At 74.3% G+C, this 94,751-nt stretch carries 87 protein-coding genes and 1 riboswitch; of the genes, 45 read left to right on the top strand and 42 right to left on the bottom strand.

Annotated features, from left to right (window positions below):
• Nucleotides 1-192: 192 nt before the first annotated feature.
• A complete protein-coding gene (locus tag AB0J71_RS37190) occupies nucleotides 193-657 on the bottom strand; it encodes a DUF1801 domain-containing protein (RefSeq protein WP_352330113.1) in 465 nt (154 codons plus the stop codon).
• 60 nt (nucleotides 658-717) lie between these two features.
• The gene (locus tag AB0J71_RS37185) at nucleotides 718-1,173 is read right to left on the bottom strand and encodes a carboxymuconolactone decarboxylase family protein (protein WP_364418657.1); all 456 of its coding nucleotides are present in this window, start codon (nucleotides 1,171-1,173) and stop codon (nucleotides 718-720) included.
• A gap of 178 nt (nucleotides 1,174-1,351) precedes the next feature.
• On the opposite strand from AB0J71_RS37185, the gene AB0J71_RS37180 reads away from it, so the two are divergent.
• Nucleotides 1,352-3,826, top strand: a complete 2,475-nt coding sequence (locus AB0J71_RS37180; protein ID WP_364418655.1) for a tetratricopeptide repeat protein — start codon at nucleotides 1,352-1,354, stop codon at nucleotides 3,824-3,826.
• On the opposite strand, the gene AB0J71_RS37175 is transcribed toward AB0J71_RS37180, so the two are convergent.
• Nucleotides 3,810-6,536: a LuxR C-terminal-related transcriptional regulator gene (locus tag AB0J71_RS37175; protein WP_364418653.1), complete on the bottom strand. Its 2,727-nt coding sequence runs from the start codon at nucleotides 6,534-6,536 to the stop codon at nucleotides 3,810-3,812. The two genes, AB0J71_RS37180 and AB0J71_RS37175, sit on opposite strands and share 17 nt — an antisense overlap.
• Nucleotides 6,537-6,664: 128 nt before the next feature.
• On the opposite strand from AB0J71_RS37175, the gene AB0J71_RS37170 reads away from it, so the two are divergent.
• Nucleotides 6,665-7,276 (top strand): dihydrofolate reductase family protein, encoded by a 612-nt coding sequence (locus AB0J71_RS37170; protein WP_352330021.1) that lies wholly within the window; start codon nucleotides 6,665-6,667, stop codon nucleotides 7,274-7,276.
• Between the two features lie 17 nt (nucleotides 7,277-7,293).
• On the opposite strand, the gene AB0J71_RS37165 is transcribed toward AB0J71_RS37170, so the two are convergent.
• Complete coding sequence (locus tag AB0J71_RS37165) at nucleotides 7,294-8,679, bottom strand: MFS transporter (RefSeq protein WP_364418651.1); 1,386 nt, start codon at nucleotides 8,677-8,679, stop codon at nucleotides 7,294-7,296.
• A 289-nt stretch (nucleotides 8,680-8,968) separates the two neighbouring features.
• On the opposite strand from AB0J71_RS37165, the gene AB0J71_RS37160 reads away from it, so the two are divergent.
• Nucleotides 8,969-9,382 carry a VOC family protein gene (locus AB0J71_RS37160; RefSeq protein WP_364393633.1) on the top strand — a complete coding sequence of 138 codons (414 nt, stop codon included), beginning with the start codon at nucleotides 8,969-8,971 and terminating at the stop codon, nucleotides 9,380-9,382.
• Between the two features lie 285 nt (nucleotides 9,383-9,667).
• Nucleotides 9,668-10,492, top strand: coding sequence for a nitroreductase/quinone reductase family protein (locus AB0J71_RS37155; RefSeq protein ID WP_352330489.1), 825 nt, complete (start codon nucleotides 9,668-9,670; stop codon nucleotides 10,490-10,492).
• Nucleotides 10,493-10,496: 4 nt separating this feature from the next.
• Here the strand turns inward: AB0J71_RS37155 and AB0J71_RS37150 are convergent, their stop codons facing one another.
• Nucleotides 10,497-11,693, bottom strand: coding sequence for an MFS transporter (locus AB0J71_RS37150; protein ID WP_364418649.1), 1,197 nt, complete (start codon nucleotides 11,691-11,693; stop codon nucleotides 10,497-10,499).
• 83 nt (nucleotides 11,694-11,776) lie between these two features.
• On the opposite strand from AB0J71_RS37150, the gene AB0J71_RS37145 reads away from it, so the two are divergent.
• Entirely contained in the window at nucleotides 11,777-12,238 is a 462-nt protein-coding gene (locus tag AB0J71_RS37145; protein WP_364418647.1) for a helix-turn-helix domain-containing protein, read from the top strand.
• Here the strand turns inward: AB0J71_RS37145 and AB0J71_RS37140 are convergent.
• A complete protein-coding gene (locus AB0J71_RS37140; RefSeq protein ID WP_364418645.1) occupies nucleotides 12,235-13,032 on the bottom strand; it encodes an endonuclease/exonuclease/phosphatase family protein in 798 nt (265 codons plus the stop codon). The genes AB0J71_RS37145 and AB0J71_RS37140 overlap by 4 nt on opposite strands.
• A 96-nt stretch (nucleotides 13,033-13,128) precedes the next feature.
• Between AB0J71_RS37140 and AB0J71_RS37135 the strand changes: the two genes are divergently transcribed.
• The 3 genes from AB0J71_RS37135 (at nucleotide 13,129) to AB0J71_RS37125 (ending at nucleotide 15,695) form a co-directional block, all read left to right on the top strand.
• Nucleotides 13,129-13,683: a helix-turn-helix domain-containing protein gene (locus tag AB0J71_RS37135; protein WP_364393627.1), complete on the top strand. Its 555-nt coding sequence runs from the start codon at nucleotides 13,129-13,131 to the stop codon at nucleotides 13,681-13,683.
• Nucleotide 13,684: 1 nt separating this feature from the next.
• On the top strand, nucleotides 13,685-14,041 hold the full coding sequence (locus AB0J71_RS37130; RefSeq protein ID WP_352366240.1) for a hypothetical protein: 357 nt from the start codon (nucleotides 13,685-13,687) through the stop codon (nucleotides 14,039-14,041).
• A gap of 139 nt (nucleotides 14,042-14,180) precedes the next feature.
• Nucleotides 14,181-15,695, top strand: a complete 1,515-nt coding sequence (locus tag AB0J71_RS37125) for a serine/threonine-protein kinase (protein ID WP_364418643.1) — start codon at nucleotides 14,181-14,183, stop codon at nucleotides 15,693-15,695.
• A 10-nt stretch (nucleotides 15,696-15,705) separates the two neighbouring features.
• Here the strand turns inward: AB0J71_RS37125 and AB0J71_RS37120 are convergent, their stop codons facing one another.
• Nucleotides 15,706-17,100 (bottom strand): PLP-dependent aminotransferase family protein, encoded by a 1,395-nt coding sequence (locus tag AB0J71_RS37120; protein WP_364418641.1) that lies wholly within the window; start codon nucleotides 17,098-17,100, stop codon nucleotides 15,706-15,708.
• Here AB0J71_RS37120 and AB0J71_RS37115 point away from each other — a divergent pair.
• From AB0J71_RS37115 to AB0J71_RS37105, 3 genes are all read left to right on the top strand, one after another.
• Nucleotides 17,099-18,331, top strand: coding sequence for an aminotransferase class V-fold PLP-dependent enzyme (locus AB0J71_RS37115; protein ID WP_364418639.1), 1,233 nt, complete (start codon nucleotides 17,099-17,101; stop codon nucleotides 18,329-18,331). The genes AB0J71_RS37120 and AB0J71_RS37115 overlap by 2 nt on opposite strands.
• A gap of 197 nt (nucleotides 18,332-18,528) precedes the next feature.
• Nucleotides 18,529-21,774, top strand: a complete 3,246-nt coding sequence (locus tag AB0J71_RS37110; RefSeq protein ID WP_364418636.1) for a LamG-like jellyroll fold domain-containing protein — start codon at nucleotides 18,529-18,531, stop codon at nucleotides 21,772-21,774.
• Between the two features lie 20 nt (nucleotides 21,775-21,794).
• A complete protein-coding gene (locus AB0J71_RS37105) occupies nucleotides 21,795-28,043 on the top strand; it encodes an RHS repeat-associated core domain-containing protein (RefSeq protein WP_364418634.1) in 6,249 nt (2,082 codons plus the stop codon).
• A gap of 228 nt (nucleotides 28,044-28,271) precedes the next feature.
• Here the strand turns inward: AB0J71_RS37105 and AB0J71_RS37100 are convergent, their stop codons facing one another.
• The 4 genes from AB0J71_RS37100 to AB0J71_RS37085 form a co-directional block, all read right to left on the bottom strand.
• Nucleotides 28,272-29,069 (bottom strand): ABC transporter permease, encoded by a 798-nt coding sequence (locus tag AB0J71_RS37100; RefSeq protein WP_352324739.1) that lies wholly within the window; start codon nucleotides 29,067-29,069, stop codon nucleotides 28,272-28,274.
• The gene (locus AB0J71_RS37095; protein WP_364418632.1) at nucleotides 29,066-30,055 is read right to left on the bottom strand and encodes an ATP-binding cassette domain-containing protein; all 990 of its coding nucleotides are present in this window, start codon (nucleotides 30,053-30,055) and stop codon (nucleotides 29,066-29,068) included. The genes AB0J71_RS37100 and AB0J71_RS37095 overlap by 4 nt, the downstream gene beginning before the upstream one ends.
• Nucleotides 30,056-30,131: 76 nt before the next feature.
• Nucleotides 30,132-30,506, bottom strand: a complete 375-nt coding sequence (locus AB0J71_RS37090; protein ID WP_364418630.1) for a hypothetical protein — start codon at nucleotides 30,504-30,506, stop codon at nucleotides 30,132-30,134.
• A 3-nt stretch (nucleotides 30,507-30,509) separates the two neighbouring features.
• Nucleotides 30,510-31,058, bottom strand: coding sequence for a helix-turn-helix domain-containing protein (locus tag AB0J71_RS37085; RefSeq protein ID WP_364418628.1), 549 nt, complete (start codon nucleotides 31,056-31,058; stop codon nucleotides 30,510-30,512).
• Nucleotides 31,059-31,154: 96 nt separating this feature from the next.
• Here AB0J71_RS37085 and AB0J71_RS37080 point away from each other — a divergent pair, with 96 nt between their 5' ends.
• The 3 genes from AB0J71_RS37080 to AB0J71_RS37070 all read left to right on the top strand — a co-directional run bounded on the left by AB0J71_RS37080 (nucleotide 31,155) and on the right by AB0J71_RS37070 (nucleotide 38,268).
• Entirely contained in the window at nucleotides 31,155-32,300 is a 1,146-nt protein-coding gene (locus AB0J71_RS37080) for an ATP-binding protein (RefSeq protein WP_364418626.1), read from the top strand.
• Nucleotides 32,301-32,413: 113 nt separating this feature from the next.
• Nucleotides 32,414-33,601 (top strand): ROK family transcriptional regulator, encoded by a 1,188-nt coding sequence (locus tag AB0J71_RS37075; protein ID WP_364393610.1) that lies wholly within the window; start codon nucleotides 32,414-32,416, stop codon nucleotides 33,599-33,601.
• 212 nt (nucleotides 33,602-33,813) lie between these two features.
• On the top strand, nucleotides 33,814-38,268 hold the full coding sequence (locus tag AB0J71_RS37070; RefSeq protein WP_364418624.1) for a ThuA domain-containing protein: 4,455 nt from the start codon (nucleotides 33,814-33,816) through the stop codon (nucleotides 38,266-38,268).
• A gap of 40 nt (nucleotides 38,269-38,308) precedes the next feature.
• On the opposite strand, the gene AB0J71_RS37065 is transcribed toward AB0J71_RS37070, so the two are convergent.
• Together AB0J71_RS37065 and AB0J71_RS37060 are read right to left on the bottom strand one after the other, a co-directional pair.
• Complete coding sequence (locus tag AB0J71_RS37065; protein ID WP_352329000.1) at nucleotides 38,309-38,905, bottom strand: histidine phosphatase family protein; 597 nt, start codon at nucleotides 38,903-38,905, stop codon at nucleotides 38,309-38,311.
• 57 nt (nucleotides 38,906-38,962) lie between these two features.
• On the bottom strand, nucleotides 38,963-40,207 hold the full coding sequence (locus tag AB0J71_RS37060; RefSeq protein ID WP_364418622.1) for a PEP/pyruvate-binding domain-containing protein: 1,245 nt from the start codon (nucleotides 40,205-40,207) through the stop codon (nucleotides 38,963-38,965).
• A 58-nt stretch (nucleotides 40,208-40,265) separates the two neighbouring features.
• On the opposite strand from AB0J71_RS37060, the gene AB0J71_RS37055 reads away from it, so the two are divergent.
• A complete protein-coding gene (locus tag AB0J71_RS37055) occupies nucleotides 40,266-40,661 on the top strand; it encodes a DNA-binding protein (RefSeq protein WP_352328996.1) in 396 nt (131 codons plus the stop codon).
• Nucleotides 40,658-41,293, top strand: a complete 636-nt coding sequence (locus AB0J71_RS37050; RefSeq protein WP_352328994.1) for a transcriptional regulator — start codon at nucleotides 40,658-40,660, stop codon at nucleotides 41,291-41,293. The genes AB0J71_RS37055 and AB0J71_RS37050 overlap by 4 nt, the downstream gene beginning before the upstream one ends.
• A 101-nt stretch (nucleotides 41,294-41,394) precedes the next feature.
• Here AB0J71_RS37050 and AB0J71_RS37045 read toward each other — a convergent pair whose 3' ends face one another.
• The 4 genes from AB0J71_RS37045 to AB0J71_RS37030 all read right to left on the bottom strand — a co-directional run bounded on the left by AB0J71_RS37045 (nucleotide 41,395) and on the right by AB0J71_RS37030 (nucleotide 44,525).
• Entirely contained in the window at nucleotides 41,395-42,786 is a 1,392-nt protein-coding gene (locus AB0J71_RS37045; RefSeq protein ID WP_364418620.1) for an MBL fold metallo-hydrolase, read from the bottom strand.
• Nucleotides 42,787-42,945: 159 nt separating this feature from the next.
• Nucleotides 42,946-43,215: a metal-sensitive transcriptional regulator gene (locus AB0J71_RS37040; RefSeq protein WP_352328991.1), complete on the bottom strand. Its 270-nt coding sequence runs from the start codon at nucleotides 43,213-43,215 to the stop codon at nucleotides 42,946-42,948.
• 82 nt (nucleotides 43,216-43,297) lie between these two features.
• Nucleotides 43,298-44,026, bottom strand: coding sequence for a hypothetical protein (locus AB0J71_RS37035; RefSeq protein ID WP_352328989.1), 729 nt, complete (start codon nucleotides 44,024-44,026; stop codon nucleotides 43,298-43,300).
• The gene (locus tag AB0J71_RS37030; RefSeq protein ID WP_364418617.1) at nucleotides 44,013-44,525 is read right to left on the bottom strand and encodes a SigE family RNA polymerase sigma factor; all 513 of its coding nucleotides are present in this window, start codon (nucleotides 44,523-44,525) and stop codon (nucleotides 44,013-44,015) included. Before AB0J71_RS37030 ends, AB0J71_RS37035 begins: the two co-directional genes overlap by 14 nt.
• Before the next feature lie 115 nt (nucleotides 44,526-44,640).
• Here AB0J71_RS37030 and AB0J71_RS37025 point away from each other — a divergent pair, with 115 nt between their 5' ends.
• Nucleotides 44,641-45,540, top strand: coding sequence for a hypothetical protein (locus AB0J71_RS37025; protein WP_364418615.1), 900 nt, complete (start codon nucleotides 44,641-44,643; stop codon nucleotides 45,538-45,540).
• 74 nt (nucleotides 45,541-45,614) lie between these two features.
• Here AB0J71_RS37025 and AB0J71_RS37020 read toward each other — a convergent pair whose 3' ends face one another.
• Entirely contained in the window at nucleotides 45,615-47,852 is a 2,238-nt protein-coding gene (locus AB0J71_RS37020; RefSeq protein WP_364418613.1) for an Orn/Lys/Arg decarboxylase N-terminal domain-containing protein, read from the bottom strand.
• A 263-nt stretch (nucleotides 47,853-48,115) separates the two neighbouring features.
• Nucleotides 48,116-48,580, bottom strand: a complete 465-nt coding sequence (locus tag AB0J71_RS37015; RefSeq protein ID WP_364418611.1) for a helix-turn-helix domain-containing protein — start codon at nucleotides 48,578-48,580, stop codon at nucleotides 48,116-48,118.
• 93 nt (nucleotides 48,581-48,673) lie between these two features.
• On the opposite strand from AB0J71_RS37015, the gene AB0J71_RS37010 reads away from it, so the two are divergent.
• The gene (locus tag AB0J71_RS37010; protein ID WP_364418609.1) at nucleotides 48,674-49,054 is read left to right on the top strand and encodes a PPOX class F420-dependent oxidoreductase; all 381 of its coding nucleotides are present in this window, start codon (nucleotides 48,674-48,676) and stop codon (nucleotides 49,052-49,054) included.
• On the opposite strand, the gene AB0J71_RS37005 is transcribed toward AB0J71_RS37010, so the two are convergent.
• Nucleotides 49,023-50,054: a hypothetical protein gene (locus tag AB0J71_RS37005; RefSeq protein WP_364418607.1), complete on the bottom strand. Its 1,032-nt coding sequence runs from the start codon at nucleotides 50,052-50,054 to the stop codon at nucleotides 49,023-49,025. The genes AB0J71_RS37010 and AB0J71_RS37005 overlap by 32 nt on opposite strands.
• A 120-nt stretch (nucleotides 50,055-50,174) precedes the next feature.
• Between AB0J71_RS37005 and AB0J71_RS37000 the strand changes: the two genes are divergently transcribed.
• Together AB0J71_RS37000 and AB0J71_RS36995 are read left to right on the top strand one after the other, a co-directional pair.
• Nucleotides 50,175-51,290 (top strand): hypothetical protein, encoded by a 1,116-nt coding sequence (locus AB0J71_RS37000; RefSeq protein WP_364418605.1) that lies wholly within the window; start codon nucleotides 50,175-50,177, stop codon nucleotides 51,288-51,290.
• Nucleotides 51,287-51,916, top strand: coding sequence for a response regulator transcription factor (locus AB0J71_RS36995; protein WP_352330396.1), 630 nt, complete (start codon nucleotides 51,287-51,289; stop codon nucleotides 51,914-51,916). The genes AB0J71_RS37000 and AB0J71_RS36995 overlap by 4 nt, the downstream gene beginning before the upstream one ends.
• A gap of 31 nt (nucleotides 51,917-51,947) precedes the next feature.
• Here AB0J71_RS36995 and AB0J71_RS36990 read toward each other — a convergent pair whose 3' ends face one another.
• Nucleotides 51,948-52,724, bottom strand: coding sequence for a methyltransferase domain-containing protein (locus AB0J71_RS36990; RefSeq protein ID WP_364418603.1), 777 nt, complete (start codon nucleotides 52,722-52,724; stop codon nucleotides 51,948-51,950).
• Between the two features lie 106 nt (nucleotides 52,725-52,830).
• On the opposite strand from AB0J71_RS36990, the gene AB0J71_RS36985 reads away from it, so the two are divergent.
• The gene (locus AB0J71_RS36985; RefSeq protein WP_364418601.1) at nucleotides 52,831-53,373 is read left to right on the top strand and encodes an RICIN domain-containing protein; all 543 of its coding nucleotides are present in this window, start codon (nucleotides 52,831-52,833) and stop codon (nucleotides 53,371-53,373) included.
• Nucleotides 53,374-53,416: 43 nt separating this feature from the next.
• Here AB0J71_RS36985 and AB0J71_RS36980 read toward each other — a convergent pair whose 3' ends face one another.
• Nucleotides 53,417-54,022 (bottom strand): TetR/AcrR family transcriptional regulator, encoded by a 606-nt coding sequence (locus tag AB0J71_RS36980; RefSeq protein WP_352330390.1) that lies wholly within the window; start codon nucleotides 54,020-54,022, stop codon nucleotides 53,417-53,419.
• A 69-nt stretch (nucleotides 54,023-54,091) separates the two neighbouring features.
• Here AB0J71_RS36980 and AB0J71_RS36975 point away from each other — a divergent pair, with 69 nt between their 5' ends.
• Nucleotides 54,092-55,627 carry an FAD-dependent monooxygenase gene (locus tag AB0J71_RS36975; RefSeq protein WP_364418599.1) on the top strand — a complete coding sequence of 512 codons (1,536 nt, stop codon included), beginning with the start codon at nucleotides 54,092-54,094 and terminating at the stop codon, nucleotides 55,625-55,627.
• 29 nt (nucleotides 55,628-55,656) lie between these two features.
• Here the strand turns inward: AB0J71_RS36975 and AB0J71_RS36970 are convergent, their stop codons facing one another.
• Both AB0J71_RS36970 and AB0J71_RS36965 read right to left on the bottom strand, forming a co-directional pair.
• Complete coding sequence (locus tag AB0J71_RS36970; RefSeq protein ID WP_352331556.1) at nucleotides 55,657-55,977, bottom strand: multidrug efflux SMR transporter; 321 nt, start codon at nucleotides 55,975-55,977, stop codon at nucleotides 55,657-55,659.
• A 2-nt stretch (nucleotides 55,978-55,979) separates the two neighbouring features.
• A complete protein-coding gene (locus AB0J71_RS36965) occupies nucleotides 55,980-56,627 on the bottom strand; it encodes an NAD(P)H-dependent oxidoreductase (protein ID WP_364418597.1) in 648 nt (215 codons plus the stop codon).
• A gap of 111 nt (nucleotides 56,628-56,738) precedes the next feature.
• On the opposite strand from AB0J71_RS36965, the gene AB0J71_RS36960 reads away from it, so the two are divergent.
• Nucleotides 56,739-57,359, top strand: a complete 621-nt coding sequence (locus AB0J71_RS36960; protein WP_364418594.1) for a helix-turn-helix domain-containing protein — start codon at nucleotides 56,739-56,741, stop codon at nucleotides 57,357-57,359.
• Between the two features lie 16 nt (nucleotides 57,360-57,375).
• On the opposite strand, the gene AB0J71_RS36955 is transcribed toward AB0J71_RS36960, so the two are convergent.
• The gene (locus tag AB0J71_RS36955; protein WP_364418592.1) at nucleotides 57,376-58,350 is read right to left on the bottom strand and encodes a hypothetical protein; all 975 of its coding nucleotides are present in this window, start codon (nucleotides 58,348-58,350) and stop codon (nucleotides 57,376-57,378) included.
• A 100-nt stretch (nucleotides 58,351-58,450) separates the two neighbouring features.
• The gene (locus tag AB0J71_RS36950; RefSeq protein WP_364418590.1) at nucleotides 58,451-59,398 is read right to left on the bottom strand and encodes an alpha/beta hydrolase; all 948 of its coding nucleotides are present in this window, start codon (nucleotides 59,396-59,398) and stop codon (nucleotides 58,451-58,453) included.
• 208 nt (nucleotides 59,399-59,606) lie between these two features.
• A riboswitch (cobalamin riboswitch) is annotated at nucleotides 59,607-59,812 on the top strand.
• A 128-nt stretch (nucleotides 59,813-59,940) separates the two neighbouring features.
• On the opposite strand from AB0J71_RS36950, the gene AB0J71_RS36945 reads away from it, so the two are divergent.
• Together AB0J71_RS36945 and AB0J71_RS36940 are read left to right on the top strand one after the other, a co-directional pair.
• Nucleotides 59,941-62,361, top strand: coding sequence for a ribonucleoside-diphosphate reductase subunit alpha (locus AB0J71_RS36945; protein ID WP_364418588.1), 2,421 nt, complete (start codon nucleotides 59,941-59,943; stop codon nucleotides 62,359-62,361).
• Nucleotides 62,343-63,374: a ribonucleotide-diphosphate reductase subunit beta gene (locus AB0J71_RS36940; protein ID WP_364418586.1), complete on the top strand. Its 1,032-nt coding sequence runs from the start codon at nucleotides 62,343-62,345 to the stop codon at nucleotides 63,372-63,374. Before AB0J71_RS36945 ends, AB0J71_RS36940 begins: the two co-directional genes overlap by 19 nt.
• Before the next feature lie 57 nt (nucleotides 63,375-63,431).
• Here AB0J71_RS36940 and AB0J71_RS36935 read toward each other — a convergent pair whose 3' ends face one another.
• Nucleotides 63,432-63,728 carry a DUF4287 domain-containing protein gene (locus AB0J71_RS36935; RefSeq protein ID WP_364418584.1) on the bottom strand — a complete coding sequence of 99 codons (297 nt, stop codon included), beginning with the start codon at nucleotides 63,726-63,728 and terminating at the stop codon, nucleotides 63,432-63,434.
• A gap of 105 nt (nucleotides 63,729-63,833) precedes the next feature.
• On the opposite strand from AB0J71_RS36935, the gene AB0J71_RS36930 reads away from it, so the two are divergent.
• The 5 genes from AB0J71_RS36930 to AB0J71_RS36910 all read left to right on the top strand — a co-directional run bounded on the left by AB0J71_RS36930 (nucleotide 63,834) and on the right by AB0J71_RS36910 (nucleotide 67,297).
• A complete protein-coding gene (locus AB0J71_RS36930; protein WP_364418582.1) occupies nucleotides 63,834-64,679 on the top strand; it encodes an acyl-CoA thioester hydrolase/BAAT C-terminal domain-containing protein in 846 nt (281 codons plus the stop codon).
• Between the two features lie 82 nt (nucleotides 64,680-64,761).
• Nucleotides 64,762-65,268, top strand: coding sequence for a GNAT family N-acetyltransferase (locus tag AB0J71_RS36925; RefSeq protein WP_364418580.1), 507 nt, complete (start codon nucleotides 64,762-64,764; stop codon nucleotides 65,266-65,268).
• Nucleotides 65,269-65,399: 131 nt separating this feature from the next.
• A complete protein-coding gene (locus tag AB0J71_RS36920) occupies nucleotides 65,400-66,116 on the top strand; it encodes an alpha/beta hydrolase (protein WP_364418578.1) in 717 nt (238 codons plus the stop codon).
• A gap of 146 nt (nucleotides 66,117-66,262) precedes the next feature.
• A complete protein-coding gene (locus tag AB0J71_RS36915; protein WP_364418576.1) occupies nucleotides 66,263-66,583 on the top strand; it encodes a hypothetical protein in 321 nt (106 codons plus the stop codon).
• A gap of 27 nt (nucleotides 66,584-66,610) precedes the next feature.
• Nucleotides 66,611-67,297: a hypothetical protein gene (locus AB0J71_RS36910; RefSeq protein ID WP_364418574.1), complete on the top strand. Its 687-nt coding sequence runs from the start codon at nucleotides 66,611-66,613 to the stop codon at nucleotides 67,295-67,297.
• Nucleotides 67,298-67,340: 43 nt separating this feature from the next.
• Here AB0J71_RS36910 and AB0J71_RS36905 read toward each other — a convergent pair whose 3' ends face one another.
• The 4 genes from AB0J71_RS36905 to AB0J71_RS36890 all read right to left on the bottom strand — a co-directional run bounded on the left by AB0J71_RS36905 (nucleotide 67,341) and on the right by AB0J71_RS36890 (nucleotide 72,345).
• On the bottom strand, nucleotides 67,341-69,947 hold the full coding sequence (locus tag AB0J71_RS36905; RefSeq protein WP_364418572.1) for a LuxR C-terminal-related transcriptional regulator: 2,607 nt from the start codon (nucleotides 69,945-69,947) through the stop codon (nucleotides 67,341-67,343).
• A gap of 94 nt (nucleotides 69,948-70,041) precedes the next feature.
• A complete protein-coding gene (locus tag AB0J71_RS36900) occupies nucleotides 70,042-70,683 on the bottom strand; it encodes an SDR family oxidoreductase (protein WP_364418570.1) in 642 nt (213 codons plus the stop codon).
• A complete protein-coding gene (locus AB0J71_RS36895; protein ID WP_364418568.1) occupies nucleotides 70,680-71,513 on the bottom strand; it encodes an SGNH/GDSL hydrolase family protein in 834 nt (277 codons plus the stop codon). The genes AB0J71_RS36900 and AB0J71_RS36895 overlap by 4 nt, the downstream gene beginning before the upstream one ends.
• 55 nt (nucleotides 71,514-71,568) lie before the next feature.
• Nucleotides 71,569-72,345, bottom strand: a complete 777-nt coding sequence (locus AB0J71_RS36890; protein ID WP_364418566.1) for an SDR family NAD(P)-dependent oxidoreductase — start codon at nucleotides 72,343-72,345, stop codon at nucleotides 71,569-71,571.
• Nucleotides 72,346-72,412: 67 nt separating this feature from the next.
• Here AB0J71_RS36890 and AB0J71_RS36885 point away from each other — a divergent pair, with 67 nt between their 5' ends.
• Both AB0J71_RS36885 and AB0J71_RS36880 read left to right on the top strand, forming a co-directional pair.
• Nucleotides 72,413-72,880: a MarR family transcriptional regulator gene (locus AB0J71_RS36885; RefSeq protein ID WP_364393568.1), complete on the top strand. Its 468-nt coding sequence runs from the start codon at nucleotides 72,413-72,415 to the stop codon at nucleotides 72,878-72,880.
• A 122-nt stretch (nucleotides 72,881-73,002) separates the two neighbouring features.
• Nucleotides 73,003-73,758, top strand: coding sequence for a sigma 54 modulation/S30EA ribosomal C-terminal domain-containing protein (locus AB0J71_RS36880; RefSeq protein ID WP_364418564.1), 756 nt, complete (start codon nucleotides 73,003-73,005; stop codon nucleotides 73,756-73,758).
• A gap of 53 nt (nucleotides 73,759-73,811) precedes the next feature.
• On the opposite strand, the gene AB0J71_RS36875 is transcribed toward AB0J71_RS36880, so the two are convergent.
• Nucleotides 73,812-74,237 (bottom strand): pyridoxamine 5'-phosphate oxidase family protein, encoded by a 426-nt coding sequence (locus tag AB0J71_RS36875; RefSeq protein WP_364418562.1) that lies wholly within the window; start codon nucleotides 74,235-74,237, stop codon nucleotides 73,812-73,814.
• Between the two features lie 211 nt (nucleotides 74,238-74,448).
• Here AB0J71_RS36875 and AB0J71_RS36870 point away from each other — a divergent pair, with 211 nt between their 5' ends.
• The 7 genes from AB0J71_RS36870 to AB0J71_RS36840 all read left to right on the top strand — a co-directional run bounded on the left by AB0J71_RS36870 (nucleotide 74,449) and on the right by AB0J71_RS36840 (nucleotide 80,768).
• Nucleotides 74,449-75,615: a globin domain-containing protein gene (locus AB0J71_RS36870; RefSeq protein ID WP_364418560.1), complete on the top strand. Its 1,167-nt coding sequence runs from the start codon at nucleotides 74,449-74,451 to the stop codon at nucleotides 75,613-75,615.
• A gap of 72 nt (nucleotides 75,616-75,687) precedes the next feature.
• Nucleotides 75,688-76,179 (top strand): hypothetical protein, encoded by a 492-nt coding sequence (locus tag AB0J71_RS36865; protein WP_364418558.1) that lies wholly within the window; start codon nucleotides 75,688-75,690, stop codon nucleotides 76,177-76,179.
• A 13-nt stretch (nucleotides 76,180-76,192) separates the two neighbouring features.
• A complete protein-coding gene (locus AB0J71_RS36860; protein ID WP_364393556.1) occupies nucleotides 76,193-77,683 on the top strand; it encodes a nitronate monooxygenase in 1,491 nt (496 codons plus the stop codon).
• On the top strand, nucleotides 77,680-78,870 hold the full coding sequence (locus AB0J71_RS36855; RefSeq protein ID WP_364418556.1) for a TIGR04053 family radical SAM/SPASM domain-containing protein: 1,191 nt from the start codon (nucleotides 77,680-77,682) through the stop codon (nucleotides 78,868-78,870). The genes AB0J71_RS36860 and AB0J71_RS36855 overlap by 4 nt, the downstream gene beginning before the upstream one ends.
• The gene (locus AB0J71_RS36850; protein WP_364418554.1) at nucleotides 78,863-79,234 is read left to right on the top strand and encodes a hypothetical protein; all 372 of its coding nucleotides are present in this window, start codon (nucleotides 78,863-78,865) and stop codon (nucleotides 79,232-79,234) included. The genes AB0J71_RS36855 and AB0J71_RS36850 overlap by 8 nt, the downstream gene beginning before the upstream one ends.
• On the top strand, nucleotides 79,231-79,668 hold the full coding sequence (locus tag AB0J71_RS36845) for a hypothetical protein (protein ID WP_352328625.1): 438 nt from the start codon (nucleotides 79,231-79,233) through the stop codon (nucleotides 79,666-79,668). Before AB0J71_RS36850 ends, AB0J71_RS36845 begins: the two co-directional genes overlap by 4 nt.
• Before the next feature lie 110 nt (nucleotides 79,669-79,778).
• On the top strand, nucleotides 79,779-80,768 hold the full coding sequence (locus AB0J71_RS36840) for a hypothetical protein (protein ID WP_364418551.1): 990 nt from the start codon (nucleotides 79,779-79,781) through the stop codon (nucleotides 80,766-80,768).
• A gap of 390 nt (nucleotides 80,769-81,158) precedes the next feature.
• Here the strand turns inward: AB0J71_RS36840 and AB0J71_RS36835 are convergent, their stop codons facing one another.
• Complete coding sequence (locus AB0J71_RS36835; RefSeq protein WP_358300507.1) at nucleotides 81,159-81,608, bottom strand: hemerythrin domain-containing protein; 450 nt, start codon at nucleotides 81,606-81,608, stop codon at nucleotides 81,159-81,161.
• Between the two features lie 202 nt (nucleotides 81,609-81,810).
• On the opposite strand from AB0J71_RS36835, the gene AB0J71_RS36830 reads away from it, so the two are divergent.
• Nucleotides 81,811-82,206 (top strand): hypothetical protein, encoded by a 396-nt coding sequence (locus AB0J71_RS36830; protein ID WP_364418549.1) that lies wholly within the window; start codon nucleotides 81,811-81,813, stop codon nucleotides 82,204-82,206.
• Nucleotides 82,207-82,242: 36 nt separating this feature from the next.
• Here AB0J71_RS36830 and AB0J71_RS36825 read toward each other — a convergent pair whose 3' ends face one another.
• Nucleotides 82,243-82,824 carry a hypothetical protein gene (locus AB0J71_RS36825; RefSeq protein ID WP_352328619.1) on the bottom strand — a complete coding sequence of 194 codons (582 nt, stop codon included), beginning with the start codon at nucleotides 82,822-82,824 and terminating at the stop codon, nucleotides 82,243-82,245.
• 138 nt (nucleotides 82,825-82,962) lie between these two features.
• On the opposite strand from AB0J71_RS36825, the gene AB0J71_RS36820 reads away from it, so the two are divergent.
• Complete coding sequence (locus tag AB0J71_RS36820; RefSeq protein WP_364341697.1) at nucleotides 82,963-83,565, top strand: RICIN domain-containing protein; 603 nt, start codon at nucleotides 82,963-82,965, stop codon at nucleotides 83,563-83,565.
• Between the two features lie 45 nt (nucleotides 83,566-83,610).
• On the opposite strand, the gene AB0J71_RS36815 is transcribed toward AB0J71_RS36820, so the two are convergent.
• Nucleotides 83,611-85,023 (bottom strand): FAD-binding oxidoreductase, encoded by a 1,413-nt coding sequence (locus AB0J71_RS36815; RefSeq protein ID WP_364418547.1) that lies wholly within the window; start codon nucleotides 85,021-85,023, stop codon nucleotides 83,611-83,613.
• A gap of 95 nt (nucleotides 85,024-85,118) precedes the next feature.
• Between AB0J71_RS36815 and AB0J71_RS36810 the strand changes: the two genes are divergently transcribed.
• The gene (locus AB0J71_RS36810) at nucleotides 85,119-85,598 is read left to right on the top strand and encodes a MarR family winged helix-turn-helix transcriptional regulator (RefSeq protein WP_364393548.1); all 480 of its coding nucleotides are present in this window, start codon (nucleotides 85,119-85,121) and stop codon (nucleotides 85,596-85,598) included.
• Here AB0J71_RS36810 and AB0J71_RS36805 read toward each other — a convergent pair.
• Nucleotides 85,537-86,958, bottom strand: a complete 1,422-nt coding sequence (locus AB0J71_RS36805) for an MDR family MFS transporter (RefSeq protein WP_364418545.1) — start codon at nucleotides 86,956-86,958, stop codon at nucleotides 85,537-85,539. The two genes, AB0J71_RS36810 and AB0J71_RS36805, sit on opposite strands and share 62 nt — an antisense overlap.
• 97 nt (nucleotides 86,959-87,055) lie before the next feature.
• Here AB0J71_RS36805 and AB0J71_RS36800 point away from each other — a divergent pair, with 97 nt between their 5' ends.
• On the top strand, nucleotides 87,056-87,700 hold the full coding sequence (locus tag AB0J71_RS36800) for a TetR/AcrR family transcriptional regulator (protein WP_352326547.1): 645 nt from the start codon (nucleotides 87,056-87,058) through the stop codon (nucleotides 87,698-87,700).
• On the opposite strand, the gene AB0J71_RS36795 is transcribed toward AB0J71_RS36800, so the two are convergent.
• The 4 genes from AB0J71_RS36795 to AB0J71_RS36780 all read right to left on the bottom strand — a co-directional run bounded on the left by AB0J71_RS36795 (nucleotide 87,690) and on the right by AB0J71_RS36780 (nucleotide 91,860).
• A complete protein-coding gene (locus AB0J71_RS36795; RefSeq protein ID WP_364418659.1) occupies nucleotides 87,690-88,280 on the bottom strand; it encodes a response regulator transcription factor in 591 nt (196 codons plus the stop codon). The two genes, AB0J71_RS36800 and AB0J71_RS36795, sit on opposite strands and share 11 nt — an antisense overlap.
• Before the next feature lie 44 nt (nucleotides 88,281-88,324).
• Nucleotides 88,325-89,542, bottom strand: a complete 1,218-nt coding sequence (locus tag AB0J71_RS36790) for a histidine kinase (protein ID WP_364418542.1) — start codon at nucleotides 89,540-89,542, stop codon at nucleotides 88,325-88,327.
• 77 nt (nucleotides 89,543-89,619) lie between these two features.
• Nucleotides 89,620-91,131 (bottom strand): nitrilase-related carbon-nitrogen hydrolase, encoded by a 1,512-nt coding sequence (locus AB0J71_RS36785; protein WP_364418540.1) that lies wholly within the window; start codon nucleotides 91,129-91,131, stop codon nucleotides 89,620-89,622.
• Between the two features lie 114 nt (nucleotides 91,132-91,245).
• Nucleotides 91,246-91,860, bottom strand: a complete 615-nt coding sequence (locus AB0J71_RS36780; RefSeq protein WP_364418538.1) for a TetR/AcrR family transcriptional regulator — start codon at nucleotides 91,858-91,860, stop codon at nucleotides 91,246-91,248.
• Nucleotides 91,861-91,961: 101 nt separating this feature from the next.
• Here AB0J71_RS36780 and AB0J71_RS36775 point away from each other — a divergent pair, with 101 nt between their 5' ends.
• Complete coding sequence (locus tag AB0J71_RS36775; protein ID WP_364418536.1) at nucleotides 91,962-92,939, top strand: phosphotransferase; 978 nt, start codon at nucleotides 91,962-91,964, stop codon at nucleotides 92,937-92,939.
• 15 nt (nucleotides 92,940-92,954) lie between these two features.
• On the opposite strand, the gene AB0J71_RS36770 is transcribed toward AB0J71_RS36775, so the two are convergent.
• A complete protein-coding gene (locus AB0J71_RS36770; RefSeq protein WP_364418534.1) occupies nucleotides 92,955-93,566 on the bottom strand; it encodes a pyridoxamine 5'-phosphate oxidase family protein in 612 nt (203 codons plus the stop codon).
• Between the two features lie 74 nt (nucleotides 93,567-93,640).
• Between AB0J71_RS36770 and AB0J71_RS36765 the strand changes: the two genes are divergently transcribed.
• Nucleotides 93,641-94,108, top strand: coding sequence for a cupin domain-containing protein (locus tag AB0J71_RS36765; RefSeq protein WP_352326554.1), 468 nt, complete (start codon nucleotides 93,641-93,643; stop codon nucleotides 94,106-94,108).
• A gap of 54 nt (nucleotides 94,109-94,162) precedes the next feature.
• On the opposite strand, the gene AB0J71_RS36760 is transcribed toward AB0J71_RS36765, so the two are convergent.
• On the bottom strand, nucleotides 94,163-94,751 hold a 589-nt coding region (locus tag AB0J71_RS36760), incomplete at its 5' end, for a helix-turn-helix domain-containing protein (RefSeq protein WP_364418532.1).

Genomic DNA, 94,751 nt, shown 5'->3' with positions numbered 1-94,751 from the left:
ATGTCCATCGAGATGCGCGACACCGACGAGGACGTCTTCCGCGCGGCGGAGGAACTCGGTATCGATCTGTCCCGGCGTGAGCCGAGCAGCGTGGACGAGGTCTGACGGTCCCCTGCTCCACTGCGGCGCGCCGGGCCGGTGCAGGGTCCGGCGCGCCGCGGTGGAGCAGGACCGCAGGGGTCCGGCGGGGGCTCAGCCCGCGGCGCGCTGCACGAGGGCGGCGATGCGCGCCTCGGTGTCGGGGGTCAGCTCCTTCAGCGCGAAGGCGCTCGGCCACATGGCGCCGTCCTCCAGGGTCGCCCCGTCGTTGAAGTCGAGGGTGGCGAAGCGGGACTTGAACTTGGCCGCGGGCTTGAAGAAGCACACGACGCTGCCGTTCTTGGCGTAGGCCGGCATGCCGTACCAGGTCTTCGGCGTCAGGTCGGGCGCGGCGGCCCTGATGATGGCGTGCACCGCCTCGGCCAGCACCCGGTCGTCCTCGGCCATCTCGGCGATCTTCTCCAGCACGTCGCGCTCGCCGTCGGCGGCCGACGCCTTCCCGCCGCGCCGCGCGGCCTTCTTCAGCTCGCTGGCGTGCGCCTTCATCGCCGCGCGCTCGTCCTCGGTGAAGCCCTCGAAACCCTTGTCGGACCCGGCGGTGTTCTTGGTGGTGCTCATGGTGAATCTCCTTCTGTGTGGGGTGAATGCTAGTACTGACCGTTTTATGGGTGGTGCCGCTCAGCCCCACGCGCCGGCGATCTGCCGGGTGGTGGCGTTGAGCCGGTTGAACAGGTTCGTCACGCCGATCATCAGCACGATCGCGGCGAGCTGCTTCTCGTCGTAGTAGGTGGCGGCCCGGTCCCAGATCTCGTCGCTGACCGCGTCGGGCCGGTCGGCCAGGCGGGTGGCGGCCTCGGCCAGCTCCAGCGCCGCCCGTTCCTCCTCGGTGAAGTACGGGGCCTCCCGCCAGGCGGCGACCGTGGCCAGCCGGTCCTCGCTCACCCCGGCCTTGCGGCCGCCCTTGACGCCGGCGTCCACGCAGGCGCTGCACCCGTTGATCTGACTGATCCGCAGGTGCACCAGCTCCAGCGTGCCGGCGTCCACGCCGCCGGAGTGCACCGCCTTGAACAGCTCCTGGATCGACTGCATCGCGCCGGGCAGAACGTAGGCCGGGTTCTTCATCCGGGACTGCATGGTGGTTTCTCCCTTTTCCCTGGTCGGCGCCCCGTCCCCCGGGGCGTGACCTAATCTCAGCGCAGCCGGCCCGCCGCGACGATGCCCGTGGGACACCGTGGGACAGTCGGAACGCCGTTGGCCTGCGGTGATTCGTCCCGGTAAGTTTCTTCCGCGACGGGACAGAGAGGCAGGACGCGTGACTCGACAGCAGACGGCGGACCCCCAGGACGAGCTGGCCACCCGGCTACGCCTGCTCCAGGAGCTCTCCGGGCACGGCGTACGGGCGCTCGCCCGCGAGACGGGCCTCAGCTCGTCGTCGTTGTCCCGCTACCTCAGCGGCCAGTCGGTGCCGCCGTGGGCCGCGGTGATCGAGCTGTGCCGCCTGGTCAAGCGCGACCCGCGCCCGCTGCGCCCGCTGTGGGACCGGGCGGCCAACCCCCTTCCGGCGCCGCCCAAGGCGAGCCGCCAGGTCCAGCCGCCCTCGGCGCCCGCCGGCGCTCCCCGTCCGCCGCGCAACGACCTGCCGCGCGACGTGCCGGACTTCACCGGGCGCGCGGCCCATCTCGACGCCGTGCTCGCCGCGGTCGCGCAGAGCCGGGTGGTCGCCGTGGACGGCATGGCGGGCGTCGGCAAGACGTGCCTGGCCGTGCACGCCGCGCACCGGCTCGCCGCCGACTACCCCGACGCCCAGCTCTACCTGGACCTGCACGGCTTCACCGACGGGCGGGAACCGCTCGACCCCGACCCCGCGCTGCGGTCGCTGCTGGCCGCGCTCGACGTGCCCTCGGAGAAGATCCCGCAGGAGGGCGGCATCGAGCCGCTGGCCGCCTGCTGGCGGGCCGAGCTGGCCGGACGGCGGGCCGTCGTGGTCCTCGACAACGCCGCCGGCGCCGACCAGGTCCGCATGCTGCTGCCCGGCGCGGGCGAGTCCGTCGCCCTGATCACCAGCCGCAACCGGCTGCTGGGCCTGGAGGAGGTGCCGCCCGTCTCGCTGGACGTGCTCACCCCGCAGGAGAGCGCCGAGCTGCTGGCCCGCGCCAGCGGCGACCCCAGCGGCCCCGACGGGCGGCTGGCCCAGGACCCGGCGGCGGCGGCCGAGGTGCTGCGGCTGTGCGGCCACCTGCCGCTGGCCCTGCGGCTGGCCGGGGCCCGGCTGCGCCACCGGCCCGGCTGGACCGTCGGCATCCTGGTCGAGCGCATGGCCGAGGGGCCGAGCGAGTTCGACACCGCCTTCGCCATGTCCGTACGGCAGCTCGACCGGGCCCAGCGCCGCCTGTTCCGGCTGCTGGGCCTGCTGTCCGGGTCCTCCTTCGACGACTACGTGGCCGCCGCCCTGGCCGGCGTGCCGCTGCGCGACGCGCGCACGATGCTGGAGGACCTGCTCGACGCCCACCTCGTCCAGCAGCCCGCGCCCGGCCGGTACACGCTGCACGACCTCGTCCACCAGCACGCGCGCCGGGCCGCCGAGGAGCAGGACTCGGCGGCCGAGCGGGAGCAGGCGCTGGGCCGGGTGCTCGACTACTACGTGCACGCGGCGGCTGCCGCCGACGCCGCGATGCCGTACGAGTCGGGCAGCCGGGCCGCGTCGGCGGGCAGCCCGCCGGCCGCGCTGCCGGCGTTCGGCGGCAAGCACGCGGCGCTGGGCTGGTTCGTCACGGAGTACACCAACCTCATGGGCGCCTTCGAGGTGGCGGTCGCCACCGGCGCCGACGCGCACGCGTGCGAGCTGCCCCGCTTCATGCGCGCGTTCTTCGCCCGGCGCTGCGGCACCACCCACCTCAACGTGCTCTTCGAACGCTCGCTGGCGGCGGCCGAACGCCTGGGCGACCCGTGGCAGCTCGCCGAGGCGCACAGCGACCTGGGCTTCGCCCGCTACAACGCGGGCCGCATGGCCGAGGCCGGGGCCGCGTACGAGGCGGCGGCCCCGCTGGTGTCCCAGACCGGCGACGCCCGCTCCGCGGCGGACCTGATGATGCGCCGCGGCTACCTGAGCTGGGACGAGGGCCACGTCGAGGAGCCGCTCGACCTCTTCCGGCAGGCGGCCCGGCTGTACGCCGACGCCGGCTGCCCGACGGGCGTGGCCCACGCCGGCGCCGACGAGGCGTGGGCGATGCTGCAACTGGGACGCCGGGAGGAGGCGGCCCGGCTGGCCCGCGACGTGCTGGCGCAGACGCACGGCGAGCCCGGCTGGCCGGCCACGCTGACCGCCCGGATCACCCTCGGCATGGCGATCGTCCACGAGGAGCCCGGCGAGGCCGCGCAGCACCTCAGCCAGGCCCTGGAGCTGGCCCGCGAGGACGGCCACAAGCACAACGAGGCGTGGTGCCTCAACTGCCTGGGCGTCGCGCTGCGCCAGATGGGCCGCCACGAGGAGGCGCTGGAGAGCCACCGGCAGGCGTTCGCCCTCCTGGACGAGCTGTTCGAGGAGCACTGGAAGGTGCACTTCCTCTACGGCTACGCCGAGACCTGCCGCCTGGCCGGCCTGCCGGAGGAGGCGCTGCGCCTGCACCGCCAGGCCCTCGACCTGGCGCCCAGGGTGGGCGCGCGGCACAAGGAGGCCCTGGCCCACGAGGGCATCGCGGCCGTGCTCGACGAGAGAGACCCGGCCGCCGCGGCCGAGCACCGCGCGGCGAGCCAGGCCATCCGCCGCGAACTCAACCCGGACGCCTGACCTCGTCCCCCTCGCCGGCGGGCCGGGCGGCGCTCGCGCGGGCCAGCTCGGTGCGGTTGGCGACCTGGAGCTTGGCGTAGACGTGCGCGAGGTGGGTCTTGACCGTGCCCCGGCTGACGAACAGCCGGGCGGCGATCTCGGGGTTGGACAGCCCTTCGGCGGCCAGCCCGGCCACCGACCGCTCGGCCGGGGTCAGGCTCTCCCAGCCGGACTCGGGCCGGCGGCGCGGCCCCCGCGCGCGGGTGGCGTGCGCGACCGCCGCGTCCAGGTCCATCGCGCGTCCCCGCTCGACGGCCGCGCGCAGTTCGCGGCCCTCCTCGCCGTCGGCGGCCGGGAGGGGGCGGGGCGCGGCCCCGAGTTCGGCGCGGGCCCGCGCGGCGGCCCCGGCCAGCACCCCGGCCGTCTTGACGGCGCCGCGCCGCAGGTCGAGCAGCGCCAGCGACTCCAGGCCGGCCACCAGGCCGAGCACGAGGCCGTGGTCGGCGTGGATGCGCAGCGCCTCGTGATGCAGTCGCAGCGCGCGTTCGGGGTCGCTGTCGTGGGACAGCAGCGCCAGCTCGTCCAGCACCCCGGCGCGCACGCGCGGCATCCGGCAGGTGACCGGTGACCGCGACAGGGCGTCCAGCAGCCGCGCCGCCGCCGCCTCCGCGTCCGACCGGCGCAGCGCCGCCGCCAGCACGAGCTGGGTGTCGGGCGCCAGCCAGGCGGCGTCCGGCTCCTCCTGCCAGCGGCCCTCCCGCCAGCACCACTCCACCGCCTCGCGCGGGCGGTCGTGCCCGAGCGCGAGCATCGCCTTGCAACGCTCCCACCCGGTGATGAACGGCAGCCGCCCGAGCCCGTCGATCAGCCGGTCCACGGGCTCCAGGGCGGCGGCGGCCTCGTCCAGGCGGCCCTGCAGGATGCGGATCTCCGCCAGGACGACCCGGGCCGAGCCGGTCCAGTGCAGGTCACGCAGCGGTTCCGCGGTCGCGACGGCCCGTCCGGCCAGCTCCGCGGCCCGCTTCAGCGCGCCCGATCGGGCGGCGGCCAGCGCCCACCAGCCCAGCGCGAAGGAGGCCACGCCGCGGTCGCCGCGCGCGACCAGCCGCTCCACGGCCCGTTCGAAGCACTCGATCGCCGGCCGGTAGTCGTCGCCGAGCACGTGCACCAGGCCGATGATCGCCTCGGCGCTGTCGGCGACGAACCCGTCCCCGGCCCGGACGGCCTCCTCCCGCACCGCGCGGGCCTCGGCCAGCGCCTCGGGCAGGCCCGTCGCCAGCAGGCCGAGCGCGATCAGCGGCCCGGCCGGCCGGGCGGCCTCCGGGGCGCCGGTCGCCTCGGCCAGCTCCCGCGCCGCCCGCGCCACCTCGAACGCCTCGATCCCCGGCTCGGCGGTGTTGAGCACGAGCGCCAGCGCCGCCAGGACCCGGGCCTGGAGCGGGCTGCGCTCGTCCGCGCCGAGCGCCGCGGCCCGGCGCAGCAGCGCGGCCCCCTCGGCGCCGCGCCCTTCCAGGTGCCACAACCACGCGCAGTCCGCGGCCAGGCGCCGCCCCAGCGCCGGGTCCGGACGGGACAACCCCCACTCGATCGCGGCCCGCACGTTGGGGTAGGCGGCGCCCAGCCGCGCCCGCCAGGCGTCCTTGTCGGTCTCCAGCAGCGGCGCCAGCTCCGCCGGCAACGACGCGTGGACGTCCAGGTGCAGGTCGCGCGCGGCGGTCTCCTCCCGCGCCGCGGCCAGGCGGTCCAGCGCGTACGCCCGCACCACCCCGAGCATCCGGTAGCGGGCCACCGGGCCGGTGGTGTCGGCCACGACCAGCGACTTGTCGATCAGCCCCCGCAGCGCCCTGAGCAGGCGTCCGTCGCTCGGCCCGCCGAGCTCGGCCAGGCGGGTGACGGCGTCGGCGGTGAAGCCCGGCTCGAACACCCCGGCGCGCCGGAACAGCACCCGCTCGTCGTCGTCCAGCAGGTCGTGGCTCCAGCTCATCGACGCCTGCAGGGTGCGCTGGCGGAAGGGGGTGGTGCGGGCGCCGCCGTCCAGGAGGGTGTAGGGGGCGCTCAGGGAGTCGGCGATCTGGGCCAGCGACAACGCGCCCGCCCAGCCGGCCGCCAGCTCCAGCGCGAGCGGCAGCCGGTCGAGCCGGTCGCAGATCCGTCTGGCCTGCGACTCGGCAGCCTTGGCCGCGGCGGGGGCGGCCGCGTCAGGGGCGCCGGCGCGGACGCGTTCGAGGAACAGCTCCAGCGCGTCGGCCAGCCTCATCGGCGGCACCGGCCACACCCGCTCGCCGGGCACGCCGAGCCTGGACCGGCTGGTGGCGACCACCGCCACCCGCGGGCACTCGGCCAGGACGGCCGCGACGACGCCGGCCGCGTCGTCCAGCACGTGCTCGCAGTTGTCGACCACGACGAGTAGCTCGCGCTCGCGCAGCGCGGCGGCCAGCACCGGCACCGGGTCGCGGTCGGCGGGCAGCGGGACGTCCAGCGCGGCGGCCATCCGGCGGCCGACCTGGCCGCCGTCGGTCTCCTGCTCCAGGCCGACCCAGAACACGCCGTCCGGCCACGCCCCGGCGGCCGCCCGGCACAGGCGCATCGCCAGCCTGGTCTTGCCGCACCCGCCGGGCCCGGTCAGGGTCAGGACCCGCCCGGCCGCCACCGCCTCGCCGGCCGCCGCCAGTTCCTCGGCCCGGCCCACGAACGACGACAACTCTGCCGGAACATGACGGACATCAGACATCGCCCGAAGTATGCCAGCAAATAGGCCAGGGGTTCGGCGGCATCTCTGCCAGGTGGCCGATGTTCCCGGCCCGCCAGGACGGAAGACTTGAGCCCATCGGAACAAGCACCTCACCAGGAGACACGGACATGACGCAGAACGGCTTCCAGGGTCGCAGGATCGTCGGCAACATCTCGCTCTCCCTCGACGGCCGGGTCAACGGCCCGGGCGGCGAGTACGACATGAGCTGGATCGTCCCGCACGCGCTCAGCGACGGCGCCCGCGACCACATGATCCGGGTGACCGGCGCCGCCACCACCGTCCTGCTCGGCCGCAGGAACTACGAGGGCTTCGGCTCCTTCTGGCCGGCGGTCGCGAAGGACGAGGGCGCCGACCCCCGCGACCGGGCCTTCGCCCAGTGGCTCGACGACACCGAGAAGATCGTCTTCTCCTCGACCCTGACGGACGCGCCGTGGCAGAACTCCCGCCTGGCCGCGGCCGGCCCCGCCGAGGAGGTCGAGCGGCTCAGGAAGCAGGCCGGCGGGGACGTCGTCGTCCTGGCCAGCGGCAGCGTCATCAAGGCCCTGCTGGAGGCGGACGCGCTGGACCGGCTCAGCATCACGCTCTGCCCGGAGGTGGCCGGCGGCGGCGCCCGGCTGTTCGAGGACGGCCTGCCCGCCACGCACTGGTCGCTGACCGACCTGACGACCACCGGCTCGGGCGCGATCTGCCTGCTCTACGACCGCCTGCGCCAGGACTGAAGGGCCACCTTCCCAGGTCAGGCGGGGAGCGGGGCGGCGGTGGCGCGGTGGCGGGCGAAGGTGAGGGCGACGACCGTCCCGAGCAGCATGCCCGCGGCCGCGACGAGCACCGCCGTGCGCATCCCCGAGGCGAGCGCGGGCCCGGTGGCCTCGCCCACGCCGCCGGCCGCGACCAGCACCGCGAGCCCGAGCGCCGCGCCGACCTGGAGCGCGGTGGAGGCCATGCCGGAGGCGATCCCCTGCTCGCCCGCCGCCACGCCGGTGGCCGAGGCGATCCACATCCCGGTCCAGGTGAGGCCCTGGCTGACGCCCGCCACGACGATGCCGGGCAGCACACCCCAGTACGAGCCGTCGGCGCTGATCCCCATCGCCAGCAGCGCGGTGCCCGCCGCCCCGCCGACGGTTCCGAGAAGCAGCGTCACCCGCATCCCGATCCGCCCGGCCAGCCGCCCGCCGAGCTGGGTGCCCAGCGCGATCAGCAGGGACGGCACCAGGAACGCCAGCCCGGTCGCCACGGCGCCGTACCCGAGCACGGTCTGGAAGTAGACGGTCAGGAAGTACGGCAGCGCGTTGAACGTGGCGCCGAAGACCAGGATGACCGCGACGGCCGAGCTGAGGCTCCGGTTGCCGAACAGCCGCAGCGGCATGAGCGGGTCGGCGCCCGCCTTCTCGACCGCGACGAAGGCGGCCAGCAGCACCGCGGCCAGCACGAACCCGCCGGTGATCAGCGGTGAGCTCCACCCGGACTCGGGGCCCTGGATGAGCGCGTAGGCGAGCAGGCTGACGCCGCCGGTGGCCAGCACCGCGCCCGGGACGTCGAACCGGCGGCCCCGCGCGCCGGCCCCGTCGGCGGGCAGCAGCAGCCAGGCTCCGGCGATCGCGACGACGGCGAGCGGCACGTTGACGTAGAAGACCGCCTCCCAGCCCCAGGCGCCGGTGAGCAGGCCGCCGAGCAGGGACCCGAGCGCCAGCCCGCTGGCTCCGGCGCCGCTCCACACCGCCAGCGCCCTGTTGCGCGCCGTCCCCTCGGCGAAACCGGTGTTGACCAGCGCCAAGGTGGCCGGGAACAGCAGCGCGCCGCCCAGCCCCTGCGCGGCCCGCGCGGCGACCAGTGTCCCGGGGCTCTGCGCCAGGCCGCCGGCCAGGGAGGCGAGCGCGAACAGGGCCAGCGCGCCCACGAACATCCGGCGGTGTCCGAGCAGGTCGGCCGCCCGACCGCCGAGCAGCAGGAAGCCGCCGTACGCGACGGCGTAGGCGCTGGCCACCCACTGCAGGGTCTGCGGGGAGAAGTCCAGGTCGGCGCCGATCCTGGGCAGCGCGACGAAGACGATGTTGAAGTCGAGGGAGGTGATGAGCTGGGAAAGGGCCAGCAGGGCGAGGATCAGGCCGGGTCGGCGTCTCATGTCCACCTTCATACGATTGTCCGGAAATAACGTACAGTTCGGGATCCTCGTACAGTTGTGGGACGCTCGTCAAATCACCGGCACGCGGCAATGAGAAGGGGCCTCTCGGAGCCGGCGGAGCCGGCGCAGACGCCGCAGTGACCGGTGGGCGATGACAGAAGTCCGGCTCCCGCCGTGCCTTTCCCAAGGCCGGTCCAACCGGTCAGGATTCGAGAAGCGCCCGGCCGGGCGGGCTCCGTAGCGTGGCTCTCATCGTCGGAGAACGTTTGAAGCACCAAGGAGACACGGCATGAAAGCGCACGTCAGCTCTATCCTCCTCGCCGTCCGCGACATGGAGGCGGCCAAGCGGTTCTACACGGAGGGCCTGGGCTGGAAGATCCAGAACGACTACGGCATCTCGGTGTTCTTCGAGTCCGACGGCGCCTCGCCCGTCGGCTTCTACGGTCGCGAGGGCCTGGCCGACCAGGTCGGGCTGAGCCCGGAGGGCAGCGGGTTCAGCGGGGTCGTGCTCACGTACGTCGTCCGCAGCGAGGCTCGGGTGGACGAGATCATGGAGGAGGCCGAGAAGGCCGGCGCCACGATACTCAAGCCCGCCGGCGCCCTGCCGTGGGGCGGGTACGGCGGCACCTTCGCCGACCCCGACGGCTACGTCTGGAGCCTGGGCTACAGCGAGCAGGGCGAGGACCAGCCCTACGCCGAGTAGCCGCGGCGGGCGCCTCCACGGGAGGTGGTGAGGTCCGGCGCCGGCACATGATCGTGCCGACGCCGGACCACCGCGCACCGGCCGCGGAGGAACGTGGACGTCCTGTCGGCTTTGCGAAAAGTATCTTGATGAAGTAGCGTCACGCCCGTGACTGCCGGGTCGGCCTTGGGCCACGCACCAGAGAGCAGCCCGGCCCTGGCGTGACCGCCCGGCGGGCGCGCGGCCCGCCGCTTCCTCTTCTCCTCCTCAGCACGTCAGAGCAGAGACCATCACCCATGGAGAAGAGTGGATTTCAACAAGCAGGTCATCGACGAGTTCCGCGCCAACAACGGCCAGGTCGGCGGCTATTTCGAGGGAGCGAGACTGCTCCTGCTCACCACGACCGGCGCCCGTTCGGGCAAGCCGCACACGACCCCGCTCGGCTACCTGCCGGACGGCGGCGAGCGCATGCTGGTCATCGCCTCCGCCGGCGGGGCGCCGAGAAACCCCGCCTGGTACCACAACCTGCGCGCCGAGCCGCGTGCCACCGTCGAGAGCGGCGTCTTCGTCTTCGACGTCGAGGCGGAGGTCCTGGAGGGGGCCGAACGGGACGCCGCCTTCGCCCGCGCCGTGGAGAGCGACCCCGGCTGGGCCGACTACCAGGCCAAGACGACCCGGATCATCCCCGTCGTCGCGCTGAAGGTGGTGCCGGGGCCGCCCCGGTCGACCGCGCCCTCCGGCGGGGCGTACCTCAAGCTGGTGCACGACGGCTTCCGCCGCGAGCTCGCGCTGATCCGCAAGGAGCTGGCCGGCACCGGACGCCCCGGCCTGGGCGTGCAGCTGCGCGTCAACTGCCTGACCATGTGCCAGGGGCTGCACCACCATCACACCGGCGAGGACACGATGATGTTCCCGGCGCTGGCCGAGCGGCATCCCGCGCTCGCCCCCGTGATCGAGCGGCTGGCCGTGGAGCACGAGCGCGTGAGCGTGCTGGTGGCGGAGTTGAAGGAAGCCCTGTCGGGTGACGACCCGGCGCGGGTGCGCGCGGAGATCGAGCGGCTGACCGACGAGCTCGAAGCGCATCTGGCGTACGAGGAGGAGCAGCTCGTGCCGATCCTCGACCTTCCCTGACCGTTCAGGCCGAGGCGGACGCGCGTGCCGCCGGCGCGGCGCCGAGCCGCCGGGTCGAGACGGCGACGACGAGCCCGAGCGCGGCGTAGGCCGCGCCGAGCAGGCAGGCGGCCGGCCATCCCGCGAGGCTGTAGGCCCAGGTGGTGGTGATCGCGCCGAGCGCGGAGCCGAGGGAGTAGCAGGCCATGTACGCGCCGATGACCCCGCTGCTCCGGTCGGGACGCGCGGTGGTGAGCAGGTGCTGGCTGCTGACGTGCACGGCCTGCACGGCGAAGTCGAGCACGACGACGCCGGCGATCAGCAGCCACAACGACCACCCCGCCTGTGCGGTCAGCAGCCACGAGCCGACCAGCAGCGCCAGCGACCAGCCGGTGACCGAGGACGCCAGGCCCCGGTCGGCCCATCGGCCGGCCCGGGCCGCGCCCAGCGCGCCGGTGAGCCCGGCGAGCCCGAACAGCCCGATCCCGGTGGTGCCGAGGTGCCACGGCGCGGCGCCGAGCGGCAGCGCCAGCCCGCTCCACAACGTGCCGAAGGAGGCGAACAGGAAGAACGCGATCAGCCCCCGGCTGAGCAGGAGCCGGTCGCCGGCCACCAGCCGGCCCAGCGACGACAGCGACCGGCCGTACGAGCCCCGGGGGCGCCGGACGTCGGCGTCGAGGACGAGGCGGGCGGCGAGCGCGAGCAGCACGCACGACGCGGCGATGACCAGGTAGACCGCCCGCCAGTCGGCCAGCTCGCCCAGCAGGCCCGCGACCATCCGGACCCCGAGGATCCCGGCCACCACGCCCGAGGTGACCGTGCCGATGTTGCGGCCGCGCTCGCCGGGCGGCGAGACGGCGGCGACGTAGGCCACCGTGACCTGGACGACCACGGCGAACAGCCCGGCCAGGGCCAGGCCCGCGAGCGCCAGGCCGCCGCCCGGCGCGACGGCGGCCACCCCGGCGCCCACCGCCGTCAGCAGCAGGTGGGCCGTGATGAGCCGGCGCCGGTCGAACAGGTCGCCGAGCGGGACGAGCAGCACCAGCCCGGCCAGGTAGCCGATCTGGCCGGCGGCGACCAGGGAGCCCAGTGATCCGTCCGCCAGCCCGAGGTCCCGGCCCGCGGCCTGGAGGACCGGCTGGATGCCGTAGACGGGCGACACGGCCACCGCGCACACCAGTGCGAGCACGATCCGCTGCCTTCCGGTCAGTCCTGGCGACATGTCACTCCTCAATCAGTTTCAATATGCAACCGATCGGAGGCTAGGGCATAATGGTTTCGAATTGCAACTGATCGGAGGGGCCGGTGGACGTCACACTCGCTGCGGGAAGCGCCTGGACCGACCCGGCCTGCCCGGTCGCGCGCGCCGTCGACCTGGTCGGCGACCGGTGGAGCCTGCTGATCGTCCGGGACGCGATGGACGGCGCCACCACCTTCACCGACTTCCACCAGCGGCTGGGGATCGCCCGCAACATCCTCACCGACCGGCTCCGCAAGCTGGTCGAGCACGGCATCCTCGACAGGAGGGCCGCCGGGGACGGCAGGCGGCACGCCTACCGGCTCACCGAGGCCGGGCAGGACCTCTTCACGGCCGTCGTCGCCCTGCGCCAATGGGGCGAACGTCACGCCTTCGCCCCGGACGAGCCGCACTCGGTACTGGTCGACGGGCAGGGGCGGGAGCTGCCCCGGCTGCACCCGCTCGGCCAGGACGGCACGCCCCTGTCCGCCGAGACCTCCCGCGTCCGGAAGACCGCCGCGTCCGGCTAGAGGTCGAGGATCAGGGCGCGGTGGTCGGAGACCTCGGGGGCGGCCGCCACCTCGAACTCCTTGACGGCGGCGGGGTCGGAGACGAGCAGGTAGCTCGCGTGCCGCACCGGTTTGCGGTAGCGGGAGGTCCTGGTGTCGGCGTCGCCGACCAGGTCGCGCAGCCCCAGCCCGGCCAGGATCCGGAACGTCTCGCTGCCGGGCAGGAGGTTGAGGTCGCCGCACACCACGGTCAGGTCGCCGTCCTCGCGCGCGCCGGCGACCAGGGCGGCGAGCCGTTCGGCCTGGGCGCGGCGGGCCGGGGTGTCGGCCTTGCCGTCCGCGTCCCGCAGGCCGTGGAGGTTCACGACGGTGACGAACCGCCGTGCCGGGCGGTCGAAGACGCGTACGGCCAGGGCGGCGCGCGGCCGGTCGCCGGCCGGCCACCCGTCGTGGTGCTCGGCGTAGCCGCCGTGCACGAACGCGGACCGTACGCCGACGACGGGCAGCGTCTCGGCGACGAACGTGGCGACCCCGAAATCCTGCCGGTGCGCGCCGCCCTCCTCGTCCTGGACCGGGCCGGAGTCGCTGACGGCGAACAGCGGCTGGTGGCGGGGGAGGCGCGAGCCGACGTCGGCCAGCAGGTCGGCCCGCTGCGGCAGGGACCGCTCGGCGTCGTCGAACCTGGTCCAGCCGCGCAGGCCGGGCGTGCGCGGCACCTCCTGCAGGCACAGCACGTCCGCGCCGCAACTCTCCACCCAGGGCGCCAGCTCGTCGAACATGGCCCCGCCCCACGCGTTCACCGAAACAATCCGCACCCGCCCAAACCTAGACCAACCCACCCACCTGAACCGTCCAAAGTTTAGGAATGAACGTTCTTGACTGATCGTTCCTTTATTGTCTACGATCGAGGCATGGGACGACCAAGAGGATTCGACGAGGCCACCGTGGTACGGGCGGCGGCGGAGCTGTTCTCGACCCGGTCCTACGACGGCATCTCCATGGACGAGCTGGTGACCCACCTCGGCGTCCACCGCAACAGCCTGTACAAGACCTTCGGCAGCAAGCGCGGTCTCTACCAGGCCGCGCTGAGCTGGTCCCTGGAGCACGACGTCAACCCGCTGATCGACCGGATCGCCGCCGCCGGCGACCTGGCCGAGGCGTTGCGCGTGGCCGCCGCCGAGCCCGCCGCCGAGGTGGGCCTCAACCTGCTGCTGCTGGCCGCGGTCGAGCGCGCCCCGGTCGACCGCGAGGTCGCCGACCGGCTCGCCGCCGTGCTGGCCGCGTTCGACCGGGCCGCCGGGGCGGCGTCCGGGAGCGAGGGGGCCGAGGACGACCTGGCCTTCGCGCTCACCGCGGCCCTCCTGGGCCTGCGGATGCGGGCCAGGGCGGGCACCGCGAACACCGACATCGACCGGGCCGGCGCCGCTCTGGCCCGCCGGCTCGACCACCACCACCAAGGAGCATGACATGGCGAGGATCAGCATTGACGGACAGGCGCTGGTCGTGGAGATCGAGGGCCTGGACAAACTGTGGGCGCTGAAGAGCCGGCTGGTCATCCCGCTGGCCAACGTGCGCGGCGCCACCGCCGACCCGGGGATCGTCGGCGACCCCAAGGGGGTGCGCGCGCCCGGCGCCCACCTGCCCGGCGTCATCACGGCCGGAACGTTCCACCTCAACGGCGAGAAGGTCTTCTGGGACGTGCACGACGCCGCCAAGGCCGTGGTCATCGAGCTGGCCGACGAGCGGTACGCCCGGCTCGTGATCGAGGTCGCCGACCCGCGCGCCGCCGTGGCGCTCGTCGAGGAGGCCATCGCCGTCCGCTGACGCGCGCCCGCACCACAGGCCGGTGTGGGACGAATACAGGACAGGCGCCGTACGCCTCGACGGGCCGACAATGAGCCCGTGCGACGCCGGCCGTCCCGCGTCCACGCGGACGACCCCCGTACCGGCCCTGGAGTCCCCGATGGCGACGAAGTTCCCTCCCCTCACCCCGGACGACCCCACGTCGGTGGCCGGTTACCCGCTGCGCGCCCGGCTGGGGGAGGGCGGGATGGGCCGGGTCTACCTGTCCGTCTCGCCGGGCGGCCGCCTCCTGGCCCTGAAGGTCGTCAAGCCCGAGTACGCCGCCGACCCGGAGTTCCGCCGCCGGTTCCGCCAGGAGGTGCAGGCGGCCCAGCGGGTGCAGGGCGCCTTCACCGCCCCCGTGGTGGACGCCGACCCCGACGCGGCCGTTCCCTGGCTGGCCACGGCCTACATCTGCGGGCCCTCCCTGCACCAGGCCGTGGCCGAGCACGGTCCGCTGCCGCCGGACACCGTCCGGAGGCTGATCGCGGGGGTCGCCGAGGCGCTGATCGGCATCCACGCGGCCGGGCTGGTCCACCGGGACCTCAAGCCGTCGAACGTGCTGCTGGCCGAGGACCGGCCCAAGGTGATCGACTTCGGCATCGCCCGCGCCGTGGACGCCACCTGCCTCACCCACACGGGCATGCGCGTCGGCACCCCCGCGTTCATGACCCCCGAGCAGGTCAGGGGCCTGCCGGTGACCCCGGCCACGGACGTGTTCGCGCTGGGCCAGCTCGCCGTCTTCGCCCTGACCGGACGGCCCGCGTTCGGCGAGGGCCCGGCGGACGTGCTCTTCCACCGCATCGCCAACGAGGAGCCCGACCTGCGCGGCTGCCCGCCCGACCTGGCCGGGCCGCTGGCCCGCTGCCTCAGCCGGGACCCGGCCGACCGGCCCGCCCCGGCGGAGGTCGCCGCGCTCGCCGGGGGATCCGGGGGTGCGGCGGCCGGTCCCTGGCTGCCCGCGGCGCTGGCGTCCACGCTGCACACCTACGCGCCGCCGCGCGGCTCGCCGACGCGTCCCGCCCGCCCGCGCCGGGCCAGGACGGCCCTCGCCCTCTGGACGGGCGCCGCCGCCGTCGCCCTGGCCGCGTCGGCCCTGGCACTCGTCCGTCCCGGCGACCCGGCCCCCGTCACGACGACCCCGCCACCCGCCGTAACCGTCACGATCCCGGCCACAGCCCCCATCCGGACCGCCGCCGCCGTGCCCTCCCCGACCCTGCCGGAGTACGAGAAGGAGTACGAGAACGTGCGCTTCACCCTCCCCGGCGGCCCGCCCTGCACCGACTTCTCCCACTTCCAGGACGGCATCGACCTGACCCCCACCGGCCCGAAGGTCACCGTCGGCAGCAACGGCGACCTCGTCTACGACTGCTACGACGACCAGGTCGCCAAGCTCACCGTCTGGGACGTCACCGGCCAGGAGGCCCTGCTCGACGGCCCCGCGGACCCGGCCGCCTGCGTGGACGCGGTGAACCTGAACCCGCTCGGCTCCTCGCTCGCCTTCGCCCGCATGCGGACGGGGATGGGCCTGTGCGTCGTCACGGAGGACCACCAGGTCGTCCACCTCAGGCTGCTCCGCAAGTCCGCCGCCACGCACGCGCTCACCTGGTCGGCGACCGCCTGGGCACAGGGCTGACCCAGAAGCGCTACCGGTTCGCCCCCGCCAGCCGCCGCACGGCTCCGGCCAGCTCGGCGTGCCCGGCGGTCGCGGCGAAGCCGAGGCGCAGGCAGGCCGCCGGGAGCTCGGTGGCGAAGTAGCGGTTCCCGGCGCTGACGGCGACGCCCCGGCGACGGGCCGCGTCGGCGACCACGGCGTCGTCGGCGCCGCCGGGCAGGCGCACCCACAGGTGGAGGCCCCCGGCGGGCACGCGGTCGAGGGTCCAGCCGGGCAGCTCGGCCAGGACGGCGGCGGCCAGCGTCGCACACCGCTCCCGCAGCGCCGCGCCCAGCGACCGGACGTGCCGCTCCCAGGCGGGGGAGGTGAGCAGGTCGAGCGCCGCCTCCTGCAGCGGGCAGCTGACGAAGAAGTCGTCGACCAGCCGCACGGCGCGCAGACGTTCCATGACCGGCCCCCGGGCGGTCAGGGCGCCGATGCGCAGGCTGGGCGCGGCCGGTTTGGTGAGGGAGGTCAGGTGCACGACCGTGCCGTCGCGGTCGTCGGCCAGCAGCGGCGGCGGCACCGGCGCGCCGTGGCCGAGGTGGCGCGCGAAGTCGTCCTCGATCACGAAGGCGCCGGCCGCGCGGGCCGTGTCGAGGACCTGGCGCCGGCGGCCAGGGGCCAGCACCGCCCCGGTCGGGTTGTGGTAGGTCGGCTGGCAGTAGAGCAGGCGGGCGCGGGTCAGGGCGAAGGCGTCGGCCAGCAGGTCGGGCTTGAGGCCGTCGGCGTCCGTCGGCACCGGCACCGGGCGCAGGCCGGCCGCGCGGGCGGCGGCGATCGCCCCGGGATAGGTGGGCGACTCCACCAGGACGGGGTCGCCCGGCCCGGCGATCGCCCGGAAGGCCATGGACAGGGCGCTCTGCCCGCCGGCCGTGACCAGGACGTCATCGGCGCTCACGCCGCCGCCCGCCATCGTGGCGAACACGCCGCGCAGGGAGGCCAGGCCGGCGGCCGGGGCGCGGTCCCAGGCGTCGGGACGGCGGGCCGCGCGGGCCAGCGCGGCGGTCAGGGCGCGGGTGGGCTGGAGCGAGCGGTGCAGGTAGCCGCCGTCCAGCAGGATCGTGCCCTCGGGGAGCGCGCCGACCGCGCCGGTGAGGCTGCGGGTGTCCACGGCCCGGTCGGCGAGGGTGACGCTCTGCCACGCGGTGTCGGGGACGGCCTCGCGCCGCCGCGCCGGGGCGGCGACGTAGGTGCCGCTGCCGGGACGGGTGACCACCACGCCCTCGGCGGCCAGCGCGGCGATCGCCTGCGACACGGTGGCGGGGCCGACCTTGTAGCGCCGGATCAGCTCCCTGCTGCTCGGCAGCCGGTCGCCCGGGGCGAGCCGGTCGATCATCGTGCGCATCCGGGTCGCCAGCTCGGCCGAACTGCTACTGTCGGACATGAGAATCGATGATAGCGCTTCCAGCGCTTCGGCAGAATCGCTTCTGGACGTCGCGGCCCTGCGCGCCGACACCCCGGGCGCGGCGGAGGTCGTGCACTTCAACAACGCCGGGTGCGGCCTGCTGCCCGCTCCGGTGCTGGCCGCGATGGTCGACCACCTGCGGCTGGAGGCGCAGCTCGGCGGCTACGAGGCCGCCGCCGCCCGCGCGGCGCAGGTCGCCGAGTTCTACGCCGAGACCGCCGCCCTGATCAACTGCGCTCCCCGCAACATTGCCTTCGCCGGCAGCGCCACCCACGCCTTCTCCACCGCGCTGTCGGCGATCCCGTTCGCGGCCGGGGACGTCGTCCTGACCACCCGCAACGACTTCATCTCCAACCAGATCGCCTTTCTCTCCCTGGCCAAGAGGTTCGGCGTACGGGTCGTGCACGCGCCCGACCTGCCCGAGGGCGGCGTGGACGTGCCCGCCATGGCCGCGCTGATGCGCCGGCACCGCCCGCGCCTGGTGGCCGCCACCCACATCCCCACCAACTCCGGCCTGGTCCAGCCGGTCGCCGAAATCGGCCGGCACTGCCGCGAGCTGGACCTGCTCTACCTGGTGGACGCCTGCCAGTCGGTCGGCCAGTACCCGATCGACGTCGAGGAGATCGGCTGCGACCTGCTCACCGCCACGTGCCGCAAGTTCCTGCGCGGCCCGCGCGGCTCCGGCTTCCTGTACGTCGCCGACCGCGTCCTGGACGCCGGCTACGAGCCGCTGTTCATCGACATGCACGGCGCGCGCTGGACCGAGCCGGGCCGCTACGAGCCGGTCACGACGGCGGCCCGGTTCGAGGACTGGGAGTTCCCCTACTCCGTGGTGCTCGGCTGCGCGGCCGCCGCCCGCTACGCCCGCCGGGTGGGCGTGGACGCCGTCGCCCGGCGCACCCCGGCCCTGGCCGCCGGCCTGCGCGACGGGCTCGCCGCGCTGCCCGGGGTGCGCGTGCTCGACCGGGGACGGCGGCTGGGCGCCCTGGTCACCGTCGCCGTCGAGGGCTGGCAGGCGGAGCCGTTCAAGGCGGCGCTGGACGCGCGCGGCGTCAGCTCGGCGCTCAGCTTCCGGCACTTCGCCCAGTTCGACTTCGGGGACAAGGACGTCGACTGGTGCCTGCGCCTGTCGCCGCACTACTACAACACCGAGCAGGAGGTGGACCTGGTCGTCGCGGCGGTCGCCGAACTGGCCGCCGCGCCCCGGTGACGGGTTCCGCGAGCGGCTGACGGCGTTTCCTTCCAGCCATGTCCCAACTTATGGCGAATTTCGCCAGAAGATCTAGACGTACGGCATTACGCGGGTGACAATCCGTTCGTCAATCGAAGATCGCCTGGTCCCGCGCGGACCTCTGGTCGACATGCGGAGGACCGATGCGGGTTGGGCGTGGTCTGGTCGCGGCTGTCTTGGCGTTCACGATCCCGGCGGTGCCGCCCGCCGGCGCGGAGCCGCCGGAGGCAGGCGCGCCTCCGGCGGCGAGCGCGCCCCCCGCGCGCTCGGCGCCCCTCGCGCCGGAGACGGCCGCGACCGCCACGGCCAGGCGCACCGGCCGGCCGGTCGAGATCGAGTCGATGCGCAGCGAGACCCGGCAGGTCTTCGCCCGCCCGGACGGCACCTTCACCCTCGAACAACACGCCCGCCCCGTCCGCGTCCGCCAGGCCGCCGGCTGGGTGCCCGTGGACACCACGCTCCGCCGGCGTCCCGACGGCGCGGTCGAGCCGGTGGCGACGGCGGCCGGGCTGACCTTCTCCGGCGGGGGCGGCGGCCCGCTCGCCCGCCTGTACCGCGGCGGCAAGGCCCTGGAGCTGACCTGGCCGGGCACGCTGCCCACGCCCTCGCTCGACGGCGACACCGCCACCTACCCCGAGGTGCTGCCCGGCGTGGACCTGCGGGTCACCGCCGACGTGGACGGCTTCTCCCACGTCCTGGTGGTCAAGACGCGGGCCGCCGCGCGAGCCCTGCCCGACCTGGACTTCCCGCTGTCGGTCAGCGGCCTGTCGCTCACCGCCGACAAGGCGGGCAACCTGGAGGCGGTCGACCGCACCGGCGGCACGATCTTCATCGCGCCCACCCCCACGATGTGGGACTCGACCGGCGCCGGCGAGGCCGCGGTCAAGGAGGGCCGCGCGCCCGAGGCCCGCCAGGCCACCATGGGCGTCTCGCTCGAAGGCAGGAAGCTGCGGCTGCGGCCGGACCGCGCGATGATGAGCGACCCGAAGACGCGCTACCCGGTGTTCCTGGACCCGTACTTCTCGGCCGCCCGCGGCGCCTGGACCGCCGTGTGGAGCAACTGGCCCAGCTCCAACTACCTCAACTCCAGCGACGTCGCCCGCGTCGGGCACGTCAACTCGCAGACCAACCGCTCGTTCTTCCAGATGAACACCGGCTCCACGATCCACGGCAAGCAGATCATCAAGGGCACGCTGCGCACGTACGAGACGTGGTCGTACTCGTGCAGCGCCCGCGCGGTCGAGGCGTGGTCCACCAACACGATCAGCAAGAGCACCACCTGGAGCAACCAGCCCAAGTGGGTCAAGAAGCTGTCCACGGTGAACGTGGCCAAGGGCTGGGGCTCGGCGTGCCTGCCCGGCGGCGTCGAGTTCGACGTCACCTCCCAGGTCGCCGACGCCGCCGCCAACAAGTGGGCCAACATCACCGTCGGCCTCCGCGCCACCAGCGAGACCGACCAGTACGCCTGGAAGAAGTTCCGCAACAACCCGAGCCTGGTCATCGAGTACAACTCGCTGCCCGCCGACCCGGTGGCGGCCGACGCCTGGTCCGACCCGGGCGGCCCGTGCGTCTCGGGCGACGACCGGCCGGTCATCAGCACGCCGACGCCCAAGCTGTGGGCCCGGCTCAAGGACGCCGACAACTCCGTCAGTGGCCGCTTCGAGTGGTACCGGGCCGACGGGACCAAGGCCGGGGAGTACCTGACCCCCGTGGGCTCGACCGGCACGGCCTTCTCGGCCCTCGTCCCGCAGAGCCTGTACGCCGACGGCGCGCTGGTCCGCTGGCGGGTCCGCGCCGAGGACGGCAAGGCCAACAGCGCCTGGAGCCCCTGGTGCGAGGCCACCGTGGACGCCACCGCCCCCGGCCGGGAGCCCGAGGTGTCCTCCGACCGGTTCACCGAGAACGGCTGGAGCGACGGCGTCGGCCTGGCCGGCCGGTTCACCTTCGCCCCCAACGGCGTCACCGACGTCGCCGCCTACGTCTACGGCCTGGACACCACCCCCAAGACCGAGGTCCCGCCCGCCCAGGACGGCACGGCCGCGATCACCCTCACCCCGCGCCACGACGGCCCGAACGTCCTGTCGGTGCGCAGCAAGGACCGCGCCGGGCAACTCGGCCCGATCCGCACGTACGTCTTCAACGTCAACGCCGGACGGGCGCCGGCCGGCCACTGGCCCATGGACGAGGGCCAGGGCGGCGCCGCCGCCGACGCCGCCGGCGCCCACCCGGCCACCCTGTACGGCGCCACCTGGACCTCGGGCCGGACCGGCGGCGCGCTGAGGCTGGCCAACGCCTACGCGCAGACCGGCGGCCCGGTCGCCGACACCGGCCGCAACTTCGCCGTCGCCGCCTGGGTCCGGCTGACCGGCACCGCCGCCTCCGCCACCGCCGTCACCCAGGAGGGCGGCCGGACCGGCGCGTTCTCCCTGCAGTACAGCAAGGCCGACAACCGCTGGGCGCTGGCCGTCACCGGCGCCGACGCCGACGCCGCCACGGCCGTGCGCGCGCTGTCGGCCGCGGCGCCCCGGCTGAACGAGTGGACCCACCTGACCGGCGTCTACGACTCGGCGGCCGGCCAGATCTCCCTTTATGTCAACGGCCGGCTGGAGTCCGCGGTCGCCGCCCCGGCGCCGTGGAACGCCACCGGCCCGCTGACCATCGGCCGCGGCAGAGCAGCCGGCGCGGCGGCCGACTTCTGGCCCGGCGACGTGGACGACGTGCGGGTCTACGGCCGCGCCATGTTCGCCGACGAGGTCGCCGACCTGGTCAACAGCGCCGCCACGCTGGTCGGCCACTGGAAGCTGGACGAGGACGGCGGCCTGTCGGCCGCCGACTCCTCCGGCCGGGCCACGCCCGCCGCGCTGTCCGGCGCCGCCGGCTGGACCGACGGCTGGCTGGACGGCGCCCTCGCGCTCGACGGCGCGACCGGCTACGCCCAGACCGCCGCGCCCGCCGTCGCCACCGCCTCCGGGTTCACCGTCGCCGTCTGGACCCAGCTCGACTACCTGCCCGCCAAGGACACCGCCGCCGTCGCCCAGCCGGGCGCCAGGGCGGCCGGGTTCCAGCTCGGCTTCGACAAGGAACAGGGGCGGTGGGCCCTCGGCATGGCCGCCGCCGACACCGACACCGCCGCCCTCGTCCGCACCCGTTCGGACGCCGTCCCCGCCCCCCTGGAATGGACGCACGTCGCCGGCGTGTACGACGCCCTGGCCGGCGAGCTGCGCGTCTACGTCAACGGCCGCCTGTCGGCCACCACCGTCACCCCCCACGTGAGCACCTGGACCGCCACCGGCCCCCTGCAACTGGGCCGGAGCAAGACCGCGGGCGTCTTCACCGGCTACTGGCCGGGGACCGTCGACGACGTCCGCACGTACGACGGCGTGCTCAGCGCCGAGCAGATAGCCCAGCTAGCAGCCCAGTAGGCCCCTCCCTGGGAGAATCCGTGGACAGTGAGTTAGACCTGCCAGAGCCCAACTGGAATCGTTTTCAGCAACCCGCCGCCGAACCCGACGCCCCCGACCCCCGCTGGAACCGCTTCGCGGGCGTCAAGCCCGAGACCGCCTGGCCGCGCAGGCTGGCGACCGTGCTCACGGTCGTGCTCCTGGCGCCCATGGCGTACGCGATGCCCGCCTCCGCCGCGCCCCGCAAGGCGCCCACGGTGCAGAAGGAGACGCCGGTCAAGGGCGGGAAGGTGCCCGTGCTGCCGCCGCTCGCCGATCCCGCCTCGAAGCAGGCGTGGAAGGCCCCGCCCAAGGTCACGTGGCCCGCCGCCGGCGCCGCCGAGCTGGGCGGCCCCGCGGAGAGCGCCGCCACGCTCTCCGCCGGGTTCCCGGTGCGGCTCGCCCCCGCCGCCAAGGGCGTGGCCGCGGCCGAGGCCGTCCCGGTCAAGGTCGAGCTGCTCGAGACCGACCTGCTCGGCGTCGCGATGCGCGTCTCGCCCGGCCAGGGCGTCACGGCCGCCAAGGCGTCCGGCAAGACCCGGCTGGAGATCGACTACTCCGGCTTCCGGTACGCCTTCGGCGGCGACTACGGCGCCCGGCTGCGCATGGTCAAGCTCGACGAGTGCGCGCTCGACGCCAAGCCCGCCGCCACCTGCGCCGCGCCGCGGCCGGTCAGGAGCGACAACGACGCCAAGGCGGGCAAGCTGACCGCCGAGGTCGAGACCACCGGCCTGTACGCCGTGACCGCCGCCGCCTCCGGCCCGTCCGGCGACCACGCCGCCACCTCGCTGGCCGCCTCGGCGAGCTGGAGCGTCGGCAACCAGTCCGGCGACTTCTCCTGGAGCTACGACCTGCGCACCCCGCCCGCCCTGGGCGGCGACGAGCCCGACCTGTCGCTCGACTACTCCTCCCAGAGCGTGGACGGCCGCACCGTCTCCACCAACAACCAGCCGTCCTGGGTGGGGGAGGGCTTCGAGCTCAACCCCAGCGGCTACGTCGAACGCCGCTACAAGTCGTGCATGATCGACGGCAAGAAGACCGGCGACCTGTGCTGGGACCAGGACAACGCCACCCTGTCGCTCGGCAACTCCGCCGTCGAGCTGGTCAAGGACGCCACCACCAAGCAGTGGCGGCCCAAGCGCGACGACGGCACCCGCATCGAGTACCTCACCGGGGCCGCCAACGGCGACAACAACGGCGAGTACTGGCGGGTCACCACCGCCGACGGCACCCAGTACAGCTTCGGCCTGAACCGCCTGCCCGGCTGGGTCACCGGCAAGCCGGAGACCAAGTCGGTGCAGACCGTGCCGGTGTTCGGCAACAACAGCGGCGAGCCGTGCTACTCCAGCACCCCCGCAAACGCCTGGTGCCAGCAGGCCTACCGGTGGAACCTCGACTACGCGGTTGACACCCACGGCAACGCCACCACGTACTGGTACGAGAACGAGAAGAACTACTACGGCCGCAACATGAAGCCCGAGCTGGGCACCGTGTACGTGCGCGGCGCGTACCTCACCCGCGTCGACTACGGCTACCTGAGCAACGAGCTGTTCACCAAGGCCCCGGCCGCCCGGGTGGTCTTCGACGTGGCCGAGCGCTGCCTGCCCTCCGGCGCCGTCACCTGCGCCGCCGACCAGCTCAAGAAGGAGACCGCGGCGTCCTGGCCGGACGTGCCGTTCGACCAGATCTGCGACGCCGGCGTCAAGTGCACCGACCGGCTGTCGCCGACGTTCTTCTCGCGCAAGCGCCTGGCCAAGGTCACCACGCAGGTGCTCGGCGCCTCCGGCCAGTACAGCCCGGTGGACTCCTGGACGCTGACCCACCAGTTCCCCGCCACGGGCGACGGCCTCAGCCCGTCGTTGTGGCTGGCCTCGGTCCAGCAGAGCGGCCACGTGGGCGGCACCCTCACCATGCCGAAGATCACCTTCAGCGGCGTGCAGCTGCCCAACCGGGTGGACGCCAACGAAGGACGCGCGCCGCTGGTCAAGTGGCGGGTCCAGGCCGTGAACAACGAGACCGGCGGCGAGCTGCGGGTCAACTACGCCCCGGCCGACTGCAAGCCCGGCGACGTGCCCGCCGCGGCCGACAAGAACAACCGGCTGTGCTTCCCCCAGCGCTGGGCGCCGCCCGACGAGGGCGAGGTCACCGACTGGTTCCACAAGTACGTCGTCACCCAGACCGTCGAGGTGGACCGCGTCGCCGGCTCGCCGAACGTGGTCACCGACTACGAGTACCTCGACGGCGCGGCCTGGCACTACGCCGACAACATCCTCGTCAAGCCCGAACAGCGCACCTGGTCGGACTGGCGCGGGTTCGGCCGCGTCCGGGTGCGTGAGGGCGACGGGCAGGACACCCGGCGCACCCTCACCGAGTTCAGGTACTTCCGCGGCATGCACGGCGACAGGCAGGCCGACGGCTCCAAGCGCGTCGCGCAGGTCGTCGACACCGAGGGCGGCAAGCTGGACGACCTCGACCAGCTGTCCGGCTTCGAACGCGAGGAGATCCTCTACGACGGCGACAGCGCGACGGTGCTCACCGCGACCGCCGAGGAGCCGTGGTCGCTGAAGACCGCCGAGTCCACGCAGGGCGGCGTCACCAAGGCCGCCTACGTGGTCGAGCCCAAGTCGATGGTGACCCGCACGGCGCTGGCGGGCGGGGCGTGGCGGCGTACCGGCGAGGAGCGCTCGTACGACGCCAAGGGCCTGCTCACCCAGGTGGAGGAGAAGGGCGACCTGGCCACCGCCGACGACGACCAGTGCACCCGCTACACCTACGCGCGCAACGACACCGCCTGGATGCTCGACTACGCCAGCAGGATCCAGAAGGTCGCCGCGGGCTGCGGCACCGCCGTCTCCACGCTGGCCGCCGGCGAGGTGATCTCCGACGAACGGGTCCAGTACGACAACAAGGCCTACGGCCAGGCGCCCACCAAGGGCGACGTGACCACCGTCCAGCAGCTCGCCGCGGCCGACGGATCGACCGTCACCGACAGCACCCACACCTACGACGTCTACGGCCGCGAGACCAGCGAGACCGGCCCGGTCGGGACGAAGTCCACCATCACCTACAGCCCGGCCACCGGCGCCCCGGCCACCGAGATCGTCGAGACCAACCAGCTCGGCCACGTCGAGCGCACCCTCGTCGAGCCGGCCTGGGGCGAGCCGGTCGCCGAGGTCGACGCCAACGGCCGGCGCACCGACATGGAGCACGACGCGCTCGGCCGCCTGGTCAAGGTCTGGCAGCCGGACCGCAGCAAGGCCGCCGGCCAGTCGCCCAGCACCGAGTACGCCTACACCATGCGCACCGACGGCCCCAGCGTCGTCACCACCAAGACGCTGCGCGCCGACGGCGGCTACACCGTCAGCCACGAGCTGTACGACGGCCTGATGCGCGAGCGCCAGACGCAGGAACCCGCCCCCCGCGACGACCAGACGCTGGACCCGGCGCTGCGCGACGGGCGCACGATCACCGACACCTTCTACAACTCGCTCGGCGAGGTCAGCAAGTCCAACACCGGCTACTTCGCCACCGGCACGCCCGCCACCGAGCTGCTCGCGGTCGCCGACACCGACGTGCCCACGCAGGTCGTGTCGGTCTTCGACGGCGCCGGCGAGGTCAACGCCCAGATCCTCAAGGCCAAGGGCGTGGAGAAGTACCGCGTCTCGGCCACCCAGCAGGGCGACCGCGTCAACATCACGCCGCCGCCGGGCGGCACCGCGACCACCCGCATCGGCGACGCCGACGACCGGCTCATCGAGCTGCGCCAGTACAAGGGCGCCACCCCGACGGGCCCGTACGAGTCCACCAAGTACACCTACGACCCCGCCGGCCGGCTGTCCACGGTGACCGACGCCGCGGGCAACGTGTGGCGCCACCACTACGACGTGCGCGGCCGGGAGATCAAGACGGAGGACCCGGACAAGGGCGTCACCACGATGACGTACAACGACGCCGACGAGCTGGTGAGCACCACCGACGCCCGCGGCAAGACCCTCTGGTACGTCTACGACGAGCTCGGACGCAAGAAGGAGCTGCGCGACGGCTCGGCCACCGGCGCGCTGCTGGCCGAGTGGAAGTACGACGCGCTGGCCAAGGGCCACATGAACGCCAGCATCCGGTACGCGGGCGGGCAGGCGTACAAGGCGGAGATCAACGCCATCGACTCCGACTACCGGACCCTGCGCGAGACGGTGACCGTCCCCGAGCGGGAGGGCAAGCTCGCCGGTTCGTACGTGCTCAACACCCGCTACACCCTCGACGACCAGGTGCAGTCGGTCAGCTTCCCGGCCGGGGGCGGGCTGGAGGCCGAGTCGGTGGTCTACTCCTACGACGAGCTCAGCCAGCCGACCAAGGTCAGCGGGCTGTCGTCGTACGTGACCGCGACCCGCTACTCCAAGCTCGGCGAGACCCTGCAGTACGAGCTGGGCTCCGGCGGCAAGAAGACCTGGCTCACCTACACCCATGACGAGTCCACCCGCAGGCTGACCAGGATGCGGCTGGACCGGGAGGGCGCCGCCGCCACCGACCTCGACCTCAACTACGCCTACGACGCCGCCGGCAACATCACCAAGATCGCCGAACGGGCCGGCGGCCAGGACACGCAGTGCTTCACCTACGACCACCTGCGCCGGATGACCTCGGCGTGGACGGCCAACGACGACTGCGCGAGCGGCACGCCGACCTCGGACAAGATCGGCGGCGTGGCGCCGTACGCGGTCAGCTACGCCTACGACTCCACCGGCAACCGGGTCAAGGAGACCAAGCACGCCTGGGGCGGCGCGCCCGAGACCGTGCGCACCTCGGTCTACCCGGCGGCCGGCGGCAAGCAGCCGCACGCGGTGCAGAGCATCGGGGCCGACCTGTTCGCCTACGACGAGGCCGGCAACACCACCAGGCGCAAGGTCGGCACGTCCGACCAGACCCTCGTCTGGGACGCCGAGGGCAACCTGGAGTCGGTCACCGAGGCCGGCAAGACGACGTCGTTCGTCTACGACGCCGACGGCGACCGGCTGCTGCGCAAGACCGCCACGGACGCCACCCTGTACGTGGACGACATGGAGCTGCGCTTCGACTTCGCCAAGGACGCCGTCGAGCAGACCCGCTACTACACCATCAACGGCGAGCCGATCGCGGTCCGCACCCCCGACAACCAGGTCTACTTCCTGGCCGCCGACCACCAGGGCACCGCGCAGGCCGCGGTGAACGGCGGCACCGGGGACCTGGCCGTCCGGCGGATGACGCCGTTCGGCGAGGACCGCGGGTCGCCGCCGCCATGGTGGCCCGGGCAGCGGTCCTTCGTCGGCGGCACCAAGGATCCGACGACCGGGCTCGTCCACCTGGGCGCCCGCGAGTACGACCCGAAGAACGGCCGCTTCCTGTCGGTCGACCCCATCATCGACGAGGAGGACCCGCAGCAGCTCAACGCCTACGCCTACGCCAACAACAGCCCAGTCAGCATGAGCGACCCCGACGGCCAGCTGTTCTGGATCGCCGTCGGCATCGCGGCGCGCATCGCGGCGCGGATCATCGCCAGGAAGCTGGCGCAGGCGGCGGCCCGGCGGGCGGCGCTCGCGGCGGCCCGTGCGGCGGCGCGGCGCGCGGCCATCGCGGCGGCCAAGCGGCGGGCGGCGGCGCTGGCCAGGAAGAAGGCGCTGGAGGCGGCCAAGAAGAAGGCCGCGGCGGCGGCCAAGCGCAGGGCGCTGGCCGCGGCCAGGAAGAAGGCGGCGGAGAAGGCCAGGAAGGCGGCCGCGGCGGCGGCCAAGAGACGGGCCGCCGCGGCGGCCAAGAGGGAGGCACGCAGGAAGGCCGCCGAGGCGGCGGCCAAGCGGCGGGCCACGCAGGCGGCGCGGGCGCGCAACCGCTACCGGGCCGCCCAGGCCCGGCGCGCCCAGGCGGCGCGGCGCCCGGCACAGCGTCCGACCAGTCATCGGGCGGTGCAACGGCAGTCGCCGCCGAAGGCCACCAGGCAGCCGGCGCAGCCGAGACCGAGCCAGGTCTACCGGAACGACGGCACCACGCAGCCGACCCAGTCCTACACCGTCTACCGTGACGGCAAGATGTACCCGGACGGGCCGCCGCCGCCCAGCCTGACCAGGCCCCAGGGCTCCGGGCAGGCGGAGAAGCAGATCTTCAAGCCGGAGAAGATCGAGCCGGAGAACACCCGGACGGGCACGATCGCCGAGACCGGCGCCCGGGTCACCCGATGGATCGACCAGAGCGGCCTGGACGACTTCCTCGGCGGCTTCTTCTGATCCCCGGCCCCGGGCGCGAGGACCGACCCCGGTCCCCGCGCCCGGGGCTCCACCGGTTCCCGCGCCCGGGGCTGCACGTCCTCCAGCATGGGGGAGTGCCCGGTCCCGGGCAGCAGCTCGACGGTCGCGCCGGGGACCGTCCGGTAGCCGGTAGCCGGTAGCCGGTAGCCGACGGCCGAGGACGAACGCCATCTCCGGTCGTCCTGGCCGAAGATCACCAGCAGCGGGTCAGGCCACGTCCCGGCGCAGCGGACGCAGGACGGCGGCCGCGCTCGCCAGCGCCGCGTACGCCAGCAGGACCAGCGCCCCGGCGGCCGGTGACAGCAGCCGGACCGGCTCGCTCGCCAGCTGGGCGGCCAGGGCGTCGGCCACGGCGGTGAAGTCGGTCAGCGCCGAGGTCGCGCCGCCGGGCAGCCACGGGTACAGCTCCCGCACGCCGGGGATCATGATCAGCGCCAGCTCGCCGCCGTACAGGTAGCCGATCACCACGCACAGCGCCGCGACCTGGTTGCGGATCAGCGCCCCCATGCCCACGCCGAGCACCACGTAGACCGCCATCGCCACCCCCAGGCGGGCCAGCAGCGTCACGATCGTCCCGGCGGGCAGGCCCAGTTCGGTGCCGCGGGCCGCGGCCACGCCGAACAGCGCCGCCCCTGCCGCGCCGGCCAGCACCAGCCCGTACGCCAGTCCCGCCACGGCGTAGGCGACGAGCTTGGCCACCAGCACCCGCCACCGGTCCGGCGCGAACAGGAAGGTGAAGTTCACCGTGCGGTGCCGGTACTCCGACGTGACGGCGAGCGTCCCGACGGCGGCCGGCACGAACGCGGTGAACCCGAGGAACCCCAGGACGGCCCGCACCCCCGCCTCGGTGTCCAGCCCCGGCATCGGCGGCTCGAAGTTCTCCGGCCCGACCAGCGCCAGCAGCCCGATCAGACCGCCCCCGAGCAGCACGGCCGCCAGCGGCATGCCCCACCACATCCTGGTGGCCAGCAGCCGCCGGAACTCCGCCCGCACAAACCCCCTCATCCCGCCGCCTCCCCACCCGCGCCCGCCCGTCCCCGCGCGCCGGCCGTCTCTTCCCGCGTGCCCGTCGTCTTCTCGTCCGTGCTCCCCAGCTCCCGCGTGCTCGCTGTTTCGTCGGTGAGCCTGAGGAAGAGTCGTTCCAGGGGCGGGCGTTCGGTGGTCAGGCCGTGGACCGGCAGTCCGCGGGCCGCGGCCAGGGCGGCGACCCGCGGCGGATAGAGGCCGCGGACCCGCAGGTCGTGCGGGCCGGCCACGTCCACCCGCGCGGCCTCGGCGGCCAGCGCCGTGCGCAGGGCGGCGGCGTCGGGGGTGCGCACCAGCACGTCCGGCTCAGCGCCGCACAGCTCGCGCAGCGGGCCGGCGGCCAGCAGCCGCCCCCGCCCGATGACCACCACGTCGTCGGCGACCTGCTCCACCTCGGCCAGCACGTGGCTGGAGACCAGCACCGCCCGCCCCTGCGCGGCCATCTCGCGCAGGAACGAGCGCAGCCACGCCGCCCCCTCGGGGTCCAGGCCGTTGCCCGGCTCGTCCAGCAGCAAGACCCGGGGGTCGCCGAGCAGCGCGGTGGCCAGGTTGAGCCGCTGCCGCATCCCGGTGGACAGGGCGCCGGTCGGCCGCCCGGCGGCTCCGGCCAGGCCCACCAGGCCCAGCAGGTCGCCGACCCGGCGATCGGGATGGCCGCCCATCGCGGCGTAGACGCGCAGATGGTCGCGGACCGAGTGCCGGGGGTGGAAGGAGGCGGCGTCGAAGGTCGCGCCCACCACGGTGGTCGGGCGCGGCAGGTCACGGTAGCGGCGGCCGCCGATCGTCACGCCGCCGCTGGTGGGGGTGACGTGGCCGACCATCATGCGCATCGTCGTGGTCTTCCCGGCGCCGTTGAGGCCGAGGAACGCGGTGACCGCCCCGGGCCGGACCGTGAAGCTGAGGTCCTCGACGGCGGTCAGCGCGCCGTACCGCTTGGTCAGGCCGCTGACCTCGACGCCGGTCACGCGACCGCCGCCCGCACCGCCGCCCGCACCACTGCCCGCACCACTGCCCGCACCGCCGCCCGGACCTCGACGCTGGTCACGCGGCCGCCGCTCGTACCGCTGCCCGGACCGCGGCGGCGACCCGGCCGGCGTCGGGGACGGAGACGGCCACCTCGTCGAACTCGCCGCCGGACGCGGCGCGGTCGAGCAGCAGGTGCACCGCCGGCGTGTCACCGGTCACGGACACGAGCTGCCGCCGCCCGCCGAACAGGCCCCACACCCCGATCTTGACGTGGCCCGCCACGCTCAGCCCCTTGCGCGCGCCGCGCGGCACGCGCAACGGGTCGTCCGCGACCCGCGCCTCCCGCACGGACGCGAGCAGGAGCGCGTACCGGCCGTGACCGGTGAGGAACCGCTCCCAGCGCCCGAACTCGATCATGACCATGCCCTCGCCGACCCATACCGTTGCCACAGTTCAGCCTTCCTTCAGGGGGAGCAGGACGGTCGCCAGCAGGCGCGGCGTACGTCCCTGTCCCGGCTCGTTCGCCAGCAGGGGGCGCACCAGCTCGGCGAACCCCGTGGCGAAGGCGACGAACTCCTCGTCGTCCAGGTGCAGGACCACCTGCTGGTATCCGGCGCCGTCGGCGGCCAGATCGACCCGGTCCCGCTCGAGGTAGCGCGCGAACTCCGACAGCAGGCTGCCGGCGAACGCGGTGAAGTACCGCGCGTGGTCCTCCGCCGACGCGGCGGCCAGCGCCTCGGGGGACGGCGTCAGGCCGCCCTCGGGCACCGCGTAGACCCGTTCGGTCGCCCCGCCGACCTTGTGCTCCTCGACCACCTCCAGCATCCCGGCCCTGGCCAGCGTCGCGATCTGCCGGTAGAGCGTCGCCTGCGGCACGTCGGGCAGCAGGCCGGCCAGGTCGGAGGGCGTCCGGCGGCCCCCGGCGACGGCGCGCAGGATGCGGATGCGCACGGGATGCAGCGCCAGCTCGGCCCAGCGCTCTGTCGAGATCGTCACGTTCATACGTTATCACTATCGAGAATGAGAATGAGAACAACAGGGCATTTCCGCATGTCAGCGGCCTTAGGGGGGTATGTGGGGCCTGAGGGGGACCCGGTGATGGGAGCGACGGTCGGATACCAGGCGGCGTTCGAGGCGCTGCCGTGTCCCTGCATGCTGCTCACCCGGGACCAGGTCGTGCTGGCCGTCAACGACGCCTACCTGCGGATGACCGGCCAGGACCGGGCGGAGGTCGTCGGCCGCGCCCTGCTCGGCGCGCCCCCGGCGCTGACCGGCCTGAGCGGGTCGGGGGCGGCGAAGGTGTGCGCCTCGCTGGAGCGGGTGGCCGCCACCGGCGCCGGCGACGTCGTGCCGCTGCTGCGCGACGACTGGGAGCCGCCCGGCCGGCGCCACTGGCGGCTGGCGAACGCCCCGGTGCCCGGCCCGCCGGGCGAGGTGAAGGAGATCGTCGTCGTCTTCGGGGACGTCGCCGGGTCGCTCGAACCCCGGCTCGCCGCCCGTCCCGGCGAACGCGTCCCCGGCTCCCCGAAGCCCGACGCGCAGCTGCACCAGGCCTACCGCCAGGAGCAGCAGAAGGTCTCCATGCTGCACGAGACGATCGAGCACCAGCAGCGGTTCGTCTTCGACGCCGCCCACGACCTGCGCAACCCCATCGCCGGCCTGCTGACCGAGCTGGAGGAGGCCCTGTCCGACCCCGGCGCCGACCTCCGCCGGACCCTGCGCAGCCTGCACCGGGACGCCGAGCGGCTCAACGACATCGTCGGTGACCTGCTCGCCCTGGCCCGCCTCTACACCGCCCCGCCGCCCGGCGCCGACCTCGTCGATCTGGGCCGCCTGGTGGTGGAGGAGCTGGACGCGCATCCGCCGAGCGCGTCCGTCCGCACCCGGCTGGAGGAGGGCGTGGTGGTCCGCGCCTCGCGGGTGCGGCTGGCCCGGCTGCTGTCCAACCTGGTGGCCAACGCCGAACGCCACACCACCGGCCATATCGAGTTCGTGGTCGCCGCCGCGCCGCCGTACGCCGTCCTGGAGGTCATCGACGACGGGCCCGGCATCCCGCCGGAGGAGCGGGAGCGCATCTTCCACCGGCTGTACCGGCAGGACCAGGCGCGCTCGCTGGACGCGGGCGGCTCCGGCTTCGGCCTGCCGATCGCCCGCGAGATCGCCCACGCCTACGGAGGCGACCTCTTCGTGGCCGACCACCCGGGCGGCGCCCGCTTCGTCCTGAGGCTCCCGCTGGCGACGTGATCGTCCGCGGCATCGACGGGCTTATGTCGATGGTCAGCCATAAGTCGTGCCCCATTCGGCGAAGATAGACTTGGGCTCCTCTGAAGTGGCTGCCGTCATCGGCGGAGAGGCTGGTGTTGACTCTGGACACGCTCAACGGCGCGACGGCGGGGGCCGGCGCGCTGCTCTCCCTGCTGCGGGACGGGCCGCCGCGCACCCGGACCGAGCTGGTCCAGCTCACCGGCCTGGCCCGGTCCACCGTGTCCCTGCGCCTCGACGCGCTGCTCCGCCACCGCTGGGTGCTGCCCGCCGACGAGGCCATCTCCTCGGGCGGGCGGCCCGCGGCCATGTTCGCCTTCAACCGCACCGCCCGGCTCGTCCTGGCCGCCGACCTGGGCGTCACGCACGAGCGGGTGGCGATCACCGACCTCGGCGGCACGGTGCTGGCCGAGCGCACCGCCGACGCGCCGATCGGCGAGGGCCCCGAGGCGACGCTCGGGCGGCTCGCCCGCACGTTCGCCGACCTGCTCGACGAGAGCGGGCGCGACCTGGCCGACGTGTGCGGGGCGGGCATCGGCCTGCCGGGCCCGGTCGAGTACCCGACGGGTCGCCCGGTCAACCCGCCCCTCATGCCGGGCTGGGACCGGTTCCCGGTGCCCGAGTGGCTGGGGGAGCGGCTGGGCGTGCCGGTCTTCGTGGACAACGACGTCAACATCATGGCGCTCGGCGAGCAGCGCGCCGGGCGGCAGGCGACCGGCCAGCTCGTCTTCGTCAAGATCGGCACCGGCATCGGCTGCGGCGTGATCTCCGACGGCCGCCTCCACCGCGGTGCGCAGGGCGCGGCCGGCGACATCGGCCACATCCGGGTGGCCACCGCCGACGACGACGTGCTGTGCCACTGCGGCAACGTGGGCTGTCTGGAGGCCCTGGCCGGCGGGGCCGCGCTGGCCGCCCGCATCTCGGCCACCGGCGTGCCCGCCGCGGGCGGCCGGGACGTCGTCGCGCTGCTGCGCGCCGGCAACCGCGACGCCGCCCAGCTCGTCCGCCAGGCCGGGCGCGAGATCGGCGACGTGCTGGCCACGATCGTCAACTTCTTCAACCCGGCCGCGATCGTGATCGGCGGCGACCTGGCCGACGCCGGTGAACACCTGCTCGCGGGCGTGCGGGAGGCCATCTACAAGCGCTCGCTGCCGCTGGCCACCCAGCACCTGCGCATCCAGGTCAGCGAGCTGGGCGACCGGGCGGGCGTCATCGGGGCGGCCGTCATGGTGCTGGAGCACGTCCTGGCCCCGGAGGCGGTCGACAGCGCCCTGGCCGGCTGACCTCGTCCGCGAAGCGCCCCGCCTGCCCAGCGCAGGCGGGGCGCTTCGTCTTTCCGGCCACGGACCGAAACCGTTTCGTCTAGGACTTAACGGACTTTCGTTGACAATCATCAAAAGTCAGATCTACTGTCGCGATCTACGAAGGTTCTTCGATCGTCCGCCAATGGAACCCTCCTTCCCGGTCCACCCCCCACGGAAAGGGAACCTCCGCGATGCCTCCCAGCAGGCCCACCCGTGCCTTCCGATGGACGGCGCGGGTCAGCGCCGTCCTCCTGGCCATGTCGAGCGCGGTCGTGCTCACCGTGGCCGCCCCGCCCGCCCGCGCCCACGCCGCCATCGACCCGGCCGACTACCAGCGCGTCGAGCTGGCCAAGGGCGTCGCCGAGATGGGCGAGCCGATGACCATGGCCGTGCTGCCCGACCTGTCGGTGCTGCACACCGCGCGCGACGGGACGCTGCGCCGCACCGACGCCCAGGGACTGACCACCGTGGTCGGGGCGCTGCCCGTCTACACCCACGACGAGGAGGGCCTCCAGGGCGTCGCCGTGGACCCCGGCTTCGCCGCCAACCGGACCATCTACCTCTATTACGCCCCCCGCCTGAGCACGCCGGCCGGCGACGCGCCCGCGACCGGCGCCGACTGGTCGGCCTGGCAGGGCGTCAACCGCCTGGCCCGGTTCACCCTCAAGCCCGACTGGACGCTCGACCTGGCCTCGCAGCGGACCGTGCTCGACGTGGCCGCCGACCGCGGCATGTGCTGCCACGTGGGCGGCGACATGGACTTCGACGCCCAGGGCAACCTCTACCTGTCCACCGGCGACGACTCCAACCCCTTCGACTCGGCCGGCTACGCCCCCCTCGACGAGCGCCCCGACCGCAACCCCGTCTACGACGCCCAGCGCAGCGCCGGCAACACCAACGACCTGCGCGGCAAGATCCTGCGCATCAAGGTGAACCCCGCGGACGGCACCTACACCATCCCCGCGGGCAACCTCTTCCCGCCGGGCACCGCGCGGACCAGGCCCGAGATCTACGCCATGGGCTTCCGCAACCCGTTCAGGATGACCGTGGACAAGGCCACCGGCGTGGTCTACGTCGGCGACTACGGCCCCGACGCCGGCAGCACCGACCCGAACCGCGGGCCCGCCGGGCAGGTCGAGTTCGACCGCGTCACCGGCCCCGGCAACTACGGCTGGCCGTACTGCACCGGCACCAACACCCTGACCGAGACCTACAACGACTACACCTTCCCCTCGGGCCCCTCCGGCCAGAAGTACGACTGCGCCGCGGGCGGCCCGGCCAACGACTCGCCGCGCAACACCGGCCTGGCCAAGCTCCCGCCCGCCAAGCCCGCCTGGATCAGGTACGGCGGCGACGCCGGCTCGCCGCCCGAGTTCGGCAGCGGCTCGGAGTCGCCGATGGGCGGCCCGATCTACCGCTACGACGCCGCCCTGAACTCCGCCGTCAAGTTCCCCCAGGACCTCGACGGGCACTTCTTCGCCGGCGAGTTCGGCCGCAAGTGGATCAAGGCGATCGACGTGGCCGCCGACGGCACGCGCGGCGAGATCGCCGCCTTCCCCTGGACCGGCACGCAGGTGATGGACCTGGCCTTCGGACCCGACGGCGCACTCTACGTCCTCGACTACGGCTCGGGCTACTTCGGCGGCGACGCCAACTCCGCCCTCTACCGCGTCGAGTACATCAAGGACCGCAACCGCTCGCCGGTCGCGGTCGCCAAGGCCGACCGGACGTCCGGCAAGCTGCCGCTCACCGTGGCCTTCTCCAGCGCCGGCTCCGCCGACCCCGAGGGCGGCGCGCTCACCTACGCCTGGGACTTCGGCGACGGCACCACCTCCACCGCCCCGAACCCCACGAAGACCTACACCAGCGAGGGCTCGTTCACCGCCACGCTCACCGTGCGCGACCCCCAGGGCAACACCGGCACGGCCGGCGTGGTCATCACGGCCGGCAACACCGCCCCCGCCGTGACCATCGGCACACCCGCCCCCGGGACGCTGTTCACCTGGGGCGACACCGTGCCCTTCACCATCGGGGTGACCGACCCCGAGGACACGCAGATCGACTGCGCCAAGGTGCGGATGACGTACGTGCTCGGCCACGACAGCCACGGCCACCAGATCACCTCGAAGAACGGCTGCGCGGGCGAGCTGACGATCCCGGCCGACGGCGAGCACGACGACGCGGCCAACATCTTCGCCGTCTTCGACGCCGAGTACACCGACAAGGGCGGCCTGACCACCCACACCCAGCACGTCCTGCAACCACGCCACCGCCAGGCCGAGCACTACGCGACGATGTCCGGCGTCTCGCAGATCTCCAAGGCGGCCGCGCACGGCGGCAGGACGGTCGGCGACGTGCACAACGGCGACTGGATCGCCTTCACCCCCTACCGGCTCGACGACGCCAGGACGTTCCGGGCGCGCGTCTCCTCGGGCGGCGTCGGCGGCTCCATCGAGGTGCGCACGGGCTCGCCCACCGGGCCGCTGCTCGGCAAGGCCGCCGTCCCGGTGACGGGCGGCTGGGAGACCTTCACCGACGTGCAGGCTCCGCTGACCGGCGCGACCGCCGCGTCCACCACGCTCTACCTGGTCTTCACCGGCGGCGCCGGGGCGCTGTTCGACCTCGACGACTTCACCCTGGCCAAGGAGGCGACGGCGGTCGGCCCGATCCGCGCCGCCGACGGCAGGTGCGTTGACGTCGCGGGCGCCGGCACCGCCGACGGCACCAAGGTGCAGCTCTACTCCTGCAACGGTACGAACGCCCAGAACTGGGCCATCGACGGCCAGACCGTCAAGGCGCTCGGCAAGTGCCTGGACGTGGCCGGGGCGAACAGCGCCGACGGCACCAAGGTGCAGATCTGGACCTGCAACGGCACGGGCGCGCAGAAGTGGACCGCCGAGGGCGGCGCGCTCAAGGCCCTCGGCAAGTGCCTCGACGCCACCGACCCGGCCCAGCTCGTCATCAGGACGTGCGACGGCGGCACGGCCCAGAGGTTCACCACGGCGACCCCCTCCGCCGGCGGCCCCGCCGTCCTGGTCTTCTCCCGTACGGCGGGGTTCCGGCACGACTCGATCGCGGCGGGCGTCCAGGCGATCAGGGACCTCGGGTTCGGCGTGACCGCCACCGAGGACCCGGCCGCGTTCACCACGGCGAACCTGGCCGCCTACAAGGCGGTCGTCTTCCTCAACACCACCGGCGACGTGCTCGACGCCGCGCAGCAGGCCGCGTTCGAGGCGTACGTCAAGGCGGGCGGCGGCTATGCCGGCGTCCACGCGGCCGCCGACACCGAGTACGACTGGCCCTGGTACGGCGGCCTCGTCGGCGCCTGGTTCGCCGCCCACCCGGCGGTGCAGAAGGCGACGGTCAAGGTCGAGGACCGCGCCCACCCGGCGACCGCCCACCTCGACGCCACCTGGCCGCGGACCGACGAGTGGTACGACTACCGGACCAACGCCAGGACCGGCGCCCACGTGCTGGCCACCCTGGACGAGTCGACGTACTCGGGCGGCACGATGGGCGCCGACCACCCGATCGCCTGGTGCAAGCCGTACGACGGGGGGCGTTCCTTCTACACCGGCGGCGGGCACACCGCGGAGTCCTTCGCCGAGCCCGCCTTCCGGCAGCACCTGCGCGGCGGCCTGGCCTACGCCACCGGCCAGGCCAAGGCCGACTGCCGCCCCGAGACCGGCTACACCACCCTCTACAACGGCTCGACCACCGGCTGGGAGCAGGCGGGGCCGGGCGGCTTCGCCAACGCCGGCGGCACGCTGACCTCGCAGGGCGGCATGGGCCTGCTGTGGTACAAGGCCAAGGAGTACACCACCTCCTACTCGCTCAAGCTGGACTGGAAGCTGGCCGGTGACGACAACTCCGGCGTCTTCGTCGGCTTCCCGCCCTCGACCGACCCGTCCTCGGCGGTGAACAACGGCTACGAGATCCAGATCGACGCCACCGACGCGCCGGACCGGACCACCGGCTCGGTCTACGGCTTCAAGGCCGCCGACATCGCCGCCCGCGACGCCGCGCTGAACCCGCCGGGGGAGTGGAACACCTACGAGATCCGGGTCGAGGGCGAACGCCTCCAGGTGTTCCTCAACGGCGTGCGGATCAACGACTTCACCAACACCGACCCGGCCCGCTCACTGAGGAACGGGCACATCGGCATCCAGAACCACAGCGACGCCGACCACGCGTCCTTCCGCAACATCCGGATCAAGGAGCTCGGGCCGGCTGCCGGGGACTCCGTCGTCCAGGCCGAGACCTGGGCGCAGGCGTCCGGCGTGGCCACCTACCCGCACGCGCCCGCGCACGGCGGCACCGTGCTCGGCTACGTCAACCCGGGCGACTGGGCGGCCTACGACGTGGACCTCACCGGGGTCACCGCGTTCCGGGCGCGGGTGGCCTCGCCGGGGCCGTCGGGCGGCTTCGAGATCCGCGCCGGCTCGCCGGCCGGGCCGGTGCTCGGCGCCGTCACCGTGCCGAACACCGGAGGCTGGGAGTCCTACGCCGACGTCTCCACGGCGCTGACCGGCGTGCCCTCCGGCGCCGCCCGGCTGTACCTGGTGTTCACCGGCGCCGACTTCGACGTCGACGACTTCACCCTGGTCCGCGCCGCGCCCAGGACGCCGGCGAAACGAGCCCGGTAGCCGCCACGCGGACGGCCACCGGTAGCCGCCGGGCCGCCGCTCACGGCCACAGGTCCCGCGGGAAGCCGGTCCAGCGCAGGCCGGACGGGAGGTGGCTCAGGTCGTTGAACATCACCATCGTGGGCGGCAGGCCGGCGCGGTACTCGATGATCGTCAGGCCGGTGTTGGCGCTGTTCAGGCCGAGCCACCGGGGCGGCGGCGCGTCCAGCGCGTGCCGGACCAGCCAGGCGATCTGGTCGGCGTGCGTCACCAGCACCTCGTGCACGTCGGACGCGGGCTCGCCGGGGACCGTCGCGAACCGGGCGACCAGGGCGTCGGCGAGCGCGCGCCCCGAGGCTGCCTCGGCCTGGTCGAAGCCGTCGAAGTAACCGGCCCAGGACGCGGGCGTCTCGGCGGGGGCGGGCACGTACGGCACGTGGTCGACGAGCTCGGCGGCCTCGGCCACGGGCACGCCGGGCAGGTGCCGGGCGAGCTCGCCCGCGCTCTCGGCGGCACGCGGCAGCGGGGAGTGCCACACGGCGTCGATCGGCATGGCGGCCAGCCGTTCGCCCAGCAGGGCCGACTGCCGCCGCCCGTCGTCGGTGAGCTGCCCGAACGCGTCGGCTGCGCCGTGGCGGGCCAGGTAGAGGCGTCGCATTGACATGGGTGTTCGGGGAGCGGCGGGTCAGCGGCCGCTCCCCTCTCCTTTCCGGGGTCAGGTGGCGGTGACGGTGCCGGCGGTGCCGTCGACGGTGACGAGCGCGCCGTCCCGCAGCCTGCTGGTCACGTCAGGGACGCCGAGAACGGCGGGGATGGCGTGCTCACGGGCCACGATCGCGGCGTGGGACAGCACGCCGCCGGTCTCGGTCACGACGCCGGCGGCGATGCGCAGCAGCGGCGTCCACGCCGGGTCTGTGAAGGGGCAGACCAGCACGTCGCCCGGGAGCACGCGGGCGAAGTCGCCCGGCCCGCGCACGATCCGCGCGGTGCCGGTGACGGCTCCGCGGCTGCCCGGCGTCCCGACGAGCGCCCCGGACGGCACGTCCGCGGCCGGGACGGGCGGGCCGGCGGGCGGGGGAGCGGCGGTGACCGGGCGGGCCTGCAGGATCCAGACGCGGCCGTCCGCGACGGCCCACTCGACGTCCTGCGGCCCGCCGCGCAGGGCCGCGATCCGCGCGCCCAGCCCGGCCAGCCGCACGGCGGTCGCGTCGTCGATCGCCGCCCGCCCCCGGACGCCGGCGGGCACGTTCCGCACGACGAGCCGCGCGCCCTCCCGGTCGAGCCGGGTGCGTTTGTCGGCCGGCGTGCGCACGACCGATCCGTCCGCGGCGACCCGGTAGGAGTCGGGGGTGACCGTGCCGCCCACGACGCTGGGCCCGAGCCCCCACGACGCCTCGATCCCGGTCGGCTCGCCCGGCCCGCCCGGGGTGAACATGACCCCGGACGCCTCGGCGTCCAGGTGGCGCTGGACGACCACGGCCATCGCCGGGCCGTCGCCCGACCTGTCGCCGGAGCCGTCGCCGGACTCACGGCCGGCGGCGGCGCGCGGCGAGAACAGCGAGGCCCAGCAGGCGCGCACGGCCTCGGCCACGCCGTCCGCGCCGCGCACGGCGAGGAAGCTCTCGTACCGGCCGGCCGCCGAGCTGCGGCCGGTGTCCTCGTCGGCCGCCGACGACCGCACGGCCACGGGCGGATCGCCGAGTGCACCGAGCCCCCGCGCCAGCGCCGCGGCCAGCCCGGCGTCGACCGTGAGCGCCTCGATTGCGCGCCGCGCCGCGGCCGGGTCGTCGGGGCCCGCGGTGTGCCGGCCGAGGTCGAGGCCGCGGACCGCGGCGAGGTAGGCGGCGAACGGCACCACGAAACCGTCCGGGACCGGCAGCCCGGCCCGCAGCAGCGCGCCGAGCGCGCCGCCCTTGCCCCCGCAGGTGTCGGCCGCGGCCTCCTCGAGGGGTACGATCATCCGCCCGCCCTTCAACAAAATGTTGACGATGTCCCGCCGATTGTGAATCATGGCCCGCATGCAACGCAACCACGACCCCGTCCGCGCCGCGAACGCGGACCAGCTTCAGGCCCAGCGCGAGAAGGAGGGCCGCCGGCGGCTCATGGCCCTGGGCGCCGACCTGCTCGACCCGCGCCCGTGGCAGCCTCCGCCCGTGCCGCCGTCGGCGGTCGACCTGACGCGGTTCGCCGTCTGGCGCAACGCCGGCCTGGAGCCGGAGGACGTCCTGGGGGCGCTGGCCCTGCTGCCCGCCGCGCGCGCCGAGGTCGAGGCGATCGAGTCCGCCCTGCTGTTCACCGCCCGCAGCGCCGGGCTGACCTGGGCGCAGATGGCCGAGGCGATGGGGTTCAACTCGCCGCAGGCGTGCCAGCAGCACTACACCCGCCTGACCACCCGTCAGGAGGCCGGCTCATGACCCGGCAGTCCGCGCCCGGCCTGCTGGCGCTGCACGCCGTACGCGTCACCGGCTTCGCCGACACCCCCGTGCTCGCCAGCCGGTACGCCCTCGGGGTGGCCGAGACGGAGGAGGAGCTGCTCGACGCCGAGGCGCGCGGCTGGGTGAGCCGCTCCGAGTTCGCCGGCACCGGCGGCTGGTCGCTCACCGAGACGGGCCGGGCCGAGGACGAGCGGCGCCTGGCCGCCGAGCTCGACCAGGCCGGCTGCGCCGAGGAGGTGCACGACGTCTACCGCGAGTTCCTGCCGCTGAACGCCCTGCTGCTGAAGGCGTGCACCGACTGGCAGCTGCGCCCGGACGGCCGCGACCGGCTCGCCGTCAACGACCACTCCGACCCCGCCTGGGACGCCCGGATCCTGCACGAGCTGACCGTCGTCGGCCGGGCCCTCCAGCCGCTCGCCGACCGGCTGACCGGCGTCCTGGCCCGGTTCGGCGGGTACGACAGGCGCTTCGCCGCGGCCCTGGCCCGCGCCCGCAACGGGGAGGGCGCCTGGGTGGACCGCACCGACGTCGACTCCTGCCACCGCGTCTGGTTCGAGCTGCACGAGGACCTGATCTCCACCCTCGGCCTCGACCGCCACGCCCGCTCCTGACGCCGGGGCGCGCCGGGGCGCGGGGCGGTGTGGTGCGCGCGGCAGGTCGAGCCGCACGTCGCGGCGGCCCGGGACGCGCACGGCGGCGCGAACCGGCCGGGTCAGTCGCCGGTGATGGTCAGGCCCGCCTCGGCGGCCGCCGCGTAGGCGTCGTCGATGTGCACCACGCGGCGTCCGGCGCGGGCGAGCAGGCTGGTGGCGGCGGCCGCCCGGTAGCCGGAGCCGCAGTGTGTCCACACCGTGCCGGCCGGGACGTCGGCCAGGCGGTGCGGCAGGTCCGGCAGCGGGATGTGGGTGGCGCCCGCGACGTGGCCGGCCCGCCATTCGTTGGTCATGCGCACGTCCAGCACGACGTCCGGGGCGGGCAGGTGCGCGGGCGCGCGCCCGGCGCGGACGGCGGCCAGGTCGGCGAACGTGGCCACCGCCAGCTCGCCCAGCCGCTCGTCGTGGCCGCCGGCCCACTGGCCGGGGGCGCCGGTCGCGGCGGCGGCCGGACGGTCGACGCCGATGCGGGCCAGTTCCCGCTGGGCGGCGGCGACCTGCGCGGCGTCCTCGCCCAGCAGGGTGATCGGCGCGCCCCAGGGAGCCATCCAGGCGAGCCAGGTGGACATCGGGCCGTCGAGGCCGAAGCTGAGCGTGCCGGTCAGGTGGCGGCTGGCGAACGCCTTGCGGGAGCGCAGGTCCACCACCCACTCCCCGGCCGCGATCCGCTTCCTGAGCTCCTCGGGGTCGGCGGTCCGTACGGGGGTGAGGTCGATCGGGCCGCCGCCTTCGGAGTTGCGCGGGCCCATGTGGGCGTAGTAGGCGGGGTAGGCGTCGAGACCGGCGAGGGTCTGGGCGACGAAGTCGTCGGCCTCCAGGCGCAGCGCCGGGTTGGCCTGCCGCTCGCGGCCGATCGTGGAGGCCGGGGCGTCGGCCTGCGTCGCCGAGCAGAAGCTGCCGAAGCCGTGGGTGGGCCACACGTGGGCGCCGTCGGGCAGCAGGTCGGCCAGGCGGTGCGCCGAGGTGTGCTGGCGGTGGGCCAGGTCGTGGGCGTGCTCGGCGCCGAGCAGGTCGGTGCGGCCGGTGGTGCCGAAGAGCAGGGAGCCGCCGGTGAAGACCCCTTCGGGGCCGTCCGGGCCGGTCAGGATGTAGGACAGGTGGTGGAAGGTGTGGCCGGGCGTGGCCACCGCCTGGACGCTCATGGCGCCGGACAGCGTGACCTCCTCGCCGTCGGCGATCGGCTGGCGGTCGAACTCCACGGTCTCGTCGGCGGCGACCAGGTAGGCGGCGCCGGTCACCCGGGCCAGGGCCAGGCCGCCCGAGACGTAGTCGTTGTGCAGGTGGGTCTCGGCCACGTGGGTGACGCGCACGCCGAGCCGTCCGGCCAGGGCGAGGATCCGGTCGATGTCCCGCTGCGGGTCGACGACCAGGGCGACCTGGCCGTCGTGGGCGAGATAGCTGCGGTCGCCCAGGGAAGAGGTCTCCACCACCTCGACGTGGATCGTGCTCATCGTCTTCGCCGCCTTCGTGTCGTCGCAGTCGCGGTCCGGTCAGGACCGTCCTACCCATTGATACCCTGGGGGGTATAGGGCAGGTAAAAAGACGGGCATGCTCGGGCGTACGGGTTCAGCCGCCGCCTTCGGATGCCCGTGGGGGAGATCGGTGCTGAGTCAGGACAGGGCCAGGAACAGCTTCTCCAGCCGCTCCGGCGTGATGGCGGGCTCCTCGCCGCGCTCGCGCGCCGCCTGGCACTGTTGCAGGCCGGTGGAGATGATCTTGAATCCGGCCCGGTCCAGGGCCTTGGACACCGCCGCGAGCTGGGTCAGCACCCGCTCGCAGTCGTCACCGTTCTCGATCATGGCGATCACCCCGCCGAGCTGGCCGTGGGCCCGCTTGAGCCGGGTGAGCGCCTCGGCCAGGACGGCCGCGTTCATGTCCATTCGCTCCACCTCCACCGCCAATATACCCCCCGAGGTATTGTGGCGCGCACGTCCGCGGGGGACGCGGTGGAGGCGGAGGCGGTCACGGGTTGGGCGTGAGCCCCTCGGCGATCTTCTTCAGCTCGGCGGACACGGCCCCGGCGTCGCGGAACTCCTTGGCGTACGTCGGGCTGAACATGATCTCGGCCCACTGCCGGTCGCCCATGCGGAGGAAGAGGGTGGGCGTGCCCTTCATGCCGTCCTCGCCGACGTTCTGCACGACCAGGTAGCCGCCGCGGTCGCCGACGGTCACCTCCTCGCCGTCCCCCTCGTCGCGGTAGGCCGCGATCCGGTCGCCGACCTCCTGGACGGCCCCCTCCTCGTACATGTAGATCTGAACCCGGTAGGAGCCCGGGTCGTCGCCCTCGTAGAAGTAGGCGGTGGTGTACTTGTCGCCGAAGTCCACCGACCAGCCGGACCACTTCAGCCGCTCGGGCAGGTATCCCACCTTGACGTGCCCGAACGTCGTCCCGTCGCCCAGGTCGCCGAGGCTCGGCGGTTCCGACGGCGGGGGCGGGGTGTCGTCGATGGCGGGCGGCTCCGGCGTCACGGAGATCGTGACCTGGCCGCCCGTCGCGGTCACCGTGCTCGCGCCCAGGTACGCCACGGGCGCGGCCACGACCGCCACGGACGCCGACAACGCCGCGATGCGGCCCCTCGCCCGCCTGCGCCGGGACCCGCGCACCACCCGTTCCACCAGGTCGGGCGCGGCGTGCAGCCGGGCGGTCTCCTCCGTCATGAGCCGGAGGAGCTCCTCCTCAAGCGTGGGCATTCCTGATCACTCCTTCCACTGTCTCCCGTCCGAGGGCCGAACGGAGTTTGGCCGTCGCCTTCGACGCCTGGCTCTTGACCGTGCCGACCGAGCAGCCGAGCACCTCGGCCGTCTGCGCCTCGCTGAGGTCCTCCCAGTACCGCAGGACGATCACCGCCCGCTGCCGGGGCGGCAGGGCGCGCAGCGCGTCCATGAGCACCTGGCGCAGGTCGGTGTCCGTCGCCCGGTCCGGCGTGTCCGGCGGGCTGTGCATCGGGACGATCCTGAGGATCGCCCGGCGGCGGGCCCGGCTGATGGCGGCGTTGACGATGACGCGGCGCACGTACGGCTCGGGGCTGTCGTGGCGGACCCGGTCCCAGTTCCGGTAGGTGCGCTCCAGCGCGGTCTGCAGCAGGTCCTCGGCCTCCGCCTCGTCGCCGCAGGCGAGGTAGGCGACCCGTAGCAGGCTCGTGGCACGTGCGGCCACGAATGCGCCGAAGTCGTGTTCCGTGGCGCTCACGGCTGTCTGTCCGATTTCACGCTTCCTTATACGCCTGGGCGTCGGCGGCGGTTGCCCGCGAGAGCGCAGGAAGGCGGCGGGCAACCCTTCGGGCGGCTCAGGCGTATGGACGGTCATGACTTCGTATTCATGGACCGCGGCGGCGACGTTCCGCCGCCTGATCGCCATGGGCGCCGGGCTGGCGGTGGGCGCCGCCCTGGGCATGCCGGCGCCGGCCGCGGCGGCCCCGCCGGAGGGCGCCTACTGGCACGTCAAGGAACTGCTCGCCATGCCGCAGGAGTGGCGGTTCGGCACCAGGGCGCACCCGTACTCGCTGGTCAAGAAGCAGATCATCGAACGGTGGACCACCCCCGACGGCAGGGCCTGGTACGCCTACCGCGAACTCGGGGCGACCCCGCCGACCCCGGCCGACAAGAAGGCCTGGCGACGGGACGGCTCACCCGCCAGGTGGAGCGAGTCGATCGACGGGAAGACCGTGCGGCTGTCCACCGAGCCGGCCAAGGGGCACGTGGGGGCCGTGCGGGAGTCCGTCAAGTTCGAGCTGGCCGGGCAGTTGCTGACCTACGACGAGGTCCAGCGCCTGCCCGCCGACCCCGCCCTGCTCAAGGACTGGCTCACCAGGGCCGGCCGGGTCGGCCGCATCCCCGACAGCGCCCTGCCCGGCTGGGTGGCCGGGACGCTGCCCCAGCTCCTGCACGTGCTGCCCGCCCCGAAGGAGGTGCGCAACGCCGCCTACCAGGCGATGCTCACCATGCCGGGCGTGCGCGCGGACGGCAACGCCGAGGACGAGCTGGGCAGGCCAGGCGCCGTCGTCCTGATCGACACGTTGAACGGGACGGGCGAGGCGGCGACGCGGACGAGAACCCGGCTGATCGTCGACACCGGCAGGATGGCGCTGCTGTCGCAGGAGTACAGCGCCGGGGGCGGCGGGAAGGGGCCCGCGAAGTCGTCCGTCACGACCCTGGCCGAGGTCGGCTGGACCGACGCCCGGCCCGCCGTACCGGCCCTGCCCTGACCTGGCCCCGGCCCGCCGCGCCGGCCCCGGCCTGACGGTCCGGCGCTGCTCTGACGGCCCGGCGGGGGCGGCCGTCAGTCGCGGAGGACCTCCACCCGGTAGCGGCCCTCGGCGTCGCGGTGGGCGCCGTGGATGTCGGTGGCCAGGTCGGGGAAGGTGCGGTCGAAGTCCTCCAGGGCCCGCAGGTAGCTCAGCAGCGGGCCGTCGGCCGCGCCGGTCGCCTCGCCGGGCATCAGCATGGGGATCCCGGGCGGGGTGACCACCACGGTCGCCGCCACCACCCGCCCGGCCAGCCGGTCCAGCGGGACCCGCTCGGTACGGGAGCGGATCATGGCCTGGTAGACGTCGGCGGGCGTGGCGACCGGCTCGGGCAGCGCGGTGAAGACCTGGTCGAGCAGCGCGCCCACGCCCGAGTCGCGCAGCTTCGCGTGCACCCGGCCGCAGAACGCCCGCAACGACACCCCGGACGGCCCGAACCCGGGCAGCACGTCCGCCAGCGCCCGGTCGCCGTCGTAGGCGTTCTTGAAGTCGGTGAGGGCGTCGATCAGCGTGCCCCACTTGCCCTTGGTGATGCCCATCGAGAACAGCACCAGCAGCGTGTGGTCGCCGGTCTTCTCCACCACGATGCCGCGCCGCTGCAGGTAGGCGGCCACGACCTTGGCCGGGATGCCCCACTCCTGCGTGCCCTCGGCCGCGTCGGCGCCGGGGCAGGTGATCGTCACCTTGACCGGGTCGAGCAGGGCGTAGTCGTCGCGCATGCCGTCGAAGCCGTGCCAGGCGGCGCCGGGCTCCAGCACCCAGCAGCGCGGCTCCGAGCACAGCAGCGCCGGGTCGGCGTCGGCGAAGGGCACGGCCCGGCCGGTGTGCGGGTCGGGCACCGAGGGCGGCTGCCAGAGGCCGAAGAACCAGCCGGGCCGGCGGCCGTCCTCGCGGATGCGGGCGGCCAGCCGGGTCATCGCCTGCCGGAACCGGACCGCCTCGACGATCGCCTCGCCGGTCAGGAACGACCCGGAGGGGCCGTCCATCATCGCCGCGGCCACGTCGAGGGAGGCGATCATCGGGTACAGCGGCGAGGTCGAGGCGTGCATCAGGTACGTCTCGTTGAACGCGTCGTAGTCGACCGGCGCCCGCGGCGAGGGCCGGACGTGCAACATCGCGGCCTGGGAAAGTGCCGCCAGAAGCTTGTGCGTGGACTGCGTGGCGAACACGGTGGGACGCTCGGGGCCGGGCAGCGTGCGCTCGTCGACCGACATGGCGTAGCGGCGGGAGTAGAGCGGGTTGAACCGGCCGTAGGCGAACCACGCCTCGTCGAAGTGCAGCCGGGGCACGGTGGGGCCCAGCAGCTCGGCGACCCGGACCGCGTCGTAGCAGACGCCGTCGTAGGTGGAGTTGGTGACGACCGCGTACGCGGGGTCGCCCGCCGCGAGCGGATGGCCGGCCACCCGCGCCCGGACGGCGGACGCCTCCAGCGCGGCGGCCGGGATCGGCCCGGCCAGCCCCAGCCCGTTGCGCTCGGGAACCAGGTAGACCGGCCGGGCGCCGCTGATCGCCAGCGCGTGCTGGATCGACTTGTGGCAGTTGCGGTCGACCAGGACGGTGTCGCCGCGGGCGATCGCGTGGTGCCCGACGATGCGGTTGGCGGTGGAGTTGCCGTTGACCACGAAGAACGTGCGCTCGGCGCCGAAGACGCGGGCCGCGTTGTGCTCGGCCTCGCCGATCGGGCCGGTGTGGTCGAGCGGCGAGCCCAGCTCCCCGACGGAGATCGACAGGTCGGTGCGCAGCAGCCGTTCGCCGTAGAAGTCGAAGAAGGCCCGGCCCACGGGCGACTTCAGGAACGCCACGCCGCCCGCGTGCGCCGGGGTGTGCCAGGAGTAGGGGTGATGGTCCTCCAGGTGCAGCAGCGCGCGGAAGAACGGCGGGAGGATCTGGTCGGCGTACTGCTCGGCGGCGTGCGCGATGCGCCCGGCGATGAACTGCGGGGTGTCCTCCAGCGGGAAGACGTAGCCCTGGATGACCTCGTACACCCACAGCGGCAGCTCCTGGTCCTGGGTGATCAGGAAGACCGGCAGGCCCCGGAAGCGCTTGGCCACCGCGGCCAGCAGGTCTTCGGCGCCGGGCGCGTCCCAGGCCGCCAGGATCGCCGTGAGCGAGGCGTCGGACCCGACCACCGCCAGGGCGTCGGCCGTGCGGCGGGTCCAGCGCACCTGGAGGCCGAGCTCGCCCATCTCGGCGCACACCCGGCGGATCTGCTCGGCGAGCGCCGAGTCGGCGTCGGGATGTTCGGTGACGGCGGCCAGAACCGTTCGCTCCATACGGCACTCCGTGATCGATCAGTGACGACAGGTTTCCCCGATCGTAACGCCAAGGAACGGCAAAGACACGGTAAGTGACGAAAGTCTGCCGGGCGTTCAGAAGCGCCACCCGAGCCCGAAGGTCCGGCCCGCGGCCGGCTCGGCTCCCACGTGGTCGAAGAGCTCCGGCTCCCGCTGGTCGGCGTCCGTGAGACGGGGGACGATCGAGGCGAACCGGCCCCGTGGGGCGGGACCTCGGGCCGTCCGTGGCGACGGCCGCCGATTCACCCGGGGCTGCTTCCGGCCGCGCCGGGGCCGGGCAGCAGGTCGACGTCGCCGGCGTGCATCGGCGTGCCGCAGTGGGCGCAGCGCAGCTCCGCGGCGCTGATCTCGCCGCAGGCGTGGTGGCGGTAGAGCACGGGCGGCCCGGCCTCGCCCGCGAGCCACCTGTCACCCCATCCGGCCATGACCATGAGCAGGTCGACCAGCTCGGCGCCCTTGGCCGTCAGGTGGTATTCGTGGCGCGGCCGCCGGTCGTAGGGGCGGCGTTCGAGCACGCCGTGGTCGACGAGGTGGGCGAGCCGTTCGGTCAGCACCTTGCGGGAGATGCCGAGATCGGCCTGGAGCTGGTCGAACCGCCGTATCCCGGCCCACACGTCGCGCAGGATCAGCGGCGACCACGGCTCGCCGATCACGTCGAGGGTGCGGGCGATGGAGCAGGCCATCTCCGCGAAGTTCGTGCGCTGCATGAGGCCACTCTACCTCTTGGGGTTCCCTGAAGGAACTCCGAGTGCTACGGTTACGGAGTCTCCTCAAGGAACTCAACAGACCCGGAGAGAACCATGAACCTCGACCCCGACGTGCGCGGCGTGCTCGACGGCACCCCCATCGCCCACCTCGCCACCGTCCTGCCCGACGGCGCTCCCCATTCCGTCCCGGTCTGGATCGGCACGCACGGCGACCAGGTCGCCATCCTCACCGGCCCGCGCTCCCGAAAGGCGCTCAACCTGCGGCGCGACCCGCGGGTCGCGCTCTCCCTGACGCCGCCCGGCGACCCGTTCCGGCCGGTGCTCGTCAGGGGCAGGGTCGTGGAGTGGGTCGAGGGAGAGGCGGGCTGGGAGATCGTCGACCGGATCGCCGCGAAGTACATCGGCGGCCCCTACTCGCGCGCGGAGGAACGGGTCGTCCTGCTCATCGAGCCCGAGCGGCAGAGCGCGGGCTGACCCGCGCCGCCGGGTGCGGGCTCTCCCGGCGCCGCCGGTGGTGGCAGACGGCGGCGGTGGCCAGCGCGGCGCCCCACACCGGCCAGAAGCACTCCGGCAGCCAGGCTCCCCACTCCTCCAGGGCGAACCGGCCGGCCACGGTCCAGCGGATGTAGGTGAGCCCGGCCACCGTGATGATGATCGAGACGAACCCGGCCGGGACGACCGCCAGCAGCGGCGGCACCCGCCGGCCGCGCAGCCCCGGGATCCACCGCGGGAACACCTCGCCCCACCGCTGCACCAGCCCGAGCGTCAGCACGCCGCCCAGCGCCCCGAACGTCGCCAGGTACGCCCCCGCCAGCCACAGCCCGTCCTCGCCCTCGGCCAGGAACTTCGCGCTCACGCCGAGCGGGATGCCCAGCGCCCAGGCCCACCGGGTGGCGCAGTAGACCAGCGGCACCGCGACCGCCACGTACACCGCGATCCGCCCGCGCGCCGGGGTGAACCAGTTCCCGCGCCCCCGCCCGTGGTCCCGCGCGGCGGCGGCCAGCAGCAGGCCGCCCAGCACGCACACGAGCTGGTTGAGCACCGGCCACGGCCAGGCGTCGGCGAACGTCGCGCCGCCCAGCCCCCAGCCGAACAGCGGCGCGACCAGGAGCAACGGCGTGTAGGCGACGCCCATCATCAGCCGCGAGTCCGGAACCACCAGCACCAGCAGCGCGGCGATCGGCCAGGCCAGAAGGACCGGCAGCCGCCCCCACGCCCCCTTCGCCGGGCGGTCGCCGTTGCGTCGGGTCAGGGCCAGTGCGGTCGCGGCCGTCAGGGCCGAGAAGGCCGCGATCCACCCGCCGAACGGCGGCGCCGTGCCGGCCAGGATCGACAGCGCGCCGTCGGGGTCGGGGTCGTCGGCCCCCCAGGGGTAGCCGGGCGCCCCGAGCGCCCACGCCGCGCCGAGCAGGCCGTAGGCGACCGCCCACAGCGCCGCCGCGTACCCGTACCGGCCGGAAGTGAAGATCGTCATGCCTACGAGCCTTCCAGCGCGGGCGCACAGCGGGCAGATGCCGTTCGGCACCTTCCGCAGGCCGCGGCAGTGCCGTTCGGCACGTGGGGGCGCGCGGCGCGGGCGCATATCGTGTCCCGGGTGAACGTGCTGTGGATGGTCGCCGCCTGGCTGCCGGCGGCGGTCGCCGTCGCCGTGGCGGCGACCGGGTTGTTCCTGACCGGGAGCAGGGCCGGGTGGCTGGCGTGGCTGCTCCTTCCCGCCGCGGGCGCGTCGCTGGCGGTCACGGTCCTGTGGCGGGCCGCCGGGGGGCCGTCCACGCCGGTCGCCGGCGCGCTGGGCATGGCCGAGAGCGCGGCGCTGACGGTCGCGGCCGGGCTGGTCGTCCGGTACGCGCCGGGCCGCCGGGCGGTGCCCGCGGCGCTGCTGGCGGGGCTCGCCGCGGCCACCTGGCTGCCGCGGGTCTTCACGCCGGCCTCCGCGCTGGAGGCGGTGGGGGCGTGCGCGTTCTGGGGTGCGGGCGTGCTGGCGGGCGCCGCCGTGGGCGCCTACCTGCGCCTGCTCGACGCGCGGCAGCGGCGGGCGGTGGCCGACGGCCGCACCGTCCTGCGGCTGCGGCTGGCCGGCGACCTGCACGACTTCCTCGCCCACGACATCAGCGAGATGGTCGCGCACGCCCAGGCGGGCACCGTCGCGGGCGATCCGCTGCGGGCGCTGGAACGCGTCGAGGCGGCCGGTCAACGGGCCCTGTCCACGCTCGACCGCACGCTCGACATGCTCCACCACGACCGGCCCCTCGGCCCGTCCGGCGACCTGGACGGCATCGCCGAGGCCGCCGTGCGCTTCTCCGCCGCCGGTCCGGCGCACGTCGGCGTGCGCATCGACCGCGCGGCGGACGTCCCGGCGGAGACGGCGGCGCTGGCCTACCGGATCGTGATCGAAGGGCTGACCAACATCCGGCGGCACGCGCCCCGGGCCGGCCGCGTCGAGCTGTCCGTCACGGCGCCGGGCGACGTCCTGGAGATCACGCTGACCAACGACGGGACGTCCGGCGCCGCGGGCCGCCGCCGCGGCGGCTCGGGCCTGGCCGGCCTGGCCGCGCTCGTCGCCGAACAAGGCGGCGAGCTGGTCGCCGGGGCCGTGCCGGACACGTGGGGGCCGGACACGTGGGGGCCGGACACGTGGGGGCCGGACGGGCGGGCGCCGGGCGGGTGGTCGCTGACGGCGCGGCTGCCGCTGCGACAATCTCCTGGGTGAGCATCCGCATCCTCGTCGCCGACGACCAGGAGGGCATCCGCGACGCCTTCCGCCTGATCCTCGACGCCCAGCCCGACCTGAGCGTGGTGGCCGAGGCGGCCGACGGGCGCACCGCGATCGACACCGCCCTCGCCGTCCGGCCGGACGTGGTGCTCGCCGACGTCCGCATGCCCGGCGCCGACGGCATCGAGGTGACTCGCGCCCTGTCCGGCACCGGCATCCACGTGGTGGTCGTCACGACGTTCGGGCTGGAGGAGTACGTCCGGGCGGCGCTCGGGCACGGCGCGGCCGGGTTCGTGCTGAAACGTTCGGGCCCCGCGCTGCTCGTGGAGGCCGTCCGGGCGGCCGTGAACGGCGACATGCTCATCAGCCCCGAGCTCACCGTGAGGCTGCTGCGCGGCAGCGGCCCGCAGCGGGAGGTCTCGGACGTGGTGCTGACCGAGCGGGAGGACGAGATCGTGGCCCTGGTGGCTCAGGGACGGACCAACGCGGAGATCGCGGCCGAGCTCTTCCTGTCCCCGGGGACGGTGAAGAACCATGTCGCCGCGGTCCAGCGCAAGATCGGCGCGAGGAACCGGGTGATGATCGCGGGATGGGCGTGGGCGACCGGCCGGGCCCAGCCGTGACGGGGCGCGCCCGTCCGTGCCGTGCCGCCGGTCAGGGGAGGTGGCGGGCCAGGTAGAGGACCGTCTCGACGTTCAGGACGACCTGGTCGCCGAGCGTGTCGAGGAGCGTGCCGAACAGGTTCTCGCGCACGTCCTCGGCCAGGAGGCGGTAGGACGACTGGGTGGACAGCAGGGCGACGTAGTCAGCGGCCGAGACCGTCCGTCCCGACCGGTAGAGCCGGGTGCCGAGGTCGCCGAACTCGGCCGGCAGCCCCACCTCCGCGGCCCACTCGCGGGCCCCGGCCTCCTCGCCGACCGGCCTGCCGATCGGGCCGGTGTTGGGCCTGATGTGCGGGGCGAACCGCTCGTGCGCGGCCAGCAGCCGCGCGGTCACCCCCTCGTCGGCGGGCCAGTCGGCGTTCCAGAACAGGGCGAGCCCGCCGCCCGGGGCCAGCGCCGCGGCGGCGCGCTGCCAGCGCACCACCTTGTCGACCCAGTGCCAGGCCTGGGCGCAGTACAGCAGGCCGAACGCCCGCTCCGGGACGTACTCCTCGAACGTGGAGACGGTGACCGTCACGTTCGGCCGGCCGGCGGTCCGCCGGGCCAGCACGGCGGCCATGGCCGGATCCGGCTCGGTGGCCACGACGTCGATTCCGGTCGCCGCGAACAGCTCCGTCGCCTTCCCCGTGCCCGCGCCCACCTCCAGCGCGGGTCCTCCGGCGTAGGCCAGCACGTCCGCGGCCAGCTCCGCCGGGTAGCCCGGCCGGACCCTGTCGTACTCGTCGGCGACCTCGCCGAAGACCCTTCCCTGAATCCGTTGTGTTGTCATGTGCCCGATCCTCATTCATGATCGTCCAGGCGCACAACCCCGCCGGCGCACATTGAGTACGCGCTACTCAGGCCGTACGGGCCCGCGCGGTCGCACGCTTGGTCGCATGAAGACACACCTCCTTCGCCCGGCGGCCGTCGCCGCCCCGCTGCTCGTCCTCGCTCTCACCTGCGCCCCGGCGCCCGCCTCGGCCTCGTCCGTCTGGGCGGCGTCGAACGTCCAGCTCGTCAACCGGCAGACCGGCAAGTGCCTGACCATCGCCGGGGGCGTCAGCACGGAGAACAACGTGCACGCCGTCCAGTACGACTGCGACAGCCACCCCTCCCGCCGCTGGGACGTCTGGGGCTACTCCAGCGCGGCCCTGCAGGTCAGGAACCGCCAGACCGGCAAGTGCCTGACCATCGCCGGCGGCGTCAGCACCGAGAACAACGTCGTCGCCCTCCAGTACACCTGCGACACCCACCCCTCGCGCTACTGGGCGCTCGGCAACCGCGTCGGCCAGTACGTCGAGTTCCGCAACGTGCAGACTGCCAAGTGCCTGACCATCGCCGGCGGGGTGAGCACCGCCAACAACCTGGAGGCCGTCCAGTACACCTGTGACGGGCACCCGTCCAGGTTCTGGGAGATCCGCGACTACTACGGGAGCTGACCGGCTCGCCGTCACGGGGAGGCGGTCCCCTGGCGGCCGCTGGTCAGCCGGGGGGCGCGCCCAGCAGGGGCAGCCACACCTCGTCCACGATCTCGGCGATCGACTCCTCCGGCACCCGGCGCATCGTGACGAGCATGTCGTGCCGGAGCAGGTCCAGCGGCAGGTTCACCACCCTGGACGAACGCGGCACGTCGGGCAGCTCGCCGCGCTCGACCGCCCGGCCCACGATCGTCTCGAACGCGGTCGCCCGGCCGGGTGGCAGCAGCGTGTCGCGCAGCTCGGTGAGGCTGGTGCCGGCTTCCCGGAAGTAGTCGGCGAGCTGCACGCTCATCAGCGTCAGCATGCCCGCGCGGTCGTCGCCGGCGTTGCGCAGGAACCCGACGGCGTCCTCGCGCAGGCTGCCGGTGTCGGGCACGTCGATCAGCCGCCAGAACTTGGCGAGGGTGGCCAGCAGCAGGTCGTCGCGCCGGGGCCAGCGCCGGTAGAGCACCGGTCGGCTGGTGCCGGCGCGGGCGGCGACGGCCTCGAAGGTGAAGCCGTGGTAGCCGTGCTCGACCAGGACCTGCCAGGCGGCGTCGAGGATCGCCTCCTCCAGCGCGGGGCCGCGACGGCGGGACGCGCCGCCGGGGGCACGGTGCTTGAGATTCACTTGCGTATCTTAACTCGGGGCCCTACGGTGGCCGGAATTAGATACAGCCATGTACCCAAAGGACCGTCCATGATGTTCGACGTCATCGTCGTCGGCGCCGGGCCCGCCGGCCTCTTCCTCGCCTGCGAGCTGCGCCTGGCCGGCGTGCGGCCGCTGGTGCTGGAACGACGGCCGGAGCCCGACCTGTCGGACAAGGCCCACGGCCTGGCCGGCCAGGTCGTCCGGCTGCTGGACCACCGCGGCCTGTACGAACGCTGCGGCGGCCGGGGCGTCCCGGCGCCGGCGCCCGGCTACTTCTTCGGCGGGATGCCGTTGCCGCTGCACACGCTCGGCGCGGCCAACCCGATGTACCTGCTGCCCTGCGACCAGCGCGACCTCGAACGGGTGCTCGCCGCGCGCGCGGCCGAACTGGGCGCGGAGGTGCGGCGCGGCCAGGAGGTGATCTCCTTCGGCCAGGACGCCGACCGGGTCGAGGTCGTGACCCGCGGCCCCGGCGGCGCCGAGACCACCCTCACCGCCCGCTACCTGGTCGGCTGCGACGGCGGCCACAGCATGGTCAGGAAGGCGGCGGGCATCGGCTTCCCTGGCGTCAGCGACGACCACGTCGTGGACCGCTCGGCCCTCATCGGCCCGAGCGAGCACTTCCGGGTCCTGCCCGGCGGCCGCGTCCTGATCGAGGGGCTCGGCGAGATCCCCGCCCACTTCCACCGCACCGATCGCGGCGTCTTCACCCTCCTGGCCCACGACCCGCGGCGGCCGCTGATCAACACCGCCGAGTGGGAGGAGCATCCGGCGGGCGGCTTCCCGGGGCCGGGCGCGCCGATGACGCTGGCCGAGATGGAGAAGAGCGTCGAACGCGTCCTCGGGGTGCGCCTGCCGCTGAGCCCGCCGCCCGAGGGAGCGCCGGTCATGCTGCGCCGGCTGTGCGGGCGCAACACCCGGCTCGCCGACCGCTACCGCGCCGGACGCGTCTTCATCGCCGGCGACGCCGCCCAGGTGAGCCACGGGCCCACCCTGAACCTGGCGCTCCAGGACGCCGCCAACCTGGCCTGGAAACTCGCCGCCACGCTCCGGGGGCAGGCCCCGGAAGGGCTCCTGGACAGCTACGAGACCGAGCGCCGCGCGTGCGCGGAACGCGTGGTCACCCAAACCCTGGCCGCGACCGCCCTGCTGGCGCCCGGCGCCGAGGTCACCGCGCTACGACGGCTGTTCGCCGAGTTCCTGGGCCGTACGGAGAACCTGCGCATGATCGCCGAGCTGATGGCGGGCGGCGACGTCCGCCACGACATGGGGGAGGAGCGGCCCGCCGGGCCCACCGGCTGGTTCGCGCCGTCCCTGGCGCTGACCACCGGCGACGGGCGGTCGTGGCGCCTGGCCGAGCTGATGCGCGACGCCCGCCCCCTGCTCCTGGACCTGACCGGCGGCGACGCCCTGGCCGCCGCCGCCGCGCCCTGGTTCGACCGGGTCCGGCACGTGGCCGCCACCGCCGCCGCCGACGCCCCCGCCCCGGCGCTGCTCGTCCGGCCCGACGGCTACGTCGCCTGGGCGGGCGCGGGCCCCGACGGCCTCAGGGCCGCCCTCGCCCGCTGGTTCGGCCCGAGCTGAGCCCGGCCGCCCGTCCGGAGGGGGAGGGGTCACTCCGGGCTGGTGACGCGGGCCAGCACGATGCCGCCGACGATGAGCGCCAGCGCCGCCATCCGGCCGATCGACAACGGGTCCTTGTGCACGACGACGCCCAGGGCGATCGCGCCGACCGCGCCGATGCCGGTGAAGACCGCGTACGCGGTGCCGACCGGGAGGGTCTTCATCGAGTACGACAGGAGCCAGACCGCGGCCACCATGAGGACGAAGCAGATCAGCGTGGGCAGCGGCCTGGTGAAGCCCTGGGTGGGCTTGATGCTCTGCGCCCAGGCGATCTCGACCAGCCCGGCCAGCCCGAGGATGAGCCAGTTCATCGTCAGAACTCCTTCCCCAGGTCGCGGGCGCCGCGCAGCGCGGAGGCGTACAGCTCGTCGTGCTGGGCGCGCAGGTGGAACAGGCCGGGGTCGATGCGGGAGTTGGCCAGCTCGGCGGCGACGACGGTGGTGTCCTCGACGGCGAAGTGGCCGGCGAAGAAGTCACGCAGGTAGCGCTCCTGGTAGTCGAACCTGGCCTTGGGGGCGCCGGGCGAGTAGGCCCCGCCGCGCGCGGTGGTGATCACGAAACGCCGCCCGGCCAGGGACATCTTGGGGAAGGTCACCTGGTCCAGCCACGCCTTGAGCGCCGACGGGATCGAGTAGTTGTACATCGGGGTGGCGATCAGCACCACGTCCGCGGCCACCAGCTGCGACAGCAGCGGCTCGACGATCGCCCACGCGGCCGCCTGCTCCGGGGTGCGGGCGGCCTCGTGGTAGCGGGAGATGTCGGTGATCTGGTTGGCCATGACGTAGTCGCACAGCTCGGTCCACGCCTCCCCGATGTGCGGCACCGGCTCGGCGGCCAGGTCGCGGTGGACGTAGGTGCCCTCGGGGTGGGCGGACCGCCACGCCTCGGCGAAGGCGTCGCCGAGCTCGCGGCTGATCGAACGGCGTCGGGCGCTGGCGTCCAGGTGCAGCAGAACGGCCATGAGGGGCTCCTCGAACTAAGTGGACATGATGTCCGGTTTGCGGTCGAGGTGACCGTAGCAACTAAGCGGGCACGTTGTCCACTTATCTCGGAGTGGGTTAGAGTCGCCGCCATGGAGTCCCGTACCGAGTTGCTGACCGGACGTCCCGTGGCGGAGGCGGGCCGCCCGCGCGAGCGCGCCGACGCCGCCCGCAACCGCGCCAAGGTGCTCGCCGCGGCGGCCGAGCTGTTCGCCACCCGCGACCCGCGCGGCGTGACGATGGACGACATCGCCAAGGCCGCGGGCGTCGGGCGGGGCACGCTCTACCGCCGCTATCCCGACACCGTCTCGATCGCGCAGGCCCTGCTCGACGAGCACGAGCGCGCGCTGCAGGAACGCCTGCTGCGCGGCGACCCGCCGCTCGGCCCCGGCGCGCCCCCCGCCGAGCGGCTCGCCGCCTTCTACGCCGCGATGGTCGGCCTGCTGGACGAGCACATCTCGCTGGTCCTGGGCGCCGAGCAGGGCGCGCTGCGCTACGCCACCGGCGCCTACGGGTTCTGGCGGGCGCACGTGCGGGTGCTGCTGACCGAGGCGGGCGTCCCGGAGACCGAGGCGCTGGCCGACATCCTGCTCGCCCCGCTGGGCCCCGACGTCTACGCAGAGCAGCGCAGGCGCGGGCTCACCCCCGGGCAGATCGCCGCCGCCCTGACCCGGCTGGCGCACGGCGTCGTCGCCCGGGACGCCGTGCGCTGACCGCACCGGCGGCGGCTCACCCCCAGGCCGCCGCCTTGTCGTACGGGTCGACGTTCCTGAAGGCCATCCCGACGATCTCCTCGACGTCCTCGTCGCCGTAGGCGCCGGGCAGGGCCAGGCCGAGGCGTTCGAACAGCGCCCGGACCTCCTCGACCGTGGGCGAGAACGACAGCGTCACGTCCTCGGCGCCCCTGAGGTTCAGCGGGCGGGCCTGGCGGAGGCTGGCGTGCAGCTCGGTGGCCCAGCAGTCGAGGGCCAGGGCGTTCCCGGTGATGACGGTGGCGGGGAAGCCGGGCCCCCGCTGCGTGATGAACATGTGGCGGGAGGACAGCTCGTAGCGGAACGTCGAGGCGATCGAGGAGAACCCGATCTCGATGTCCAGGAGCTCGTAGCGCTGGTGATGCCAGCAGGCCGACAACACGGTCGCGTAGAGCTCCCTGCGGGTGCCGTCGGCGGTCCAGGTCAGCTCCGGGCTGTCGTCGTCCAGCGCCAGGCTGCGGTGCAGGCGGACGAACCGCTCGCACAGCGCGAGGTCGTCCGGGTCCAGGATCTCCAGCCGGACCAGCAGCGCCCGCCGTCCCTGACGGGCCTTGGCCAGGCATTCGGGCAGCGTCACCGCGCGCACGTACGCGCCCGTCGAGCCCTTGAAGATCCACCGGTCGGTGTCCCCGCGCGCCTGCGCCAGCACCCGGTTGAACTCCTCGCCGCGCACCAGCCGGACCGCCGACTGCTCCTGGAGCAGGGACGGCAGCAGGTCGAGCTTGCGATCGGCGGCGAGCACGGCCCGCTCCACGGCGTTCTCCGCCGACTGCGCCCGCGTCCGGCTGCGCAGCATGACGAACGCGAGCACCGCCAGCGTGGCCACGGTGGCGTTGCTGACGGCCTCCGCGGTGGCGATGCCCGCGACGTCCAGAATGCTCACGACGACCGCCACCGCCAGGGCGACGAGGATGTCGACGTTGACGCCGACCCAGGCGAGGATGCGCTTCACTGACCGTCCCATCGCGAGGGGCCACGGGGTGACACTTCGAATCATGAAGCAGAACCCGGCGGCACGCGAGGGGCGGCCCGTCCCCGCTCCGGTCGCGGGGTTACGCGGCGAGGGCGTCGCGAAGGAAGCGCAGGATGTCCGCCCGCGCGTCCTCGGCCTGGGGGGCCAGCGCCGGCATGCTGAGGAAGGCGTGCCCGGCCTCGGGGTACTCGGCCAGGCGGGCGGGGGTGCCGGCGGCCCGCAGCGCCTCGGCGTAGCGGCGGCCGTGGTCGGCGATCGGGTCGTGGGTCGGCACCGCCACGAGCGCCGGGGCCAGCCCGCCCAGGTCGTCGGCGTGCAGCGGGGAGAGCGCGCGGGCGTCCGTCCCCTCGGGCACGGCGAGCCGGTGGAACAGCCGCAGCACCGGCACGCTGAGCGTCGGGGTGTCGGCGTACCGGGCGATCGAGGGGTGGTCGAACATCGTCCCGGTCACGTCCACGGCCGGGTTGACCAGCACCTGCGCCTTCAGGGGCAGGCCGGCGTCGCGTGCCCTGATCGCCGCCAGGGCGCAGATCAGGCCGCCGCAGCTCTCGCCGAACAGGACGGTCCGCGCCGGGTCGACACCCCATTGCGCGGCGTGCTCCAGCACGTGGCGGAGCACGTCCCAGCCGTCGTCGGCGGCGTCGGCCAGCGGCGTGCGCCGGTCGAGGAGGCGGTGGTCCACCGAGGCGACGACGGCGGGCAGGCGGGCGGCGAGGTGGCTGTTGACCCAGTCGCTCTGCGGCGCCGTGCCGACGAAGCCGCCGCCGTGCACGTGCAGCACGAGCGGCAGGACGTCCCCCGGCTCTGCCGCGGCGCGCGGCCGGTGGACCCGGACGCGGATGTCGCGGCCGGGCAGCGCCACCGTCCGCCAGTCGATGGTGGCGCCGGGGTCCGGCCGGCCGGTGATCGCCTGGGCCTCGGCGGAGGCGCGCAGCCGGTTCTCCGCCTCGGCGTAGGCGGCCAGCTCGGCGGGGGTGACGGTGTCCCAGTCCGGCGTGACCGGACGGCCGGTGGAGGTCTGGCTCATGGTCGTCTCCTCAGCTTTTCGCTACTTGAAGTATCGATACCTAAGGTAGCGAAAACCGGGCGCGACCGGTCTGTGGCGTCGATCACACGCCCCGCCCGCGCGGCACGCGGAGAGGCGGCCCGGCCGGCCTCGCGACGGGCGGACGGATCGGAGCGCGGGTTCTTCGCAACACGAGATGTTGGGTGTGACTTTTTGATCCACCCTATATATGGTGTTCCCCGCAGCCGGTTCGGTCGCCCCGCCAGGGCGGCCGAGGCAAGAGGGAACCCGGTGGGAATCCGGGACTGCCCCGCAGCGGTGAGTGGGAACGAACGCCGTCACACGCACTGGGCCGACGGCCCGGGAAGCGACGGCCAGTAGGCAGCGACAGCATGCCCACGAGTCCGAAGACCTGCCGGCGCGCCGCGCGCGATCATGCGCGCGCGGCTGCTCCGAGACCGCGTGGGACGGTGGACGGCGCTGGCGAGAGGGCTGTGGCGCCTCGCCGTCCGCCTCCTGCGCGCGTTCTCGGCAGCTGACCGAGTTCACGAGGGGAGAGCGCAGTGACGGTCACAGGGGACCCGATGACGGACCTGGCCGAGCCGGCGCGGGCGGACGCCGACAGGTCCGCGCCGCGGCGCGTGCAGATGCAGGTGCGCAAGCGCAACGGCACCGCTGAGCCGGTCGACGTCAACAAGATCGTACGTGCGGTGGAGCACTGGGCGACCGATCTGACGGACATCGACCCGATGCGGGTGGCCACCAAGACGATCAGCGGCCTCTACGACGGGGCCACCACCGCCGAGCTGGACCGGCTGTCCATCCAGACGGCCGCCGAGATGATCGGCGAGGAGCCGCAGTACTCGCGCCTGGCCGCGCGGCTGCTGTCGGGCTACATCGACAAGGAGGTCCGCGGGCAGGGCGTGGCCTCCTTCAGCCAGGCGATCCGGCTGGGCCACGCCGAAGGGCTCATCGGCGACGAGACCGCCGAGTTCGTCAACGCCAACGCCCGCAAGCTGGACGACGCCATCGACGTCACCGCCGACCTGCGGTTCGAGTACTTCGGGCTGCGCACGGTCTATGACCGTTACCTGCTGCGCCACCCGTCCACCCGGCTGGTGGTGGAGACGCCGCAGTACTGGCTGCTGCGCGTGGCCTGCGGGCTGGCCGAGACGCCCGCCGAGGCCGTCGGCTTCTACCGGCTCATGTCGTCGCTGGCCTACCTGCCCAGCTCGCCGACGCTGTTCAACTCCGGCACCCGGCACACCCAGATGTCCTCCTGCTACCTGGTCGACTCGCCCCGTGACGAGATCGGCTCCATCTACGACCGGTACGCCCAGGTGGCGCAGCTGTCGAAGTTCGCCGGCGGGATCGGCATCTCCTGGTCGCGGGTGCGCTCCCGGGGCGCGCTGATCCGCGGCACGAACGGGCACTCCAACGGCATCGTCCCGTGGCTGCGCACGCTCGACGCGTCGGTGGCCGCCGTCAACCAGGGCGGCCGGCGCAAGGGCGCGGCCTGCGTCTACCTGGAGCCCTGGCACCCCGACGTCGAGGAGTTCCTGGAGCTGCGCGACAACACCGGCGAGGACGCCCGCCGCACCCACAACCTCAACCTGGCCAACTGGATCCCCGACGAGTTCATGCGCCGGGTCGAGGCCGACGGCACCTGGTCGCTGTTCGACCCCGACGAGGTCCCCGAGCTGCCCGACCTGTGGGGCGAGGCGTTCGAGGAGGCCTACCGCGCCGCCGAGCGCGACGGCCGGTACGTCCGGCAGATCAAGGCCCGCGACCTGTACGCCAAGATGATGCGCACCCTGGCCCAGACCGGCAACGGCTGGATGACCTTCAAGGACGCCGCCAACCGCCTGTGCAACCAGGCGGCCGAGCCCGGCAACGTGGTGCACCTGTCCAACCTGTGCACCGAGATCGTCGAGGTGTCCAGCGACGCCGAGACCGCGGTCTGCAACCTCGGGTCGGTCAACCTCGCCGCACACCTGACCGGCGGCGACATCGACTGGGAGCGGCTGCGCGCCACCGTCCGCACCGCGGTCACCTTCCTCGACCGGGTGATCGACATCAACTACTACCCGAGCGAGCAGGCCGCGGCCAGCAACCCGCGCTGGCGTCCGGTCGGCCTCGGCGTGATGGGCCTGCAGGACGTCTTCTTCGCCCTGCGCCTGCCGTTCGACTCGGCCGAGGCCAAGGAGCTGTCCACCCGGATCGCCGAGGAGATCTACCTGTCGGCGCTGGAGACCTCCGCCGGCCTGGCCGAGCGTTTCGGCGCCCACCCCGCCTACGACCAGACGTGGGCGGCCCGCGGCCGGCTCCAGCACGACCTGTGGGGCCGGAACGGCACCCAGTCCGCGCGCTGGGACGCGGTGCGCGAGCGCATCGCCGCGCACGGCCTGCGCAACTCGCTGCTGATCGCGATCGCGCCGACCGCCACCATCGCCTCGATCGTCGGCTGCTACGAGTGCATCGAGCCGCAGGTGTCCAACCTGTTCAAGCGCGAGACGCTGAGCGGGGAGTTCCTGCAGATCAACAACGCGCTGGTGGCCGAGCTGAAGTCGCGCGGCCTGTGGAACGAGCGCGTCCGGGCGGCCATCAAGCAGGCCGAGGGGTCGGTGCAGGGCATCGCCGAGCTGCCGGAGGACGTGCGCCGGCTGTTCCGCACCGCCTGGGAGCTGCCGCAGCGGGCGCTGATCGACATGGCCGCCGCGCGCTCGCCGTTCATCGACCAGAGCCAGTCGCTCAACCTGTTCATGAGCGCGCCGACGATCGACAAGCTCTCCTCGATGTACCTGTACGCCTGGAAGTCCGGCCTGAAGACCACCTACTACCTGCGCTCGCGCCCGGCCACCCGCATCCAGCAGGCCACCGTGCCCCTCGCGCCCTCCGCGCCCGCCGCGCCCCGCGCGAACAAGTCCGAGGAGGCCCTGGTGTGCTCCCTGGAGAACCCCGAGTCGTGCGAGGCCTGCCAGTGACCCCCGAGGAGAACCCGATGTTGCTCGACCCGGGCATGAGCCTGACCCTGCGGCCCATGCGCTACCCCCTGTTCTTCGACCGCTACCGCGACGCGATCAAGAACACCTGGACGGTCGAGGAGGTGGACCTGCACTCCGACCTGAAGGACCTGCCCAAGCTGTCGGCGGCCGAGCGCCACCTGGTCAGCCGCCTGGTCGCCTTCTTCGCCACCGGCGACACGATCGTGGCCAACAACCTGGTGCTCAACCTCTACCAGCACGTCAACGCCCCCGAGGCGCGCCTGTACCTGAGCAGGCAGCTGTTCGAGGAGGCGGTGCACGTCCAGTTCTACCTGAACCTGCTGGACACCTACGTGCCGGACGAGGAGGAGCGGTTCGCGGCGTTCGCGGCGGTGGAGAACATCCCCTCCATCAGGCGCAAGGCCGAGTTCTGCTTCCGCTGGATCGACTCCATCGGCAGCCTCCAGCGGCTGGAGACCCGCGAGGACCGGCGGGCGTTCCTGCTCAACCTGATCTGCTTCGCCGCCTGCATCGAGGGCCTGTTCTTCTACGGCGCGTTCGCCTATGTCTACTTCCTGCGCTCGCGCGGCCTGCTGAACGGGCTGGCCTCGGGCACCAACTGGGTCTTCCGCGACGAGTCCATGCACATGGCCTTCGCCTTCGACGTGGTGGACGTCGTCCGGCAGGAGGAGCCGGACCTCTTCGACGAGGAGATGGCCGGCCAGGTCAGGGAGATGCTGGCCGAGGCGGTCGACTGCGAGGCGCAGTTCGCCGAGGACCTGCTCGGGCAGGGCGTGCCGGGCATGTCGACGGCGGACATGCGCGCGTACCTGGAGCACGTGGCCGACCGGCGGCTGGCCCAGCTCGGCATCGAGCCGCTGTACGGGTCGAAGAACCCGTTCGCGTTCATGGAGCTGCAGGACGTGCAGGAGTTGTCGAACTTCTTCGAGCGGCGGGTGTCGGCGTACCAGGTGGGGGTGACCGGCTCGGTCAGCTTCGACGCCGACTTCTGACTCCTACAGATCTACAACGTAAAGCCGCCCGGCGGGAGATGAATCCCCGCCGGGCGGTCAGGCGGGGCCGGGGCGGTTGTCCTTGCCGTCCAGCCAGAGGACGTCGGACTCGTCGCGGTGGGAACCGGTGCCGCCGACGTGCCTGGCGTCGATCTGCGGCCCCTTCTTGATCACGTGGACGAGGGCCATGGCGTGGCCGCGTCCGAGGTCGTAGTCCTGCTTGAGCCAGTCGATGATCGTCCCGGCCTTGGTGGACGGGGCGTCGAAGCCGCGTTCCTTCGCCAGGGCGATGAACTGGCGGGGGGTCAGCCCGGTCTTGCCCTCGATGTTGTCCAGGTAGGCCTGGAAGGACATGGTGTGCTCCGCTCGTCATGGGGTGTTCCGGCCATGATGCACCATTTCGGTGAGCGCGCGGTCTCAGTAGAATGCCGTTCCGCCCAAGGCCGAGGGGTGACGGTGATGGACGAGCGCGAACTGAGCTCCCCGTGGGAAGGCGTCCTGGTCACGCCCGGCCCGGCCGTCCGCACGGGCGTGCTCGTGCTGGCGGGGTCGAGCGGGCGGATCGAACGGGACAGGGCCCGCCTGCTGGCCGCGGAGGGGGTGACCGCGCTGTCGATCCGCTGGTTCGGCGGTCCGGGGCAGCCGCCCGGCATCTGCGAGATCCCGCTGGAGACGTTCGTGTCGGCCGTCGATCTGCTGGAGTCCACCGGCGTCCGGCGGGTCTGCGTGCTGGGCATGTCGAAGGGGGCCGAGGCCGCGCTGCTGACTGCCGTCCGGGACCCTCGGATCGGCGGGGTGGTGGCGCTGTCGCCGACCTCGGTCGTGTGGGGCAACGTCGGGCCGGGGCCGGACGGGGAGAGGCGTCCCTACCGGTCGTCCTGGACGTGGCGGGGGCGGCCGCTGCCGTTCGTCCCGTACGACGACGACTGGGCCGAGGCCGAGCCCGAGCACGGCCCGCTGGCCCTGCGCGAGCTGTACGAGCTCAGCGAGCGCACGTTCGCCGGCCTGGTGCCGGCCGCGGAGATCCCGATCGAGGCGGCGGCGGCCGACGTGCTGCTGGTGGCGGGCGGGGACGACGCCATGTGGCCGTCCCTGCCGTTCGCCGGGCGGCTGGCCGCCCGGCGTCGCGCCGACGGGCTCCCGGTGCGGGTGGTCAGCCGGGCCGAGGCCGGTCACCGTCCGCGCCTGCCGGGGGAGGGGCCCGCCCCCGAGTCTCCTGACTTCCTCTACGGGGGCGACCCGGTCGCCGACGCCGGGCTCGGAGCCGACGCCTGGCCGCACATCCTCGACCTGCTGCACGGCTGACGCCCGCGGGTCGCCTGCGATGATCGTCTTCTGCTAGTTTGTACCTTCCGGCCGGATGTTGCATCTGGCCGAGAGTGCTTGTATGAGCATTTCTCCGGTAAGCGTGCGGCCCGTCGAGGCCGCGGACCATCCCACCGTCGAACGCCTCTGGCTCATGTTCCGCCACGACATGGCGGACTTCCAGGGCGGCCTGCCCGACCCCGACGGCACCTACCACGGCGACCGCCTGCGCACCGCCCTCGACGGCGAGGACTGGACGGCCTACCTGTTCACCAGCGGCGACCGGCCGGTCGGGTTCGCGTTCGTGCGTGCGGCGGCCGGACCGGTCCGGGTGCTGAACAGCTTCTTCGTCGTGCGCGGGGCGCGCCGGTCCGGGATAGGGCTGCGGGTCGTCCGGGAGGTGATCTCCCGGCATCCCGGGCCGTGGCGGATCGCCTTCCAGGACGCCAACACGGCGGGCGTGGCGTTCTGGCGGCGCGTCGCGACCGAGTTCGCCGGTGCGGCGTGGACGGAGGAGCGCCGGCCCGTCCCGAACCGCCCGGACGTCCCGCCGGACGTGTGGATCTCCTTCACCGCGGCGGAGAACTGATGGTGTGGTACGTTTTGCCACGCATCGAACTGAGGAGGTGAGACCGATCAACGTCGTGACAGGTCGGGGCTCCCTCATGCGCATCGCCTAGGGAGCGCCCGCACAAGCATCCCGAAAGGCTCAAGACGCGCATGCGTTTTCTCTCCCGGACGTCGGCCGACGGCGTCATCGAACGATCCTTCACCCTCGGCGACGTCCCCGGCGTCCTGTGGACCCCACAGGACGCCGAGCCCCGCGGCCTGATCCTCATCGGGCACGGCGGCGGGCAGCACAAGCGGGCCCCAGGCGTCGTCGGACGCGCGCACCGGCTGGCGGCCGAACGCGGCCTCGCGGCGGCGGCCATCGACGCCCCGGCCCACGGCGACCGGCCTCCGGGCGCCGAGCACGAGCGACTCATCGCCGCGCTGCGGGAGCGGATGGCCGGCGCGGGCGACCCCACCCCGCTGCTGGCCGAGCTGCACGCGCTGCTGGCGGCCCGGACCGTGCCGGAGTGGCGGTCGGTCCTGGACGCGCTCGGCGACCAGGGGCCAGTGGGTTACTGGGGCGTGTCGCTGGGCTGCGCCCTGGGGATCCCGCTGGTGGCCGCCGAGCCGCGGATCGGCGCGGCGGTCCTGGGGCTGAGCGGCACCTCGCCGGCCTCGGCCCAGGCCGCCGCCGGGATCACCGTCCCGGTGCGGTTCCTGCTGCAGTGGGACGACGAACGGGTGCCGCGGGCCGAGGCCCTGGCCCTGTTCGACGCCCTGGCCTCGGCCGAGAAGACCCTGCACGCCAACCCCGGCGGGCACGCGGACGTGCCGGACTTCGAGATCGACAGCGCCCTGCGCTTCCTCGCCGACCGGCTGGCCTGAGGCCGCCGCCGGCCGGGAGGCCGTCCCGGCCGGCGGGCCGCCGATGAGTACGGGCGGGCGCGGCTGAGCACGTGCGTGCTCACGACAGGGGACCCGCGGCGCGGCCACCATCGTGGTGCAGGAAGACCACGGCATGGAGGTGGGCGATGCACGACGAGCAGAACGGCGACCGGGAGCCGTCCGTGGGCAGGAGAGGGCTGCTGCGGCTGACGGGGGCGGCCGCGGTGGCCACGACGGCGGCGACGGTCCTGCCGACCGGGCGGGCCGCGGCGACGCCGGCCGGAGAAGCGCGGACGCAGACGCAGCGGCAGGGGGCGGACGGCTCGGAGGCGCGGGACCGGGACTGGCGGTTGCGCACCGAGCAGCTGCGCGCCAACGGCGACAGCCTCCGGCGCAGCGCCGAGCTGACCAGGCAGAGCCTGGCCGGCCAGACGGCCCTGCGGATCCCCGCCGGACCACCCCGCTGACCACAGCCGACACAAGGAGGACGGACCATGACGTTTTTCGCAAGGGTCGACTGGACGTGGGAGGCCGGCGGCGCGGTCCTGGGCGCCCCCACCGTCGCCCCCGCCGTGCACGACCTGGCCACCGGCCATCTGGCGCTGCGGATGGCGACGAACCGCGGCGCGCCTTCCACCGCGGACCAGATCACCTCGCTGGGCGCGTCGATCGGCGTCCCGCGCAATGAGAACGGGCGCATCGACGGGCCCTCGGTGGCCCAGGTCGGGGCGACGTTCCGGCTGGACCCCGACTCCCGCTTCCACGTCGAGAGGTCGTGGAACTCCTCCGAGCTGTCGGTGACCCTCGCCGTCAGCCTGGAGGACCTCACGGCGGGCACCGTCGTCACCGGGCCGGAGTTCGTCATCGCGCGGGACTCGGGGTTCAACGTGGGGGAGAACAAGCTGCTGTTCAGCAACCCGGCGCCGGGCGGGTCGGCGGCGGTCAGCGGCGACTTCGCCTGCGCCGCCCGCCACGACTACCGGGCGTGGATCGACCTGCACGCCCGCGTCAGCGGCGCGGGGTTCGGCGGGAGCGGCGGGTCGGGGGCCGACCTGATCGCCGGCGTCGTCGCGCCCACCCTCTCCTTCCTGTGGTACTTCACGCCGTTGCAGGGGGCCGCGCCGTCGTCGTGGACCCGCGAGGCGACCGCGCCACCCGCCCGCGCCGCCGACCGGGTCTGACGACCGGGCCTGGCGGCCGGGCCGGGCGGTGCGGTGGCGGCCGTCAGGGGCGCAGGACGTCGCGCAGCTCGCCGCGGCTGGTGACGCCGAGCTTGGCGTAGGCGCGGGCGACGTGGTTGTCGACGGTGCGTTTGGAGATGCCCAGCCGTTCGGCGATCTGCCGGTGGGTCAAACCGGTCAGCGCCAGCGTCGCCACCTCGCGCTCGCGGGCGGTCAGCTCAGCGGTCGAGGGCAGCCGTTCGGCCAGGGCCAGGCCGGGGCAGCGGCGCAGGTGCTCGGCCGACAGGCCCCAGCAGCGCCGGGCGGTGTGGGCACGGCCGCGCTCCTGGTGACGGCGCGCGGCGCGGCCGTACCCCTCGGCGGCCAGGGGGTGCAGGCCGAGGCGGGCGAAGTCCCCGGCCGCCGCCTCCAGCGCGGCGGGGTCGCCGGTACTGATCGCCGCCGCGTATCGCAGGTAGGGGGACTCGCCGCCGTCCGTGGTGGCGGCGGGCGGGGCGGTCCGTACGTCCGCGCCGAGCCGGACGGCGTCGGCCAGGGCGAGCGCGTGCACCGCCGCGGCGCCCATGGCCTGCGCCCGGACGGCGGTCGCGCGGGCCAGGCCGGCCGCGGCGCGGGCGTCGCCCCGGGCGGCGGCCACCCACGGCCGGGCCAGGTCGGCCCACAGCCCGAACATGGTCGCGGGCGGCCACTCCAGGCGGTCGGCGGTGCGCAGCGCGGCCTGCGCGGCGTCGGCCTCACCGGCCAGCGCCTCGGCGTGCGCGACCTCGCCGTAGAGCAGGCGGTGGAGCAGGCGGCCGGTGACGGTGTCGGGCCGATGGAGGACGACGGCCTCGCGCAGCCTGCGCCGGGCCTCCGCCACGTCGCCGGTGAACCGGGCGACCTGGGCCATCGCGATGGCCGCCACCATCAGCGCGTACTCCCAGCCGTGGGCGAGGGCGGCCTCCTGCTCGCGTCCGGCGAGCCGCGCGGCCAGGTCCGTACGGCAGGCCAGGAGCGCGCCCTGCACCTGGACCAGCGCGGTGGTCGGCGGCAGCCACGGCATGTTCTCCACCGCCTCGGCCAGCACGGGATCGCGCGCGTCGTGCGGCGGCGCGGGCGGCCGGCCGCCGTAGGCGCCGGCCAGCTCGTGCGCCAGGCGGGCCTTGACCTCGGCCTCCTTGTTGACCATCCCCGCCCGGAACAGCGGCGGCAGCTCCGACAGCGCCGGGCGCAGGTCGCCGGAGAACGCCGCGAACACCGAGCCCAGGGCCGCCCGCTCCTCGGCGTGCTCCGAGGTCAGGGCCGCGTCGCGGACGGGCAGCGCGCGATGGGCGGCGGGGTCGCCGAGCCCCCAGAACAGCGTCTCGGCCCGGCCGAACGCGATCTTGTCGTGGTGGTGGCCGGCAGTGGCGACGGCGTCCATGACGTCGAGCATGGCCATGAGCTCGCCGGTGCGCTCGCCCGAGATGAGCACCCGCCACAGGACCTGCGCCGCGCCGACGCCCTGCTCGACGTCGCCGTTCAGCAGGGCCGACTCGGTGGCGGCGCGGGCGAGCTGTTCGGCCAGCGGCAGGTCGAGCAGCGTCCAGGCGCGCCGGGTGGCGATCAGCAGCATGCCGGGCGGCGGCTGGACGCCGGCGTCGAGGCTCCAGCGGACGATGCGCAGCGCGTCGGAGCGGCGGCGGGCCCCCGTGGCGGCGATGGCCTCGGCCAGCACGCGCTTGGCCCTGCGGGTGCGCAGCTCCGGGCAGCCGTCGCGCAGCGCCTCGCCGTACAGGGGGTGGGCCAGGCGCAGCAGGGAGCGGCGGCCGTCGCGCTGGATCCACAGCAGGCCGCGCGCCTCCAGGCGGGTGAGCAGGTCTTCGGGGACGAGCCGGGTGACCACGCCGACCGAGACGGGCTCGGCCAGGGCGAGCAGTTCGAGCGCCCACCGTTCCTGGTCGGCGAGCGCGCCGAGCCGCCTGGCCACCAGCTCGGTCAGCCGGGGGGCGACCAGCCAGGGGCCCTCCCATCGCCACACGCCCTTGGTCTCGGCCAGCGTCCCGGCCTGCATGCCGGCCAGCACGACCTCGCGCAGCAGGAGCGGGTTGCCGGCGGTCAGCTCGTGCAGACGGCGTACGGTGAGCTCGGCCGCCTGGCCGCCGAGCACCTCGTGCAGCACCTGGCCCACCTCGGACGGCGACAGCGCGGCCGGCTCGATCCGCTCGGCCAGCCCTTCGGTCCACAACGCGGCCAGCCACTTGGAGAACGGCTCGCCGGCGCGCAGCACCACCAGCACGAACGCGGCCCGCGTCCGGGCCAGGTGGCGCAGCACGGCCGCCGACTCGTCGTCGAGCAGGTGGGCGTCGTCCACGACGACCACCGCGCGGCGCGACCCGGCCGTCAGGGCCGCGACCATGGCCCGCACCAGCACGCCGCGGCTGGCCACGCCCACGACGCCGTCGGGCACGAGCACGCCGAGCGGGCCGAGCGGCACGTCGGAGTTGCCCGAGGTGGCCGGCACCGAATGCACGACGAACCTGGACGGATCGAGCGTGGCGAGCGCCTCGTACACCAGCCGGCTCTTGCCGACGCCCGGCGGGCCGGTGATCGCCAGCGCGCCGGCCGCCGGATCGCGCAGGGCGGTGGTGACGCGGCCCAGATCGGACTCCCTGCCCACGAACGGCCACATGCCCGCCTCCCGCTGCGTCGTCTGCCGCAGTCTGACACGCCGGACGGGCACGAGTCAGCCGGAATGTCGCCTTCGCTGGCGTTCGCCTGGCGGATCAGGAGCCGCCGGCGATCTCGACGACGGCGTGGCGGTTGTGCTCGTCGGTGAGGTGGTCGAGCAGGTAGTGGGCCAGGTCGGCGCGGGAGATCGAGCCCGCCTTGGCCAGGGGCGCGTTCTCGGCGGTGCGGTAGCGGCCGGTCAGGGGGCCGTCGGTGAGCATCGGCGGGCGCACGATCGTCCAGTCGATGTCGTGGGCGGCGGTGACGGCGGCCTCCATGCGTCTCATGTCGGCGTAGCCGTGCCGGTAGAGGCGCTGGATCACGAAGCGGGTGACCAGGCGGCGGCCCAGCGGCGTGCCCGGCGGGATGTCCAGGCCCGCCGACGACAGGCACAGCAGGCGGCGCACCCCGCCGTCACGCATGGCGGCGATGACGTTGGCGGTGCCCTGGGAGTAGACGGTGGTGGGGTGGCCGCGGTCGGTGCTGCCCAGGCAGGACAGCACGGCCTCGTGCCCGGCGACGGCCTCCCGCCAGGGGCCGGGGGTGAGCACGTCGCCGCCGATCACGCTCACCCGCTCGCCCGCCGGGACGCGGGCGGGGTCGCGGGCCAGGACGGTGACGTCGTGCCCGGCGGCGACCGCCTGCTCGACCACCTGGCGCCCGGTGCCGCCGGTCGCGCCGAGGACCATCAGCTTCATGCCGCACCGGCCAGGGCCCGTACGACGGCCTCGGCGATCTCACGCTGGCCCTCGATGCTCAGGTGCACGCCGTCGTCGAGGAAGTGGTGCTCCTCGCGGACGGCGAGCCTGGTGTCCACGACCGGCTCGGGACGGCCCAGCAGGTGGTCGGCGGGGGCGTCGACGTCCTTGCTGGCCCAGGTGATGCCGGCGCGCCGGAAGTGCGGGTAGGCGGCGGCGCGCGGCTCGTCGAAGGGGCTGGGTGTGAGCCAGACCCAGCGGACGGCCCCCCGCTGCTGGGCCAGGTCGTGCAGCATGGCCAGGTTGCGCTCGGTCTCGGCGGCGCTGACCAGGGTCGGCGCGTCGGGGGCCAGGTGCTGGGCGTCGTTGGCGCCGATCATGCACAGCACCAGGTCGGGCCGCTGGAAGCCGAGGGCGGGGAGCTGGGTGATTGCCTGGGTGGTGGTGCTGCCGGTGATCGCCAGGTTGGTGAAGCGGACGGCGTCGCCGGGACGGCGCAGCGCGACCACCTGGCGCAGGATCTCGAACCAGGACAGGCGGTCGGCGGTGGTGCTCTCGCCGAGGGCGACGACGTGGAAGGCGTCGCGGGAGTCGCGGGCGTCTTCGGGGTGCAGGGGCAGCCGGTCGACGGCGTCGGCGAGGCCGGGCCGGGCCAGCAGCGTCTCGGCGGCCTGCCGGGTCTGGTGGTCGAAGGCGTCCAGCAGCGCGCGGTAGGCGCCGGCGTCGAGGCCGAACAGGGCGGCGAGGCGGGCCTCGTCGGCGCCGATCAGGTACGGCAGGGCGCCGGGCCGCTGGAACCGGACGAGCCGCTCGGTCATCGGGTCGGTCATGACTTGGCCTCCGTCGGGACGGTGGATGCGGGGGACGGGCGGAGCGCGGCGTTCATCACGAGACCCGTCCGCCGGTGAGGTCGAGGGTCGCCCCGGTCACCCAGGAGGCGGCGGGCGAGGCGAGGTAGAGGACGGCCTGGGCGACGTCGGCGGGACGGCCGACGCGCCCGAGCGGGAAGGCCGCGGCGAGCTGGGCGAGCCGCTCGGCGGGCAGCGCGGCGAGCTTGTCGTTGAGCACGGCCGAGGGCGCCAGGCAGTTGACCCGCACGCCGTCGCCGCCCACCTCGGCGGCCAGGTGCCGGGCGAACATGACCACGCCCGCCTTGGCGGCGGCGTAGGCGGCGTTGGCGCCTCCGGGCTGCCGGCCCGCGGTGGACGACATCAGGATGATCGACCCGTCGCGCCGCTCCAGCATGCCCGGCAGGAACTCGTGGACGGTGAGGAACACCGAGGTCAGGTCGGACTCCAGCACGGCGCGCCAGCGGCCGGGGTCGAGCCCCGCGGTCGGCGCGGGCGCGCCCTGCCCGCCGGCGAACGGGGCCAGGATGTCCACCGGCCCGAGCGCGGCCTCCACCTCGGCGCGGATGCGGGCCAGGACGCCCGCGTCGGTCACGTCGCCGGGCGCGGCCAGCGCCCGGCCGCCCTCGGCGGCGATCGAGGCGACGACGCGGTCCACCGCCTCGATGTCGCGGCCGGTGACCGCGACCCGGACGCCGTTGGCGGCCAGCGCGTGGCAGGTGGCCGCGCCGATGCCGCGGGAACCGCCGGTGACGAGGGCGACCTTGCCCTCCAGTCCGGGATGTCTGGGCCAGTCAGGCCGGTCGGTGGTCATCGCATTGCTTCTCTCTGGAGAAAGGTTCACTCTTGTGAATGGTTCTGTGCGGAGTACAGTATGCGCTGTGTCCGCGTCCCGCAACCGCCCGATGGGCGTCGCCTTCCTGCTCGCGCAGCTCGGCGCGCACGCCGCCGGCCGGTTCGCCGCGCGGGTCGCCGAGCTCGGCCTGTCGCCGTCCGACGTCGGGCTGCTGCGGATGATCGCCCTCCAGCCCGGCCGCAGCCAGCAGTCGCTCGCCGCCGACCTCGGCGTCGTGCCCAGCCGGGTCACCGCGCTGCTCGACCCGCTCGACCGGGCCGGACTGGTGGAGCGGCGCCGCTCGGCCGGCGACCGCCGCAACCACGAGCTGCACCTGACCGAGCAGGGCGCGAAGGTGATGGAGGACATCAGGAAGACCGCGATGGCGCACGAGGCCGACCTGACCTCGTGCCTCAGCCCCGACCAGCGCGGCCAGCTGCTCGCCCTGCTGGAGCTGGTCGCCGCCGACCAGGGCCTGACACCGGGCGTGCATCCCGGCTACCGCCGCTTCTGAGGCCGCCCGCCGCCCGGCGGGCCGTAGGTCACCGCGCGGCGGGACCTACGGCTCTGGCAGCCGCATCCGCCCAGGCCAGAGGCTTGGGTCATCACCACCGGATGCGAAGAAGGTGTTCACGAATGAGGCACAGGCCCATCGCCCTTGACGCCGACGACGTGCAGGTCAGGATCCGCGGCGGCGGCGTGCGCGCGGCCGACGTGCGGCGTGCCCGCCACACCGTGGCCGACCTGACCCGGCTCGCCCACGAGCCGGTGCTCGGCGCGACGGTCAAGCTCGCCGCCACACCGCAGGTCGCGGGGGAGCGGCGGACGGCCGAGGCCGTGGTGGACGTCCAGGGCCGGCTCATCAGGGCCCGGGCCGGCGCCGGCTCCACCCGCGCTGCCATCCACCTGCTCGGCGACCGACTGCGGGCGCGGCTGCTGGAGAGCACCCGCGACTGGGAGAACCGGCGCGGCCGCCACCCCCGGCCGCCCCACCCCGCCCCGCCCGCCGGGGAACGCCGCATCGTCCGGACGTACACGGCCGCCCGCGCCGTGCCCGACGAGGCGGCCGTGGACATGGACGACCTCGACTACGACTTCCTGCTGTTCACCGAGGCCGCGACCGGCCAGGACAGCGTGATCTACCGCACCGGCGACGGCTACCGCCTCGCCCAGCTCGACCCGCGTCCCGACCTGCCGGCGCCGACCTGCGCGGCGATCTCGGTCAGCCCGCTGCCCGCCCCCCGCCTCACCGCCGCGCAGGCCCTCGACCGGCTGGAGCTGACCGGTTTCCCGTTCGTCTTCTTCGCCGACTCCGCGACCGGAGCGGGCTGCCTCCTCTACCGCCGCGACGACGGCGACTACGGCCTGGTGACCACCGCGCACGAGGACTGAGAACCGGCGCCGCCCCCTGGACCGGGGGGCGGCGCCGGCCGTTCAGGAACCCGTCACACGACGGCCGCGCGGGCGGGGTCGATGCGCCGGCCGGAGATCTGCTCGGCCTCGACCACGATGTAGTGGTCCCGCTCGCCCGGCGCCCACGTCGTCAGCGGCAGCCCGGCCAGGCGGGCCAGCTCGGCGGCGTCGGTCACCTCGCGCGCGTGCCCCACCGCCGTGACCGACCAGCCGGTACGCAGCCCGGCGTCGAAGTCGTCGGCCTCGAAGGCCACCACGGCCCGCCGGGTGGCCGCCGCCAGCTTCGACCCCGCCGCGGTGCGGATCACGACGGACCGCCCGTCGAGACAGAAGTTGACCGGCTGGACGGCGGGCAGGGCACGATCGGTGAACACGATCCGCCCGATGGGCATCGAGGACAGCAGCAGGAAGCACTCCTCCTCGGAGAGCACCTGCAGTCCGGACGAGTCGAGCTGCATGCTCTCCAGGATCCCGCACCCGCCGCCGCCCGCGGCAGGGACGAAAGTCCCATCTTCCCCGCCGACCGGCCCGCGGGCGGCCGGATGTCCCGTCCGGGACCTTCGGCCCTTCAAGTGCGGACGTTCGCCCCGGTCAGCGGCCGGGCCGCGCTCCCTAGCCTGAGAACCGGCCCGCGGTCGCGGGTCTCACCCCTGGGACTGTGGAGGTCACATGTTGTCCGCGGAATCCGCCGCCGTCGTCCGCGCCACGCTGCCCGTCGTGGGCGCCTCGCTCGACGCGATCACCGAGCGGTTCTACGCGACGATGTTCGCCGACCGGCCCGAGCTGCTGGACGGCCTGTTCAACCGCGGCAACCAGGCCAGCGGCGAGCAGCGCAAGGCGCTGGCGGCCTCCGTCGCGGCCTTCGCCACCACCCTCCTGGACCACCCCGACCAGCGGCCCGACCACCTGCTCGCGCGGATCGCGCACAAGCACACCGCGGTCGGCGTCACCGACGACCAGTACGTGATCGTGCACAAGTACCTGTTCGGCGCGATCGCCGAGGTGCTGGGCGAGGCCGTCACCCCGCAGGTCGCCGCCGCCTGGGACGAGGTCTACTGGCTGATGGCCGGCGCCCTGATCGCCATGGAGGCCCGCCTCTACGCCGAGGCAGGCGCCGTCGAGGGCCGCACGTGGCGGCGCTGGCGGGTGGCCGGCCGCCGCGAGGAGACGCCCGACGTCGCCTCCTTCCTGCTCACCCCGCTCGGCGAGGAGCCCCCGCCGCCCGCCCGCCCCGGCCAGTACGTCAGCGTCCAGGTCGAGATGCCCGACGGCGTGCGCCAGCTCCGCCAGTACACGCTGTCCAACGCCGGCGACGGCCTGCGCCGGATCACCGTCAAGCGCGTGGACGGCGACCCCGCCGGCGAGGTGTCCACCCTGCTGCACGCCACCGTGCGCCAGGGCGACGAGCTCACCCTGTCGGCGCCCTTCGGCGACGTCACCCTGGACGACTCCGAGGCGCCGCTGGTGCTGGTGAGCGCCGGCATCGGCGGCACCCCCATGGTGGCCATGCTCGACCACCTCGCCGCCACCGGCTCCCGCCGCCGCGTCCTGACCCTGCACGCCGACCGCTCGCCCGACCGGCACGCGCTGCGCGAGGACATGACCCGCCTGGCCCCCGAGCACGTCTTCTGGTACGAGCGCGGCGCCCAGGCCCCCGACCGCGACGGCCTGATGGACCTGGCCGGCGTGCCGATCCCGCGGGGCGCGGTCGCCTACCTGTGCGGGCCGCTGCCGTTCATGCGCGAGGCGCGCGCCGCGCTGCTCAAGGCCGGCGTGGCGGCCCGCGACGTGCACTACGAGGTCTTCGGGCCCGACCTGTGGCTCGCCGCCGGCTGACCGCCCGCCCCGGCGGCCCCCCGCCGGACCACCCGCCGGTCCACCGGCGATCCACGTGACCAGGAGGATGAGATGAGCGTTGTCCGAGGCGCGGCGAGGGCGCTTCTGGGCGCCGCCGGCGCCGCGATGGCGGCCGCCGGTCCCGTCATGGCCGCCCGAGGCGTCCAGGCGCGCGGCGAGATCCGCGACGAGCTGCGCCGGCAGGCCATCAGCTTCCCCGCCAAGGGGCTGCCCGCCGGGCTCGCCGCCCACCAGGGCCGCGCCGTCCTGACCGGCCCGCAGGCCAGGGCCTACGCCCAGGTGATCGGCCGCAACGTGCTGACCGCCACCGGCGGCCGGACGTACGCGCAGGTCAGCGCCGAGCTGTTCGCGGCGGGCGGCGCGGACGCCGAGCTGGAGGGCCTGCGGCAGACCGCCTTCACCGGCCAGATGCTGCGCGCCTCCCTGCTCAACGCCTACCAGGCCTGGCAGCTCGGCAACCTGGCCATCGGCCTGGGCGGGCTGCTGACGCTCACCGGCGCCGCCCTGCTGACCTGCGGCGCCACCCTCGCCGCCGACGAGTGACGGGACGGGAACCATGCGACCGGCGACGTCCGGAACCACCCAGCCGGAGGACCTCGTGCCGTCCACCGGCGTGTCTGAGGCCGGGCTCCCCGTCCTGATCCAGGGCGGCATGGGCGTCGCGGTGTCCGGATGGCGGCTGGCGCGCGCGGTCGCCCGTACCGGGCAGCTCGGCGTGGTGTCGGGCACCGCCCTGGACGTCGCCCTGGCCCGCCGCCTCCAGCGCGGCGACCCCGGCGGCGACCTGCGCCGGGCGCTGGCCTGCTTCCCGATCCCCGAGCTCGCCGAACGGGTGCTCGGACGCTGGTTCGTGCCCGGCGGGATCGCGCCCGGCACGCCGTACCGGCCGGTGCCCCGGCTCGGGCTGCGGCCCAGCCGGGCCCGCGACGAGCTGACCGTGGTCGCCAACTTCGCCGAGGTCTTCCTGGCCAAGCAGGGCCACGACGGGCCGGTCGGTGTCAACTACCTGGAGAAGATCCAGCTCGCCACCCCCGCCGCCGCCTACGGCGCGATGCTGGCCGGCGTGGACTACGTGCTGATGGGCGCCGGCATCCCGGCGGAGATCCCGGCGCTGCTCGACGCCTTCGCCGCCCATCGCCCGGCCGAGCTCACCGTCGCCGTGGCCGAGGCCGGCGACGCCCGCCACACGGTCGGCCTCGACCCGGCCGCCCTGTGGCCCGCGCACCGGCCCGCCCCGGCCGAGCCGCTGCGGCGTCCCAAGCTGCTGGCGATCGTCTCCTCGCACGTGCTGGCCGCCTACCTGGCCCGCTCGCCGGTGACCAGGCCCGACGGGTTCGTCCTGGAGACGCCGGTGGCCGGCGGGCACAGCGCGCCGCCGCGTGGCCGGCTGGTGCTCGACGAGCGCGGCGAACCCGTCTACGGGCCGCGCGACGAGGCCGACACCGCCAAGGTCGCCGCGATCGGCCTGCCGTTCTGGCTGGCCGGCGGCTACGCCACCCCCGGCGGCGCGGCCGGCGCGCGGGCCACCGGAGCCGCCGGCATCCAGGTCGGGACGGCGTTCGCGCTGTGCCGGGAGTCGGGCCTGGACGACGGCCTGCGGCGGCGCATGCTGAGCCGGGCCCGCCGGGGCGCGCTGGAGGTGCGCAACGACCCGCGCGCCTCGCCCACCGGCTTCCCGTTCAAGGTCGCGAGCCTGCCCGGCACCCTGTCGGAGCCCGGGGTGTTCGACCGGCGTCCCCGGCTGTGCGACCTGGGCTACCTGCGCACCCCGTACGTCAGGCCCGGCGGCGCGATCGGCTACCGCTGCCCCGCCGAACCCGTGGACGCCTACGTCCGCAAGGGCCGGCCCGCCGAGGAGGCCGAGGGCCGTCAGTGCCTGTGCAACGGGTTGACCGCCGCCATCGGCCTGGGCCAGCACCGCGCCGACGGCTACCACGAGCCCGCCCTGCTCACCCTGGGCCAGGACCTCGGCTTCCTGGACGGCCTGCCCGACGACCACTCGGCCGCCGACGTCGTGGACCACCTCCTGCGAGGAGCACCCGCATGACCGCACCACCCGGCGGACGGCCGCTGCGCCGCGTCCGGCGCGACGTCGCCGCGAGCCCGTTCATCGTGATCTGGGAGGCCACCCGCGCCTGCCCGCTGGCCTGCCTGCACTGCCGCGCCGAAGCCGTGCCCGACCGGCACCCGGAGGAGCTGACCACCGAGGAGGCGTGCCGGCTCATCGGCCAGGTGGCGGACTTCGGCACGCCCCCGCCGCTGTTCGTGATCACCGGCGGCGACCCGTTCGAGCGGCCCGACCTGCTCGACCTGGTCCGCCACGCCCGCGCCCGCGGCCTGGCCCCGGCCGTGTCCCCGTCGGCCACCCCCGCCCTCGGCCCGGCGAACCTTGCCCGGCTGCGCGAGGCCGGGGCCGCCGCCGTCTCGCTCAGCCTCGACGGCGCGACCGCGCCCGTCCACGACGCCTTCCGCGGCTACGACGGCGTGTTCGCCCGCACCCTGCGCGCCTGGCGGGCGGCCCGCGCGGCCGGGCTCAAGGTGCAGATCAACACCACCGTGACCCGCCACAACCTGGCGAGCCTGCCGGACAGCGCCGCCCTGGTCCGCCAGGAGGGCGCGCTGCTGTGGAGCGTGTTCTTCCTCGTGCCCACCGGCCGGGGCCGCGACCTGGCCGCCCTGACCCCGCACGAGACCGAGGACGTGCTGCACTTCCTGCACGACGTCGGCACCGCGATCCCGGTCAAGACCACCGAGGCCCACCACTTCCGGCGGGTCGCCGTGCAGCGGCTCGTCCTGGCCGGGCAGGGCGTGGACCACGCCGGGGCGCTGCGGCTCGGCCCGCTCTACCGCACCCTGCGGCGACGCGCCGAGCAGGCCGGGCTGATCGAGGAGCGGCGCAGCCGCCGCCCGCCCGTCGACGTCAACGCCGGACGCGGGTTCGTCTTCGTCTCCCACACCGGGACCGTGCACCCCTCGGGCTTCCTCCCGCTGGACGCCGGGAACGTGCGCGACCGGCCCCTGACCGGGATCTACCGCTCCTCGCCGCTGTTCACCGCGCTGCGCGACCCCGATCGGCTGACCGGCCGGTGCGGCGCGTGCGAGTTCCGCACGATCTGCGGCGGCTCCCGGTCACGCGCCTACGCCTGCTCGGGAGACGTCCTCGGCGAGGAGCCGTGGTGCGCCTACGAGCCCGGCAGCTTCCCCTACCAGAAGGAACTGGCCGCCCATGTATGAGCGAAGAAGGCCCGGCGGGCTGGCCGCGCCCTACGACACGATGCTGGCCGCCTACGCCGCCGCGCTGGCCGGCTCGCCGCTGGCCGCCTCCAGCAAGGCCAGCTACCTGCGCCGCGTCGGCCGCTACCTGACCTGGGTCGCCGCCGCCGCCGACCGCGGCCTGCTGGCGGGCGAGCCGCTGGCCGACACGACTGTGGCCGTCCGCACCGCCCACGCCTACCACGGCGAGCTCGACGGCCGCTACGCCACCAGCACGATCAACAGCACCCTGGCCGCGCTGGAGGACTTCTACGCCCGCCTCCACCTCGGCGCGACCGGCATCCCGCGCCGGACGGCGCCCGGCGACCGGGCGGGCGCGCGATGACCTGGTGGTCGGTGGTGCGCTTCCTGCACGTGCTGGGGGCCGCGCTGTGGGTCGGCGGCCAGCTCGCCGTCTCCCTCGTCCTGCTGCCGCTGGCCCGCCGCCTGCTGGACGACGAGCGCCGCGCCCTGGTGCTCGGCGCCGTCGGCCGCCGCTTCGGGCTGCTCACCGCCGCCCTGTTCCTGCCCCTCCAGCTCGCCACCGGCGTGGCCATCGCCTGGCACAAGGGCGTCACCTGGGCCTCGCTCGCCGAACCCGGCTACGGCCGCGTCCTGGCCGCCAAACTCCTGCTGTTCTGCGCCGTCATGGCCGCCGCCGCCCTGCACGGCTGGGCCGCCGCCCGCGCCCGCCCCCGCCTGGCCCGGACGATGGCCGTCAGTGCCCTGGTGGGGTCGATCGGCGTCGTGCTGCTGGCCGCCGCGCTGCCCGCCACCTGATCATGGCCGATCGGAGGCGCGGAAAGGGACTTTCGTCCCTGACGGGAGCACCGCCGGCCGCGCCATCGTGGAGACATGCCCGCAGCAACCGTCGTGCCGGGAGCCCCGCGATGACCGGCGTCGCCCGCCCCTGGGACAGCCCCTTCGCCTCACATGCCGGCGTGCGCCGGATCGTCGCCTCCGCCGTCGCGGCGCCCTCGGTGCACAACACCCAGCCCTGGCGCTTCCGCCGCCTCGACGACACCACCATGGAGCTGTACGCCGACCTCGACCGGCTGCTCGCCGTCACCGACCCCCTGGGGCGCGGGCTCGGCATCAGCTGCGGGGCCGCGCTGTTCAACCTGCGGCTGGCGGTCCGGATGACCGGGCACGACCCCGTCGTCCTGCCGCTGCCCGACCCGGGCGGCCAGCCCGAGCTGCTGGCGACCGTACGGGCCACGCCCGGCGGGCCGCCCACCACCGACGAGCGGCTGCTGCACGACATGATCCCGCACCGGCGCACCAACCGCTTCCCCTTCGAGCGCCACCCGCTGCCCAGGGACGTCCTGCTCGACCTGGTCAACGCCGCCCACGACGAGGACGCCACGCTCCTCCTCGTCAAGGGCGGGACGGCCAGGCGGGTCCTGGACATGGTCGCCCTGGCCGACGACACGCTGACGGCCGACGCCGCCTACCGGGCCGAGCTGGCCCGCTGGACCCGGCCGGCAGGCGGCCCCGACGGCGTCCCCGCCCACGCCTTCGGCCCGCGCCCGCGCTCCGGCGAACTGCCCATGCGCGGCTTCGGCGGCGGCCAGGTCGCCGACTTCGAGCCGGAGCCGCAGCTCGTCGCCCTGTTCACCCGGGGCGACGGCCCGCACGACTGGCTGCGCGCCGGGCAGGCCCTGCAACGCGTCCTGCTCACCGCCACCGCGCACGGCGTGGCGGCCTCGATGTTCAGCCAGCCGCTCGACCTGCGCCCGCCGCAGCACCGCGGCGACCGGCCCGGCCCGTTCGGGCACGTGCAGATGCTGATCAGGCTGGGGTACGGGCCGCCGGTCCCGCGCGTCCCCCGGCGCCCGGTGTACGAGGTCCTCGACCGGACGGGGGCGCGGCGTGCCTGAGCGGCGCCGCCCCCGATCCACCGGCCCTCGGCGGCCGCAGACAGGAAGGTGCCCGGACTGCCGGTCGACATCCGGATAGAGAGCGGCAGGCCGATCGACGCGACACGGTCTATAAGGAGGGCGCCTACCGGCTGCGCACCGAGGACGCGGGCGGCGCGCAGGCCCTCGACCTGGCCCCGGCGCAGGGCGGCTTCGCCGAACTGGTCTTCCCGGCGGCGGGCACGTACCCGATCGTGGACCACACGATGCGGCAGGCGGAGGCGGGCGCGCACGGCCTGTTCAAGGTCGGCGCCCCACCGCAGCACTGACCCGCCGCGGGACTGACCCGCCGGAGGACCGACCCGCCGCCGCGAGGACGCGTACGCTTCGGCAGGTGAGCCGGTGAGCCGGTCAGCTGGTCGTCGCCGGGGACTGGTCGGGCGTGATGCGGTCCCAGGCAGCCAGAGGCAGCATGATGACGGCCGCCGGGAACAGGCCGTGCTCCTCGTGGTCGATGTGCCAGTGGAGGCGGTCGAGGGCGTCCAGCACGGCGGGCCAGTCGGGCGCGGCCGGGTCGATCGCGCCGAGGATGCCGTGGATGTCGGCGTGCTCGGCGCACAGCCGCTCCACCTCCTCGGCCAGCGACCCCTCGGCGCGCAGCTCGGCGAACAGCCCGCGCTCCTCGGTGTCGGTGTGCGGGACGAGCCGGGCCATCAGGTCCGCCAGCTGCGCCACGGCGTCACCGTGGCGCAGCTCCCCGATCGCGCGGCGCAGCGCCCCCGCGCACTCCTGGATGTCCCAATGCTCCTGGGACAGGCGGCCGATCAGTGGGAACTCCCGGCAGCCGCAGTAATTGCACATGGTCACGTCCTTACAGGAGGGTCGCTTCTCGACGGCGGCAGCCGGGGCGCGCGCATGCGCGTACCGCTCCTCGGGCCGCCCCTTGCCTCCACCCTTCCCGGCGGGACGACGCGCCGGTCAGGGCCGAAGGTCCCGGATCGCCCCCGACCTCCGTCGGAAAACCACGTGACGGGCGCCCGCGGCGTCGGGGACGATCACGGCCATGGAGTACGGCGAACTGGTCGCGCGGGCGTCGGCGGCGGCGATCGAGGGCTGGGACTTCACCGCCCTGCGCGGCCGGGTCGTGGAGGAGCCGCTGCCCTGGAGCTACGAGCGCCTCCTGCGCGACCGGCTGAACGGCGCGGCCTCGCTGCTGGACCTGGGAACCGGCGGCCGCGAGTTCCTGGCCGGGCTGACGCCGCTGCCGCCGCGCACCGCCGCCACGGAGGGCCACCCGCCCAACCTGCCGATCGCCCGCCGCCGCCTGGAGTCGCTCGGGGTCGAGGTGGCCGCGACCTCGAAGAGGTCAACCGGGCCCTGGGCGCGCCGCCGCCCGCCTACCGCGGCTGGGACCTCGCCCGTGCCGCCGCCGGGCTGGCCGAGGCCGGGCTCACCGTGACGTGGAGCGCGCGGGCGCGGCTGCGGACGCCTCCGGTCAGGTGCTCCACGCCTCGTGGACGGTGGTGATGGCCGAGGAGACGGGCCGGCCGCCGGGCCAGGTGACGGCCGGCCGGCCCGGCACGGGGACGCCGTCCACGGTGATCGAGGCGTGCTCGCAGGGGATGATCTGCATCGACAGCCCGTGGCTGACGCCCAGCAGCGGGAAGTCGGCCATCGAGAACGGCCTGGCGTCCAGCGGCCCGGTGATGCTGACCGCCAGGCCGGCCGCGTCGGCGTGCGTGCCCGTGGCGGGGTCCACGCGCAGGTCCACGGCGGCCCGCTCCACCCGCGCGGCGGGCCAGGACGGCAGCGCCGTGGCCTCGTCGAAGTGCCGGACGAAGTGCTCCTCGATCCACGTCCCGAGCTCCGGGTCGTCGCTCACGACGCGCAGCCCGGCGGGCGTCCACACCACCATCACCGCGCCGGCGCCGTGGGTGGACCAGTCGACCTGCCACAGGGAGGCGTACCCGGTGGGGACGTCGCCGTCGTAGAGGGTGACGTACGGGTTGGCGCCGGCGAGCAGCGGCCGGCGGGTCACGTAGGCGCTCGTCGGCGCGCCCTCACTGGTGCTGAGCATGAGCCGATCATGGACGCTCCCACCCCTCGATGGCCAGCCCGCCGCCGCGTCCGGCCCACTTGAGTAGGGCGGTACTCATGCCCTCCCGCCGCCGCGGGCGCACCCTGCAAGGGACGGAACAGCGGAAAGGAGCATACGGTGCGCAAGGGCGTACATCTTCGACGGATCGGCCGCCGGGGGCTGCTGGCCGTGATCATGGTCGTGTCGGTCGCCGTGCCCCTGTGGTCGGCGGCGGCCCCGGCCTCCGGGGCCGTGGCGGCCCGCGGGCGCACGCTCGCCGAGCCCTGGTCCTACCTGTTCGAGATCCGCAGGCGCTTCCCCGCGCCGGAGAAATGCGTGGACGTCGACAACGGCTACACCTTCGACGGCGCGAACGTGAAGCAGTGGGAGTGCGTGAACGTCCCGCAGCAGCACTGGCAGTTCCAGCGGGTGGCCCCCGGCAGCGAGTGGTTCTTCCTGCGCGCCCAGCACAGCGGCAAGTGCCTGGACGTCGACAACGGCTACACCTTCGACGGCGCCAACGTGAAGCAGTGGGAGTGCGTGAACGTCCCGCAGCAGATGTGGCGCTGGAAGTACGCCTACACCGACGCGTGGTGGAACACCTTCTACTTCCTGGAGAACCAGAAGAGCGGCAAGTGCCTCGACGTCGACCACGGCTGGACGCACAACGGCGCCAACATCCAGCAGTGGACCTGCGACGAGTACGCGGGCCAGCAGTTGTGGTACTTCCGCCAGGTGTGACCGGGCCGGACGGCACCGGCCCGGACCGCTCGGGCCGGCGCCGCCTCACGGCGCGGCCGGGGCGATGTTGTGGTTGACGCGGAACAGCCGGTCCGGGTCGTACCGGGCCTTGAGCGCGGACAGCCGCCGGTGGTCCGCCTCGGACCAGGCCCGCCTGACCCGGTCCGGGGCCGCGTCGTGGTCGAACAGGAAGCCCGGCAGCAGGGCGCCGGTGTCCCAGCGCCGCAGCCGGTCCAGCACCTCGTCGGCGGCCGCGCGCGCCGCCTCGGCCCGTCCGGGCGGGGCCGGCAGCCGCATCCACAGCAGGAAGGCCGCGCCCCGGGTGCCGGCGGCGTGCGGGCGGGCGGGCGGCCGGTCCAGCGCCCCGCCCAGGTGGCGGAGCTGGATGCCGGGGAACGGGCCCTCCGTCCGGGCCGGGTCGATGAACGAGGCCAGCTCCGCGGCGGCGTCGTCGTCCAGCTCGCGCAGCAGCGCGCTGCGCAGGTGCGCCGCGACCGGGTGACGGGGGTCCTGGTAGATCTCGGTGATCCGGCTGTACGGCATGGCCGCGCAGGTGTCCTTCTCCGGGCCGAGCGCGCGCAACGGCCGCACCAGGCGGGCGCCCTGCTCCTCGTCCCCGACGTACACCGTCCGGACCTGCACCATCGAGCGGCCGCGGAACTCCGGCGGCAACTGCGGCGCGTCGGGGAAGCGCACCAGCGTCACGGAGGAGGACATCTCCTCCGGCTGCTCCCTCGCCCAGGCCAGGTAGGAGCGCAGGACGTGGGCGGTGTGCCCGGGATCCTCACCCGGGTAGTACAGCTCGCCGCCGTGGACCGTGCGCAGCGGCAGCAGCTCGATCTCGGCCGCGACGACGACGCCGAAGTTGCCCTTGCCGCCGCGTACCGCCCAGAACAGATCCGGCTCCGCGCCGGGCGAGACGATCCGCAGCCGGCCGTCGGCGGTGACGACGTCGAGCGAGCGGACGCGGTCGGCGGCGAACCCGTACGTGCGGGCGGCCAGCGGGAGCCCGCCGCCGGTCAGGAAGCCCATCACCCCGACCTCGGCCGACGATCCGCACAGCGGCGCGAGCCCGTGGGGGGCCGCGGCGGCGACCACCTCGCCCCAGCGCAGGCCCGCGCCGATCCGCGCGGTTGCGGCGTCCGGATCCACCGACAGCTCGCGCAGTTCGCCGGTGGCGATGAGGACGGCTCCGTCGGCGGGCAGCGATTTGCCGTGCCCGGTGGACTGCACCGCGACCGCACGTCCCGTCCGGGCCGCGTACGTGACGGCGGTGGCCACGTCGCCGGCGTCGGCGGCGACCACGACCACCGCGGGCCGGTGCTCGACCGTCAGCAGCCAGCCGGAGCAGGCGTCCGCGAAGCCGTCGTCGCCCGGCAGGAGCGTGCGGCCCCGGATCAGCGCGGCCAGGGCCGCCACGTCGTGCGTCGGGCCGGTCCGCAGCTCGATGTCGGACATGTTCCACCTCACTCAATAGTTGGACGGACCAACGTTGGTTCGACCAACAATATAGACGATCGTGGGTGGTGCCAACGACTTGTTAGATTGGCTTCGTGAACATCCCGGAGGGGAGGCCGCCGGAGCGGCTGCGCGCGCTGCCGAGCAGGCTGACCAACCACGCGGCGCTGACCGCCAACCGGATCGTGGACCAGGCGTTCGCCCAGGCCCAGGTCCGGCGCTACCACTACGCGCTGCTCGCCGCGCTGGAGGAGTACGGCCCGGCGAGCCAGGCGGCGCTCGGCCGGCGTACCGGAATCGACCGCAGCGACATGGTGGCGACCGTCAACGACCTGGCCGGGCGCGCGCTCGTCGAACGCGCGCCCGACCCGGAGGACCGCCGCCGCAACATCGTGACCATCACGGCGGAGGGCCGCCGCCGGCTGGCCGAGCTCGACCGCCTGCTGGCCCGCGCCCAGGACGAGTTCCTCGCCCCGCTGCCCCCTGCCGACCGCGAGCGCCTGGTCGACCTGCTCACCCGTCTCGCCGACCATCACGGCGCGCCGAGCGGAAGAAGGCCACCGGAACCAGGGTGACCAGGCACAGTCCGAAGGCCCACCAGAAGGCGGTGCCGTAGGCGTGCGCCGGGCCGCCGCCCTGGCGCAGCCCGGTGTCCAGGACGGTCGTGAGGACGGCGGTGCCCAGCGAGCCGCCGAGCCGGTTGACGACGTTCAGCGCGCCGGCGGCGCCCGGCGTCTGCCGCCTGTCGACCGAGGCGTACGCCGCGGCCATGGTGGGCGCGGAGACGCCGCCGATGCCCAGGCCGTACAGGACCAGGCAGATGGTCAGCAGCCAGGTGTCCGGACGGGCGGGGGCCTGGGTGAAGGCGAGCAGCCCGGCCAGCGAGAGCACGAGCCCGCCGGTCACGACGGCGCGCGGTCCGTGGCGGTCGGCCAGCCGCCCGGCGGCGAACGAGCCGACGGCGGCCCCGAGCGCCTGCGGGGTGAGCAGGAGGCCCGTCGAGAGCGTGTCGGCGTGCCGGTCGTGCTGGAAGAACAGCGGCAGCAGGATCATGGAGCTGTAGAGCGAGGCCCCGAGCAGGAACAGCGCCACGCAGGCCGCGGTGAACCCGCCCCTGGCGAACAGGCGTACGTCGATCAGCGGCTGGCGGCGGGTGCGCAGCGCGTGCACCAGGTAGCCGGCGACCAGCGCCAGCCCCGCGCCGACCAGCACGGACGGCGTCCACGCCTCCTGGCCCCCGCCCGCCGTCGTCAGCCCGTAGACCACCGCCGCCAGGCCGGGGGAGAGCAGTGCCAGGCCCAGGAGGTCGAGCCTGGGCGCGGGCCCGTCCTCGTCGTTCTCGTCCCGGGCCAGGACGCGGGCGGCCGCCGGCAGGACGAGCAGGCAGACGGGCAGGTTGAGGTAGAAGATCCAGCGCCAGTCGAGCTGCTGGACGACCAGCCCGCCCACGATCGGCCCGAGCACCGGGGCGAACATGACGGGGATCGTCAGCACGCTCATGGCCCGGCCGATCCGGGACGGCCCGGCCGCCTGGGCCAGGATCGTCTGGCCGACGGGGTTCATCAGCCCGCCGCCCACGGCCTGCACGAGCCGGAACGCGATGAGGGCCGGCAGCGACCAGGCCAGGCCGCACAGGGCCGAACCGGCGGTGAAGACCGCCACGGCGGCCATCCACGTGCGCCTGGCCCCGAACCGCCGGCTCAGCCAGCCCGACAGGGGCATGACCACCGCGATCGCGAGCAGGTAGCCGGCCGCCACCCACTGCACGTCGGTCAGCGACGTGCGGAAGTGCGCCGCCATCGCGCCGGCCGCGATGCCCACGGCGGTGGCGTCGATGGTGGCCAGGATCGGGGCCGCGATCAGGACGATCCCCATGCGCAGCAGATGCGGATCGAGCCGGTCGCGCGCGGCCCCGGCGGCGGAGGTGCTGGTCATCGAACACCCTTAGGATCGATTGACTAGGACGACTCCAAACACTAGGTCCGACCTAATCGTTAGGTCAAACCTAATGGCTGTATGGAAGGCAGAGCGCGTGACCGAACGATCCAAGGGCCTGCGGGAGCGCCAGAAACACCAGACCCGGCAGCTCATCTCCGACGTCGCGACCGGCCTGTTCCTGGAACGCGGCTACGACGACGTCACCATCGCCGACGTCGCCGCCGCCGCCGGCGTGGCCAAGATGACCGTCACCAACCACTTCCCGCTGAAGGAGGACCTCATCCTCGACCGGCACGAGGAGGTGGTCGGCGGCCTGGCCAGGGCCGTGTCCGGGCGGCAGCCCGGCGAGTCGGCCCTGGAGGCCGCCCAGCGCGACTACGACGAACGGCTGCGCCGCCGCGACGGCGCGATCCCCGACGCGGGCGCCGACTGGCAGCGGATGGTGCGCGACACGCCGGTGCTGCGAGCCCGCCTGCGCCAGCTGCACGACCAGGCCGAGGCCAAACTCGCCGACCTCCTGGCCGAGGAGACCGGCGACAGCGGCGTCACGCCCCGCCTGGTGGCCGCCGCGCTGGCCGGGGTGGAGCGGCTGCTGTTCGACGAGGCCCAGCGCCGGGTCCTGGCGGGGGAGGAGTCCGAGCAGATCTTCGCGGCCCTCGCCCGCACCGCCCGGCAGGCGTACGACCTGCTGCGCCCCGCCATTGGCGACTACGCCCGCCGCGCCCCGGTCAGCGGTTGAGATAGGCCAGGACGGCCAGCACCCGGCGGTTGTCGTCCTCGGACTCGGGCAGCCGGAGCTTGCCGAAGATGCTGGAGATGTGCTTGTTGACCGCGCTGGCGGAGATCACGAGCTGGTGCGCGATCGCCGTGTTGGACCGCCCGGCGGCGATCAGGCTCAGCACCTCCCGCTCGCGCGGGCTCAGCTCGCCGGTGCGGCCACGCGCGTCGCCGCGGGTCAGCAGCTTGGCGATGACCTGCGCGTCCATCGCCGTGCCGCCCCGGCTCACCGAGGTGACCGCGTCGATGAACTGCCCGGTGTTGGCCACCCTGTCCTTCAGCAGGTAGCCGACCGCCCCCGCGCCGTCGGCCAGCAGCTCGCGGGCGTAGAGCTGCTCCACGTACTGCGACAGCACCAGCACCGGGAAGCCGGGCCGGTCGCGGCGCGCCTGGATCGCGGCCTGCAGCCCCTCGTCGGTGAACGACGGCGGCAGCCGCACGTCGACGACCGCCACGTCCGGCCGCTCCTCGGCCAGCGCCTTGCGCAGCGACGGCCCGTTGTCGACGGCGGCCACGACCGTGAAGCCGTGCTCGGTCAGCATGCGGACCAGCGCGTCCCGGATGAGGAACAGGTCCTCGGCGACGACTACTCGGACCTGATCGCGCACGGCACCTCCAGACGCACCCGGGTGGGCCCGCCGGGCGGGCTGTCGACGGCGATCGTCCCGTCGAAGACGGCCAGCCGGCTCTGGATGCCGCGCAGCCCGGTGCCGTCGGCCGGATCGACGCCGCCGCCGCCGTCGTCCACGACGTCGCAGCTCAGGATCCCGTGCCGGTGGGCGAGCGTGATCTGGACCGTCGCCGCCCCGGCGTGCTTGCTGGTGTTGGCGAGCAGCTCGTTGACGGCGAAGTAGACGGCCGACTCCACCGGCGGCGCGGGCCGTCCGGCCAGGTCGGTGGTGACCTCGACGTCGAGCAGGCAGTCCAGGGCCAGGGCCCGGATCGCGTCGGCCAGGCCGCGGTCGGCCAGGACCGGCGGATGCACGCCGCGTACCAGGTCGCGCAGCTCGTCCAGGGCCTTGGAGGAGGACTCGCGGGCCGTGGCCAGCAGGGCGCGGGCCGCCTCCGGGTCCTCGTCGAACAGCCGCTCGGCGTGGCCCAGCCCCATGCCCAGGGCGACCAGCCGGGCCTGCGCGCCGTCGTGCAGGTCGCGCTCGATCCTGCGCAGCTCGGCGGCCTGGGTGTCGACGCTGTCGGCGCGCGTCTCCACCAGCGTCTCGACCCGCTGCTCCAGCGCGGCCCTGCGCGACGGGCCGAGCAACGCGCCGGCCCACCGGGCGCGCAGGCGCAGCAGCGGGGGGCCGATGTACAGGCCGAGCGCGATCAGCGCCAGCCCGACCGGGATCGCCGCCAGCGCGGCGGCCGTCGAGGTGACGTGGATGACGCCGTAGGCGTTCGCGCCGCCGGCCCGCAGGTTGGCCCGCCACACGAATGGCTGCACCGCCACGCCGTACAGGCCGTAGAGCGGCATGCCGAGCGCCAGCGCGGACGCCCACGTGCCCATGAGCGGGTCGAGGACGCCCCAGAGCACGTCCCGCCAGGTCGCCGGGTCCCTCAGCAGCGCGGACGCGTCCGTCCCGGGCCCGTAGGGACGCTCGACGCGCACGCCGAGCCGGCCCGCCAGCCGCCGGGCCGCGTCGGCGACCGTGCGCAGCAGCGACACCGCCTGCCGGAACGCCCCCCGGCCCACGCCGGCCACCGCCGGCACCGCGCTGAGCACGACCAGGACGGCCGCGAGCACGCCGGCCACCGACAGCCCGATCATGGCCAGCGCCCGCACCGGCGTCGTGAGTCTCGCCTTCACCCCTCGTCTCCCCGTCATCCGGGTCCTCCCGTTCCGCGCCCGTGGCATCATCGCACCTTCCTCCGGAAATCCCATGGTCAGCCCCGGTACGCGGCCCGCCGGAGCACGGCGAGCCCGGTCAGCCCCGCCAGGGCGGCGGCGCACAGCCCGGCGAACAGGTCGCCGACCAGGCCGTACAGCGTCCAGACGCCGCGGGTCGGGACGGAGACGACCATGCTCTGCTGCGCCGTGCCGAAGTAGTTCGCCCTGGCCAGAGGGGTGCCGTAGGCGTCGACGGTGATCGCCAGGCCGTTACTGGCCGGCCGGACGAGGCTGTAGCCGTTCTCCACCGCCCGGAACACCGCGTTCGCCGCGTGCGTGCGCTCGATGCCCTTCCAGTCGTTGGCCGGCACGAACATCACGTCGGCGCGGGTGCGCAGCGTGGCGGGGAAGTCGGCGTCGAAGCAGACGACGTGGGCCAGCCGCCCGTACGGCGTGCCGGTCACCGGCACGACCCCGTCGCCCGGCCGCAGGCTCTCCATGCCGGGCACCGGATGCGCCTTGTCGAAGACCGACGCCACCCGCCCCTCGGGGGTCACCAGCACGGCCAGGTCGCGGGAGCGCGGCTCCCCGTCGAGGACGACGGCCACCCCCATGTCGAGATAGACGCCCTTCTCCCTGGCCAGGTCCTGGGCCCTGCGCAGGAAGCCGGGGTAGTCCTCGCCGAGCACGACCGCGGCGGTCTCGGCCCAGGCCACGACCCGGGCGCCGCCGTCGGCCTCGATCCGGGTGCGGGCGAACAGGTCGTCGTCGATCACCGCGAACGCCCTGCGCAGCGTCGGCTTCTGCGCGGGCAGGACCCGCGGGGTGTGGACGTCGTCGATCTCCCGCATGCGCTGCTCGGCGGCCAGGGAGGCGCTGATCCCGGCGACGCGTACCAGCTCCGGCGCGGCCGGCGCGGTCGCCAGCCGCAGGCCGCCGCCGAGCAGCGCCGAGACCAGCACCGCGACGTACGTCAGCGTGACGGCCCGGATCGACGGCCAGGCCATCCGGCGTTCCAGCGCGAGGTTGACGACCGGCGCGGCCCAGGCCATCAGGAAGCTGATCCCGTAGACGCCGGTGACGGACGCCGTCTGGAGCAGCGGCAGGTTCGCCGACTGCGTCGCGGCCAGCGGCCCGAAGATCGTGCCCAGCGGGGTGAGCGTGGCGATCAGGAACTCGGCCGTCACCCGGGCGGCCGGGAAGACCAGCGTGCCGGTGAGCGGGCCGAGCCGCCGGACGAGCAGCCGGTCGGCCAGCAGCGGCAGGCTCAGGACCAGGCCGAGCAGCAGGCAGCCGAGCAGGATCGGCAGGACGGTGAGCCGGCCCGCCGCCGCGACGAAGACCACCGTCGTCGCGGCGGCCGACAGGCCGACGGCCGCGAGCCCGGCCGGCACGCCCGAGCTGCGGGTGAAGCGCATGAGGCCGACGGAGAACAGCCATCCGGCCAGCGGGATCGACCATTCGCTGTTCGTGCCGAACAGCCCGAGCACGATCCCCGCCGCCAGCCAGGCGTGTCTTCGCCGGCCGCAGGCCAGGTGGGGGATTGCCGTGGTTGCGGTGTTTGCCATGCTCAGCAGCCTCGCCGATCGCGCGGCGGCCGCCATTGCGGCTGACTCTCGACTCCCCCTGTAGTTATCTCCACCCCCGGGACGTCATCTCCCGGGACGTCATCTCCCGGGACGTCATCCCCCGGGACGGGCCAGACCCGCGGCGACCACGTCGATGAGCAGGTCGATGATCCTGGGGTGCAGGGCCGGGTCGCCGAGCCGCTCGGCGAACATCGGCACCAGCAGCACGCACTGCAGCACGCCGATGATGACGGCGGGGTCGGCGTCGACCAGCTCGCCCGCGGCCCGGCGGGCGGTGACGTACTCGGTGAGGGCGGCGGCCGGGCTGCCGGACATCGCGGCGACCCGTTCGGGGTCGAGCTTGCGGGCCACCGCCTGCATCTCCTCCGGATGGGTCATCAGCCGGCGCCACAGGGGATTGACCGACAACTCCTCGACGGTGGCGTGCAGGAACCGGCGGAGCGCCTCGCGCGGGTCATCGGAGCTCATCAGCGCGCCGTCGATGACCCGCCGCCGCACCTCGCCGGTCTGGCGCAGCATCAGCTCCAGGTACAGCGCCTCCTTGGAGTCGAAGAAGACGTAGAAGCTGCTCTTGGCCACCCCCGTGGGGGCCATCAGCTCCTCCAGGGAGGTCTTGCGCAGGCCCTGGCCGGTGAACAGCTTCTCGCCGTTCGCCAGCAACAGGGCGGTGATGCGGGCCTTCTCCTCTGCGGTGAACGCGGGCGGCATCGGGGACAACCTTCCTGCACGACCTGACCTGCCGATCAGATGTTTTCACGAACCCGTGACGGCGGCGCGGCGCCGGCCCTCCTCAGTGATAGAAAACGATCATGAATCGAACATTCCTGCGGCCCGACGACGTGCGCGACCTGGTCGCCGAGCAGTTCGGCGCCGACCGGCGGCCCGCCGCGCTCGACCGGCTGACCGGCGGCAGCAAGAAGGGCGTCTACCAGCTCCGGCTGGACGACGCCACCAGCGTGATCCTCTACGTCTGGGCGGCCGGCGAGAACTACTGGCCGGCGTCCCCCGCGAGCGAGGACGACCCCTTCGCCGACGCGTCGGGGGCGGACCTGTTCGCCGCCGCCCACGCGGCCCTGACCGCGGCGGACGTGCGGGTCCCCCGGCTGCTGGCGCTCGACCCCGGCGGCCGCCACTTCGGCGCGGCCATCGCCCTGGTCGAGGACGCGGGCGCCACCACGCTGGAGGCCCTGATGGAAGGCGATCCGGCCGCCGCCGCCCGGCCGCTGGCCGCGCTCGGCGAGGCCCTGCGCCGCATGCACGCCAGCCCCGGCCCGTCCTACGGCAAGCTCGCCCACCTGGCCGACGGCCGGGCCCGGCCCTCCCGGCCCGCCGAGGACGTCGTCCTGAACCGCGCGCTCGCCCAGCTCGCCGCCGTCGCCGCCCGCGACGCCAGGATGGGCGAGGCGCACGACCGGATCGCCGCCCACGTACGCCGCCTGCGCGAGGCGGTCGCCCCCCGCGAACGGTACGTGCTCGTGCACGGCGAGCTCGGGCCGGACCACGTGCTCGTCACGCCCGCGGGCGAACCCGTCCTGATCGACTTCGAGGGCCTGACCTACTTCGACGCCGAGTGGGAGCACGCCTGGCTGCGCATGCGCTTCGAGGACGCCTACCCCGCGCTGCGCCCGATCGCCCTCGACCCCCACCGGCTGGAGCTCTACCGGTACGCCCAGGTGCTCTCGCTGATCGAGGGCCCGCTGCGCATCGCCGGGACCGACTTCCCCGGCCGGCGCTGGATGCTGGAGCTGGCCGAGTGGAACATCGCCAAGGCCCTCGCCGTCCTGTGACGGCGGCCCGTCCGGTCAGCCCTCGCGGGGGAGCGGGGGGAGCGGGGGCAGCGGGGGCAGCGGGAGCGGCAGCCCGGGAAGGCCGTCGATGCTGGTCGCCACGTGCTCCTTCTTGTGGAAGTAGGCGTCGAGCGACTCGTCGTCCTCGCGGGCGAAGCGGGAGCCGTGCAGCGGGCGGTCGGCGTCGTAGGTCATGAACGGGACGGCGTACCCGCAGGTGTCGCGGATCAGCCGCGCGGTCACGACGATGATCGCGCGCAGGCCGTGCGGGGCCGGGTCGATGTCCGGGAAGTGCCGCAGCAGCCCGGCCCAGCGGGGGTCGTCGCGGAAGACGGGCTCGCCGTGGCCGTGCACGCGCACGATCTTCGGCGGGCCGTCGAAGGCGCACCACATCAGCGTGACGCGGCCGTTCTCGCGCAGGTGGGCGATGGTCTCGGCATTGCTGCCGGCGAAGTCGAGGTAGGCCACGGTGTGGTCGTCCAGGACGGCGAACGAGCCCTTCAGGCCCTTGGGCGAGAGGTTGACCGTGCCGTCGCCGGCCAGGGGGGCGGTCGCCGTGAAGAAGATGGGTTGTGACTCGATGAACGTGCGCAACCGGCCGTCGATCCGGTCGTAGGTCTTTCCCATGATCCGGATTATCCTCTTTCGCCGTTTCGTGTGGGGGCGAGGGCGTCGTTCCCGCGGGTGGCAGAATGCCGGGCATGATCGCGAACGAGAGCCCGGAACCGCGTCCCCTGCTCCGGCGTCCCGCCGAGGGCGAGCTCATCGACGTCGCCGGGGTCCGGCACTTCTTCCGGCTGACCGGGGAGCACACCGGGGACCGGTTCGCGTTCGAGGAGTTCACGCTGGACCCGGGCGTCGTCGGGGCGCGCCCGCACGTCCACCAGGGCCACGACGAGTACTTCTACGTCCTCGACGGCGAGCTGACCCTGCACGACGGCGACGGCGAGGTGACGGCCGGGCCGGGCCACCTGCTGGCGGCGACGCGCGGCACCCCGCACGGGTTCAGGAACGCCGGCGACGGCGTCGTGCGCGCACTGTGCCTCTACACGCCCGCGGGCTACGAGGGGTACTTCCGCGAGGTGCACGCGGCCGTCGCCGCGGGCGCGCAGGTCACCGACGAACTGCTGGCCGAGTTCCGCTCCCGCTACCGCACCGCCTCGCTCTGACCCGCGGCTCTCACCCGCCGCTCTGTCCCGCCGCCTGATCTGTCGCGCCCACTCTCAGGAGGCGGTGGCGCGGGTGCGCAACCGGCGCAGCATCCTGGCGTCGGCGAAGCCCACCTCGCGCGCGGCGACCTCGGCGGTCGCGCCGCGGCCGAGCAGGTGTTCGGCCCGCTCCAGCCGCAGGGCGGTCTGGTAGGCCAGCGGGGTGAGCCCGGTGGCCCGCCGGAACAGCCGGGTCACCGTGCGCTCGCTGCATCCCGCGGCCCCGGCCAGCAGGCTCAGCGGCAGCCGTTCGGTGAACCGGGTCTCGATCAGGTCCTGGATGCGGTGGACCGTCTCGTCCACGTGCGAACGCCGTCGCAGCAGCGGGCTGACCTGCTCGGCCGTGCCGTCGCGGTGGGCGTGCACGAGCATCGCGCGGGCCACCTGCCCCGCCGCGTACGGCCCGTGCCGGGTGGTCACCAGGTGCAGCGCCACGTCGATGCCGCCGGCCACGCCCGCCGAGGTGACGATCCGGTCGTCCTCGACGTACAGCGCGTCCCTGGCGACGCTCGCCCGCGGGTAGAGGCGGGCCAGCTCGTCCTGGACGGTGTGGTGGGTGGTGCACCGGCGGCCGTCGAGCAGCCCGGCCCGGCCCAGCGCGTCG

This window comes from Nonomuraea sp. NPDC049637 (genome assembly GCF_040675235.1).
In the GTDB taxonomy this organism is placed as follows: Bacteria; Actinomycetota; Actinomycetes; order Streptosporangiales; family Streptosporangiaceae; genus Nonomuraea.
The sequence above is the reverse complement of the archived record's forward strand: the minus strand, read 5'-3'. Positions and strand labels throughout refer to the sequence as shown.

Excerpts from the sequence above, each read along its gene's own strand:
- AB0J71_RS37190 (WP_352330113.1), bottom strand. The coding sequence starts at position 657 with ATGAGCACCACCAAGAACACCGCCGGGTCCGACAAGGGTTTCGAGGGC.
- AB0J71_RS37185 (WP_364418657.1), bottom strand. The coding sequence starts at position 1,173 with ATGCAGTCCCGGATGAAGAACCCGGCCTACGTTCTGCCCGGCGCGATG.
- AB0J71_RS37175 (WP_364418653.1), bottom strand. The coding sequence starts at position 6,536 with ATGTCTGATGTCCGTCATGTTCCGGCAGAGTTGTCGTCGTTCGTGGGC.
- AB0J71_RS37170 (WP_352330021.1), top strand. The coding sequence starts at position 6,665 with ATGACGCAGAACGGCTTCCAGGGTCGCAGGATCGTCGGCAACATCTCG.
- AB0J71_RS37165 (WP_364418651.1), bottom strand. The coding sequence starts at position 8,679 with ATGAGACGCCGACCCGGCCTGATCCTCGCCCTGCTGGCCCTTTCCCAG.
- AB0J71_RS37160 (WP_364393633.1), top strand. The coding sequence starts at position 8,969 with ATGAAAGCGCACGTCAGCTCTATCCTCCTCGCCGTCCGCGACATGGAG.
- AB0J71_RS37150 (WP_364418649.1), bottom strand. The coding sequence starts at position 11,693 with ATGTCGCCAGGACTGACCGGAAGGCAGCGGATCGTGCTCGCACTGGTG.
- AB0J71_RS37135 (WP_364393627.1), top strand. The coding sequence starts at position 13,129 with ATGGGACGACCAAGAGGATTCGACGAGGCCACCGTGGTACGGGCGGCG.
- AB0J71_RS37130 (WP_352366240.1), top strand. The coding sequence starts at position 13,685 with ATGGCGAGGATCAGCATTGACGGACAGGCGCTGGTCGTGGAGATCGAG.
- AB0J71_RS37125 (WP_364418643.1), top strand. The coding sequence starts at position 14,181 with ATGGCGACGAAGTTCCCTCCCCTCACCCCGGACGACCCCACGTCGGTG.
- AB0J71_RS37115 (WP_364418639.1), top strand. The coding sequence starts at position 17,099 with ATGAGAATCGATGATAGCGCTTCCAGCGCTTCGGCAGAATCGCTTCTG.
- AB0J71_RS37120 (WP_364418641.1), bottom strand. The coding sequence starts at position 17,100 with ATGTCCGACAGTAGCAGTTCGGCCGAGCTGGCGACCCGGATGCGCACG.
- AB0J71_RS37100 (WP_352324739.1), bottom strand. The coding sequence starts at position 29,069 with ATGAGGGGGTTTGTGCGGGCGGAGTTCCGGCGGCTGCTGGCCACCAGG.
- AB0J71_RS37085 (WP_364418628.1), bottom strand. The coding sequence starts at position 31,058 with ATGAACGTGACGATCTCGACAGAGCGCTGGGCCGAGCTGGCGCTGCAT.
- AB0J71_RS37080 (WP_364418626.1), top strand. The coding sequence starts at position 31,155 with ATGGGAGCGACGGTCGGATACCAGGCGGCGTTCGAGGCGCTGCCGTGT.
- AB0J71_RS37070 (WP_364418624.1), top strand. The coding sequence starts at position 33,814 with ATGCCTCCCAGCAGGCCCACCCGTGCCTTCCGATGGACGGCGCGGGTC.
- AB0J71_RS37065 (WP_352329000.1), bottom strand. The coding sequence starts at position 38,905 with ATGCGACGCCTCTACCTGGCCCGCCACGGCGCAGCCGACGCGTTCGGG.
- AB0J71_RS37060 (WP_364418622.1), bottom strand. The coding sequence starts at position 40,207 with ATGATCGTACCCCTCGAGGAGGCCGCGGCCGACACCTGCGGGGGCAAG.
- AB0J71_RS37055 (WP_352328996.1), top strand. The coding sequence starts at position 40,266 with ATGCAACGCAACCACGACCCCGTCCGCGCCGCGAACGCGGACCAGCTT.
- AB0J71_RS37050 (WP_352328994.1), top strand. The coding sequence starts at position 40,658 with ATGACCCGGCAGTCCGCGCCCGGCCTGCTGGCGCTGCACGCCGTACGC.
- AB0J71_RS37045 (WP_364418620.1), bottom strand. The coding sequence starts at position 42,786 with ATGAGCACGATCCACGTCGAGGTGGTGGAGACCTCTTCCCTGGGCGAC.
- AB0J71_RS37040 (WP_352328991.1), bottom strand. The coding sequence starts at position 43,215 with ATGGACATGAACGCGGCCGTCCTGGCCGAGGCGCTCACCCGGCTCAAG.
- AB0J71_RS37035 (WP_352328989.1), bottom strand. The coding sequence starts at position 44,026 with ATGCCCACGCTTGAGGAGGAGCTCCTCCGGCTCATGACGGAGGAGACC.
- AB0J71_RS37025 (WP_364418615.1), top strand. The coding sequence starts at position 44,641 with ATGACTTCGTATTCATGGACCGCGGCGGCGACGTTCCGCCGCCTGATC.
- AB0J71_RS37020 (WP_364418613.1), bottom strand. The coding sequence starts at position 47,852 with ATGGAGCGAACGGTTCTGGCCGCCGTCACCGAACATCCCGACGCCGAC.
- AB0J71_RS37015 (WP_364418611.1), bottom strand. The coding sequence starts at position 48,580 with ATGCAGCGCACGAACTTCGCGGAGATGGCCTGCTCCATCGCCCGCACC.
- AB0J71_RS37010 (WP_364418609.1), top strand. The coding sequence starts at position 48,674 with ATGAACCTCGACCCCGACGTGCGCGGCGTGCTCGACGGCACCCCCATC.
- AB0J71_RS37005 (WP_364418607.1), bottom strand. The coding sequence starts at position 50,054 with ATGACGATCTTCACTTCCGGCCGGTACGGGTACGCGGCGGCGCTGTGG.
- AB0J71_RS36990 (WP_364418603.1), bottom strand. The coding sequence starts at position 52,724 with ATGACAACACAACGGATTCAGGGAAGGGTCTTCGGCGAGGTCGCCGAC.
- AB0J71_RS36985 (WP_364418601.1), top strand. The coding sequence starts at position 52,831 with ATGAAGACACACCTCCTTCGCCCGGCGGCCGTCGCCGCCCCGCTGCTC.
- AB0J71_RS36975 (WP_364418599.1), top strand. The coding sequence starts at position 54,092 with ATGATGTTCGACGTCATCGTCGTCGGCGCCGGGCCCGCCGGCCTCTTC.
- AB0J71_RS36970 (WP_352331556.1), bottom strand. The coding sequence starts at position 55,977 with ATGAACTGGCTCATCCTCGGGCTGGCCGGGCTGGTCGAGATCGCCTGG.
- AB0J71_RS36965 (WP_364418597.1), bottom strand. The coding sequence starts at position 56,627 with ATGGCCGTTCTGCTGCACCTGGACGCCAGCGCCCGACGCCGTTCGATC.
- AB0J71_RS36960 (WP_364418594.1), top strand. The coding sequence starts at position 56,739 with ATGGAGTCCCGTACCGAGTTGCTGACCGGACGTCCCGTGGCGGAGGCG.
- AB0J71_RS36950 (WP_364418590.1), bottom strand. The coding sequence starts at position 59,398 with ATGAGCCAGACCTCCACCGGCCGTCCGGTCACGCCGGACTGGGACACC.
- AB0J71_RS36935 (WP_364418584.1), bottom strand. The coding sequence starts at position 63,728 with ATGTCCTTCCAGGCCTACCTGGACAACATCGAGGGCAAGACCGGGCTG.
- AB0J71_RS36930 (WP_364418582.1), top strand. The coding sequence starts at position 63,834 with ATGGACGAGCGCGAACTGAGCTCCCCGTGGGAAGGCGTCCTGGTCACG.
- AB0J71_RS36925 (WP_364418580.1), top strand. The coding sequence starts at position 64,762 with ATGAGCATTTCTCCGGTAAGCGTGCGGCCCGTCGAGGCCGCGGACCAT.
- AB0J71_RS36920 (WP_364418578.1), top strand. The coding sequence starts at position 65,400 with ATGCGTTTTCTCTCCCGGACGTCGGCCGACGGCGTCATCGAACGATCC.
- AB0J71_RS36915 (WP_364418576.1), top strand. The coding sequence starts at position 66,263 with ATGCACGACGAGCAGAACGGCGACCGGGAGCCGTCCGTGGGCAGGAGA.
- AB0J71_RS36910 (WP_364418574.1), top strand. The coding sequence starts at position 66,611 with ATGACGTTTTTCGCAAGGGTCGACTGGACGTGGGAGGCCGGCGGCGCG.
- AB0J71_RS36905 (WP_364418572.1), bottom strand. The coding sequence starts at position 69,947 with ATGTGGCCGTTCGTGGGCAGGGAGTCCGATCTGGGCCGCGTCACCACC.
- AB0J71_RS36900 (WP_364418570.1), bottom strand. The coding sequence starts at position 70,683 with ATGAAGCTGATGGTCCTCGGCGCGACCGGCGGCACCGGGCGCCAGGTG.
- AB0J71_RS36895 (WP_364418568.1), bottom strand. The coding sequence starts at position 71,513 with ATGACCGACCCGATGACCGAGCGGCTCGTCCGGTTCCAGCGGCCCGGC.
- AB0J71_RS36890 (WP_364418566.1), bottom strand. The coding sequence starts at position 72,345 with ATGACCACCGACCGGCCTGACTGGCCCAGACATCCCGGACTGGAGGGC.
- AB0J71_RS36880 (WP_364418564.1), top strand. The coding sequence starts at position 73,003 with ATGAGGCACAGGCCCATCGCCCTTGACGCCGACGACGTGCAGGTCAGG.
- AB0J71_RS36875 (WP_364418562.1), bottom strand. The coding sequence starts at position 74,237 with ATGCAGCTCGACTCGTCCGGACTGCAGGTGCTCTCCGAGGAGGAGTGC.
- AB0J71_RS36870 (WP_364418560.1), top strand. The coding sequence starts at position 74,449 with ATGTTGTCCGCGGAATCCGCCGCCGTCGTCCGCGCCACGCTGCCCGTC.
- AB0J71_RS36865 (WP_364418558.1), top strand. The coding sequence starts at position 75,688 with ATGAGCGTTGTCCGAGGCGCGGCGAGGGCGCTTCTGGGCGCCGCCGGC.
- AB0J71_RS36860 (WP_364393556.1), top strand. The coding sequence starts at position 76,193 with ATGCGACCGGCGACGTCCGGAACCACCCAGCCGGAGGACCTCGTGCCG.
- AB0J71_RS36855 (WP_364418556.1), top strand. The coding sequence starts at position 77,680 with ATGACCGCACCACCCGGCGGACGGCCGCTGCGCCGCGTCCGGCGCGAC.
- AB0J71_RS36850 (WP_364418554.1), top strand. The coding sequence starts at position 78,863 with ATGTATGAGCGAAGAAGGCCCGGCGGGCTGGCCGCGCCCTACGACACG.
- AB0J71_RS36845 (WP_352328625.1), top strand. The coding sequence starts at position 79,231 with ATGACCTGGTGGTCGGTGGTGCGCTTCCTGCACGTGCTGGGGGCCGCG.
- AB0J71_RS36840 (WP_364418551.1), top strand. The coding sequence starts at position 79,779 with ATGACCGGCGTCGCCCGCCCCTGGGACAGCCCCTTCGCCTCACATGCC.
- AB0J71_RS36835 (WP_358300507.1), bottom strand. The coding sequence starts at position 81,608 with ATGTGCAATTACTGCGGCTGCCGGGAGTTCCCACTGATCGGCCGCCTG.
- AB0J71_RS36830 (WP_364418549.1), top strand. The coding sequence starts at position 81,811 with ATGGAGTACGGCGAACTGGTCGCGCGGGCGTCGGCGGCGGCGATCGAG.
- AB0J71_RS36825 (WP_352328619.1), bottom strand. The coding sequence starts at position 82,824 with ATGCTCAGCACCAGTGAGGGCGCGCCGACGAGCGCCTACGTGACCCGC.
- AB0J71_RS36815 (WP_364418547.1), bottom strand. The coding sequence starts at position 85,023 with ATGTCCGACATCGAGCTGCGGACCGGCCCGACGCACGACGTGGCGGCC.
- AB0J71_RS36805 (WP_364418545.1), bottom strand. The coding sequence starts at position 86,958 with ATGACCAGCACCTCCGCCGCCGGGGCCGCGCGCGACCGGCTCGATCCG.
- AB0J71_RS36795 (WP_364418659.1), bottom strand. The coding sequence starts at position 88,280 with ATGCTGACCGAGCACGGCTTCACGGTCGTGGCCGCCGTCGACAACGGG.
- AB0J71_RS36785 (WP_364418540.1), bottom strand. The coding sequence starts at position 91,131 with ATGGCAAACACCGCAACCACGGCAATCCCCCACCTGGCCTGCGGCCGG.
- AB0J71_RS36780 (WP_364418538.1), bottom strand. The coding sequence starts at position 91,860 with ATGCCGCCCGCGTTCACCGCAGAGGAGAAGGCCCGCATCACCGCCCTG.
- AB0J71_RS36775 (WP_364418536.1), top strand. The coding sequence starts at position 91,962 with ATGAATCGAACATTCCTGCGGCCCGACGACGTGCGCGACCTGGTCGCC.
- AB0J71_RS36770 (WP_364418534.1), bottom strand. The coding sequence starts at position 93,566 with ATGGGAAAGACCTACGACCGGATCGACGGCCGGTTGCGCACGTTCATC.
- AB0J71_RS36765 (WP_352326554.1), top strand. The coding sequence starts at position 93,641 with ATGATCGCGAACGAGAGCCCGGAACCGCGTCCCCTGCTCCGGCGTCCC.